Origin of the sequence: Pseudomonas sp. NFACC39-1, assembly GCF_900110355.1 — a bacterium.
Lineage (GTDB): Bacteria > Pseudomonadota > Gammaproteobacteria > Pseudomonadales > Pseudomonadaceae > Aquipseudomonas > Aquipseudomonas tehranensis.
Window position 1 is genome coordinate 1 of the sequence record NZ_FODL01000006.1, and the last position, 115,343, is coordinate 115,343.

At 62.1% G+C, this 115,343-nt stretch carries 93 protein-coding genes (1 of these 93 running past the window's edge); 45 read left to right on the plus strand and 48 right to left on the minus strand.

From position 1 onward, the window contains the following. Positions 1-182 precede the first annotated feature (182 nt). Both BMY45_RS14225 and BMY45_RS14230 read right to left on the minus strand, forming a co-directional pair. Positions 183-380, minus strand: a complete 198-nt coding sequence (locus BMY45_RS14225) for a YbdD/YjiX family protein (RefSeq protein ID WP_047230563.1) — start codon at positions 378-380, stop codon at positions 183-185. 16 nt (positions 381-396) lie between these two features. Then, on the minus strand, positions 397-2,457 hold the full coding sequence (locus BMY45_RS14230; protein ID WP_092398611.1) for a carbon starvation CstA family protein: 2,061 nt from the start codon (positions 2,455-2,457) through the stop codon (positions 397-399). A gap of 335 nt (positions 2,458-2,792) precedes the next feature. On the opposite strand from BMY45_RS14230, the gene BMY45_RS14235 reads away from it, so the two are divergent. Together BMY45_RS14235 and BMY45_RS14240 are read left to right on the plus strand one after the other, a co-directional pair. Next, positions 2,793-4,154 carry a cache domain-containing protein gene (locus BMY45_RS14235; RefSeq protein WP_092398613.1) on the plus strand — a complete coding sequence of 454 codons (1,362 nt, stop codon included), beginning with the start codon at positions 2,793-2,795 and terminating at the stop codon, positions 4,152-4,154. Positions 4,155-4,185: 31 nt separating this feature from the next. Further along, complete coding sequence (locus BMY45_RS14240; protein WP_092398615.1) at positions 4,186-4,818, plus strand: response regulator; 633 nt, start codon at positions 4,186-4,188, stop codon at positions 4,816-4,818. A gap of 22 nt (positions 4,819-4,840) precedes the next feature. Here BMY45_RS14240 and BMY45_RS14245 read toward each other — a convergent pair whose 3' ends face one another. After that, positions 4,841-6,097, minus strand: coding sequence for a GGDEF domain-containing protein (locus tag BMY45_RS14245; RefSeq protein ID WP_218189645.1), 1,257 nt, complete (start codon positions 6,095-6,097; stop codon positions 4,841-4,843). 91 nt (positions 6,098-6,188) lie between these two features. Here BMY45_RS14245 and BMY45_RS14250 point away from each other — a divergent pair, with 91 nt between their 5' ends. The 3 genes from BMY45_RS14250 to BMY45_RS14260 all read left to right on the plus strand — a co-directional run bounded on the left by BMY45_RS14250 (position 6,189) and on the right by BMY45_RS14260 (position 9,661). Further along, positions 6,189-6,980: a transporter substrate-binding domain-containing protein gene (locus BMY45_RS14250; protein WP_092398619.1), complete on the plus strand. Its 792-nt coding sequence runs from the start codon at positions 6,189-6,191 to the stop codon at positions 6,978-6,980. A gap of 96 nt (positions 6,981-7,076) precedes the next feature. Further along, positions 7,077-8,954, plus strand: coding sequence for a DUF294 nucleotidyltransferase-like domain-containing protein (locus tag BMY45_RS14255; protein WP_092398621.1), 1,878 nt, complete (start codon positions 7,077-7,079; stop codon positions 8,952-8,954). After that, positions 8,951-9,661 (plus strand): 3'-5' exonuclease, encoded by a 711-nt coding sequence (locus tag BMY45_RS14260; protein WP_092398623.1) that lies wholly within the window; start codon positions 8,951-8,953, stop codon positions 9,659-9,661. The genes BMY45_RS14255 and BMY45_RS14260 overlap by 4 nt, the downstream gene beginning before the upstream one ends. Positions 9,662-9,665: 4 nt before the next feature. Here BMY45_RS14260 and BMY45_RS14265 read toward each other — a convergent pair whose 3' ends face one another. The 4 genes from BMY45_RS14265 to BMY45_RS14280 all read right to left on the minus strand — a co-directional run bounded on the left by BMY45_RS14265 (position 9,666) and on the right by BMY45_RS14280 (position 14,520). Further along, positions 9,666-11,336, minus strand: coding sequence for a BCCT family transporter (locus BMY45_RS14265; RefSeq protein ID WP_092398625.1), 1,671 nt, complete (start codon positions 11,334-11,336; stop codon positions 9,666-9,668). 282 nt (positions 11,337-11,618) lie between these two features. Then, positions 11,619-12,638 carry a TRAP transporter substrate-binding protein gene (locus BMY45_RS14270; protein ID WP_092398627.1) on the minus strand — a complete coding sequence of 340 codons (1,020 nt, stop codon included), beginning with the start codon at positions 12,636-12,638 and terminating at the stop codon, positions 11,619-11,621. Positions 12,639-12,694: 56 nt separating this feature from the next. Beyond that, positions 12,695-13,975 carry a TRAP transporter large permease subunit gene (locus tag BMY45_RS14275; RefSeq protein ID WP_092398629.1) on the minus strand — a complete coding sequence of 427 codons (1,281 nt, stop codon included), beginning with the start codon at positions 13,973-13,975 and terminating at the stop codon, positions 12,695-12,697. Then, entirely contained in the window at positions 13,972-14,520 is a 549-nt protein-coding gene (locus BMY45_RS14280) for a TRAP transporter small permease (RefSeq protein WP_092398631.1), read from the minus strand. The genes BMY45_RS14275 and BMY45_RS14280 overlap by 4 nt, the downstream gene beginning before the upstream one ends. Positions 14,521-15,487: 967 nt before the next feature. On the opposite strand from BMY45_RS14280, the gene wecB reads away from it, so the two are divergent. The 6 genes from wecB to BMY45_RS14310 all read left to right on the plus strand — a co-directional run bounded on the left by wecB (position 15,488) and on the right by BMY45_RS14310 (position 24,329). Continuing rightward, complete coding sequence (wecB, locus tag BMY45_RS14285) at positions 15,488-16,690, plus strand: non-hydrolyzing UDP-N-acetylglucosamine 2-epimerase (protein ID WP_371913955.1); 1,203 nt, start codon at positions 15,488-15,490, stop codon at positions 16,688-16,690. A gap of 37 nt (positions 16,691-16,727) precedes the next feature. Then, positions 16,728-18,941: a hypothetical protein gene (locus BMY45_RS14290; protein WP_092398633.1), complete on the plus strand. Its 2,214-nt coding sequence runs from the start codon at positions 16,728-16,730 to the stop codon at positions 18,939-18,941. 12 nt (positions 18,942-18,953) lie between these two features. Continuing rightward, complete coding sequence (locus tag BMY45_RS14295) at positions 18,954-21,068, plus strand: glycosyl transferase family protein (protein ID WP_092398635.1); 2,115 nt, start codon at positions 18,954-18,956, stop codon at positions 21,066-21,068. Beyond that, positions 21,065-22,873 carry an NfrA family protein gene (locus BMY45_RS14300; RefSeq protein WP_092398637.1) on the plus strand — a complete coding sequence of 603 codons (1,809 nt, stop codon included), beginning with the start codon at positions 21,065-21,067 and terminating at the stop codon, positions 22,871-22,873. The genes BMY45_RS14295 and BMY45_RS14300 overlap by 4 nt, the downstream gene beginning before the upstream one ends. A gap of 39 nt (positions 22,874-22,912) precedes the next feature. Then, positions 22,913-23,788, plus strand: coding sequence for an alpha-amylase family protein (locus tag BMY45_RS14305; RefSeq protein ID WP_092399328.1), 876 nt, complete (start codon positions 22,913-22,915; stop codon positions 23,786-23,788). 205 nt (positions 23,789-23,993) lie between these two features. Then, a complete protein-coding gene (locus tag BMY45_RS14310; protein ID WP_092398639.1) occupies positions 23,994-24,329 on the plus strand; it encodes a hypothetical protein in 336 nt (111 codons plus the stop codon). A 33-nt stretch (positions 24,330-24,362) separates the two neighbouring features. Here BMY45_RS14310 and yghX read toward each other — a convergent pair whose 3' ends face one another. The 11 genes from yghX to pedF form a co-directional block, all read right to left on the minus strand. Beyond that, positions 24,363-25,253, minus strand: coding sequence for a YghX family hydrolase (yghX, locus tag BMY45_RS14315; RefSeq protein WP_092398641.1), 891 nt, complete (start codon positions 25,251-25,253; stop codon positions 24,363-24,365). A gap of 91 nt (positions 25,254-25,344) precedes the next feature. Next, the gene (gene mqo / locus BMY45_RS14320; protein WP_092398643.1) at positions 25,345-26,988 is read right to left on the minus strand and encodes a malate dehydrogenase (quinone); all 1,644 of its coding nucleotides are present in this window, start codon (positions 26,986-26,988) and stop codon (positions 25,345-25,347) included. Positions 26,989-27,477: 489 nt separating this feature from the next. Then, positions 27,478-28,848, minus strand: coding sequence for a hybrid sensor histidine kinase/response regulator (locus BMY45_RS14325; RefSeq protein ID WP_092398645.1), 1,371 nt, complete (start codon positions 28,846-28,848; stop codon positions 27,478-27,480). After that, positions 28,832-29,995: an alcohol dehydrogenase-like regulatory protein ErcA gene (gene ercA / locus BMY45_RS14330; protein ID WP_092398647.1), complete on the minus strand. Its 1,164-nt coding sequence runs from the start codon at positions 29,993-29,995 to the stop codon at positions 28,832-28,834. Before ercA ends, BMY45_RS14325 begins: the two co-directional genes overlap by 17 nt. A gap of 113 nt (positions 29,996-30,108) precedes the next feature. After that, the gene (gene pqqA / locus BMY45_RS14335) at positions 30,109-30,180 is read right to left on the minus strand and encodes a pyrroloquinoline quinone precursor peptide PqqA (protein ID WP_003243383.1); all 72 of its coding nucleotides are present in this window, start codon (positions 30,178-30,180) and stop codon (positions 30,109-30,111) included. Positions 30,181-30,498: 318 nt separating this feature from the next. Further along, on the minus strand, positions 30,499-32,019 hold the full coding sequence (locus tag BMY45_RS14340) for an acetaldehyde dehydrogenase ExaC (RefSeq protein ID WP_092398649.1): 1,521 nt from the start codon (positions 32,017-32,019) through the stop codon (positions 30,499-30,501). A gap of 307 nt (positions 32,020-32,326) precedes the next feature. After that, the gene (locus tag BMY45_RS14345) at positions 32,327-34,102 is read right to left on the minus strand and encodes a PQQ-dependent methanol/ethanol family dehydrogenase (RefSeq protein ID WP_092398651.1); all 1,776 of its coding nucleotides are present in this window, start codon (positions 34,100-34,102) and stop codon (positions 32,327-32,329) included. 310 nt (positions 34,103-34,412) lie between these two features. Further along, a complete protein-coding gene (locus BMY45_RS14350) occupies positions 34,413-35,351 on the minus strand; it encodes a quinoprotein relay system zinc metallohydrolase 1 (RefSeq protein ID WP_092398653.1) in 939 nt (312 codons plus the stop codon). 16 nt (positions 35,352-35,367) lie between these two features. After that, on the minus strand, positions 35,368-36,123 hold the full coding sequence (locus BMY45_RS14355) for a quinoprotein dehydrogenase-associated SoxYZ-like carrier (RefSeq protein WP_092398655.1): 756 nt from the start codon (positions 36,121-36,123) through the stop codon (positions 35,368-35,370). A gap of 10 nt (positions 36,124-36,133) precedes the next feature. Further along, complete coding sequence (locus BMY45_RS14360; RefSeq protein WP_092398657.1) at positions 36,134-37,009, minus strand: substrate-binding periplasmic protein; 876 nt, start codon at positions 37,007-37,009, stop codon at positions 36,134-36,136. Between the two features lie 5 nt (positions 37,010-37,014). Beyond that, positions 37,015-37,476, minus strand: coding sequence for a cytochrome c-550 PedF (gene pedF, locus BMY45_RS14365; RefSeq protein ID WP_092398659.1), 462 nt, complete (start codon positions 37,474-37,476; stop codon positions 37,015-37,017). Positions 37,477-37,728: 252 nt separating this feature from the next. Here pedF and exaA point away from each other — a divergent pair, with 252 nt between their 5' ends. Both exaA and BMY45_RS14375 read left to right on the plus strand, forming a co-directional pair. Beyond that, positions 37,729-39,585, plus strand: a complete 1,857-nt coding sequence (gene exaA, locus BMY45_RS14370; RefSeq protein WP_092398661.1) for a quinoprotein ethanol dehydrogenase — start codon at positions 37,729-37,731, stop codon at positions 39,583-39,585. A 383-nt stretch (positions 39,586-39,968) separates the two neighbouring features. After that, positions 39,969-40,613, plus strand: coding sequence for a pentapeptide repeat-containing protein (locus tag BMY45_RS14375; RefSeq protein WP_092398663.1), 645 nt, complete (start codon positions 39,969-39,971; stop codon positions 40,611-40,613). A 184-nt stretch (positions 40,614-40,797) separates the two neighbouring features. Here BMY45_RS14375 and BMY45_RS14380 read toward each other — a convergent pair whose 3' ends face one another. Further along, entirely contained in the window at positions 40,798-41,436 is a 639-nt protein-coding gene (locus BMY45_RS14380; RefSeq protein ID WP_092398665.1) for a response regulator, read from the minus strand. After that, the gene (locus tag BMY45_RS14385) at positions 41,436-42,692 is read right to left on the minus strand and encodes a HAMP domain-containing sensor histidine kinase (RefSeq protein WP_092398667.1); all 1,257 of its coding nucleotides are present in this window, start codon (positions 42,690-42,692) and stop codon (positions 41,436-41,438) included. Before BMY45_RS14385 ends, BMY45_RS14380 begins: the two co-directional genes overlap by 1 nt. Positions 42,693-43,072: 380 nt before the next feature. On the opposite strand from BMY45_RS14385, the gene BMY45_RS14395 reads away from it, so the two are divergent. The 6 genes from BMY45_RS14395 to BMY45_RS14420 all read left to right on the plus strand — a co-directional run bounded on the left by BMY45_RS14395 (position 43,073) and on the right by BMY45_RS14420 (position 48,298). After that, positions 43,073-44,257 carry an ABC transporter substrate-binding protein gene (locus BMY45_RS14395; protein ID WP_092398671.1) on the plus strand — a complete coding sequence of 395 codons (1,185 nt, stop codon included), beginning with the start codon at positions 43,073-43,075 and terminating at the stop codon, positions 44,255-44,257. Between the two features lie 31 nt (positions 44,258-44,288). Next, a complete protein-coding gene (locus BMY45_RS14400) occupies positions 44,289-45,278 on the plus strand; it encodes a YVTN family beta-propeller repeat protein (protein WP_092398673.1) in 990 nt (329 codons plus the stop codon). Continuing rightward, positions 45,275-46,003 (plus strand): ABC transporter ATP-binding protein, encoded by a 729-nt coding sequence (locus tag BMY45_RS14405; RefSeq protein WP_092398675.1) that lies wholly within the window; start codon positions 45,275-45,277, stop codon positions 46,001-46,003. The genes BMY45_RS14400 and BMY45_RS14405 overlap by 4 nt, the downstream gene beginning before the upstream one ends. Next, complete coding sequence (locus BMY45_RS14410) at positions 46,000-46,791, plus strand: ABC transporter permease (RefSeq protein ID WP_092398677.1); 792 nt, start codon at positions 46,000-46,002, stop codon at positions 46,789-46,791. Before BMY45_RS14405 ends, BMY45_RS14410 begins: the two co-directional genes overlap by 4 nt. 251 nt (positions 46,792-47,042) lie before the next feature. After that, positions 47,043-47,576: a PQQ-dependent catabolism-associated CXXCW motif protein gene (locus BMY45_RS14415; protein WP_092398679.1), complete on the plus strand. Its 534-nt coding sequence runs from the start codon at positions 47,043-47,045 to the stop codon at positions 47,574-47,576. A 56-nt stretch (positions 47,577-47,632) separates the two neighbouring features. Then, positions 47,633-48,298 (plus strand): response regulator transcription factor, encoded by a 666-nt coding sequence (locus tag BMY45_RS14420; RefSeq protein ID WP_092399330.1) that lies wholly within the window; start codon positions 47,633-47,635, stop codon positions 48,296-48,298. Positions 48,299-48,478: 180 nt separating this feature from the next. On the opposite strand, the gene nahK is transcribed toward BMY45_RS14420, so the two are convergent. The 4 genes from nahK to BMY45_RS14440 all read right to left on the minus strand — a co-directional run bounded on the left by nahK (position 48,479) and on the right by BMY45_RS14440 (position 55,297). Next, a complete protein-coding gene (gene nahK, locus BMY45_RS14425) occupies positions 48,479-51,121 on the minus strand; it encodes a hybrid sensor histidine kinase/response regulator NahK/ErcS' (RefSeq protein ID WP_092398681.1) in 2,643 nt (880 codons plus the stop codon). After that, positions 51,051-52,214, minus strand: coding sequence for a nitric oxide-sensing protein NosP (gene nosP / locus BMY45_RS14430; protein ID WP_092398683.1), 1,164 nt, complete (start codon positions 52,212-52,214; stop codon positions 51,051-51,053). The genes nahK and nosP overlap by 71 nt, the downstream gene beginning before the upstream one ends. Before the next feature lie 341 nt (positions 52,215-52,555). Then, positions 52,556-53,740 carry a porin gene (locus BMY45_RS14435; protein ID WP_092398685.1) on the minus strand — a complete coding sequence of 395 codons (1,185 nt, stop codon included), beginning with the start codon at positions 53,738-53,740 and terminating at the stop codon, positions 52,556-52,558. 282 nt (positions 53,741-54,022) lie between these two features. Next, a complete protein-coding gene (locus BMY45_RS14440) occupies positions 54,023-55,297 on the minus strand; it encodes a glucarate dehydratase family protein (RefSeq protein ID WP_092398687.1) in 1,275 nt (424 codons plus the stop codon). A gap of 107 nt (positions 55,298-55,404) precedes the next feature. Between BMY45_RS14440 and BMY45_RS14445 the strand changes: the two genes are divergently transcribed. Both BMY45_RS14445 and BMY45_RS14450 read left to right on the plus strand, forming a co-directional pair. Next, complete coding sequence (locus tag BMY45_RS14445) at positions 55,405-56,301, plus strand: LysR family transcriptional regulator (RefSeq protein ID WP_092398689.1); 897 nt, start codon at positions 55,405-55,407, stop codon at positions 56,299-56,301. A 146-nt stretch (positions 56,302-56,447) separates the two neighbouring features. Further along, positions 56,448-56,882 (plus strand): nuclear transport factor 2 family protein, encoded by a 435-nt coding sequence (locus BMY45_RS14450; RefSeq protein ID WP_092398691.1) that lies wholly within the window; start codon positions 56,448-56,450, stop codon positions 56,880-56,882. 182 nt (positions 56,883-57,064) lie between these two features. Here the strand turns inward: BMY45_RS14450 and BMY45_RS14455 are convergent, their stop codons facing one another. Further along, the gene (locus BMY45_RS14455) at positions 57,065-57,988 is read right to left on the minus strand and encodes a LysR family transcriptional regulator (protein ID WP_092398693.1); all 924 of its coding nucleotides are present in this window, start codon (positions 57,986-57,988) and stop codon (positions 57,065-57,067) included. 127 nt (positions 57,989-58,115) lie between these two features. Between BMY45_RS14455 and BMY45_RS14460 the strand changes: the two genes are divergently transcribed. Next, entirely contained in the window at positions 58,116-58,322 is a 207-nt protein-coding gene (locus BMY45_RS14460) for a tautomerase family protein (RefSeq protein WP_092398695.1), read from the plus strand. Between the two features lie 297 nt (positions 58,323-58,619). Further along, positions 58,620-59,354 carry an SDR family NAD(P)-dependent oxidoreductase gene (locus tag BMY45_RS14465; RefSeq protein ID WP_092398697.1) on the plus strand — a complete coding sequence of 245 codons (735 nt, stop codon included), beginning with the start codon at positions 58,620-58,622 and terminating at the stop codon, positions 59,352-59,354. Between the two features lie 52 nt (positions 59,355-59,406). Here the strand turns inward: BMY45_RS14465 and BMY45_RS14470 are convergent, their stop codons facing one another. Continuing rightward, on the minus strand, positions 59,407-61,548 hold the full coding sequence (locus BMY45_RS14470) for a TonB-dependent siderophore receptor (RefSeq protein ID WP_092398699.1): 2,142 nt from the start codon (positions 61,546-61,548) through the stop codon (positions 59,407-59,409). A 232-nt stretch (positions 61,549-61,780) separates the two neighbouring features. Here BMY45_RS14470 and BMY45_RS14475 point away from each other — a divergent pair, with 232 nt between their 5' ends. From BMY45_RS14475 to BMY45_RS14550, 16 genes are all read left to right on the plus strand, one after another. Next, positions 61,781-62,452, plus strand: coding sequence for a GntR family transcriptional regulator (locus tag BMY45_RS14475; RefSeq protein WP_092398701.1), 672 nt, complete (start codon positions 61,781-61,783; stop codon positions 62,450-62,452). Positions 62,453-62,563: 111 nt separating this feature from the next. Then, entirely contained in the window at positions 62,564-63,496 is a 933-nt protein-coding gene (locus BMY45_RS14480; protein WP_092398703.1) for a 4-hydroxyproline epimerase, read from the plus strand. Beyond that, entirely contained in the window at positions 63,493-64,608 is a 1,116-nt protein-coding gene (locus tag BMY45_RS14485) for an NAD(P)/FAD-dependent oxidoreductase (RefSeq protein ID WP_092398705.1), read from the plus strand. The genes BMY45_RS14480 and BMY45_RS14485 overlap by 4 nt, the downstream gene beginning before the upstream one ends. Further along, positions 64,601-64,837: a 2Fe-2S iron-sulfur cluster-binding protein gene (locus tag BMY45_RS14490; protein WP_092398707.1), complete on the plus strand. Its 237-nt coding sequence runs from the start codon at positions 64,601-64,603 to the stop codon at positions 64,835-64,837. Before BMY45_RS14485 ends, BMY45_RS14490 begins: the two co-directional genes overlap by 8 nt. Continuing rightward, complete coding sequence (locus BMY45_RS14495) at positions 64,834-66,090, plus strand: NAD(P)/FAD-dependent oxidoreductase (RefSeq protein WP_092398709.1); 1,257 nt, start codon at positions 64,834-64,836, stop codon at positions 66,088-66,090. The genes BMY45_RS14490 and BMY45_RS14495 overlap by 4 nt, the downstream gene beginning before the upstream one ends. Before the next feature lie 236 nt (positions 66,091-66,326). Beyond that, positions 66,327-67,076 (plus strand): AraC family transcriptional regulator, encoded by a 750-nt coding sequence (locus BMY45_RS14500; protein ID WP_092398711.1) that lies wholly within the window; start codon positions 66,327-66,329, stop codon positions 67,074-67,076. A gap of 233 nt (positions 67,077-67,309) precedes the next feature. Continuing rightward, entirely contained in the window at positions 67,310-68,128 is an 819-nt protein-coding gene (locus tag BMY45_RS14505) for an ABC transporter substrate-binding protein (RefSeq protein ID WP_092398713.1), read from the plus strand. A 10-nt stretch (positions 68,129-68,138) separates the two neighbouring features. After that, a complete protein-coding gene (locus BMY45_RS14510; protein WP_092398715.1) occupies positions 68,139-69,917 on the plus strand; it encodes a cis-3-hydroxy-L-proline dehydratase in 1,779 nt (592 codons plus the stop codon). Continuing rightward, complete coding sequence (locus BMY45_RS14515; protein WP_047228974.1) at positions 69,910-70,575, plus strand: amino acid ABC transporter permease; 666 nt, start codon at positions 69,910-69,912, stop codon at positions 70,573-70,575. The genes BMY45_RS14510 and BMY45_RS14515 overlap by 8 nt, the downstream gene beginning before the upstream one ends. A gap of 9 nt (positions 70,576-70,584) precedes the next feature. Further along, positions 70,585-71,235 carry an amino acid ABC transporter permease gene (locus tag BMY45_RS14520; RefSeq protein ID WP_092398717.1) on the plus strand — a complete coding sequence of 217 codons (651 nt, stop codon included), beginning with the start codon at positions 70,585-70,587 and terminating at the stop codon, positions 71,233-71,235. Next, the gene (locus BMY45_RS14525) at positions 71,228-71,950 is read left to right on the plus strand and encodes an amino acid ABC transporter ATP-binding protein (RefSeq protein ID WP_092398719.1); all 723 of its coding nucleotides are present in this window, start codon (positions 71,228-71,230) and stop codon (positions 71,948-71,950) included. The genes BMY45_RS14520 and BMY45_RS14525 overlap by 8 nt, the downstream gene beginning before the upstream one ends. Positions 71,951-72,068: 118 nt before the next feature. Further along, the gene (locus BMY45_RS14530; RefSeq protein WP_092398721.1) at positions 72,069-73,097 is read left to right on the plus strand and encodes a trans-3-hydroxy-L-proline dehydratase; all 1,029 of its coding nucleotides are present in this window, start codon (positions 72,069-72,071) and stop codon (positions 73,095-73,097) included. Positions 73,098-73,311: 214 nt separating this feature from the next. Beyond that, positions 73,312-74,229 (plus strand): dihydrodipicolinate synthase family protein, encoded by a 918-nt coding sequence (locus BMY45_RS14535; protein WP_092398723.1) that lies wholly within the window; start codon positions 73,312-73,314, stop codon positions 74,227-74,229. A gap of 179 nt (positions 74,230-74,408) precedes the next feature. Continuing rightward, complete coding sequence (locus BMY45_RS14540) at positions 74,409-74,963, plus strand: DinB family protein (RefSeq protein ID WP_092398725.1); 555 nt, start codon at positions 74,409-74,411, stop codon at positions 74,961-74,963. A 26-nt stretch (positions 74,964-74,989) separates the two neighbouring features. After that, entirely contained in the window at positions 74,990-75,340 is a 351-nt protein-coding gene (locus tag BMY45_RS14545; protein WP_092398727.1) for a DUF6152 family protein, read from the plus strand. After that, positions 75,340-75,846 (plus strand): DUF6644 family protein, encoded by a 507-nt coding sequence (locus tag BMY45_RS14550; RefSeq protein WP_092398729.1) that lies wholly within the window; start codon positions 75,340-75,342, stop codon positions 75,844-75,846. The genes BMY45_RS14545 and BMY45_RS14550 overlap by 1 nt, the downstream gene beginning before the upstream one ends. A 57-nt stretch (positions 75,847-75,903) precedes the next feature. Here the strand turns inward: BMY45_RS14550 and BMY45_RS14555 are convergent, their stop codons facing one another. The 5 genes from BMY45_RS14555 to BMY45_RS14575 all read right to left on the minus strand — a co-directional run bounded on the left by BMY45_RS14555 (position 75,904) and on the right by BMY45_RS14575 (position 81,280). Next, complete coding sequence (locus BMY45_RS14555) at positions 75,904-76,968, minus strand: 2,3-butanediol dehydrogenase (protein WP_256573662.1); 1,065 nt, start codon at positions 76,966-76,968, stop codon at positions 75,904-75,906. Positions 76,969-77,052: 84 nt separating this feature from the next. After that, positions 77,053-78,165, minus strand: a complete 1,113-nt coding sequence (locus BMY45_RS14560; RefSeq protein WP_092398733.1) for an acetoin dehydrogenase dihydrolipoyllysine-residue acetyltransferase subunit — start codon at positions 78,163-78,165, stop codon at positions 77,053-77,055. Continuing rightward, a complete protein-coding gene (locus BMY45_RS14565) occupies positions 78,165-79,181 on the minus strand; it encodes an alpha-ketoacid dehydrogenase subunit beta (protein WP_092398735.1) in 1,017 nt (338 codons plus the stop codon). Before BMY45_RS14565 ends, BMY45_RS14560 begins: the two co-directional genes overlap by 1 nt. A 48-nt stretch (positions 79,182-79,229) precedes the next feature. Beyond that, positions 79,230-80,207, minus strand: a complete 978-nt coding sequence (locus BMY45_RS14570; RefSeq protein WP_092398737.1) for a thiamine pyrophosphate-dependent dehydrogenase E1 component subunit alpha — start codon at positions 80,205-80,207, stop codon at positions 79,230-79,232. A gap of 2 nt (positions 80,208-80,209) precedes the next feature. Then, positions 80,210-81,280 (minus strand): ATP-NAD kinase family protein, encoded by a 1,071-nt coding sequence (locus BMY45_RS14575; RefSeq protein WP_092398739.1) that lies wholly within the window; start codon positions 81,278-81,280, stop codon positions 80,210-80,212. A 358-nt stretch (positions 81,281-81,638) separates the two neighbouring features. On the opposite strand from BMY45_RS14575, the gene BMY45_RS14580 reads away from it, so the two are divergent. Next, positions 81,639-83,519, plus strand: a complete 1,881-nt coding sequence (locus BMY45_RS14580; RefSeq protein ID WP_092398741.1) for a sigma-54-dependent Fis family transcriptional regulator — start codon at positions 81,639-81,641, stop codon at positions 83,517-83,519. A gap of 8 nt (positions 83,520-83,527) precedes the next feature. Here BMY45_RS14580 and BMY45_RS14585 read toward each other — a convergent pair whose 3' ends face one another. The 3 genes from BMY45_RS14585 to BMY45_RS14595 form a co-directional block, all read right to left on the minus strand. After that, complete coding sequence (locus BMY45_RS14585; RefSeq protein ID WP_092399332.1) at positions 83,528-83,857, minus strand: hypothetical protein; 330 nt, start codon at positions 83,855-83,857, stop codon at positions 83,528-83,530. Between the two features lie 234 nt (positions 83,858-84,091). Continuing rightward, a complete protein-coding gene (locus BMY45_RS14590) occupies positions 84,092-85,315 on the minus strand; it encodes a cytochrome c biogenesis protein DipZ (RefSeq protein ID WP_092398743.1) in 1,224 nt (407 codons plus the stop codon). Between the two features lie 178 nt (positions 85,316-85,493). Then, the gene (locus tag BMY45_RS14595) at positions 85,494-85,757 is read right to left on the minus strand and encodes a DUF2790 domain-containing protein (RefSeq protein WP_092399334.1); all 264 of its coding nucleotides are present in this window, start codon (positions 85,755-85,757) and stop codon (positions 85,494-85,496) included. Between the two features lie 231 nt (positions 85,758-85,988). Between BMY45_RS14595 and BMY45_RS14600 the strand changes: the two genes are divergently transcribed. The 4 genes from BMY45_RS14600 (at position 85,989) to BMY45_RS14615 (ending at position 89,455) form a co-directional block, all read left to right on the plus strand. After that, a complete protein-coding gene (locus tag BMY45_RS14600; RefSeq protein WP_003202589.1) occupies positions 85,989-86,729 on the plus strand; it encodes a response regulator in 741 nt (246 codons plus the stop codon). Beyond that, positions 86,726-88,036 (plus strand): ATP-binding protein, encoded by a 1,311-nt coding sequence (locus tag BMY45_RS14605; protein WP_092398745.1) that lies wholly within the window; start codon positions 86,726-86,728, stop codon positions 88,034-88,036. Before BMY45_RS14600 ends, BMY45_RS14605 begins: the two co-directional genes overlap by 4 nt. A 269-nt stretch (positions 88,037-88,305) precedes the next feature. Then, positions 88,306-88,932 carry a ferric reductase-like transmembrane domain-containing protein gene (locus tag BMY45_RS14610; protein ID WP_092398747.1) on the plus strand — a complete coding sequence of 209 codons (627 nt, stop codon included), beginning with the start codon at positions 88,306-88,308 and terminating at the stop codon, positions 88,930-88,932. A 16-nt stretch (positions 88,933-88,948) separates the two neighbouring features. Further along, positions 88,949-89,455 (plus strand): HvfX family Cu-binding RiPP maturation protein, encoded by a 507-nt coding sequence (locus BMY45_RS14615; RefSeq protein WP_092398749.1) that lies wholly within the window; start codon positions 88,949-88,951, stop codon positions 89,453-89,455. A 113-nt stretch (positions 89,456-89,568) separates the two neighbouring features. Here the strand turns inward: BMY45_RS14615 and BMY45_RS14620 are convergent, their stop codons facing one another. The 3 genes from BMY45_RS14620 to BMY45_RS14630 form a co-directional block, all read right to left on the minus strand. Then, the gene (locus BMY45_RS14620; RefSeq protein WP_092398752.1) at positions 89,569-90,330 is read right to left on the minus strand and encodes an HvfC family RiPP maturation protein; all 762 of its coding nucleotides are present in this window, start codon (positions 90,328-90,330) and stop codon (positions 89,569-89,571) included. Continuing rightward, entirely contained in the window at positions 90,323-91,210 is an 888-nt protein-coding gene (locus BMY45_RS14625; protein ID WP_371913927.1) for an HvfB family MNIO-type RiPP peptide maturase, read from the minus strand. The genes BMY45_RS14620 and BMY45_RS14625 overlap by 8 nt, the downstream gene beginning before the upstream one ends. Before the next feature lie 85 nt (positions 91,211-91,295). Further along, positions 91,296-91,682: an EF-hand domain-containing protein gene (locus BMY45_RS14630; protein ID WP_092398754.1), complete on the minus strand. Its 387-nt coding sequence runs from the start codon at positions 91,680-91,682 to the stop codon at positions 91,296-91,298. A 333-nt stretch (positions 91,683-92,015) separates the two neighbouring features. On the opposite strand from BMY45_RS14630, the gene BMY45_RS14635 reads away from it, so the two are divergent. Next, positions 92,016-94,589 (plus strand): bifunctional diguanylate cyclase/phosphodiesterase, encoded by a 2,574-nt coding sequence (locus BMY45_RS14635; protein ID WP_092398756.1) that lies wholly within the window; start codon positions 92,016-92,018, stop codon positions 94,587-94,589. Here the strand turns inward: BMY45_RS14635 and BMY45_RS14640 are convergent. The 11 genes from BMY45_RS14640 to BMY45_RS14690 form a co-directional block, all read right to left on the minus strand. Next, positions 94,584-95,582, minus strand: coding sequence for a LysR family transcriptional regulator (locus BMY45_RS14640; RefSeq protein WP_092398758.1), 999 nt, complete (start codon positions 95,580-95,582; stop codon positions 94,584-94,586). The two genes, BMY45_RS14635 and BMY45_RS14640, sit on opposite strands and share 6 nt — an antisense overlap. Positions 95,583-95,793: 211 nt before the next feature. After that, the gene (locus BMY45_RS14645; protein ID WP_092398760.1) at positions 95,794-96,738 is read right to left on the minus strand and encodes a peptidylprolyl isomerase; all 945 of its coding nucleotides are present in this window, start codon (positions 96,736-96,738) and stop codon (positions 95,794-95,796) included. Continuing rightward, positions 96,735-97,214 (minus strand): YbjN domain-containing protein, encoded by a 480-nt coding sequence (locus BMY45_RS14650; RefSeq protein WP_076385216.1) that lies wholly within the window; start codon positions 97,212-97,214, stop codon positions 96,735-96,737. The genes BMY45_RS14645 and BMY45_RS14650 overlap by 4 nt, the downstream gene beginning before the upstream one ends. Positions 97,215-97,235: 21 nt before the next feature. Further along, positions 97,236-97,883: a DNA repair protein gene (locus BMY45_RS14655; protein WP_092398761.1), complete on the minus strand. Its 648-nt coding sequence runs from the start codon at positions 97,881-97,883 to the stop codon at positions 97,236-97,238. A 15-nt stretch (positions 97,884-97,898) separates the two neighbouring features. Then, positions 97,899-99,590 carry a putative porin gene (locus BMY45_RS14660; RefSeq protein WP_092398763.1) on the minus strand — a complete coding sequence of 564 codons (1,692 nt, stop codon included), beginning with the start codon at positions 99,588-99,590 and terminating at the stop codon, positions 97,899-97,901. Between the two features lie 39 nt (positions 99,591-99,629). Then, positions 99,630-100,334 carry an energy transducer TonB family protein gene (locus BMY45_RS14665; protein ID WP_092398765.1) on the minus strand — a complete coding sequence of 235 codons (705 nt, stop codon included), beginning with the start codon at positions 100,332-100,334 and terminating at the stop codon, positions 99,630-99,632. A gap of 2 nt (positions 100,335-100,336) precedes the next feature. Further along, entirely contained in the window at positions 100,337-100,762 is a 426-nt protein-coding gene (locus BMY45_RS14670) for an ExbD/TolR family protein (RefSeq protein WP_092398767.1), read from the minus strand. Positions 100,763-100,773: 11 nt separating this feature from the next. Next, positions 100,774-102,609: a DUF2341 domain-containing protein gene (locus BMY45_RS14675; RefSeq protein ID WP_092398769.1), complete on the minus strand. Its 1,836-nt coding sequence runs from the start codon at positions 102,607-102,609 to the stop codon at positions 100,774-100,776. 17 nt (positions 102,610-102,626) lie between these two features. Continuing rightward, a complete protein-coding gene (locus tag BMY45_RS14680) occupies positions 102,627-104,183 on the minus strand; it encodes a ShlB/FhaC/HecB family hemolysin secretion/activation protein (RefSeq protein WP_371913956.1) in 1,557 nt (518 codons plus the stop codon). Positions 104,184-104,257: 74 nt separating this feature from the next. After that, positions 104,258-104,860, minus strand: a complete 603-nt coding sequence (locus tag BMY45_RS14685; protein ID WP_047228943.1) for a transposase — start codon at positions 104,858-104,860, stop codon at positions 104,258-104,260. Positions 104,861-105,256: 396 nt separating this feature from the next. Continuing rightward, a protein-coding gene (locus BMY45_RS14690; RefSeq protein WP_092398773.1) for a filamentous hemagglutinin family protein crosses the window boundary here: on the minus strand, positions 105,257-115,343 show its 3' portion. 2,549 nt of this gene lie beyond the right edge of the window; only the last 10,087 of its 12,636 coding nucleotides appear in the window; the start codon falls outside the window, past its right edge; the stop codon is at positions 105,257-105,259.

Consider the following 115,343-nt stretch of genomic DNA (forward strand, 5'->3'; position numbering starts at 1 on the left):
GCGAGCAGGCTCGCTCCCACAAGGGTTCTGTGGTGTATGCAAATCCCGAGGCCACCCCAAAAACAAATGTGGGAGCGAGCCTGCTCGCGATAGCGATGGGTCAGTCAACATCACCGTTACTGACCCGACGCCTTCGCGAGCAGGCTCGCTCCCACAGGGGGTATCTCAACCCAAGCGGTGCTTCAACAGCACTTGGGCCCGGCCTTGCCACCGTATCGGGCTTCCTGGCGTTCGCGGAAGAACGCCTCATAGTCCATCAGCGGCTTGTCCGGGTGTTTGCTTTGCATGTGCTCGACGTAGTTGTCGTAGTCGGGCATGCCGACCATCAGGCGGGCGGCCTGACCGAGGTATTTACCGAGGCGACTCAAGTCATTGAACATCGTTGCAATCCTCGATTCAGACGTCCGGCACAGCCTGGAATGGCGCTTCTTTATCCGTGCGTTCCTTGTGACCCCAGGCGGCGATGCCGACCTTGAGCGCGTAGAACAGGATGCTGAAGACCACCAGCAGGAACAACACCGTCAGCGTGGCGTTGGTGTAGGCGTTGTACACCACATGTTGCATCTGCTCGATGCTCTTGGCCGGAGCCAGGATCTGGCCGGCAGCCAGGGCATCGTTGTATTTGCGCGCCAGGGCCAGGAAGCCGATCGCCGGGTTGGCGTCGAACAGCTTGATCAGGCCCGCCGTGGTGGTGCAGATCAACAGCCAGACCGCCGGCAACATGGTCACCCAGACGTAGCGCTGGCGCTTCATCTTGATCAGCACCACGGTGCCGAGCATCAGGGCGATACCGGCCAGCATCTGGTTGGAGATGCCGAACAGCGGCCACAAGGTGTTGATGCCGCCCAGCGGATCGATCACGCCCTGGTACAACAAGTAACCCCACAGCGCCACACAGCCGGCGGTGGCAATAAGGTTGGCGACCCAGGATTCAGTCCGCTTGAGGGCTGGGACGAACGAGCCCAACAGGTCCTGCAGCATGAAACGCCCGGCACGGGTACCGGCGTCCACTGCGGTGAGGATGAACAGCGCTTCGAACAGAATCGCGAAGTGATACCAGAAGGCCATGGTGTTCTCACCCGGCAACACCGAGTGCAGGATCTGCGCGATGCCCACCGCCAGCGTTGGCGCACCGCCGGCACGGGCCAGCACGGTGGTCTCGCCAATGTCATTGGCCACCGCCTGCAGCGCTTCGGGAGTGATTGCAAAGCCCCAACTGCTGACCGTCTGCGCCACGCTCACCACATCACCGCCGACGATCGCCGCCGGACTGTTCATGGCGAAGTACACGCCCGGCTCGATCACCGAAGCGGCGACCATGGCCATGATTGCCACGAACGACTCCATCAGCATGCCGCCATAACCGATGTAGCGGGCGTTGACTTCGTTATCGAGCATCTTCGGCGTGGTGCCCGAAGAGATCAGCGCGTGGAAACCCGAAACCGCACCACAGGCAATGGTGATGAACAGGAACGGGAACAACCCGCCCTTCCACACCGGCCCGGTGCCGTCAGTGAACTGGGTCAGTGCCGGCATTTTCAGCTCGGGCATGGTGATCAGGATGCCGATCGCCAAGGCGACGATGGTGCCGATCTTCAAGAAGGTGGACAGGTAATCACGCGGCGCCAGAATCAGCCAGATCGGCAACACGGCGGCAACGAAACCGTAGCCGATCAGCATCCAGGTGATCTGCACGCCGGTGAATGTGAAGGCCTCGGCCCAGACCGGGTCTGCGGCCACTTGCCCGCCGAGCCAGATCGAGCCCAGCAGCAACAGCACGCCAATGAGGGAAATTTCACCGATGCGGCCCGGGCGGATGTAGCGCATGTAGATGCCCATGAACATCGCGATCGGAATGGTCGCCATCACCGTGAAGATCCCCCACGGGCTCTCGGCCAGGGCCTTGACCACGATCAGCGCCAGCACCGCGAGGATGATGATCATGATCAGGAAGCAGCCGAACAGCGCAATGGTGCCGGGAACGCGGCCCATTTCTTCACGGACCATGTCGCCCAGGGAGCGCCCGTTGCGACGGGTGGACAGGAACAGGACCATGAAGTCCTGCACGGCACCGGCCAGCACCACGCCGGCGATCAGCCAGAGCGTACCGGGCAGGTAGCCCATCTGCGCCGCCAGCACCGGCCCGACCAGCGGCCCCGCACCGGCAATGGCCGCGAAGTGGTGGCCGAACAGGATGTGTTTGTTGGTCGGGACATAGTCCAGGCCATCGTTGTTGAGCACGGCGGGGGTGGCCCGGCGCGCATCGAGTTGCATCACGTTATTGGCGATGAACAGGCTGTAGTAGCGGTAGGCGACCAGGTAGATGGCCACGGCTGCGACGACGATCCAGAGGGCGTTGATCGGTTCGCCGCGGCGCAAGGCCACGACACTCAACGCACAAGCTCCCAGAACAGCCACGGCAAACCAGGCAAGGTGTTTAACCAGACGGGTTGTCATTGCGTGTCTCCTGCCGATATCCAGTGGATTGCGGCGATTGTTTTTATAATGTGCCCCGACTATTCGGAGCGGGCCCAATATCCGTGGAAGCCGTCAATAAATAAATCCGCAGTACTACGTACGGGCCATCTACGTAGTTCTACGTAGATGACATCTCCAGCCTGGCCCAATACCTGTAGGAGCTGCCGAAGGCTGCGATTTTTTGATCTTTCGCTTGGGACTCAATTGTCTTGGAAAGATCGCAGCCTCGCTTCGCTCGACAGCTCCTACGATGAACCGGATTTGGCATATGATGCCGCCATTCGCCTCCCCGCCGAGCCCGGACAGGAGTACACATGCTGCTCAAACACAAAATCGTCGCCTTGGGAATTCTGCCCCTGGTCCTGGCGATTGCCGTCATCTGCGCCTTGGTGATCTCGCTTAATCGCCAGTTGGGTGATCAACAGGCGCAACTGATCGAAGACAGCATCCTAGCCAGCAAGCGCGCGGAGCTGAAGAACTATGTCGAAATGGCGCAAAGCCTGATCGCCCCGCTGTACAACAACGGCCAGGGCGACGCACGCGCGCAGCAACAGGTGCTGGAGGAACTGCGCAAGCTCAGTTTCGGCATCAATGGCTATTTTTTCGTCTACGACCGCCAGGGCCGCAGCCTGATGCACGCCCGCCAGTCCGAACTGGTGGGCCAGTACCTCTGGGACATGAAAGATCCCCAGGGTCTGCCGGTGATCCAGGCATTGCTCAAGAGCGCCGAATCCGGCGAAGGTTTCCAGCGCTACGCCTGGAACAAGCCCTCCTCCGGCCAAGTGACCGACAAGCTGGCCTATGTGGTGATGCTCGATCGCTGGGGCTGGATGCTCGGGACCGGGATTTACCTGGAGGATGTCGAGCGCGCCACCCAACAAGCCCGCGCTGAAGTGGCCCAGGGCATCCACACCACCATGCAGGCCATCGCCGCCATTGCACTGGTGGCGGTCCTACTGGTGTTTGCCGGCGGCATGACCCTCAACGTCAGCGAACATCGCCTGGCCGACAAAAAGCTGCAACGGCTGAACCAGCGCATCGTCAGCTTGCAGGAAGAGGAACGCGCGCGGGTGTCACGTGAGCTGCACGACGGCATCAGCCAACTGCTGGTGTCGATAAAATTCCAGTTTGAATTGGCCAGTCACGTCCTCGAAAAGGGCCAGGAAAACGGCCTGGGGATCCTGAAGAACGCGACAGACCGGCTGGGGGAAGCCATTGGCGAGATCCGCAACATCTCCCACGACTTGCGCTCCTCCCTGCTCGACACCCTGGGCCTGTCCGCCGCCATCGGCCAGCTCGCGGCCGAATTCCAGCAACGCAGCGGGCTTGAAGTGTCGTACAAAAGCAACGAATTCGATTGCCGCCTGGAAAATGGAGCACCGGTTTCGCTGTTTCGCATTGCTCAGGAAGCCTTGACCAATATCGAGCGTCACGCCGGGGCGAAAAGTGTCGGCATCACCCTGTTCGGGTCCGGCCAGTCATTGCGCCTGACGGTGGTGGATGACGGGATGGGTTTCAACGTCCCGCAGGTCGAACGTGGCCACGCCGGCATCGGCCTGCGTAATATCCGCGAGCGGGTCGAGCATTTCGGCGGACGGCTGGAAATGACCTCGGTGCCGGGACGAAGCGAGCTGGATATCCTGCTGCCCATGAACATGATGGCGACACAAAGCTGATGCGCGCCCAACCTGACAAGAGCACCTGCCGATGAACCTGCCCTCTGTGATCCGCGTCGCGCTGGTCGACGATCATTCCCTGGTCCGCGATGGCATCAGGGCCCTGTTGTCCGTCATGCCCCAACTGGACGTGGTGGGCGAAGCCGAGAATGGTGCGCAAGCCATCGAGATGGTCGGGCGCTGCCAACCGGACCTGTTGCTGATGGACATCAGCCTCAAGGACATGAACGGGCTTGAGCTGACCCGTCTGCTGGGCAAGCAATACCCCAGCCTCAAGATCCTCATCCTGAGCATGTACGACAATTATGAGTATGTGAGCGAGTCCGTGCGCTCCGGCGCCAGCGGCTATGTGCTCAAGAATGCCCCTTCGCGGGAAATCATCGCAGCCATTGAAGCCATCATCAGCGGTGGCACCTTCTACAGTGCCGAGATCGCCCAACGGCTGGCCACCGACCCGACCACCGACAACGAACTGACGCCGCGCGAGAGTCAGGTGTTGTACAAAATGGTCCAGGGGCTGAACAACAAGGAAATGGCCCGGGAACTGGACATCAGCGTGCGCACCGTCGAAACCCATCGCTTGAGTATCCGCCGCAAGCTCAACATCGATAAACCCGCGGCCCTGGTGAAATATGCGATCGATCACGGGATCATTTCGCGCTAGGAACCCGGCTCACGCTCGCGGCTTATGATTGAACCTCGGCGGGCCTGTCGATCCGCCCCGCAATATCATCGGCCACCGTGCGATTGCGCCCGGTTCGCTTCGCCTGGTAAAGCAACGTATCGACACGTTTGTAGAGATCCTGCCAGGTTTCCCTGGGGCCTAGACTCCCGACACCGAAGCTCGCGGTGACCGGGCCGACAGCCACCAGTGTGGCCGAACCACCGTTCTCGATGGCCGTTCTCAAGCGTTCCGCGCACTCATGTGCTTCCTGGGCATCGGTGTCCGGCAGGAACACAGCAAACTCTTCGCCGCCGAGCCGACCGACGATATCCCGTTTGCGCGCCGAGACACGCAGCAACTGCCCGACCTCGCGCAAGACGCTATCGCCCACGTCATGACCATGGCTGTCGTTGATGTTCTTGAAGTTGTCGATATCGCACAGTGCCAACGCTGTCGTGCCACGCCGGCTCTTCATCAGCAGCTGCGACACCCGATCCTCGAAGCCTCGCCGGTTCAGGACGCCGGTCAGCGGGTCAAAATCGCGTTCGCGACGCAGGTCATCAATCACGTCGGCAATGGCCGCGGCGAGAATCACAAAGGCGAGCCCGACGCCGAGCACCGCCAGGGACAGCTGCAGCGCCTGCCAGAACACCGAGTTGGCGAAAGCGATCCGGTCCAGAGGCACCGACAGCCCGACGGTCAGCAGGGTCCGCGGAAAGAAATGCAACGCGAAGACCAGCAATACCCAGAACAGCGCCTTGTCGACGAGTCGCCCGCGTAACAGCGATCTGAGCTTGACCGCCGCCACAAGCAAAATCGCACCATATCCGAAGTTCTGGACGTAGATGCGCGCAAGCAGGTTGCGGTCGATATAAAAGAACCAGGCCAGAGCCAGGGAAATGACGCACACCACGGCAACGTCCAGCCACCAGCCGAGGCGTTTTTGCGAACGCAGCAAAACGCCTTCAGCCACTGCCAGGACCGCCGAGGTATACAGCGCGCCGGACACAATGGCATTGGACCCGACCCCGGGAGGCCAGCCGAAAATCTGCGACATGGCGCCACATGCGAACAGGCCACAGCCACCGGCCAGGAGCAGCAGATAGTTGCGTTTTTTGTCGATAAGCCAGGCGCAGACGAACGCAATCCCGAAGACCGACAAGATCCCTGGGACCATCAACATAAGCGTAATTCTGACGACTGATGCGTCCATCCGAAACGTGTTTCTCCCCTGACCCAGGTCTGCAATCGCCCATGATGACAGAGGCAAAGGCAGCACACCTGCGAAGTTTGAGTCTGCGATGACAGCCCGCCAACCTTTTCACTACACTGGCTGTCTTGTCCCCTCCCTTGCGAGACGTGCAATCCGTATGAAGAACATAACAAACACAATGACGTTCTGTGGTCTGCTGGTGTTCTGCGGCAACGCCCTAGCCGAACCAGCCCCTTCACACCTTGATCAGGTCCTGCAGCGCGGCGAGCTGAAAGTATGTACGACGGGCGACTACAAGCCTTACACCTACAAAGCCGAAACAGGTGAATACGAGGGGATCGACATTGACATGGCCCGTTCGCTGGCCGCCAGCCTCGGGGTTAAGGTTCAATGGGTGCAGACCAGTTGGAAAACCCTGATGCCGGATATGGTCGCCGGTAACTGCGATATCGGCATGGGTGGGATTTCCGTGACCCTGGAGCGTCAGAAAAAAGCGAACTTCAGCACCACACTGGATGTGGATGGCAAAATCCCACTGGTGCGTTGCGAGGACCAGGCGCGCTACCAGACCATTGAGCAGCTCAACCAGCCTTCGGTGCGCCTGGTGGAACCGGCCGGCGGCACCAACGAAGCGTTCGTCCGAGCGTTCCTGCCCAAAGGGCAACTCAAGTTCCACGACAACGTGACCATCTTCCAGGAACTGCTGGACAAGCGGGCCGACGTGATGATCACCGACGCCTCGGAAGCGCTCTATCAGCAGAAGCTCAAACCCGGTCTTTGCGCCGTCAACCCGAGTCGCTACTTGCAGTATGGCGAGAAGGCCTACCTGCTGCCACGGGACGACATCACCTGGAAAATGTACGTTGACCAGTGGCTGCATCTGAGCAAAGCCAATGGCAGCTACCAGAAGGTCATCGGTCAATGGCTGGCGGTGCCTCAGCAGCCGTGACAACACCGATGCTGCACACGACCCGCTCATCCCGGGTTTGTGTGCGGCCCCGGGAACTGGCATGTTGGTCTCTCAATTGATCAGCCACGAGGTTCCATGCAGATCGAGTTACTGGAAATCAGCGAGCACCTGCATCGCTTTCCCCCTTTCGATGCCCTGCCCCAGCAAACCCTGGAGGCCATAGCGCAGCGCGTCGAAGTCAGCTACTTCAAGGCCGGCAGCGATATTCTCGAGGCAGGCTCCATCGTTCACGACCTGCATTATGTGCGCAGTGGCGCAGTCGAGATCTACCGGCGTAACGGCCAGTTGTACAACCGTCTGGTGGAAGGCGATATCTTTGGTCAGGCCAGCCTGCTGCGCAGCAACAAAGTGCGTTTTCCGGCGCGGGCCCTTGAAGACAGCCTGATCTACTTCATCCCGGCGGATGTGTTTGCCCAGCTGTGCGAGCAACATGACAGCTTCGCCGACTTTGTCGAAGCCGAAGGACACTCCAGGCTCAAGTCCGCCGTCGAGGCCCAGGGCCGCGCCAGCGAACTGATCCAATTGAAATCCCGCGCGCTGATTTCCCGGGACCTGGTCTGGGTCACCCCACACACCAGCGTTCACGAAGCGGCACGGTTGATGTCCCAGGAAAGTGTTTCCTGCGTCGTCGTCCTGGAACCTGCCGGACAACACCCGGAAAAAATGCTCGGTATTGTCACCGACCGCGACCTGCGCACCCGAGTAGTGGCCGCCAACCGCAGCGGCGATACCTGCATCGGTGAAGTGATGTCGACCGATCCGGTGGTCATCCAGGCCGATGACTCGTTGTTCGAAGCCATGTTGTGCATGCTTCGCAGCAACATCCACCACCTGCCGGTGGTGCACAAGGGGCGCACGCTGGGGTTGATCAACCTGTCGGACATCATCCGGCACGAGTCCCAGAGCAGTCTGTACCTGGTCAATAGCATCTCCAACCAGACGTCTGTCGAGGGCTTGCGCTCATTGTTGCGGGATCTGCGCGGCACCTACATTCGCATGGTGCGCGACGGTGCGACGGCTCACATGATCGGCAGCGCCATCTCGGGCATTGGCCGCGCCTTCACCCAGCGGCTGCTCGAATTGGCCGAACGAGAACTGGGGCCGCCGCCGGTTCCGTACTGCTTCATGGTGCTGGGATCGATGGCGCGGGATGAACAACTGCTGGTCACCGACCAGGACAACGCCCTGGTGCTGGATGATCGTTTCGACCCGGCCCTGCACGACGAATACTTCAGCAAACTGGCCACCTTTGTCAGCGACGGCCTGGCAGAGTGCGGTTACAGCTACTGCAAGGGCGGCATCATGGCCACCAACGCGCAATGGCGTCAGCCGTTACGAGTATGGCGCGCGTATTTCAGCCAGTGGATCGAAAAGCCCAATGCCGCCACTCTGCTCAACAGCTGCATCTTCTTTGACCTGGACGGGGTCTATGGGCAGTTGGAAATGGTCAATGAACTCAAGGCGCTCTGCGCTGAAAAATCCAGGGTGACACCCGCCTTCCTGGCGGCGATGGCCCGTAATGCCTTGAACCGCACGCCCCCCTTGGGTTTCTTTCGCACCTTCGTGATGGAAACCGACGGCAAGCAAAAACAGATCATCAATCTCAAGGGCCGTGGTACGGCGCCACTGACCGACCTGATCCGTATCCACGCCCTGGCCTGTGGGACCACGGCACAAAATTCCTTTGATCGTCTCGACGCCATCAGCACCACACAGCTGGTGCAACCGCAGGCCATTGAGCATCTACGCTACGCCTTGGAGTTTCTGTCGATGGTACGCATCCGCCACCAGGTAGATGCCATCGAACAGGGCCAGAAACCGGATAACTACATCGAACCTGAGCGCTTCTCCACCACTGAGCGGCACAACCTCAAGGAGGCGTTCCAGGTATTGAGCAATGCGCAGAAATTCCTGCGGTTCCGCTACCCCGGCCACGCTCGACCATCCCGATGAAAAATCCGAAGGGGCAAGAAACGCTGGATTGGGCGGCACGTTTCAAAGTTCTGGCAGAACAAGCCCGCCACCCGCTTCTGCAACGGTTCTACCAACACGGTGTCGTCGACGCCGCGACTGCGCTGGAGCAGGTGGAACTGCTGGCCATGGACCTTGAAACCACCGGCCTGAACGCGCGCACCGACAGTATCGTCAGTATCGGCCTGCTGCCGTTCACCCTTAAACGGATACGCTGCGGCGAAGCCCTGTACTGGGTGATCAAGCCCTCAGAGCTCAGTCATGAATCGGTGACGTTTCACCACATCACACACTCCGACATCCGTCATGCCCCCCGCTTGCCGGACGTCATGGAGAAATTACTGGAAGCCATGGCGGGAAAAATCATGGTGGTGCATTACCGGGCCATCGAACGCAACTTCCTGGACCAGGCGTTACGCAATCACCTCGGGGAGGGCCTGCACTTTCCGGTGATTGACACGATGCAGCTGGAAGCGCGGCAGGTGCGCGGTCAGCGTCGTTGGCTGGACCGACTGTTACGCCGTCCGCCCGAATCCATCCGGTTGGCGGACAGTCGCTTGCGCTACCACCTGCCGCCCTATCACGCCCACCATGCATTGACCGATGCCCTGGCGACGGCCGAGCTGTTGCAAGCGCAAATAGCCACTCACTACAGCCCGTCCATCCCCATCGGCCAGCTGTGGGATTAAAAGGTCAGGTGCGCGGTTCCGACATCAATCCCTTGACCAGGGAAATACAACCCAGCAGCAGGACAATGGCAAACGGTAAGCCGGTGGAAACCGCCATGGCTTGCAACGCGATCAAACCGCCGCCCAACAACAGCGCAATAGCGATCACACCTTCGATGATGGCCCAGAACACCCGCTGTGGAACGGGCGCATCGACCTTGCCGCCAGCGGTGATGGTATCGATGACCAGCGAGCCGGAATCCGAAGAGGTGATGAAAAACACAATCACCAGCACGATACCGAGCAGTGACGTGATTTCCTTGAGGGGGAGCCCTTCAAGCATGGCAAACAGCTTGAGCTCCAACACCGCATCCTTGACCCCGCTCAGCCCCTGGAGGGTGGCCTGGTCGATGGCGGTCCCGCCAAAGGTGGTCATCCACAATACCGATACCAGTGAAGGCACCAGCAGCACCGAGATCAGGAACTCGCGAACGGTACGGCCACGACTGACGCGGGCAATGAACATCCCCACAAACGGCGACCAGCTGATCCACCAGGCCCAGTAGAACGCTGTCCAGCCTTGGGTGAATTCAGTGTCTGTGCGACCGAAGGGGTTGGACAAGGCCGGCAGGTACTCGGCGTAGGTCACCAGGTTCTTGAAGAAACCGGTGAGAATCGCCACGGTTGGCCCCACCACGATAATGAACAAAAGCAACAGCAAGGCCAGGCCCATGTTGATTTCGGACAACAGCTTGACGCCCTTCTCCAGCCCGGCGAGCACCGACCACAGGGCAATCAGGGTGATGCCGATGATCAGCACGACTTTGCTCACGCTGGTCGATTGAATGCCAAACAGGTGTTCAATCCCCGCAGCGGCCTGCTCGGCACCGATGCCCAGCGACGTCGCCAGTCCGAACAACGTGGCGAATACCGCCAGGATGTCGATGATATGGCCGGGCCATCCCCAGACACGCTCACCCAGCAGCGGGTAGAAGATCGAGCGTATCGAAAGTGGCAAACCTTTGTTGAAGGAAAACAGCGCCAGGGACAACGCGACGATGGCGTAAATGGCCCAAGGGTGCAGACCCCAATGGAAAATGGTCGCGGCCATGGCCAAGTCGGCGGAGGCTTTCATATCGCCCGCGGCACCGCCCAGAGGTGCCCAGTCGGTACGTGCCCCGCTGGCGTCGAGCGTGACACCCCCCATGGCGGCAGCGTAATGGGACATGGGTTCTGCCACACCGTAGAACATCAGGCCGATGCCCATCCCGGCGGCGAACAACATGGAGAACCAGCCCACATAGGTGTGGTCCAGCGTGGCATCCTGACCGCCCAATCGAACCTTGCCCAATGGCGAGACGATCAGCGCCAGACACAGCACTACGAAGATGTTGGCCACACTCATGAAGAACCAGGCCAAATGCTTGGTCAACCAACTGCGCATGGCGCTGAAAAGCGGTTCGACTTCATTCTGCAGCGCAAGCGTCACGATGACGAACAGCAGAATGGTCGCCGCGGAGATGATGAAAACTTTGCCGTGGATATCCAGAGAGAAAGAGAACTGACCTCGGATATTGTCTTGCCCGATCACGTAGTCGGTGTCGATTAGATTGGCTTTGCCACTGGGGGCTGGTATCCCCTCTGTGCCGGTTGACTGGGGTTGTCCTGATAGATCATCTACAGGGTTTTTTCCCACGAGAACCTCCTTTTATTATCCGCGCGCTTGGGCGCGCATGGTCTGATAAGCCCCGCTGTTCCTATGGTAAAAACGAGATGTGTGCGCATGTATCTTAACAAGCTTATGAGCCAGTCTGGGACATTGCGGCCGTTCAAGCGTTCCCCGACTGGGAAAATGGCCCCTGCGCGGCCCCCTCAGGGGGCCGGCATTACGGCTGGAATAGCCTGAATCGCAAGGAAAAAAAAGGCGCCAGGATTGCCCCAGCGCCCTTTGATCAGCCGTTGTGTCGCCCGGCTCAGCTCACTGCGCGGCGCGTACCTTGGCAATTTCGTCGTACATCATCTTCACCAGGTTGGCATCCAGGGACTTGGCGAATTTATCGATCACCGGTTGCACACGCTCACGAAAGCGATCTTTCTCGGCCGGGCTGATCTCGTTGAAGGTCATCGCGCCAGCCAATGTAGCTTTGGCCTTGTCCATGCTCGCAGCGGTGACTTCGCGCTGGAACTTCTGCGCCTCGGCAGCAGCCTGGCGAATCAGGTTCTTTTCATCGTCATTCAGACGGTTCCAGGTTTTCTGGCTGATGATCAGTGACTGGGGATTGAAGATGTGGCCAGTCTCCGACAGATACTTCTGTACCTCAAAGAACTTGTTGCCCTCAATCACCGTGAAGGGGTTCTCCTGGCCGTCGATGGTGTGCTGCTCAAGTCCGGTGTAGACCTCGGGGAACGCCATCGGCACCGGGTTGGCACCCAGGGCGGAGAAGGTTTCCAGGTAGATCGGCGACTGGATCACGCGAATCTTCAAGCCTTGCATGTCTTCAAGCTTGGTCACGGGATGCTTGCTGTTGGTCAGGTTGCGGAAACCCAGGTCCCAGTAGCCCAGGCCAACCAGCCCTTTGCTGTCCAATTGCGCCGCCAGTTTCTGGCCGACCGGCCCGTCGATCACCGCGTGGGCTTCTTCGGCGTTGTTGAACAGGAAGGGAAAATCGAGCATCGCGAAATCCGCTGCCTGGGCGGCCAGGATGCCGGAGTTGAGCACGGTGATGTCCAGCGTGCCGCCCTGCAAGGCCGAGACCGTCTGCACGTCGCCTCCCAGGGTTCCACCAGGAAACAGACGGACCTTGAGCTTGCCGCCGCTCTTCTCGCTCAGCAGGTCGGCGAACTTCTGTGCGCCCTGCCCTTGTGGGTGCTCCTTGACGTTCTGGAACGCAAATCGCAGGGTACGCTCGCGGATCTCGTCCGCGTGGCTGACCACGCTGCCCAGCAGCAGGCCCGTTGCACATGCCCCGGCCAACAAGGTTTTCATCAGTTGTCCCATGTCACTCTCCGATCATTATTGTTTTAGAAGTCGAGCTACTACCGCTTGCACCGGCGTCAACCGGTGAAGAATTTCAAAGGTCCCAGAACCAGTTGCGGAAACAGGACCAAAAGGAACAGCACCGCCAGTTGCGCGAGCAGGAACGGCCACACGCCACGCACGATTTCTTCGATATTGAGTTTCGAAACCCCGCTCACCACATTGAGCACGGTACCCACCGGTGGAGTAATCAGGCCGATGGCGGTGTTGATGAGAAACAGCACGCCGAAATACACCGGATCGATACCCGCCTGGGTCACCGCTGGCATCAGCACCGGGGTGAGGATGAGGATGGTTGGCGTCATGTCCATGACCGTACCGACCATGATGATCAACAGCATGATCACCACCAAGAGCAGGGTCGGGCTGTCCATGAACGGCTCGAGCACTGCCGCCAACTGGCCCGGCAAGTCGGCAATGGTCACCAGCCACGAGGACACCATGGCCGCCGCCACCAGGAGCATCACCACCGAGGTGGTCTTGGCCGAGGACAGGATCACTTCGTACAACTGGCTGACTTTCATTTCCCGGTAGATGACCAGGGACACAAACAGCGAATAGACCGCTGCCACCACCGCTGCTTCCGTCGGGGTGAAAATGCCGAACTTCAGACCCAGGATGATGATCAGCGGCAGGCCCATGGCCCAACTGCCCTCGACCAGGGCCCGTATCACTTCGGCCCGCGAACGCTTGGGCGGTGTCTGCACATGCTCACTGCGGGAGATGAACCACCAGGCAATGGCCAGGGCGACACCGAGCATCAGCCCCGGCACGATTCCGGCCAAAAACAGCTTGGAAATCGATACCCCGGACGCCACGCCAAACACAATGAAGCCAATGCTCGGTGGAATGACCGGGGCAATGATGCCTCCGGCGGCAATCAAGCCGGCCGAACGCGCCCGGTTGTGGCCCGCCAGCACCATCATCGGCACCAGCAAGGCCGCCAGCGCCGCGGCATCGGCCACTGCCGAACCCGAGAGAGAAGCCAACAGGCAGGACGCGATGATCGCCACATAACCCAGACCGCCACGCTTGTGTCCCACCAGCGCCATGGCGATGTTGACGATACGTTTGGACAGGCCGCCGGCGTTCATCACTTCGCCGGCCAGCATGAAGAACGGCACAGCCATCAACGGAAAACTGTCGGCACCATTAAGCAGGTTCTGGGCGATGATCTGTGCGTCAAACAGATCCAGGTAAAACATCAACGCCACACTGACCACCAGCAAAGCAAATGCAATGGGAATGCCCAACGCCATGCTGCCTATCAATGACCCAAGGAAAATAACCAGTGTCATGGGCGGGTACTCTTGATGGGGTTGTGGGCGCTCGCCTCGGCGGCGTCGTTGTCCTTGACCATGACCATTTCGTCATCCCTGAGCTTGCCGAACAGCGCCAGGTAGAGTTCGTAGACCAGGATGGCGGCGGCGCTGGCGCCGAACACCAGGCCGGCGGCGTAGAACAGCGCCATCGACAACCCCGAGGCCGGCGCGACCACATCCACGTTGATCACTGCCTGCTGCCAACTGCCGCTGAAAATCAACCAGCAGATGTACAGCATCAACAGGTGCCCGATCACCAGGCAGAGGCGCTTACCGGCCGGAGGCAGGCGTTTGACCAGACTGTCGAGCCCCAGATGGGCACGGTCCTTGAGCGCCACCAGGGCGCCGAGAAAAATCATCCAGACGAAGAACCAGCGCGACAGCTCCTCCGAAACGCTGATGCCTGAGTTGAAGGCATAACGCAGCACCACATTGCCGAACACCAGCACGATCATTGCGACCATGCACAGCACAATCAGCAGTTTGAGCAGTTTGAAATACAGATCGACGACCTTTGTCATCTTGAAGACCTCCCGGACTTGTCGAGCGCCGGCATCCAGCAACCGGCGTGATAGGACCGCAACGATGGGCGGGAAGCTATCGGGTCAGGACACCGCGGCTGAGCGTTGTTCCGGGTCCGGAGCAACGAAGCGAGGGATAGGGGCTGAGCGCTTGCAGACGGGTACGCATGGGGGTTCCTCGATTTTTTATTATGGTCTTGGTCATGCTGAGCAAGAGGTGTTGCGCCTAAAATGTACCAACCGGTTAGTTCGGTCAATCACCTTGGCAGAGGACACACACAAAGCGTGCGATTATCGGCTAAGCGTGTGAGCCGGCTTATCCGATATTTTTCCTGTTCGACACACACTGCCCAAGTGCGGTTTTTATTTATCAACAAACAACTTTATTTATGAACCAGTCCGCTACAAAACTGTTCAATCCCACTGATCTGAAAAACCAATAATAAAATTGAACCTTATTTAACTTCCGAACTTTAGCGACGAGCAGCCAACTCGATAACACATCCAACCTCGACAACAAACAGGCGTCATTTCAATGACAAACACCCAAACCCCTTTATATAAAGCGACGCCAAAAATAAGGCTTCGATGATCTTTGCGTGATTAAGCCGTCGTCACGAGAACGCAAACAATCACTAAAAATCCTTAGTATTCAGGCAATTACAAATTATTTACTTCAAACAATAAACCAACTTCTTAACCTTCCGCCAACCCTTCATCGTCAGAACAACGAAATACCCTCCAAATAAAACTTTGCGCTCGCGCTCTTTGGTGTTATTACTTCGCCGCTCCAAACTGCAATAGGCCATTACGCAACTTTTCGCGTGCGTAACCCGCCTGCCTGTTATTGGATCCCACTTAATTTAACTCGCTTGTTTACTCAAACGCATGATCGCGCTTGGGCGAACGGCTGTGCGGCGCAGCAAACTGCGCGAGGAAGGGCGTCATCGCTACTCATCAGTCACGGATCAGGATTCTGTCGATCTTCGGTACCCGTCCGGAAGCCATCAAGATGGCACCTTTGGTCAAGGCCCTCGCCGCCGAACCGGGCATAGAGTCGCTGATCTGTGTCACCGGCCAGCATCAAAGCATGCTTGAACAGGTTCTGGCTCTGTTCGATCTCAAGACCGATTTCACCCTTAACGTGATGACGCCGCACCAGACGCTCAACTCGCTGACCGCTGCGTTGTACGGCGCGATCGACCCGGTACTGGAACAGACCCGGCCGGATCGGGTACTGGTCCATGGCGACACCACCTCGGCCATGGTGGCGTCGATGGCGTCCTTTCATCGACGTATTCCCGTGGGCCATGTGGAAGCCGGGCTGCGCACTGGCGACATCTACAGTCCCTGGCCGGAAGAAATGAACCGTCGGTGCATCGACCTCAGCGCCGACCTGCTGTTTGCCCCTACCGCCCAATCTCGCGATAACCTGCTGGACGAACGTCTGCAAGGCCGCTGCCTGGTGACCGGCAATACCGTCATCGATGCGTTGCAGATGACCGCCCGGCGCATCGAGCAGGATGCCCAACTGCGCCAAGCACTGGACCAACAGTTCCCCTTCCTGAAAACCGGACGCAAGCTGCTGCTGGTCACCGGCCACCGCCGAGAGAACTTTGGCGATGGCTTCCTGGACATCTGCAAGGCCTTGCGTCACCTGGCTCAGCGCCCCGACATCCAGATCGTCTACCCGGTGCACCTCAATCCCAGCGTACTGGGCCCGGTGACTGAACAACTGGGTGACCTGCTCAACGTGCACCTGATCAAGCCCCTGGATTACCTGGCGTTCGTGCGCCTGATGCAACACGCCCATGTCATCCTCACCGACTCCGGTGGTGTACAGGAAGAAGCGCCGTCCCTGGGCAAACCGGTGCTGGTGATGCGCGACGTCACCGAACGCCCCGAAGCCGTAGCTGCGGGCACGGTGCGCCTGGTCGGCACCTCCCCGGCCTCGATCATTGCCGGCGTGGACGCACTGTTCGACGACAAGGCCTTGTGGCGCCGCGCGTCACAGGCAGCCAACCCCTATGGTGATGGCAAGGCCAGCCAGCGCATCGTCGATACCTTGATGGGGCGCCCGGTGGACGAATTTCTCGTGGGCCAGTCGCAATTCCTCCAAGGCTGGGCTCACCCAACGCTGTCCGCGCCACGCCAGTTGCTCGCCTCCTAATCGCTGCTCCCCCCTTATCAGATCGAGATTTACCTGAATGAAGCCTACCGTTGCCCTTTCTACGGGTGCGCTCAGCGCCCTTGCCTGTGGCCTGAGCCTGCTCGCGCTCATGCCAACCTTTGCCTTGGCTGCCGATAGCCCGCTCACCCAGGCAATCCATCGGCTCAACGCCGATACCCGCCAGGAGCGCGAAATCCGCTTAAGCGACCTGGGCATCAGTGCGCCGATCCTGCTGGGCGCCAGCGATTCTCGACGGGAACTGTATCTACCGGTGCCGGCCGGGGTTGCCCTCAATGAGGCGACCCTGCAACTGGACGCCAGTTATCTCAATGGCGAAGGAGGCCGCAACACCCTGCTGCTGTCGCTCGATGGCTATCCGGTGCGCGCCGAAGGACTCAGCGAGCCTCAGGGCAGTGCCAGCGCCACGCTGGGCGTTGACAAGGCCTCGCGCGACAACGGACTGGTGCGGCTGGGCATTGCCTGGTCTTCAGTGGTCTCCCGGCCGTTGTGCGAAGACGACCGGGTCATCGGCAACGTTCTGCGGATCCAGCCCGACACACGCTTGAACTACAGCTTCGACGCCCGCCAACTGCAGGATGTCGGCGCCGCCTGGACGGCATTGCCTGCGCAACCCGGGATCCTGGTCGCACCCGGTTCGTTGTCCGCCGACAGCTACGACGCGGCTTGGCGATTGGGCGTGGCTCTGGAGCGAATGGGCAAGCACAGCCGCATCGTGCCGTTCCCTGCCGTACAAGACAGTGTGGATCTGAGCGCTCTGCGCATCCCGGCCGAACTGTTGAGCCTCCCCGCCTTCGCCAGCCTCAACGCGAAGGGCCAGCATCGCCTGGCCAACCCGGCTGAGATCGGCGCACTGCTGATGCTGGGGCAAACCCCGAACGTACAGGCCGACCTGGCCATCAACGACCCGCAACTGCTCCAGGCCATCAATCAGTCCCTGGATGCTCTGCAGGGTCAGATCCAGAGCGTCGACCCAACCGCGGCCAGTGCCTTGACCCAATGGCGCGAACAACACGTCAACGCAGCCACGGCCGGCGCCGGTCCTGACGATGTGCGCCTGGCGCTGCTGGGCACGCGCCCGGTCCTGATGATCGCCCCGCACGCCACCGGCAAAGCCCTGTCGTTGCTCGGTTCAGCGTGGAACAAACTGGCGCGCAGCCGGCAGTTGACCGTCAGCGAAGCGCAAACACCTTTGAGCAACGATGGCCGCGTGGCCCTGTCGCGACTGGGCGGCGCACCCGGCACCTATGACGTGGCCTCCCGATTCGACTGGAGCACTTCGTTCCCCTTGGGCAGCGTGGCGTATGACGGTCGCTTGCCGGTGACAGCCGTGGTGGATCTATCCGCGGCACCGGGAGCTTCACACACCCCGCCCGTGGCCTCGCTGTTTTTCAACGATTTCCTGATCGGTGCCCAGCAGTTGACCACCGATGGTCAATCACAACGTATCCAGGCCCATATCCCCAGCTATGCCCTGGGTTCAAAAAACGTATTGCGCGTCTCGTTCCAGCGCCAGCCTGTCAGCGATCGCTGCCTGGAAACACCCCAGGCGTTCCCGGTAGCGGTGCTGCCGAGCAGCCATATCGTGCTGGAAAAAATTGCCCCGGACGACGGTTTCTCCGGCATGGCCGCGCGCTTCGCCGTGACTACCCAGATCCTCGTTCCCCAGGCATACCTCGACCAACCGACCACCAGTCTGGCCCGGGTGATCTCGGTGGCCGATGCCGCCGGTGTTTCACCGTTGCGCGCGCAGTTGAACGTCAGCGCCGATCCCAAAGCCGTGGTCAGCCCGGACAAAGCCTTCCTGGCCTTCGAATTGCCGCTTGAGGACAGCAAGGAATCGGTCCTGGTCGATGAACAGGGGCGCCTGCGCATCAACCATGCAGATCAGTTACTGCTGGATGTGCAGCCGCTCAACCAACTGGCTTCGCTACAAGTGGTGCAAGCCTCGGGACAGCATGGCCTGGTGTATCGGACCCTGGGCAGTCAAGCGCCCGACTTCGCCCAGCCGATTGTGCTGACCCGTGGCGATGTGGCGATTCTCGGCGACAGCGGCGCGGTGACGATCATCGACAGCAAAGACCCCAGTGGCAGTCGGTTGATCGGCCGTGAAGAACCCAAAGGGCTGGATGCCTGGCGTAAACCTTCGCTGCTCTGGCTGATCCCTGGCGCTCTCGTGTTGTTCCTCCTCCTGTTGCTGGCTGGCCGTAGCGCCCGTCGCAATCGCCAGTAACGGTAACCTTCGATGACCTCGCTTTATTGGCCCTATTGGCTGGCCCACTACTACAACTATCTGGAAACCGCGACCATCGTCGTCGCGGTGGCGATCCTGATCTCCAGCCTGGACGACCTGATCATTGACCTGTGGTACTGGTCTCGCCGCCTGTACCGCAAGCTCACCGCGGACCGCAAATACCGGTCGCTCACCGTCGACCAACTGCTGGCCCGGGACGAACAGCCCCTGGCGATCATGGTGCCGGCCTGGCTGGAATACGACGTCATCGCACCGATGATCGAGAACATGGTCTCGACGCTCGATTACCAGAACTACGTGGTCTTCGTCGGCACCTATGTCAACGACCAGCGCACCATCGACGAAGTCGAGCGGATGCGCCGGCGCTACAAGCAACTGCACCGCGTGGAAGTGCCCCATGCCGGACCGACCTGCAAGGCTGACTGCCTGAACTGGGTGATCCAGGCGATCTTCCTGCACGAGAAAACCCATGGCATGACCTTCGCCGGTGTCGTTTTGCACGACAGCGAAGACGTGCTGCACCCGCTGGAACTGCGTTTGTTCAACTACCTGCTGCCGCGCAAGGACATGATCCAGTTGCCGGTGGTGTCGTTGGAGCGCAACTGGTACGAATGGGTGGCCGGGGTCTATATGGACGAATTCGCTGAATGGCACGGCAAGGACCTGGTGGTGCGTGAAAGCATGACCGACACCGTGCCCTCGGCTGGCGTCGGCACCTGTTTCTCCCATCGCGCGCTGCGGGTGCTGGCCGGCACCACCGAAAACCAGCCATTCAACACCGACAGCCTCACCGAGGACTACGACGTCGGCGCGCGGCTGGCCAAGGTCGGCATGAATGCGATCTTCGTGCGTTTCCCGGTGCAGTTTCGGGTGCTGCGCAAATCCTGGTTCCGCAAGCCCTACGAATCGACCCTGACGATGCCACTGTGCGTGCGCGAGTTCTTCCCGGATACCTTCCGCACGGCGTTCCGGCAAAAAGCCCGCTGGACCCTGGGCATCGGCCTGCAAGGCTGGGAACAAATGGGCTGGAACGGCTCGCTGGCCAACCGCTACCTGCTATTTCGCGACCGCAAGGGCGTGGTGACGGCGTTCGTCAGCATCATCGCCTACGTGATTCTGGTGCAACTGCTGGGCCTGATCATTCTGCGCAACAGCGGCTGGTGGGACGTCACCTTCCCGACGCCCTTTGAAACCAACGACCTGATCAAATACCTGCTGGTGGCCAACGGCATTGCCCTGCTCTGGCGGATCCTGCACCGGTGTTACTTCACCACTGTGCTGTACGGCTGGCAGCATGGCTTGCTGTCGATCCCGCGCATGCTGGTAGGCAACTTCGTCAACTTCATGGCCGCGTCCAGGGCCTGGCGGATGTTCCTGGTGGGCAAGGTGATGAATCGCAAACTGGTCTGGGACAAGACCATGCACGACTTCCCTTCCACCGACCTGGTGGCCATCGCACCACGCCGTCTGGGCAGTGTGTTGCTGTCCTGGCAGGCCATTACCGACACCCACTTGCAAAGCGCCCTGGACCAACAACAATCGCGCAACATGCCGCTGGGGCGCATTTTGCTCAATAACGGCTGGCTGGACGACGAAACCCTGGCCGAAGCCATCGCCTTCCAGAATGACCTGCCCCGGGTCTTCGACGTGGCGCAAAAAGCCGCCGCCTCAACGTCGTCACTGACTGGCGAATTTGCTCTGCGCTGGCGGGTAATACCTCTGGGCCGCAACGCTGACGGCTGCGAACAGATCGCCGTGGCCAACCCCCTGCCCGACGAAGGCCTGCAACAGATCAGCATTGAGCTGGGCAGCGAGCCGGTGCAGTTGATCGCCCGGGAAAGTGAAATTCTCGCGCTGTTGCGCCAGTTGCCGGAACGCAACGGCCACGCCGTACCCAATGCCAGTGCACCGCTGCTGGGTGACTTGCTGATCGAAATGGGCCTGCTTGATCGCGATCAGTTCAGCCGCGCCATGTTGCAGTATCAACCGCAGCACCACGGTCGGATCGGCGATTACCTGGTCGACAGCGGCGTGCTGCCTCGGGCCACTATCGAACAGGTGGCGGCGCGTCAGCACAGCGTCTACCCCATGGAGCTTCCGGCATGAACCGCGCCCTTTTGACCCTATTGGCCACGGGGCTGGGCCTGATACCAGCCCTGGCGACTGCCGAAACGTTGCCGCTGCCGTTGTCCGGCCCGGCCTACACCGCCGCCAACCAAGCCTACAGCGCCTACGAGCGCAAGGACTATGACCTGGCCATCGCCAAAGCGCGCGAGGCCCTGCGCCTGCGTGCCGACGTGACGCGTCTGCACACCCTGATCGCCATGGCCGAACGAGACAAGAAACTGCGCGACCAGCCCCGCGTCGCTAGGTCATCGCGCGCCGCTCCTGCGGCACCGGGTTTCGTGGCCGCCTCCCAGGCCTACAAGGCTTACGATCAAGAACAGTTCGTTTTGGCCGCGCAAGCGGCTCGTAACGCCATCGCCCAGGCACCCCGGCGCCGGGAGTATCGGTTGTTGCTGATCGATGCCCTGCAGCGCCAGCATCTTCTGGTCGAAGCCGACCAGGCTGTGGGCGATGCGCTCGGGGTCTTCGCCCACGATGACGCGCTCCTGATGCGGCGCAAAGACATTCGCCGCCAACTCGCGGCGCCGCTGGCGGTCCAGGGCTACCGGGCCTTGCAGCAGGGCAACCGAACCCTGGCGCTGGAAAAGGCCCGCAAAGCCGTGGCCTGGGCGCCGGAAATCGCTGCCCACCAGCAACTGCTCGACAGTGCGTTGCTTGATGCCGATGATTCCGAGGCACCGATCCTGGAGTGCCAGGAAAGCGCCTTCGGCCTGACGTGCGCCACCCGGCCGGTCAACACCGATAAGCAGGCACCGGTCAGCGACTTGCAGCTTGCTTATGATTCGGTCCGCAGCGGCGATGACGAGACGGCCCACGCCGCGTTCCGCAGGGCCGACACCACTGAGCCCCTTAAGCCGGCGGCAGCCCAGGACGCCGCCTACAACGCCATGCGTGTCCATGAAGACGACGAAGCCGTGGCGTATTTCAAGCGCGTGATTGATGAGCAAAAAACGGCAGAAACGCCTATGTCCGCACAACAACTGTTCGATACCCGTCGCACCGTGGGTGACGTTTCGCGCAGGATGGGCCTGACCAGCACCACCAGTTATCGCGGCAACAGTTCCAGTGGCCTGAGCGCCGCGCCGAGCACTGGGAGCAGCGGCAGCCAAAGCAATGATTTGCTGCAAAACAGCACTGAGCTGTCCTGGCGCCCATTGGGCTATCGCAACGCGCGGTTTGTCGAGCTCTACGGGCGCGTCACCGACACCCTGTGGAGCAAGAACAGTGACTCGGACACCGGTGCAGACGCCCTGCAAGGCGCACTCGGTGTCCGGATCAAACCCTTCAGCTCCGTGAACATCATGGCCGCCTTTGAACGCACCTTCCCTCTCGGATCTTCCAATGTCGAGGGCGATTGGCTGGCGCGCCTGGGCTACGGTTCGAGTATCGGCACCGACCTGCGGGTCGATGCGCCCAGTTGGTGGACTTCGCAGCTGTATGCCGAAGTCGGTCGATACATCAACGACTCGCGCAATTACTTCAACAGCGAATGGCAAGTGGGACGCAGCTATGCCATCGGCGGCACCGGCTCGCGCTGGGTGACCTTCCCCCATGTCGTGGCGGCGATCGACTACGATTCGAAGATGAAGAGCGAATCCAACGGTGGCTTTTCGTCTGGAGACGCAGGAGGAATCGGGCTGGGAAACAACGTGCGTTATTGGTTCCGCGAAGACGCCTACAACGCCCCGCGCTCCTATGTGGATTTTTCCCTGCAGTACAGGGCCAGGGTGTTTGGCGAGGAACGCGCCAAAGGCGTGTTCGCTCGCTTGACCTACTCCTATTGAGGCCTTTGATCTGATGTGCAACTCCTGGAAGGCGCTCGCTTGAAAATCTTCGGCCATATCATCAGTCGCACGGCCGTGGCGGCACTCTCGCTGGCCACGGCCCTCGGCGCAGGCACAGGGACGTATTACATGATGAACCAAGAGGTTGCACCGGACATCGTTGGCATCGTCTGGCAGCCAGATAACCAGACCGTGGGAATCAAAGGCAACTGGGAAAAGCTGGGGGTGCGCGAGCTGCTGGTGCAATGGACGGTGGTGGACGATCAGGCCTTCGTGCCCGGCACCGGCCTGCCCAGCGTGCCGCTGCTGCCTGACTGGGCGCGCATCGCCAAGGCGCCCTGGGCTCAGGATGTCATCCTCGGGCTGGCCGGTCATTTCAGTGAAAACCGCTCCAGGGACAATATTGAGCAACTGGCCGCGGTGTCGGCGCGCATTGCCCGGTTGCCGACTCCGCTGCACGTGACCGGGTGGTATTTTCCGGCCGAGGTCGATCCCAGCTGGTCTCGCGCCAAGGAACTGCCCGCCCTGCTGGCCAAGCTGCCGCGGCCGTTGTGGATCAGTGTCTACGACGGCGCCAACATCGGCCCCGCCGCCACTGCCGACTGGCTCAAGCAATGGTTACCGGATGACATTGGCGTGTTCTTCCAGGACGGCGTCGGCGTCTACGCCCGCACCGCCCCGGTAGCCCGCAACTACGCCGACGCTTTGCGTGATCGGCTTGGCAAGAACCGTGTGCGGATCATCGTCGAAGCCTTCCGCCCTAAGTTCGGCGGCGGCTTTCGCTCAGCCACGGTTGCCGAACTCACACCACAATTGGCCGCCTATGCCGGCTATCCGCTGTACCTGTTCGACGGCCCACATTACCTGACGCCTGAGTGGGTGGAGCAGTTGGAGCAATCCTTGGCCAAGCCGTGATCATGCTTCGAGGCCTTCGCCCTGGCCTGGCCTGGCCACGGAGATTTGTATCGCTGTGTATATGAACTGCGGATGGATACGAAACCGCTGACTTCGAGCCTTGCCGACACACAACGTCGATACACCTGAGCGTTTAACTGTGATCACCGGACAGCAGCACACCCGCTGCCACTGGCTCACTCAATCAAGCGCAAGGAGAATCACCATGTTCAATTTCTCGAAAGTTTCGTCTCTGGCAATCGCCCTGGCACTGGTGGGCGGGCTCGGCCTGTCGAACGTCGCTTCGGCCACGGCCATGAGTGCAGCGACGCATGGTCAGGCTGCACAACTGCTGGTTGAAGGTGGCTCCGATCGCCTGAGCCAGAACCGCGTGGCTGAAGGTGGCTCCGATCGCCTGAGCCAGAACCGCGTGGCTGAAGGTGGCTCCGATCGCCTGAGCCAGAACCGCGTGGCTGAAGGTGGCTCCGATCGTCTGCTTCAGAACCGCGTGGCTGAGGGTGGCGCTGATCGTCTTCAGGAGCTGCGCGAACGCAACGCTTAAGGGTTGATAGTCATGCCGAGCGCGACGTGGTGCTCACACCAGGTACTGATTGAACCACTCAAGTGTGCGCCCCCACGCCAGCTCGGCAGCCGCTTCGTCATAGCGCGGGGTCGAATCGTTGTGGAAGCCATGGTTGACGCCCGGATAGATATAGGCCTGGTACGTCTTCTTCCCGGCCTTGAGCGCTGCTTCGTAAGCCGGCCAGCCTTCATTGATGCGGGTGTCGAGTTCGGCGTAGTGGATCAGCAGCGGTGCCTTGATTCGCGGCACGTCCTCAGGCTTGGGTCCACGTCCATAAAATGGCACCGCCGCGCCGAGCTCGGGATAGGCCACGGCAGCGGCATTGGCCACCCCGCCGCCGTAGCAGAAACCGGTGATGCCGACTTTTTTGCCGCCGATAGCCTCATGTTTCATCAGAAACTCAACGGCCGCGAAAAAATCGTTCATCAGCTTCTCGGGATCAACCTGCGCCTGCAGCTCGCGCCCCTTGTCATCGTTACCCGGATACCCGCCCACCGAGGTCAGGCCATCCGGCGCCAGTACCACGAAACCGGCCTTGGCCACGCGCCGGGCGACGTCTTCGATATAGGGGTTCAAGCCACGGTTCTCATGGGCAACCACCACACCGGGCAGCGGGCCGCTGGTCTTGGCTGGTCGAACCAGATAGCCGCGCACCTGACCGTGACCGTTGGGTGAGGGATAAGTGATGTACTGCGCCACGATGTCCGGGTCGGTGAAGTTCACCTGCATGGCCTGGGCATAGTTGGGGCTCAACGACGCCAGCAGTGCGCCGGCCGTCAGCCCGCCCACCGCAAACTGGCTGGCCCGCTCCAGGAAGATCCGTCGGGATATCTGACCGTGGGCGTAAAAGTCATAGAGTTCCAGCAGTTCGGGGGCAAAGTCCTTGGCGGTCAGGCGAGTCATGGTTTGATCCTCTTCGGGGATCGAAAAATCATAGACGAAAAAAAACGCCGCTCGGTGAGCGGCGTTTTTTATTCACCAGACTGCGTCCGGTTTACAGCGCCATGTCGGCCGCCGGGTTGCTTTGCGGGGCTGCGGCCGGCGCAGTCGGTGCAGGAGCGGTGCCCTGCTGGCCGATCGTCGGCGGCGTGTCCAACTGCAGGACTTCGCTGGTGTAAGCCCACTCCTGAGCCACACGCTCAGGGCTTTCGTTGAGCTTGGTGCCGTAGCTTGGCACGATCTGATGCAGCTTTTCCTGCCAGGCCGGGGAAGCGACCTTGTCCTTGAAGACCTTCTCAAGCACGGTCAGCATGATCGGCGCAGCGGTCGAGGCACCTGGCGAAGCACCCAGCAGAGCGGCAATGCTGCCGTCCTGGGACGCGACCACTTCGGTGCCCAGTTTCAGGACGCCGCCCTTCTCTTCGTCACGCTTGATGATCTGCACGCGCTGGCCGGCCTGCCACAAGCGCCAGTCTTGCTGTTTGGCGTCCGGGAAGTATTCCTTCAGGGCGTTGAAGCGATCTTCGTCCGACTGCATCAACTGGCCGGCCAGGTATTCCACCAGCGGGTACTGTTCGATACCGACCTTGGTCATCGGCCACACGTTGTGGGTCGTGGTGCTGGTCAACAGGTCAAAGTACGAACCGTTCTTCAGGAACTTGGTGGAGAAGGTGGCGAATGGGCCAAACAGAATGACGCGCTTGCCGTCGAGCACGCGGGTGTCCAGGTGCGGAACCGACATCGGCGGTGCGCCAACCGAAGCCTTGCCGTAGGCCTTGGCCAGGTGCATCTGGGCGATGGTCGGGTTCTCGGTCACCAGGAACGAGCCGCCTACCGGGAAGCCGGCGTATTCACGGGCTTCCGGGATGTCGGCTTCCTGCAGCAGGTGCAAGGCACCGCCGCCAGCGCCGATGAACACGAACTTGGCGTCGGTCTCGGTTTCGCTACCGTCCTTCAGGTTCTTGTACGACACGCGCCAGCTGCCGTCTTCGTTGCGGGTAATGTCCTGCACTTCGCTGGACAGCTTGAGGGAGAAGTTCGGCTTGGTTTGCAGGTGAGCCGCGAACTGACGGGTGATTTCGCCGAAATTCACGTCGGTGCCCAAGGGACTCCAGGTGGCCGCGACTTTCTGGGCTGGGTCACGCCCTTGCATCATCAACGGAACCCACTTGCTGATTTGCTCGCGATCTTCGGAGTACTGCATGCCAGCGAACAACGGGCTGGCCTGAAGGGCTTCATAGCGCTTCTTCAGGAACGCGATGTTGTCCTCGCCCCAGACAAAGCTCATGTGCGGCGTGGAGTTGATGAACGAGCGCGGGTTCTTCAGCACGCCGTTCTTGACCTGCCAGGCCCAGAACTGACGGGACACCTGGAAGGCTTCGTTGATCTCGATGGCCTTGACGATTTCGACGTTGCCATTCTTGTCTTCGGGCGTGTAGTTCAGCTCGGCCAGCGCGGAGTGGCCGGTACCGGCATTGTTCCAGCCGTTGGAGCTTTCTTCGGCAACACCGTCCAGGCGCTCGACCATTTCCATGGTCCAATCCGGTTCCAGCTCATTGAGCCAGACGCCGAGTGTCGAGCTCATGATGCCCCCGCCAATGAGCAGGACATCCACTTTTTTTGCCTCGGCGGCGTGCGTGGTCGCAAGACCCATCGCCATCGCCAGGCCCAGCAGCGCCGTGTGTGTTTTCTTCAACATGTGTGTATCCCTAGGGTAGAACGCCATTCCGCCCACCAGCCCTGCAATGATAGACCACGCCATGGCCTGCATACGGCATCAAGGGGGTCGAGACGGGACTGGAGGAAGGACCTACAGGGGCCGAGAAACATCGGCCTCTTGTTTATGTCTCTCCGGCGCTGACTTCTTGTAGGTCTTGGCTTCAGCTGGGTGAGGGACACTGCAAAACGCTTGTAATCGGGCCTGACGTGGCCGTGCCCGATTGTCGCAGCGGGGGGAGTTTACAGAATGAACTAAACAGACCGAAGCCCCTTTTTTCACTCAAGGCATAAACACCGACCAAATGAAGGCTTTTTGATAGCGCACTGGCTGAAAAATGTGGGAGCGGGCTTGCTCGCGAAAGCGCTGGATCAGCCTGCATCCACATTGGATGTGCCGCCTTCGCGAGCAAGCCCGCCCACAGGGGACTTGTGGTGAATGCCGATGAGTTGACCTGAATCTCTGCATTCGCTACCCGAGCAACTGACTCAACACCGCCCGCAACTTGCCGGGCTTGACCGGTTTGTTGAGCAGTGGCGCATTGAGTTTGCGCAAGGCGCGGCGGCACTGGTCGCTGCGATCGGCGGTGATGATCACCGCCGGTATCGTTTGCTGGAAATGTTCGCGCAGGTGTTTGACCACTTCGCACCCGACCACGCCATGATCCAGGTGGAAATCCGCCAGGATCAGCTCCGGCGCGCGGCCTTGCAGCACGTCAAAGGCACCCGCCTCGTCCGTGGCGACCAGCACCTCGCATCCCCACTGGCTCAGCAGCGCGGCCATGCTTTGCAAAATGCTCAGCTCATTGTCGATCACCAAAAGCCGGCGCCCAGGCAACGGATTTCCGGCGACCGCCTGTACGGGTATCCGGGGCATGGGAGGCGGTCTTTCAATCGACAATGGCACCTCAATGCTGAATACCGATCCGCGCCCCGGTCGGGAACGCACCTGGACCCGATAACCGAGGATATGGGCGATACGCTCGACAATCGCCAGCCCCAGGCCGACGCCCTTGCGGTCCGCCGCGCGGCCCACATCCAACTGGTTGAACTCCAGGAAGATCGACTCCAGGCAGTCGGCGGCAATGCCGCGCCCGGTGTCCCAGACCTCCAGGCTCAAGCGCTCGCCCCGACGCCGCGCGGCCAACAGGATGCCGCCCTGGGCGGTGTAACGACAGGCATTGCTGAGCAGGTTGCGCAGGATCCGGGTCATCAGCCGCAGGTCGGTCATCACCGCTTCGTCGCCGAAGCGTACCCGTAGCTCCAACCCGGCAGCGCCAGCCACCGATTGAAATTCCGAAGCCAGCGGTGCGAGCAGCTCATCCAGCCGATAGGGTGCCAGGTCCGGCTTGACCGCAGCCTGGTCCAGCCGGGAAATGTCCAGCAGGTCGGTGAGCAAGTCCTCCGCACCTTCGAGCGCCTGATGGGTACGCTCCACCAGCACCTGCTCGGAGGTGGGCAGCGTGCGCTCGCGCAATGTGGCGATCAGCAGGCGTGCGGCGTTGAGCGGTTGCAGCAGGTCATGACTGGCGGCAGCCAGGTATTTGTCTTTGCTGCGATTGGCCGCCTGCGCAGCGTCCCGGGCGTCGCGCAGTTGTTGCTCGATCAGCTCACGTTGGGCGATCTGTTGCTGCAGGTTATGGTTGGCCTCCAGCAGCGCGTCGGTGCGTTCGGCTACCCGCTGCTCCAACTGGTCATTGAGCTGTTGCAAGTGTTGCCGGGCCTGTTCCAGCTCATCGAGGCGCGCGGCCAGTTCCGGGTAGTGGCTCTTGCGCGTAGAGTGATTGCCCAGTCCCAGCAGCCCGGCCAGGGCTTTTTGCTGTTCGTCAGAGGGCTTCGCCATAGACGACCTCGACATCCCGCTGGCTCGACTCCCGAGGGTTGGTGAGAATGCACGGGTCATGCATCGCATGTTGCGACAGGAACGGAATATCCGAGGTACTCACCCCGTGCAGCCCCAGGGTTTCGTGAAAGCCGATGGTGCGTTTGAGGGCAATCAGGTGTTCCACCAGCCGGGTACGGATCTGCCGGTGATTGAGGCCACGGCAATCAATGCCCAGCGTCTGGGCAATCACCTTGAAACGGTCGGGCGCCGAGTTGTAGTTGAACGCCACCACATGCTCCACCAGCACCGCGTTGCACAAACCATGGGGCAAATCCAGGAAACCACCCAGGCTGTGGGACATCGCGTGCACCGCGCCGAGAATCGCATTGGAGAACGCCAGGCCGGCCTGCATGCTGCCCAGCATGATCTTTTCCCGCAGGGCGACATCCGCCGGGTTGGCGATCATCTGCACCAGGTTGCCGTTGATCAGGCGCATCGCCTCCAGCGCATGGGGGTCGGTGAGTGGGCCGTGGCCAGTGGAAACAAACGCCTCGATGGCATGCACCAGCGCATCGATGCCGGTGCAGGCAGACAGGAACGGGTCCATGCTCAGGGTCGTTTCCGGGTCGATCAGCGACACGTCCGGCACCGCCGCCTTGCTGACGATGGAAAACTTCATGCGCTCTTGCTGGTTGGAAATGATCACGAACTGCGACACGTCCGCCGAGGTGCCCGCGGTGGTGGGAATGAGGATCAGCGGTGGACTGGGCACCTGCAAGGTGTCCACGCCTTCGAATTCCAGGATATTGCGACCATGGGCCACGACGATGCCGATGCCTTTACCGCAATCCATCGGGCTGCCGCCACCGACCGCGACGATCACATCGCAGTGGTTTTCCCGGTACAGCTCGGCTCCGAGCATGACTTCTTCGACCCGGGGATTGGGTGAAACGGCACTGTAGATACAGTAATCGATGGCCTGGGCCTGGAGGCTGGCCTCGACGTCGGCGACCCAGCCTGCAGCGATCACGCCGGGATCGGTGACGATCAGCACCTTGCGTGCGCCGAACGTCTTGGCGTAATTGCCAACATTGTGCCGGCAACCGGCGCCAAACATGATTTCAGGTGAAACGAACTTGCGCAGCGGACTGAGACTCTGGCTCATCGGTAAGCCTGTTCTTATTGTTTCGGGAATACCCTGAGCCTAAAGCATCCCACCGTGATTGCAATCAGACCAAATGGGTAGCCCGGCCTGAACCTCTCAGACCGGGCCAGCGCTCATCGGTTGGCGAAGTACATCGTCACTTCAAAGCCTATACGCAGGTCGGTGTACGCGGGTTTAGTCCACATGGGTCTTTCCTCTTCTTGTACCGGGCCATTCCGGCAAAGTCATTAATGCACAGGACGCCCGAGGCTCGAATGCTACTTTCGAAGCGGTGGGCGGGGTGCGTTGGTACTACTGGAGAAGCGAGCACTTGTGGCGAGGGAGCTGCTCCCGCTGGGGTGCGCGGTAGGAGCTGTCGAGCGGAGCGAGGCTGCGATCTTTCCCCAGACACTTGAGTCTTAAGCGGAACATCAAAAGATCGCAGGCTTCGCCAGCTCCTACAGGGCCTGTGCCGCCGCTTTCGCGAGCAAGCCCGCTCCCACAGGTTCTGCAGTGTTGCTAAATCAGAAGAACCCCAACGGATTGATGTCGTAGCTCACCAGCAGGTTCTTGGTCTGTTGGTAGTGGTCGAGCATCATCTTGTGGTTCTCCCGGCCGACGCCGGACTTCTTGTAGCCACCGAACGCGGCGTGGGCCGGGTACAGGTGGTAGCAGTTGGTCCACACACGCCCGGCCTTGATCGCCCGGCCCATGCGGTAGGCACGGTTGATATCGCGGGTCCACAGGCCGGCACCGAGGCCGAACTCGCTGTCATTGGCAATTGCCAGGGCTTCGGCTTCGTCCTTGAAGGTGGTGATACCGACTACCGGGCCGAAAATCTCTTCCTGGAACACGCGCATCTTGTTGTGGCCCTTGAGCAGGGTCGGCTGGATGTAATAACCACTCGCCAAGTCGCCCTCAAGGCGCTCTGCCGCACCGCCGGTGAGCAGCTCTGCCCCTTCTTGCCGGGCAATCTCCAGGTACGAAAGGATCTTGTCGTATTGCTGCTCGGAGGCCTGGGCGCCCACCATCGTGTCGGTGTCCAGCGGGTCGCCGCGCTTGATTTTGGCGATCTTCTTCATGACTTCGACCATGAACGGTTCATAGATCGACTCCTGCACCAGGGCCCGCGATGGGCAAGTGCAAACTTCACCCTGGTTGAAGAACGCCAGCACCAGGCCTTCGGCAGCCTTCTCAATGAAAGCCGGCTCGGCCTGCATGATGTCTTCGAAGAAGATGTTTGGCGACTTGCCGCCCAGCTCCACGGTGGACGGGATGATGTTCTCGGCGGCGCATTTCATGATGTGCGAGCCGATCGGGGTAGAACCGGTGAAGGCGATCTTGGCGATGCGCTTGCTGGTGGCCAGGGCCTCACCGGCTTCGCGTCCGAAACCATGGACGATGTTCAACACACCGGCCGGCAGCAGGTCGGCAATCAGTTCGACAAAAATCATGATCGACAGCGGCGTCTGCTCCGCCGGCTTGAGCACGATGCAGTTACCAGCGGCCAGGGCCGGGGCGAGTTTCCAGGCGGCCATCAACAGTGGAAAGTTCCACGGAATGATCTGCCCGACCACGCCCAGCGGCTCGTGGAAATGATAGGCGGTGGTCAGCTCATTGATCTCGGCTGCCCCACCCTCCTGGGCGCGGATGCAGCCGGCGAAATAACGGAAGTGGTCGGCCGACAGCGGCACGTCGGCGTTGAGGGTTTCGCGCACGGCCTTGCCGTTGTCCCAGGTCTCGCTGACGGCAAGGATTTCCAGGTTCTGTTCAATACGATCAGCGATCTTCAGCAGCACCAGGGAGCGGTCCTGGGCCGAGGTCTTGCCCCAAGCATCGGCTGCGGCATGGGCCGCATCCAGGGCTTTGTCAATGTCGGCGGCGCTGGAGCGCGGAAACTGTGCGATGACCTCGCCGTTGACCGGGGACGTATTGGTGAAGTACTCGCCATTGATCGGCGCGACAAATTCACCGCCGATGAAATTGCCATAACGCGGTTTGAAGGTAACGACGGCGCCTGGGGTTCCGGGTTGTGCATAGATCATGATGGGCCTCTGCCTGGTCGATGCCTGTCACGGGACAGGCGATAGACCGATGGTAGACAGCCCCGCCTGCCGGACGAATGCGTCGTTGGCAGGGGGGCTCTCGTTATTTGGTCGTAGATTTTCAGGGTGCTGCACTCGACAGCCCCCGTAGGAGCTGTCGAGTGCAACGAGGCTGCGATCTTTCCACAGACACTCGAATCTCAAGCGAAAGATCAAAAGATCAAAAGATCAAAAGATCAAAAGATCAAAAGATCGCAGGCTTCGCCAGCTCCTACAGAGCCGAGCGGGATCAAGCTTTCGGCACGCTTCAGCGCTTGGCCACCAGATCCTTCGGCAACTTGAAGGTCCAGAGCATCCCGCCCTGGTTGAAGTCCTTCACGCGCTTGGCCACTTCGCCGCCCCACAACGGCACCGCGCCGCCCCAGCCCGAGAGCACGGAAACGTATTGCTCGCCGTCCATCTCCCAGGTGATGGGCGAACCGAGCACGCCGGAGCCGGTCTGGAATTCCCAGACCTTTTCCCCGGTCTTGGCGTTGAAGGCCTGCAGGAAACCTTCAGGCGTGCCGGTAAACACCAGGTTGCCCTTGGTGGTCAGCACCCCGCCCCACAGCGGCGCGTAATTTTTGTGGCGCCAGACTTCCTTGCCGGTCTTGGGGTCGATGGCCCGCAGCACCCCGATGTAGTCCTCGTTCAGCGGCTTGATGGTGAAACCGGCCCCCAGGAACGCCGCGCCCTTCTTATAGGCGATGCCTTCGTTCCAGATGTCCATGCCCCACTCGTTGGACGGCACGTAGAACAACCCGGTGTCCTGGTTGTAGGCCATGGGCATCCAGTTCTTCGCCCCGAGGAAGGCCGGTGCGACAAACACCGAGCCGCCCTTGGCTTCGCTGCCCGGCGCGCCCGGACGACCGGCCTCGTTGTAGATCGGCCGCCCGTCCTTGTCCAGGCCACTGGCCCAAGTGATCTTGTCGACAAACGGGAAGCCACGGATGAACTTGCCATTGGTGCGATCGAGCACATAGAAAAAGCCGTTTCGGTCGGCAGTGGCCGCAGCTTTGATGTCCTTGCCGCCTTCCTTGTAATTGAAGGAGATCAGCTCGTTGACGCCGTCATAGTCCCAACCATCGTGTGGCGTGCTCTGGAAGTGCCATTTGATGGTGCCATCGTCCGGGTTCAGGGCCAGACGCGATGAGGAATAGAGGTTATCGCCAGGGCGCAAGTGGGAGTTCCACGGTGCCGGGTTGCCGGTGCCGAACAGCAGCAGATTGGTTTCCGGGTCGTAGTAGCCGCCCAGCCAGGGCGCGGCACCACCGGTTTTCCAGAGATCCCCCGGCCAGGTCTTGCCGGCTTCGCCACCGGAAATGCCGTTCTCGATGGCCTTGCCGTCCTTGTAGACGTAGCCCATGTGCCCTTCCACGGTCGGGCGGGTCCACAGCAGCTCGCCGTTTTTCGGATCGTAGGCGCTGATCTTGCCCACCACGCCAAACTCACCGCCCGCCACGCCGGTAATCAGCTTGCCATTGACGATCATGGGCGCGGCGCTGATGGAATAACCTTCCTTGTGGTCAGCGACCTTCTTGCTCCACACCACCTTGCCGGTGTCCTTGTTCAGGGCCACCAGCTTGGCGTCCAGAGTGCCGAAATACACCAGATCGCCATACAGCGCCACGCCACGGTTGATCACGTCGCAGCAAGGGCGGATGTCATCGGGCAGGCGCGCGTCGTACTGCCAGAGTTTCTTGCCGGTGCGTGCATCCACCGCGAACACCCGCGAGTAGGAACCGGTGAGGTACATCACCCCATCCTTGATCATCGGCTGGGCCTGCTGGCCGCGCTGCTTTTCACCGCCGAAGGAGAACGCCCAGACCGGCCGCAGATCCTTGACGTTGTCGGTGTTGAGGGTCGCCAGTGGACTGTAGCGCTGGCCTTGGACGCCCAGACCGTTGGTCACGATCTGCTGCGGGTTTTTCGGGTCCTGGAGAATTTCCTGATCGGTCACGGCGGCCGAGGCCGAACCGGACAGCAGCATGGCACTGAGCAGCAGGCTCACGGCGAAGGGTTGGCGACGTGCGGGATGACTCATGACGGCTACCTCTGCGGTTATTGTTATACCCGGGAAATTTTCCCGGTCTGTCGCAGATTCTTGGCCCCGCAGCCTCTGGCAACAATTGCCCGCTGTGCTGAGTTTTCTAGTTCCTTGGTACAGGTGAGGGGGTGGTCGTGCCGGTGTCCACCGTCCTCGGAGGCATGCACCCACCTTTGTGGCGAGGGGATTTATCCCCGCTGGGGCGCGAAGCGGCGTTCTAGCATCGCTGAATATTGGGTGACTGAACTGGCTCAGGGGCTGCTGCGCAGCCCAGCGGGGATAAATCCCCTCGCCACAGGGTACGCCTTCAGTCAGGGTCGTGGGTATCCACCCGCCTCATCCCCGCACGTTCATACCGCGGATACAGATGGCTGACACTGCGAATCAGCTCGTACCGACTCAGGCTGATCCCGGCAAAACGCTGGGGAATGGGGCTGCGGATCATCTCGGCCATGTCGTCGCCACGGGCCGCGCCGTCGCGCATCAGTTGGTCGAGCCAGCCGAGGTAGTCGCGCATTTGCAAGAAAGGCCGGGCATCGCTCGCCACTGGACCATGGCCGGGTACGATCTGCTTCCACTCCAGGCTTTGCAGGGTGTCCAGGTCCTCGAGCCAGACCTCAAGCCCTGGGCTGTTCGGCGTGGTCAGGGCCCGTTCGTAGAACACCAGGTCACCGGCAAACAACACGCCGGTGGTTTCATCGAGGATCGCCAGGTCCGCCCCGGTGTGCCCGGCCAATGCCAGTAGACGCAACGAATGGTTGCCGACCTTCAGCGGCCCGGGAACCAGCACTTGGTTTGGTAACACCACTTCGGTGCCACGCATCCAGTCACCGACCAGCCGGTACATGTTCTCCGCCATGGCATCGCCCTGCTGGCGCAACAGGTCGGTGGTGCCCGCCAACGCGCCGATGGAGACGTCGCTGAAGGCCTGGTTGCCCAAGACATGGTCGGGGTGATGATGGGTCAGCAACACTTGGACCACCGGCTTATCGGTGGTCGCGGCAATCGCCTGGCGCAAGGCTTGCCCGTAGCGCCGGGACGGGCCGGTGTCGATGACCACCACGCCGGCCTCGGTGACAATGAAAGCAGTGTTGACGATGTTGCCGCCGTTGGCCTTGGCAAAATTGTCCGTGCTGCCTTCCAGCAGCCAGGTGCCTTCGGCGATCTGCCGGGGCTTGAGTGAATAGTCCGCTGCGGCCCATGTCGGCAGGCCCAGGCCGAGCCAGATCAGCAACAACCAACGCATGGCGCGCTCCTTGTGGTCAGGGGACCGTTGCCTCGAATTCATTGCCGCTGTTGTCACGCAACAACAGGCGGACCTGTCCGGGCCCTTGAATATCGAAGCTCAGGTTGGGGTTTTCACTGACGGCCGCAAAGAGCTCCAGGCGCGCCAGTACCTGGCCGTCGGCGTCCAGCAACTGCGCCTGATTGAGGTAAAACTCCGGGATGCCGCTGACCAGCCCATTGTCCATCGGGTGGGCCACTTGCAGGCGCAGGCGACTGTCTTCACCTCGGGGGTAACGGGCTCCCAGCACTTGGCCCAGGTGTTCTTCCCAGCCCGGCTGGGTGCGCACCACGCTTGGCGCGGTGCAGCCGCCACCGGCTGCGTCGATCAACGTCGAGCCGACGTGCCACAAGCCGTCACGGGTCTGCACGGCGGCGCGCAACGGCGTGGCCTGTTCGATACGAATGCGGATCGCCAGCCAGGGCAGCACCCGATCCCCCGGCTGGAAGTCGACAATTTTGGGCAGCGGGTTCAGTTCGGCCCAAACCAGCATGCGCACCACGTCGCCGGTGAACGCACGGGCATCGATTTGCAGCGGCACCTGGCGCGCATCTTCGGCAAAAGGTGGCGCCAGCAAGCGGACCCGCTCGTCGAAGACGAAGGGCGCCTCATTCAGCAGTTGTTTGTGATAGAAGGCCCACATCACCGAGGGCACCGGGTCCTTCCCGGTCTCGAGCGCTGTCGCCGTCAACGGCAGGCAGCACAACAGCAGACCCAACGCTCGCCAGTTCATCCCTGCGCTCCTATTGATACATCTCGGGCACTTCGTAACGCAGGCCGTAATGGGCGTAGATGGTTTTGATACTGCCGTCGCGAATCAACCCTTCCAGCGCTTCTTCTACCGCATAAGCCAACTGGCGGTTGCTCTCATGCACCGCCATGCCGATTTCCCAGCGTTGCTTGCCCATGTTCGGGTAAGCATTTTCGGCCAATGCCAGTTGCGGATCGGCCGCCTCATGCAGTTGCCAGTCGATCTCCCCGCGCATGGCCATGACCGCGTCGACCTCCCCGGCCCGCATGGCCTTGAACGCCTGGCCTACGCCGGGGAAGTGATGGGTCTTGGCGCTGAGCATGCCGTTGAACACCGAGGTCAGGTAGAACGACGGCACGCTGTCGACCTCGACGCCAATGGGGTGCTGCTGGAACACCGCGACACTGCCGACGCTTTCCAGCCGTCGTTGGTCGTACGCCACTTGCCAGCACTCTTGCTGATAAGGTCCGAACATGGCGACCTGAGCATTTTCCAGTTCACCGATGTCGTTGCGCTTTTGCACGTAGTCGCGGTCGTAGGGCACGCGCATCATCAGGTCGGCCAACTGCCGACCATGCAGCGCGCTGCTGCGCCAGATGTAATCACGCAGGTCGTCATCGAGCTTTTCGCCGGGCGGCGCCCAGATCAATCGCAGACGCACACCAAGGGCTTTGGCCAGGGCCTGGGCCAGCTCCACGTCCACGCCCCGGGGCTGGCCATGGTCTTCGAAGCTGTAGGGGGCGAAATCCTTGTACACCGCCACTTTCAGTTCGCCGGCGGCGATCATTTCGTCGTAGTTGCGCACCTGCGCCTGTACCGTCTGACCACACAGCAACAGGCTGCAAAATATCCACGCGAGCAGGCGCATGGCGATCACTCCTCGACGTGCACGCTGTCAAGATACGTGCGCACCGCCCACAAGGCTTCCTGGCTCAGGTAGTCGGCCATTTTCGGCATGTAGACCCGGCCATCACGCACCGCACCATGGCGCACGCGCTCGACGAACCACTCGTCGCCGACTTCGGCGGCGTCGAGCATGCGCAGGTCTGGGGCGATCCCGCCAGACTTGGCTTCCAGGCCATGGCAGGCCGCACAGTTCTGGTTGTAGGCCGAAGCGCCGATTTCCACGGCCCTGTCACGCTCGGGCGAACCCCGGTACGGGTTTTGCGCTGCCCAACCGTCCGCATCCAGCGGCAAGCCGGTGTCCTTGACCGGGGTCAGACCCTTGGTTTCCACCGCCTGGGGCACCACGTCGCCATGGGCCCATACGGAGCCTGCGCCGGTCAGCCCTATCAGCAATGCGGTAGCGATGATGGCGTTGCGTTTTGTTGTCATTGTTATGCCCTCTGGATTGCACGCAAGAGCTCCTTACAGAAGCCGTGCCGTCATCTTAGGAAGCACCTCGCCCCAGCCGAATGCTGCTTTGGTGGCCGCGATCTAGTTCCTTGGTAGCGGGTCATCCGGTGCGGTTCGCAAAGACAACCGGTTCGGGAAGTCTTCCCGGCAAGGGCGGGACTTTTTCCGTATCGGTACAGCCCTGGCGCGACCCAACCTAGTCAGGCCAAAACCTCACTGGGAAATCCCACCATGACAATAAAAACGCTACCTGCCCTCTCTTCCCTGACCGTTGCCTTGCTGCTGGCCGGCAGCCTGTCCCTGAGTCCGCAGGCGAACGCCGCCGTCACCTGGGAAGACATCGCCAACGATCACCTCACCACCCAGGATGTGCTGCAATACGGCATGGGCACCAACGCCCAGCGCTGGAGTCCGCTGGCCCAGGTCAATGACAAGAACGTGTTCAAGCTCACGCCGGCCTGGTCTTATTCATTCGGCGACGAAAAGCAGCGCGGTCAGGAGTCCCAGGCCATCGTCAGCGACGGCGTGGTCTACGTCACCGGCTCATATTCGCGAGTGTTCGCCCTCGACGCCAAGACCGGCAAACGCCTGTGGACCTACAGCCATCGGCTGCCGGACAACATTCGTCCGTGCTGCGATGTAGTCAATCGCGGCGCGGCCATCTACGGCGACAAGATCTATTTCGGCACGCTGGATGCGCGGGTGGTCGCGCTGAATAAAAACACCGGCAAAGTGGTGTGGAACAAGAAGTTCGGCGACCACGCGGCCGGCTACACCATGACCGGCGCCCCAGTGCTGATCAAGGACAAAACCAGCGGCAAGGTGCTGTTGATCCATGGCAGTTCCGGGGATGAGTTCGGCGTGGTCGGCCAGTTGTTCGCCCGGGACCCGGACACCGGTGAAGAGGTCTGGATGCGGCCTTTCGTCGAAGGCCACATGGGCCGTCTCAATGGCAAGGACAGCACGCCGACCGGCGATGTGAAAGCACCGTCCTGGCCCGATGACAAAACCACCGAGACCGGCAAGGTCGAGGCCTGGAGCCACGGCGGCGGCGCGCCTTGGCAGAGCGCCAGTTTCGACCCCGAAACCAACACTATCATCGTCGGCGCCGGCAACCCGGGGCCATGGAACACCTGGGCGCGCACCGCCAAGGATGGCAACCCGCAGGATTACGACAGCCTCTACACCTCCGGCCAGGTGGGCGTCGACCCAAGCACTGGCGAGGTGAAGTGGTTCTATCAACACACGCCCAACGATGCCTGGGATTTCTCCGGGAACAACGAGCTGGTGCTGTTCGACTACAAGGACAAGGACGGCAAGCTGGTCAAGGCCACCGCCCACGCCGACCGCAATGGTTTTTTCTACGTGGTGGATCGCAACAACGGCAAGCTGCAGAACGCCTTCCCTTTCGTCGACAACATCACCTGGGCCAGCCACATCGACCTGAAGACCGGCCGGCCGGTGGAAAATCCCGGCCAGCGGCCAGCCAAGCCACTGCCGGGCGAAACCAAGGGCAAACCGGTGGAAGTCTCGCCGCCCTTCCTCGGCGGCAAGAACTGGAACCCCATGGCCTACAGCCAGGACACCGGGTTGTTCTACGTCCCTGGCAACCAGTGGAAAGAGGAATACTGGACCGAAGAAGTGAACTACAAGAAAGGCTCGGCCTATCTGGGCATGGGCTTTCGCATCAAGCGCATGTATGACGATCACGTCGGCAGCTTGCGGGCGATGAACCCCACCACCGGCAAAGTGGTGTGGGAGCACAAGGAAGCCTTGCCGCTGTGGGCCGGGGTGCTCGCCACCCAGGGCAATCTGGTGTTCACCGGCACCGGCGACGGCTTCTTCAAGGCCTTCGACGCCAAGACCGGCAAGGAACTGTGGAAATTCCAGACCGGCAGCGGCATCGTCTCCCCGCCCATCACCTGGGAGCAGGACGGCGAGCAGTACATCGGCGTGACGGTCGGTTATGGCGGCGCCGTGCCGTTGTGGGGTGGCGACATGGCCGAGCTGACCAAACCCGTGGCCCAGGGCGGGTCGTTCTGGGTGTTCAAGATTCCAAGTTGGGATAACAAGGTGGCCCGCCAATAACCCTTGTGTGAGCGAGCCTGCTCGCGATAGCGGTGGTTTAGTTGGCAGTGATGTTGACTGTACCGACGGCTTCGCGAGCAAGCCCGCTCCCACAAGGGATCTGCGGCGGACACAGATTTTGTGTCCGACAACCATCAACTGTGGGAGCGAGCCTGCTCGCGACGGCGGTGGTTCAGTTGGCAGTGATGTTGACTGTGCCGACGGCTTCGCGAGCAAGCCCGCTCCCACAAGGGATCTGCGGCGGACACAGATTTTGTGTCCGACGACCATCAACTGTGGGAGCGGGCTTGCTCGCGAAAGCGATGGTTCAGTCAGCGGTGATGTTGAATGTCCCGCTGCTATCGCGAGCAAGCTCGCTCCCCCAGTCAACCGAGTTTACTGCCATGAGATTTCTCCCTCTGCTGCTTCTGCTCATCGGCGCCCATGCCAGCGCCGACGACCCCGACACGCCCCTGACCGTCAACGGCTGCATCATCGCCGAATCCAGCCAATGCCCCGGCGCCGATCTTCGCGGTGCCCGGCTGGCCAACCAGGACCTGCGCAAAATGAACCTCAGCGGTGCCGACCTGCGCGGCGCCGATCTGCGCCATGCCCGTCTGGACCTGGCCAATCTGGAGAAGGCCCGTCTGCAAGGCGCCAACCTGACCCGCGCCAGCCTGCAGCAAAGCAACCTGCGCCTGGCGGACTTCAGGGGGGCCACCCTCAAGGCAATCCAGGGTTGGGGCCTGTTCGCCCAAGGCGCGCAGTTCCAGAAAGCCGACCTGAGCGCCGCGTATCTTCAATTCGCCCGGCTGTCCGGAGCCCGAATGCACGAAACCAACCTGCAAGCCGCCGACCTGGAAATGGCCTGGCTGAGCAAGGCAGACCTCAAGGGCGCCGACCTGCGCGACGCCAACCTGCAGGAAGCCAAGCTTGGCGAAAGCAACTTGGAAGACGCCAACCTGAGCGGTTCACGCCAGCATTATGGGAATTTTCAGGATGCGAATATGCAAGGATGTACGGGCTGCCCGACGACTTGGGAGCATTGATACAGCGTCGGCCAGACACTCTTCCTGTGGCGAGGGGATTTATCCCCGCTGGGGTGCGAAGCAGCCCAATACCGCTCACTCAATGAGCCTGATACACCGAGATGTCAGGTTCTGGGGGCGCTTCGCACCCCAGCGGGGATAAATCCCCTCGCCACAAATGGGGCATTGCTCAGGATTCCGGGATTCACCCCGCCACCCGCACCACGCCCATGTCGATCCCCAAATGCACCAGTTCGGCATGGGAGCTGACCTGCAGCTTGCTCTTGAGCAGCGTCAAGTGATTGGACACGGTCTTGGCGCTGATGCACAGCTGTTCGGCAATGGTGCGCGCCGGGGTGCCCCTGGCGAGCATGACGAAGATCTCCAGCTCGCGCTGGGTCATGCATTGCAAGCGCGGGTCGGTGTTGTGCCGGGTGCTGGCGCAGGCCAACTGGGTGGCCAGGGATTGCTCGATGTAGGCATGGCCGGCCAACACCCGCCGCACGGCTTCCACCAGCACCTGGGGTGCCGAGTTCTTGGTCAGGTAGCCCGCAGCACCGGCGTCCAGCGCCTGGCGGACCAACGGCAGTTCATCGTGCATGCTGAAGAACAACACCCGCAGTTGCGGCAGGCGCTGGCGCAGGCGGCGGGTGGTTTCCAGCCCACTGATGCCGGGCAGGCCGAAGTCCATGATCACCAAGTGAGGCACCTGCTCCAGCACCTGACTCAACGCCTCCTCACCGGTGGCGGCTTCCCGCACTTGCAGGTCCGGCATCAGCGCCCGCAAAAGGCTGGCATAGCCCTGCCGAACCACCGCATGATCGTCCACCAACAAAATGTTCATCACGCCTCCAGGGGAATATTCAAGGCCAGCGCCCAACCGGCGCCGGGCTGGCTGATGACGCGCAGTTCGCCACCCAGGCTGCGGGCACGCTCGGCCATCGAGTGCAGGCCAACGCCCGCTCGATGGGGCCCGGTCGCTCCCCGGCCGTTGTCACGCACCAGCAACCGCAAGCGCCCGGCCCGATGCTGCAAGCGAATCCGCACCTGCGTGGCGCCGGCATGCCGGACGACATTGGTCAGCGCTTCTTGCAACAGGCGGTACAGATGGGTCTTGTTCGAGCCGGACAACGGCGGCAACGACGTGTTGATCCGTAACTGACAGGCGATGCCCTGGGTTTGTTGCCACTGAGCCACCAGCAGTTCGATGGCCTCGGACAGCGGCAGATGCTGCAGCACCACCGGATACAGGTCTTGCACCAGTGCACGGAATCCCTGCTGCAGGTGCTCGCAATGATCCTCAAGCTGGCTGACGGTCTGCTCCAGCTTCGGCGGCTGATCGATCACCAGCCGCAGCAAGCACGCCCGGGCGCGGATCCCCGCCACATATTGGCCCAGGTCGTCATGCAGGGTCCGGGCCAGGTGCGTGCGCTCCTGCTCCTGCACGGCCAGCAGCGCTTGGGTGAGCCGGGTGTTATCGGCCTGTGCCTGGGCCAGGGCAGCGGTCATGCGATTGAAATGCCCCGCCAGTTGCCGGGCCTCCGGGATAGCGTCAGCGGCCAGCCGCACCTGCAGATCGCCGGCAGAGACCTGACGCAGGGCCTGCAGCAATTCATCAAGCAATCCCATGCCCCGGCGCACCGCCCAACGGATCACCAGCAGGCTGACCAACAGCGCCAGCGCACAGACACCCAGCAGTTGCACCAGGGAATCGAGGATTTCTTCGATTTCGTCCCGAGGATCGACCGCGATCCAGGCCCGACGACCGTCGGGCAAATCCACCACCTCGGCAGCGGGATCGTCGGCCAGTAACCAGCGGTCAAACCAGGCGGACACCCCGCCCTCGATATTCACTGGGCGCATCTGCCCCGCCGCCAGCCAGTGAACCCGCACATGACGCAGACTGCCGGTCAGCCGCGACTGGAGACTGGTCGGGTTACGTTCGGCGGTTTCACTCAGGTAATGCACCACGGACTCGGCCGATTGCAGCTCGCGTTTCACATCGGCCGTGGCTTGATGCAGCAACAGGACCGCACAAGCCAGGGTGACCAAGGCGAAAAACGCCGTCACCCCGAGGTTGATTCGCCAGAGGGCTGACATGGTTAGCGCCCCGTTCTCTGGCCAACACATAACCTTTGTGGGAGCGGGCTTGCTCGCGAAAGCGGTGGATCAGTTTGCATTGATGTCGAGGGTGCTGCCGTCTTCGCGAGCAAGCCCGCTCCCACCATTGCGCCGCACAGCCTTGGTTGCGCTGACAATCGGTCAACGCCCACCAGACTCAAGATCAGCAACAACGGCAGCAGCAGGGCTTTGAGAATCCGCACGGTCTGTCCGCTCCTGATGAATGACGATGAATGGCATCCTAAAACCCCGGCGTCGACAACGGGTTACTACCTTGGTACTGGCCCGGCGGTACTTTCTGCATATTTCCCCCAGGACGCAGGCTTCCTATGCTGGCGCTACCCGCAAATGGAGGTGTTATGCGCCGGCTCGTCAGTTACGCCTTGATCCCTTTGCTCGCAGCAGTCGGCGCCGGGTTGCCGGTCGCCGTCCAGGCTGGTGACGCCGCGCCGCTGCAGGTGCGCATCGGCTACCTGGGGTATCGCCCCGACCCGGGGCCGCTGCTGTCCAACGTGATTGAAGAGCCTGCCGATGCCGGGCTGCGCGGGGCTGAACTGGCGATTATCGACAGCAACAGCACCGGGCGTTTTCTCAAGCACGATTACCGGCTGCAAAGCGCCAGCGTCGACAGCCCCGAAGCCTTGCTCCAGGCCGCCCGAGCGCAGCATGAGCAGGGCCTGCGGCTGTTTGTGGTCAACGCGCCGTCCGCCAGCCTGCGCCAGCTCAGTGCCGCCCTGCCCGACAGCCTGTTGTTCAACGCCGGCAGCGCCGACGACAGCCTGCGCAGCACCGATTGCCTGGGCAACGTGCTGCATAGCCTGCCCGACCGGGCGATGCTCGCCGATGCCCTGGTGCAGTTCAGCGTCGTACGCAAATGGCAGCGGGCCTTGCTGATTGTCGGCCAGACAACCCAAGACCAGGCTTACGCCGCGGCATTGCGCCGGGCCATGAAACGCTTCGGCATGAAACTTGTCGCCGAAAAGGCCTGGCAGTTCGACAACGACCAGCGCCGCAGCGCCCAAGCCGACATGCCTTTGTTCACCCAGACCGCCGAATACGACGTGGTGCTGGTGGCCGACGAGCGCGGCGACTTCGGCGAATACGTGCCCTACCAGACCTGGTATCCGCGTCCGGTGGCCGGCACGCAAGGCCTGACCCCCACCGCCTGGCACAAGACCGTGGAAACCTACGGCGCGGCGCAGCTGCAAAAACGCTTCGAAGCCTTGGCCGGGCGCTGGATGAATGATCGCGATTTCGCCGCCTGGATCGCCGTGCGCAGCATCGCCAGCGCCGTGAGCAAACTGCGCCAGAACGATCCATTTGCGATCCGCCAACTGGCGCTGAGCGAGCAATTGCCGCTGGACGGCTTCAAGGGCCGCAAGCTCAGTTACCGGCCATGGAACGGGCAACTGCGTCAGCCGATTCCTCTGGTTCAGCCACGAGCGCTGGTGAGCACCTCGCCCCAGGACGGTTTCCTGCACCCTACCAACGAAATGGACAGCCTGGGCTATGACCGACCCGAAGTGAGCTGTCGCTACCCCTGATCCCTTTCAGAACAACAATAAGGAAACCGCCATGTGCCGCTCGCTGTTGCAACCTGCCCTGCTTTGCCAGGCCCTCACCCTGGCGGCGACATTGCTCGTCGCCGGCCCCGCCGCCGCCAGCATCGCCTGGGTCTCCAATGAAAAAGACAACAGCCTGAGCCTGATCGACATGCAGAGCCTGGAGGTCATCGAGACCCTGGCGGTGGGTCAACGCCCCCGAGGCCTGTTGCTGTCCCACGACAACCGCTTGCTGTACATCTGCGCCAGCGATTCGGACCGGGTCCAGGTGATGGACGTCGCCACCCGCAAGATCATCAAGGAATTGCCCTCCGGCAAGGACCCGGAGCAGTTCGCCTTGCACCCCAATGACCGTTGGCTCTATGTCTCCAACGAGGACGATGCCCTGGTGACGGTGATCGACACCCAGACCTCCGAAGTGCTGGCCCAGATCGGCGTCGGCGTCGAGCCCGAAGGCATGGCCGTCAGCCCCGATGGCAAATGGGCGGTCAACACCAGTGAAACCACCAACATGCTGCACTGGATCGACACCAGCACCCAGACCTTGGCCGACAACACGCTGGTGGACCAGCGGCCGCGTTTCGTCGAATTCAGTCGCGACGGTTCGCAGCTCTGGGCCTCGGCGGAAATCGGCGGCACGCTGACAATTCTCGATGTCGCCAGTCGCCAGGTGCTCAAGACGCTGACGTTCCAGATCAAGGGCGTTCACCCCGACAAGGTACAGCCGGTGGGCATCAAGCTCAGCGCCGATGGCAAATTCGCCTTCGTCGCCCTGGGCCCGGCCAATCACGTGGCAGTGATCGATGCCAAGACCTTCGAAGTGCTGGATTACCTGCTGGTGGGGCGGCGTGTCTGGCAACTGGCATTCACTCCCGATCAACGCCAACTGCTGGCCACCAATGGCGTCAGCGGCGATGTTTCGGTGATCGACGTGCAGAGCCGCAAAGTGCTCAAGTCGGTGAAGGTCGGGCGTTATCCCTGGGGCGTAGTGGTGACGCCATGAACGCTCTGGAGGTCAGCGACCTGAGCTTCGCCTATGGCGCGCGCGAAGCCCTCAGGCAGGTGAGTTTCAGCCTCGCAGCGGGGCGCTTCGCCGCGTTGCTGGGACCCAACGGTGCTGGTAAATCGACACTGATTGCCTTGCTCACGCGCCTGTACGACGTGCAGCGCGGTGAAGTGCGCGTCGGTGGTCATTCGTTGCAGGCTTCGCCGCGGCCGGCCCTGCGCCAGTTGGGTGTGGTGTTCCAACAGAGCACCCTCGACCTGGATCTGAGCGTCGAGCAGAACCTGCGTTACCACGTCGCGCTACATGGCCTGTCGCGGCGCCAGGGCCGTGTGCGTATCGACGCCGAACTGGCCCGCCAGGCGTTGACCGAGCGGCGCCACGAACGCGTGCGTGCCCTCAATGGCGGCCATCGTCGCCGGGTGGAAATCGCCCGGGCGCTGCTGCATGAGCCGCGTCTGTTACTGCTCGATGAACCCAGCGTCGGCCTGGACCCGGCCAGCCGGCTGGCGCTGAATCAACACGTGCGCCAGTTGTGCCGCGAGGGCATCAGCGTGCTGTGGACCACACACCTGTTGGACGAAGTACAGCCCAGCGACGATCTGCTGATCCTGCATCAAGGCCGCCTCGTCGCCAGCGCACGCGCCGACGCCGTGAGCCAGGCACACGGCGGCACCCTCGGTTCGGCCTTCACCCACCTGACCGCAGCGGGAGCTCACCCATGAACGCGTATTGGCAATGTTTCAGCGGCATCGTGGTGCGTGAATGGCTGCGTTTCGTGCTGCAACGCACGCGTTTTCTCAGCGCCCTGGTGCGGCCGCTGCTGTGGCTGCTGGTGTTCGCCGCCGGCTTTCGTGCAGCACTGGGCATTGCCATCATTGCCCCCTATGACACCTACATCCCTTATGAGGTGTACATCGTGCCTGGCCTTGCCTGCATGATCCTGTTGTTCAATGGCATGCAGGGTTCGCTGTCGATGGTCTATGACCGGGAAATGGGCAGCATGCGCGTGCTGCTCACCAGCCCCCTGCCGCGGGCCTTCCTGCTGGCGAGCAAGTTGCTGGCAACCTCGCTGATCTCGTTGTTGCAGGTCTACGCCTTTCTCGCCATTGCCTGGCTGTACGGCATCCAGCCACCGACCATGGGCCTGGTGCTGGCGTTCCCGGCGCTGCTGCTGGTGGCCCTGATGCTCAGCGCCCTGGGCTTGCTGCTGTCCAATGCCATCCGGCAACTGGAGAACTTTGCCGGGGTGATGAATTTCGTGATCTTCCCGATGTTCTTCCTGTCCTCGGCGCTGTATCCGCTGTGGAAAATGCAGGAGGCCAGCGTCTGGCTGTATTGGCTCTGCGCGCTCAGCCCGTTCACCCATGGAGTGGAACTGGTGCGTTTTGCGCTGTATGAGCAATTCAACCTGTTGGCGATGGTGGTGTGCCTGGGTTTGACCCTGCTCTTCGCCCTGCTGGCGGTGTGGACGTTCAATCCGCAGCATGCGGCGTTGCGCAAGACCGGTTGATCCCGCAGCCATGCATATCTTTCTGTGGGAATCCCTCTGTGGGAGCGAGCCTGCTCGCGATAGCGGTGTGTCAGTCAACATCATTGCTCAATGATCCGCCGCCATCGCGAGCAGGCTCGCTCCCACAGGGGTCGGTGCAGGGTCCATAGCCTCAAATTACTACTTTAGTACCGGTTTTCCTGTCTATGGTCGCATTCACAAGACCTCGACCCTGGCATGTAATGGGCGCATAACAAAAAGGATAAATGCCTATGCCCCGTTTGCTGGTGATCGTCTTGCTGGGCCTGTCGCTGAATGTGGCTCAGGCGGATACTGCGCTGTTCTCCGCGCAGGGCTATCGCATTGCCCAGTACCGCAGCCCGACGCCCACCCTTGTGGACGGCGCACAGACGCTCGATACCCAGGCCGTGCAACAACTGATGCTGCAAACACCGCCGCCAATCCTCATCGACGTCTACCGCCGGCCCTGGGTCCAGGGGCGTTTCATCGACAATGAAGCCCACGCCAATCTTCCCGGCAGCCTGTGGCTGGCCAATACCGGCGACGGTGACCTTGACCCGATCTGGCAGGATTACTTCACCCGCAGCCTGCGCAACGCCACCGCCGGGCGCGCGGATCGACCGCTGGTCTTTTATTGCCGCTCTGATTGCTGGTTGAGCTGGAACGCGGTAAAACGCGCCGCCGCGATCGGCTATAAACACTTGTATTGGTACCGCGACGGCCTCGATGCCTGGGAAGCGGCCAACCTGCCTGTGCAAGCGGCCCGGCCCGAACCCTTTCCCTGATCCAGACGAGTGCGTGCGACTGCCCCACCCATACGACAATAACGAGGTGAATGGCCATGTATAAAATCCTGATAGCCGACGATCACCCACTGTTTCGCGAAGCCATCCACAACGTCATCAGCGACGGTTTTCCTGGCAGCGAGGTGATGGAAACCGCCGACCTGGACAGCGCCCTGGTGCTGACCCGCGAGCACGACGACCTCGACCTGATCCTGCTGGACCTGAACATGCCGGGCATGCACGGCCTCAATGGCCTGATCAACCTGCGCAACGAGGCGCCGACCATCCCGGTGGTGATTGTCTCCGCCGAGCAGGACAAGCAGGTGGTGCTGCAAGCCATCACCTATGGCGCGGTGGGGTTCATCACCAAGTCCTCACCGCGCTCGCAAATGACCGACGCCATCGAGCAGATCCTCAACGGCAACGTGTACCTGCCGCCGGACATCATCCGCACGCAAAAAAGCCCGATGGGCCGGCGCCTGAACGAAACCCCGGCCTTTGCGCCCGAGCTGCTCCAGGCCCTGACCCGCAAGCAACTGCTGGTGCTGGAACGCATGACCAAGGGTGAGTCGAACAAACAGATCGCCTACACGCTGGAGATCGCCGAAACCACGGTCAAGGCTCACGTCTCGGCCATCCTGCGCAAGCTCAATGTGCACAATCGGGTGCAGGCGATTCTCAGTGCCGGGGACATTGATTTCGGGGCTTATCTGCGGCGTTGAACCGGTCCCCCACTGTTTGGACCGGGGGACATGGTTAACACTTTCCTGTGGCGAGGGGATTTATCCCCGCTGGGCTGCGAAGCAGCCCCCAGGATCTGTCAGGCGGCCCGAGTTGTCAGGTTTTAGGGTCGCTTCGCGCCCCAGCGGGGATAAATCCCCTCGCCACAAACGGTGTCCGAATCAATGGTTCGGGGGCTGGCCCAACAGGTGACTCATCGCAATCTTCAGCTTCATCGGCCGCACCGGCTTGTGCATCAGGGTGTGGCCGCGTTCGCGGATCTGCTGCTTGAGTTCGTTGCTGTAGTTGGCGGTGATCATCATGGCCGGGATCGCCGAGGCCCGGCGGGCGTTGATCCGGGCCACGGCGTCGACGCCGTTCTGCTCGTTGTCCAGGTGATAGTCGGCAATCAGCAGGTCGGCCTCGGCATGGTAGTTGTCCACCTGGCGCGCCAGGTCCTGCTCCGACAGTGCAGTCACCACACTACACCCCCACCCTTCCAGCAGCGTACGCATGCCGGCGCAGATGGCCGCGTCGTTATCCAGCACCCAGATCCGGGCCCCGCGCAAGCGCTCAAGCATCGGCTCGCTCATCGTAAGGATCGGTAATGGTTTGGGCGCGGTGGCGCTCAGGGGCACGTCGATGGAGAACACCGAGCCCTTGCCTGGCCATGAACGCACCTGGATCCGGTGCCCAAGGATCCCAGCGATTTTCTCGACGATCGCCAGCCCCAGACCCAACCCTCGATCCTGATCCGGGCGCTGCACATCGCCGCGCTTGAACTCCTGGAAGATCTCCTCCAGACGGTTTTCGGCAATGCCGATGCCGCTGTCCCAGACCTGGATGGACAGGCGTTGACGGTGCCGGCGACAGCCCAACACCACCCGTCCGCTGGGGGTATAGCGAATGGCATTGCTCAGCAGATTGCGCAGGATCCGCGCCAGCAACTGCATGTCGCTGCGCACCAGGGCCGAACACGGCACAAAGTGCAGTTCCAGCCCCTCACTGCGCGCCACCTGGACGTATTCGGCGGCCAGGTTGTCGAGCAACTCGCTGAGGGCGAACGGCGCGATATCGGCCTTGATCACCCCGGCATCGAGCTTGGAAATGTCCACCAGCGTGCCCAAGAGGTTTTCCACGTCCTGCAACGAGTGGCTGACGTTGCGCACCAGTTGTGCGTTCGCCACCGGCTCACGGCGCTCGAGCAAGGCGCTGGTGAACAGCCGCGCGGCGTTGAGCGGTTGCAGCAGGTCATGACTGACCGCCGCGAGGAATTTGGTTTTCGACAGGTTGGCCTGCTCGGCCTCGCGCTTGGCCTCGCGCAAGCGCAACTCCACCCGGCTGCGCTCGTCAATTTCGCGCAATAGCTGATCATTGAGGGTGGTCAGTTCGGCGGTGCGCTCCTGAACGCGCTGTTCCAGGTTCTGGTAGGCCTGGTGCAGCGCCTCGGCGGTGCGACGCCGTTCGGTGATGTCGCGGATCAGTACGAAGATCCCCACCACTTCACCGTTGGCCAGCCGGTTGGGCACGTAGGAGCGCAGCATATAACGCTCCTGGTTGTTGATATTGGTTTCGGCAAACTCGAACGTCACACTCTCCCCGGCCAAGGCGCGGGCCACGTAAGCCTCCAGGCGCTGGTAATGCTGTTCGCTGTGGGCCTCGCGCAGGCTCTGACCGAGCATCACGCCCCGGGGCCAGCAATACCATTGCTCGTAAACCTTGTTGGTGAATTCGTAGACCAGGTCGGCATTGAGATAGGCAATCAGCGCCGGCACGTGGTCGGTGATCAGGCGGATCCAGCGCTCGCTTTCGCTCAGGGCCTCGGCGTGCTGGTAGCGCTCGGTGATGTCGGTGAAGGTGTTGACGTAGCCGCCGGTGGGTAGCGGATGGGTGCGAATCTCCAGGACCCGGCCATCCGACAGACGCTGCTCGCTTTCATGAATGAGCCGGCCGTTGCTGTCGCGACTGGCCGGGGTCAACAATTGCAGTTCGCTGTCGGCGATCACCTCGCTGAACGGCCGATGGGCCGCCACTGGCGCCAAGCCGCTGAGCTCCAGGAAGCGCCGGTTCCACAGCTCCAGCACCCCTTGGGCATTGACCATGGCCACACCCTGGGACAGGTTGTCCACCGCACGCTGCAACAGGTGGGATTTCTGCGCGATAGCCTGTTCGCGACGCACGGTTTCGCTAAGTTTGACGTCGGTGATGTCGGTGAACAGGATCACCCGTCCACCTTCCTGGGTGGGCCGCTCGCTGACCTGCAGCCAGCGCCCGTTCTGCAAGCGGTACAGCACATGCTCATCGGCCTGGCCGCGAGGTTCTTCGCTGAATAACCCGTTGGCGGTCATCAGTCGCTTGACCTCGGAAATGCGCATCCCGGCGATAATGCGCACACGACTGTGGGCCCAAAACGCCTTGAAGCGGCTGTTGAACAGGACGATGCGTTGTTGTTCGTCGAACAGCACAAACGCGTCGGAAATGCTCTCAATGGCATCGATCAGGTGCCGATGGGCGGTTTCGGCGCGCAGCCGCGCTTCGCCCAGCAGGTGATTGCCGGCCTTGAGTTCGGCCATGGCCTGGTTCAGGGCGTCGGTGCGCTCGCGAACCTGCTCGGCCAGCACCACTGAATGCTGGAACGCCGCATACGGGTCGTTGCCCCGGGTCACGCCGGACTCCACCCGTTCGATCAAAGCGTCGTTGATCCGCCGCAGTTTGCGGTTTTCGTGCTGCAGGCTCTCGATCTGCGCTTGCAGCTCAGCGATGGCCGGGGACGCGATGGCGGGCAATGGCAACTCCGGTGAAGGTCTGGTTGATATGCATGCCATTGAACTGTTCTCCGTAGGTGTTGAAGCCCATCACGCGATGGTCGCGCAGGAACTGGCCGATCTGCTCCAGGCCGCCGCGATCTTCCAGCTCCAGGCGCCTGAGGAAGCAGTCACAGCCGATGGTCAGCAGCAAGTCACCCAGACGCGCCTGCAAGCCGCTGAACAGTTCTTGCAGGTTGTGCAGCAAAGGACCCGGGGTCATGGCCGTGAGCACGATGCCGTTCTCCACCGCGCAGTAAAAACTCAGGCTCAGGTCCGGGTGTACCTGCTGGATGGCCCGCACGTAATACTGGTCGTTGATGCGCACCGCCAGCGGATGGGCGGCGAACACCCGATAGTCCAGGGCGTTCACCGGCACGCCGATGTGTCGGGCATATTCCTCGGCGGCGGGCTCGGCGTTGAGCTCGTAAACCCGCCGAGAGGTGCTGTCGGCTCCGGTCACCACCAGTTTCTCCTCCCGGGGCAGAATGTGATGGGTGGTGAACACCTCGAAATCCAGCCAGGTGTTGACCAGCACCACTACGGCCGCGCCGCTGTGGAACTGACCTTCGTAGTACACGTGGGTGTGAGTCAGGTAGTTGTCGTCGCCGGCCGAACCACCGAAATGCGGAATGTCCCCCAGTGCCGCGCTCAGCGCCGCCAGCACCATCTCCTCGCGACTGGACAAGCCATCGAGCAAGGTCAGGGCAAAGCTGTGGCCCTTGATCGGTGCCAGCGCATTGCTGCGGCAACCGCCGGCCAGGCGTTCGACCATTTGCTGGGCGTCGATCAGGCTGAAGTGCTCCATTTCACCGATCAGCTCGGCGGCAATGGAAAAATGCCGATGATCGAAACCCACCGCTGTGACGCAGTTGCGGCCATAGCCTTGGCTGGTGATTTCTCCAGCGCTGGTGCAGCCCACCAAGCGAATCCCACCGAAACTCTGTGAGAGCGCCTGGCCAAGCGCCGGTAAGTCGTATTCAGCGGAGCAGAAAAACAGCACGAAACCCAAATGCGGGTGCAGCAACTGCCGCGCCAATTCCTGGGCAACCTGCTGGACGTCCGTTGCCTGGGACATGGCGCTTATCACACCTTCGCTCTGGGCCTTTAGCATCTTCGCCTCCGACGGGTGCGTGACAGGAGCCTTGAGTGTACGAAGTCGCGCCCGGCCCACGAATGCTACTTGGGTAGCGGGTAGACGCTTCCATGGGAGGAGAACAGTGGCGGCCCCTGCCGCGATGCGCACGGCAGGGGCCACCACAAAAAACCCGGGGCTTCGGTTGGAATGCTCTTGTGGCGAGGGGATTTATCCCCGCTGGGTTGCGTAGCAACCCCCAATACCTGGCACCTCGGTGTGCCCAGTACAACGCACTGGCTGGGTTAGGGCCGCTTCGCGGCCCAGCGGGGATAAATCCCCTCACCACAGGGTTGTGCACTGCCCCCGATGGATCATCTTTACCAGGTCAACACCGCCCCCACCGCAAAGGTGTCGGTGTCTTCGTTCTGGGCGCTGGTGTCGTGGCCGTCGATTTCGAACTGGTTGTACTCGGCCACAAGCTTGAGGTTGTCGTTGACGTCATGGAACAGCGCAATGCCGCGGGTTTCATAGTCGGCACCGCTGCCCACCACGCCATTGCCGTCGTCCTCGGTCTTGCCGTAGGACAGCGCCAGGCGGTTCTTGCCCAGTTTGTAAGAGCCCTGCATCAGGTAGCCGGTGCTGTCGACATTGCGCAACGTCGCTTCGCCGGCGTTGTTGGTGAAGAACGGGTTGATGCCCTTGGCCTGGAACCCGGAACCGGTGAGCGACAGCCCGCCCATCTTCGCCTGTACGCCATAGCCCAGGCCTTTGGAGGTCACTGAATCGACCGCGGTGTCGGTGTTGTCCGAGGTCTGGTAGCTGCCGTTGAGCCAGCTATAGATCTTCGCCCCGCCCAGGTCGAACTGGTAGGTCACCTCGCTTTCAGTGCGCGGATTCTCCTGGTAGGCCTTGCCGGTGGCGCTGCTGTCGTTGGTGTCCACCGGGTCCATGATGCCCACCGCCACCCGCAGCCCGTCCATCACCGGCGTGCGGTAGGTGATCTGCGAAGTGGGGAATGGATAAGGATAGCCGCTGCCGATGTTGCCGAACGACACGCCGCCGCCGTCCACCAGCCCGAGGGTGTCGCTGACCTGCCCGTACCCGGCCAGCAACTCGTCCAGCAGAATGTTGGAGCGGGCAAACAGACCGAAGTCCTTGCCGATCAACACTTCGCCCCATTCTGGGTTGGCCACGGTGCCGTAGAACTGTCGCACGTCAATGGCGGTGTCGGTGCCGTTGGTTTCGCTGTCGTTGATGGTCACCCAGAACGAGGCGCGGGCGCCGAGCTTGAGGTCATCGACCTGCTTGCCCATGTTGAAGCCCAGGTAGTTGGGCAAGAAGCCCATCTTGACCCGCGCCTGCCGGCGATCGAACTGCTCCCCTGCCCGGTCAACATCGCTGTTGACGTAAAAGGCGTTGATGTAACCGTCGGTGGAAAAGGTGGTCTGGTCCTTGTCATACAGCATGATTTCGGCCTGGGCCCAGGGCGTCAGGCCCAGGGTCGAAAGACCGGCGATGACCGCAGGCAAAAAACGTTGGCGGGTGTTTTTATTGTTGTGCATGGCGCGCTCCGCAACATGAGACGGGATGTCGGAGGCGATTATCGAAAGGCGTCAGGCCGCGTCATACGCTGCCTTGGAGGCAATTGGCGGATGCTTTGGCAGCGCCGGCCCGGCGCGGCAGTTTGGGTGTAAGACTACGATGTGACGGAGGGGCAATACTTAGGGCCTAACCCTGAAACTAAGGTGGGAGCGAGCCTGCTCGCGATGGCGGTGTGTCAGCCACCATAGACGCTGCTGACCCAACGCCATCGCGAGCAGGCTCGCTCCCACAGGATCATTGGCTCAGAACCTCGGCTTGACGGTTTTCCAGTCTGGCTTGTAGCGCTGCATCTGCCGCACATCGTCGCGCTGGCGGATGCCGCAACTGAGGAACTGCTCATGCAGTTTGCCCAGTTGATCGCGGTCCAGCTCCAGCCCAAGCCCCGGTGCGCGGGTGATTTTCACGCAGCCATCGACAATCGGCAGCTTGCCGCCCTTGATCACTTCTTCATCCGGCTCCTGCCATGGGTAGTGGGTATCACAGGCATAGTCCAGGTTCGGCACCGCAGCCGCCACGTGGGCCATGGCCATCAGGCTGATGCCCAGGTGGGAGTTCGAATGCATCGATACCCCCAGGCCAAAGGTGTCGCACATTTTCGCCAGCGCCTGGGTGTCTCGCAGCCCACCCCAGTAATGGTGGTCGGCCAAGACGATCTGCACGCTGTTCAGCGCCACGCTACGACGGAATTCGTCGAAATCGGTGACCACCATATTGGTCGCCAGCGGCAGGCCCGTGCGTCTGTGCAGTTCGGCCATTCCCTCAAGCCCCGGCGTCGGGTCTTCGTAATATTGCAGGTCATCACCCAGCAGCTCGGCCATGCGAATGGAGGTTTCCAGCGACCAGTTGCCATTGGGGTCGATGCGCAGCGGGTAACCGGGGAAGGCCTGTTTCAACGCCTTGATGCAGGCCACTTCGTGTTCCGGCTCCAGGGTGCCGGCTTTGAGCTTGATGCTCTTGAAGCCATAGTCCTGGATCATGCGCCGGGCCTGAGCGACGATTTGCTGTTCGTTGAGCGCCTCGCCCCAACTGTCCGGCGGATAGGGCGAATCGACGTGTTCGGCATATTTGAAAAACAGATAGGCGCTGAACGGGATCTCATCCCGAATCGCCCCGCCCAGCAGATCCACCAGCGGCACGTTCAGGTAATGGGCTTGCAGGTCCAGGCAGGCCACCTCAAACGCCGAGTAAGCATTACTCACCGCCTTGCTCGCATGGGAACCCGGTGCCAGCTCCGCACCGGCAACACTGGCGGGCCGGTGAGCGGCGACGGTGGCCTGGACGATGGCCCGCAACTGGTTGAGGTTAAACGGGTCCAGCCCGATCAGCTGGCTTTGCAATTGCTGCTGGATCGCCAGGGCCGGCGCATCGCCGTAACTCTCTCCCAGGCCGATGTAACCGTTGTCGCTCTCGATCTCGATGATCGAACGCAGCGCGTAGGGCTCATGAATACCGCTGGCATTGAGCAACGGCGGATCGCGAAAGGCGATGGGTGTGACGGTGACGCGGGTGATCTTCATGCAGCGGCTCCGATCATTGTTTTTGTAGAGGACGGGAGGATGATGGACGGAGGGTATTGTTCCCGTCTAATCTAACTTGGCACTTGATTGATACCTGGATTGAATCAATGTTTGAACTGGCCCAGCTACGCTGCTTCACCACGGTGGCGACCGAACTCAACTTCCGTCGCGCCGCCGAACGTCTGAACATGACCCAGCCTCCGCTGAGCCGGCAGATCCAGTTGCTGGAACATCACCTGGGTGTCGAACTGTTCACCCGCAGCACTCGCAGCGTGGCGCTCACGGCCGCCGGGCGGGCGTTTTTCATCGAAGCACAGAACCTTCTGGAGCAGGCGCAACAAGCCGCCGTGGCCGCCAAGCGGTTTGCCCAGGGCGACATCGGCTCGGTCACCATCAGCTTCGTCGGCAGTGCGGTGTATGAGTTTCTGCCCAAGGTCATCGCCGAAGCCCGCTTGAAACAACCCCAGGTAAAAATCGTCCTGTCGGAGATGAACACTTACCAGCAGCACGAGGCCCTGCGTGCCCGCCGCATCGACCTGGGGATCGTCCGCTCACCCCTGCTGGAAACCGGCTACGCCACCGAGTGCCTGGTGCGCGAACCCTTCGTCCTGGCCGTGCCGGCGGGTCATCCGCTGGCCAGTGCCGATTCGGTGGGCGTCGAGGACCTCGACGGTGAACCCTTCCTGATGTACTCCCACTCCGCCTACCCACCGTTCAACGAACTGCTCACCGGCATGCTGCGCTCAGCCCGCGTCGCGCCGCAGTTCGTGCAATGGCTGGGGTCCTCGCTGACGATCCTGGCGCTGGTCAACGCTGGCATGGGTCTGGCGCTCGTGCCCCGCTGTGCCACCAGCGTGGTGTTCAGGCAGGTGGTGTTTCGTGAGATCGATCTGGGCGAAGGGGTACAGAGCGAGTTGCACCTGGTATGGCGCCAGGACAATGACAACCCGGCGTTTGCCATGTTGCTGGAGGGCATTCGCGGCGCGGTTCGGGAGGGTCTCTGAATCTGAAGCCTACCGATGTCGCCCCTCGCCACACTAACCAAACTTGACGGCCTATTCCCGCCCACTCAAACAAGTTGTACGATGACCGATGAGATCAGCCTAAAACGCTCATCCGCTCCGATACCTACAAAAATAAGGAAATACCCATGAAAAAAGCCACATTGGTCATCAGCTTTCTGTGCCTGTTCAGCGGCTACGTAGTGGCGGCCTCTTCACCGGCCGAGCAGGAAGTGGCCCAGGCCGTCGACCATCTGACCCAAGCCATGCTGCACAAAGACATCCCACAACTCCAGGCACTGGCCGCCGAAAACCTGACCTACGGGCACTCCAGCGGGAAGATTCAGGACAAGAAAGCCTTCATTGCCGACATCGAAACCGGCAAGAGCGCGTTCAAGACCCTGGAAATGAAGGATCAGCAAATCACCCTGTCAGGCGATGTGGCCCTGGTGCGCCACCACTTCTCCGCCCAGGCGCTCAAAGGTACTGAAGTGGTTCCGACGGAAATCGAGAACTTTCAGACCTGGCAGAAGCAGAAGAATGGCAAGTGGTTGCTGATTGGGCGACAGGCGTTTCGGTTCTGATACCGGGCTAGGCCGGGCACCTCTGCGGCAAGCGCGTTATTTGAGCCTCAGGTGATCCATTGTGGCGAGGGAGCTTGCTCCCGCTCGGTTGTGAAGCGACCGCAAAAAAGGGGCCGCTACGCAGCCCAGCGGGAGCAAGCTCCCTCGCCACAAGGATGTCTGCTCTGCCCTGACGCCTTGCTTCAGGCTCCGGCCCACTGCTCCCGGTACTGCAGCAGGAAATCGACAAAGGCGCGCACCCGCTGCGGCACGTACCGACCGTGGGGATACAGCAAGGTGAACGGACGTGAGCGCCCCGCGAAAGGCGCAAGTACCTCCACCAATTGCCCATTGGCCAGCTCCTGCTCCACGATGAATTTGTAGGTCTGGAACAAGCCGGCGCCATGTTTGGCCAGCGTCACGCCGCCGAGCACATCGTCCGAACAGCAATAACCCCCTTCGCCGAACACCTCCTTTTCCTTGCCTTCGACATTGAACAGCCAGGAAATCCGCCGCCCGCTGCTGGGCAATTCGAACTGGATGCACTCGTGATCGTCCAGGTCTTCAAGGACCTGCGGCGTGCCGGCCTTGCGCAAGTAATCTGGGGACGCGACCACCACCAGTTTCGCGTCTTCCAGCAGCCGGGCGATCAAGGAGGAGTCCGGTTGGGCCCGCACCCGAATCGCCAGGTCATAACCCTCGGCCACAAAGTCAATGTTGCGGTTGCTCAGGTGAAGGTCCACGGTCACTTGTGGGTACAGAGCCCGAAATGCCGGCAGCAGCGGCAGGATCCGGTGATGAGCGTAAGTGGTGGGAAGGCTGATGCGCAGTTGCCCGGACGGCACCGCTTGCGCGCCCATCATTTGCTGTTGCGCCTCCACCAGTTGCGTTAACGCCTGGCGGCATTGCTCGAAGTAGGTCCTGCCGGCTTCCGTCAGGCGGATGCTGCGGGTGGTACGCACGAAAAGTCGTGAACCCAGGCGCTCTTCCAGGCGAAAGATCGAGCGGCTCACTGCCGCTGGAGTCACACCGGCAAGCTGGGCCGCTGCGGTGAAACTCCCTGCCTCCGCCGCCAAGCAAAACAGTTCTATGCTGCCCAATTGCAGGTCTTCGAAATGCCGCTTCATGATTCGTTACACCGCGTATCAACTGAAGATTCCAGACACCTGTTTATCAGCCGCAGGCGGATAAATATAGTGGCCCTCGTGGCGCGGGAACCCTCCTGCGCTTATTTCTCATCAACAGGAGTGCCTCATGCCTTTCGTCAATGTGCGTATTACCCGCGACGGCGTCACTCGCGAGCAGAAAGCCCAGGTCATTTCCGAGATCACCGAAACCCTTCAGCGCGTGCTGGGCAAGGACCCGCACTTGACCCACATCGTGATAGAGGAGGTCGATACGGATAACTGGGGGTATGCGGGTATGACCACGACCGAGTATCGAAGTATTCCGAAGGAATAACGCCCTCTGAGCCCGGTCCAACTGACCGGGCTTTTTTGTACCTGGTGATAAACCCTGTGGGAGCGGGCTTGCTCGCGAAAGCGGTGTATCAGTCAAAACTTCGGTGGCTGACCCACCGCATTCGCGAGCAAGCCCGCTCCCACACTAGCTGTGTGGTGATCAAACAATTGTTTACATCAGGTATCAACTCAAATACCAGAACCCCGGTTTATCAAACCCAAGCGCATCAATACCCTGATCCCAACCACCGCCAACATCGGCGCAACGGTTTCAATTCAATTGATCAGGAGTCCCATCATGAACCTCAACAAAACCGTCATCATCACCGGCGCTTCCAGCGGCATCGGCCTGGGTCTGGTCCAGGCGTTCCTGGATCGCGGCTATAACGTGGTGGGCAATGCCCGCTCCCAGTCCGGCCTGGACAGCGCCGCGCAACAGCTCGGCCATCCGGCGAATTTCCTTGGCGTGGCCGGTGACATTGCTGACCCGGCCACTTCAACCACACTTATAGCCAAAGCCATCGAGGTCTTCGGCGCCGTTGACGGGCTGGTGAACAACGCCGGTTTCTTCCTGCCAAAGCCCTTCATTGAATACAGCCCCCAGGACCTGGAAGCGCTGCTGGACACCAACCTCAAGGGGCTGGTCTACGCCAGCCAGGCGGCGGCCGCGCACATGATCGGTCGTCAGCAGGGGTTCATCATCAACATCTCCGCCGCCGTGGCCCTGCAACCCAATATCCAGGTGCCGGCGGCGCTGCCGGTGTTGATCAAGGGCGGGGTCAACCAGATGACCCGTGCCCTGGCGCTGGAGCTTTCGCCTCATAACATCAAGGTCAACGCGGTTGCACCGGGCATCATTGACACGCCCATGCATGACCCGGCCCATCGTGAGTTTCTCAACAACCTGGCCCCGGCCGGTCGTGTGGGCACCATCAAGGAAATCGCCGAAGCGGTGCTGTACCTGGCAGGCGCTGATTTCACGACCGGCGCGATTTTGCCGGTGGACGGTGGGATGAGCACGGGCAAGTGGTGAAAAAGAAAAACCCCGCAGGCAGAACCTGCGGGGTTTTCATGAAGCACAGAACTTAGAGCGTGTAGGAGATGCCGGCCTGCACGGTTCGCGGTGCGCCTGGGTAGGCATAGACGTTGCCGAAAGCGCCTTCTTCGTAGTCGGCGTCGAACAGGTTCTTCAGGTCCAGATTGAGGCGGATCCGCTCGTTGACCTTGTAGTAACCGAGCAAGTCCACCACGGTGTAGCTGTCCATGGAGAATGCATTGGCCGCCGTCTGGCCGGCCCGTTCATCCACATACTTGGCGCCGAGTCCCAGGCCCAGCCCTTTGAGGCCGCCATCCTGGAACTCATAGACGTTCAACAGGCTGAAGGTGTTTTTGGGCACGTTGAGCAAGCGGGTGCCGGACGGGATATTGATGTCCTTGGTCACTTCGGCATCCACATACGCGTAACCACCAATCACGCGCCACTCCGGCGTCAAATTGCCTGCCACATTCAGGTCAAAACCACGGCTGCGCACTTCGCCAGCAGCCACGCTGAAGGCGGAATCCACTGGATCAGTGGTGAGCACATTACGCTTTTCGATCTGGTACACCGCCGCATCGACACTCAACTGACGGTCCAAGGCTTCCCACTTGACCCCCATCTCATAAGACTTGCCCTCTTCCGGCTTGAACCCGCCGCCTCCGCGACTGGCACCGTTGTTGGGTTTGAACGAGCGGGCGGTGTTGGCGTAGACAGCCACCGTGTCGGTCAGGTCGTAGATCACTCCCAGGCGTGGGGTGACGGCGCTGTCGGTGACATCCCAGTTCCGACTACCAGGCGGGTTCTGAGGGACAAAACTCTCGTACTGATGCTCGAACCGCTCAAAACGCGCCCCAGCCAACAGCTTCAAGCGCTCAGTCAACGCCACTTGATCCTGCACGAACACACCAAACGTCTTGAGGTTTTCCTGATCATCGGTGGGGGTGCGCGTCAACGCCGGGCGTGGCTGGCCATACACCGGATCGAAGATATCGATCGGGTAGGCACCGACGGCGCCGGAGGATCGCTTGATGATCGACTGGTAGTCGTAGTCTTCGTACTCGATGCCGGTCAACAGCGTGTGCTCGAACCCGCCCGTGGAAAAATGCCCGGTGAGATTGAGTTGCGTGTCCCGGTCAGTCCATTCCAGTTTGCGATAGTTGAAGTTACGACTCAGCGTGCGCCCATCGGCGCCGATGCTGTTGCCTTCCACGGCGTTGCCCTGCAACGTGCCGTCCAGCCACTGGGTCCCACCGGCCAGGGTCCAGTCGTCGTTGAGCATGTGCTCGAAGCGCACCTGGAGCATGTTGTTGTCGTTGTGCAACTTGCCGGCATCTTTTTCGCCGAAGAACGTATCGCGCGAGGCGGTGCCGCGCTGGCCGGCGTAATGGGTCAGGCCACGGTCCAGCGGCGCATTGTTGCGCATGAAGTCGCCTTCGAAGGTCAGGCGCGTGGTGTCGTTGACCTGCCAGGTCACCACCGGCGCAATGCCGTAGCGTTCGGTCTCAACGTGGTCGCGGAACGTATCGCCGCCCTCGCCGATCACGTTCAGGCGATAAGCCAGGCGCCCTTCTTCGTCCAGCGGGCCTGAGGCATCCAGGGTGCCGCGCCGCATGCCCTGATCGCTGACCTGACTGCCCAGGGTCACCGTGCGTTCGGCCAATGGTTGCTTGGACACCACGTTGAAAGTGCCGCCTGGATCGCCGCGACCGTACAGCATCGTCGCCGGGCCGCGCAGCACTTCCAGGCGCTCGATGGTGTTGGCATCAGGCATGTTCGGGTAACCGCGGTTGATCGGGAAACCGTTGCGGTAGAACTCGCCCGTGGTAAAGCCACGGACCGTGAACGTGGTCAGGCCCTGGCCGCCGAAGTTGTTCGCCCTGCCAACCCCGCCGGCGTAATCGAGTGCGTCTTGCAGCCGGGTGGCGCTGAGGTCTTCCACCACGTCGCGCGAAACCACGGAAATGGACTGTGGGGTTTCATGGATCGCGGTGTCGGTACGTGTCGCGCTGGCCGAACGGGTCGCGTGATATCCCTTGACGGGCCCCTGCGCGGACTCGATATCCGAAAGACCCACGATGTCCGTGGCTTGCAGTTCCAATGGCGCGGAGGTTGCGGCCATGGGCTCGTCTGCCCACGTGGATACGGAATAAGCCTGGAGCACACACAGTGAAACGAGAATCCGACGCATCGATGCACAATCCTAATGAAAGTACGTCAGCCCCCCTGAGGCCGACCAAAATGTGTCGTGAAAGATACAGCAACTCATTCTTGTTTGATATAAATTCCTATTCATACCTTCTATAAAATACCCTTGCAGAACAACGTGCCAACGGGCACCGCAGGTCATGCCGGGGACAGCTCGACACGGCAGCGGGCAAAGTCGTATACCATATCCCCAAACAAGCCAAACGATCGCCGCCGTGACCTTATCCAAGTTCAACCTGCCTGATCTGGGCAACACCCCTTCCACTTCGGAAATCATCACCCGTCATCTGCGCGAAGCCATCGTGGCCGGGCATTTTGCCGAGGACGAGCCGATTCGCCAGGACGACATCGCGCGGCAGTTCAACGTCAGCAAGATTCCCGTGCGCGAAGCCCTCAAGCGCCTGGAAGCCGAGGGGCTGGTGATGTTCCAGCGCAATCGCGGGGCGATGGTCACACGCATTTCCGAGGCGGAGCTGGCGCAGATGTTCGAGGTGCGGATGCTGCTGGAAGACAAAGTGCTGCGCCTGGCGATCCCCCACATGACCGAAGAAACGTTTGCTCGCGCCGAAGGCATCTGCCAGGAGTTCATCGGTGAGGACGACGTGGGCCGTTGGGCCGAGCTCAACTGGCAGTTGCATGCCTGCCTCTACGAGCCGGCGCAACGGCCCTTTCTGGTGGGTCTGATCCGTTCGGTCCACGACAAGCTAGAACGCTATTTGCGCATGCAAATGAGCCTGTCCGCCGGCAAGGACCGCGCCGATCACGAGCACCGGGAAATCATCAAAGCCTGCCGCGCGGGTGATGTTGAGCGGGCAGTGAAGTTACTCGATGAACATATCGCCGGCGTGTGCCGGACGCTGTTCGAGTTTTTGCCTGCCAGTCACTGATGGATCCGGACTGTGCCGATTTCGTCATGAGCACAGGCTAAATCCATCAAGCCGCCAGCCGCCTGCACGGGCCACGCTTGCGTTCACTCACCTGAACGGACGTGGCCTCCCATGAAACGCATCACCGTGATCGACTCCCATACCGGCGGCGAACCGACCCGTCTGGTCACCGACGGTTTTCCGGATCTGGGCCAAGGCAGCATGGCCGAGCGCCGCCAGCGTCTGGCGACACAACACGACGCCTGGCGCACCGCCTGCGTGCTGGAACCGCGCGGCAGCGATGTGCTGGTGGGGGCGCTGCTCTGTGAGCCGCAGGATCCGAGCGCCTGTGCCGGGGTGATCTTCTTCAACAACAGCGGCTACCTGGGCATGTGTGGCCACGGCACCATCGGCCTGGTGACGTCGCTGGCACACCTGGGCAAGATCGGCCCTGGCGTGCACACCGTTGAAACCCCGGTGGGCACGGTGCAAGCGACCTTGCATGAGGACCGTTCGGTCAGCGTACGCAATGTACCGGCCTACCGTTACCGCAAGGCGCTGAGCCTGGAGGTGCCCGGTGTCGGCCCGGTGGTGGGCGATGTGGCCTGGGGCGGCAACTGGTTTTTCCTGATCGCTGACCATGGCCAGCGCGTGGCGGGCGACAACCTCGACGCGTTGACCGCCTACACCTACGCCGTGCAGCAGGCCTTGGAACAGCAAGGTCTGCGGGGTGAGGACGGTGGCCTGATCGATCACATCGAACTGTTTGCCGATGACCCGCAAGCCGACAGCCGCAACTTCGTGCTCTGCCCTGGCAAGGCGTATGACCGCTCCCCATGCGGCACCGGCACCAGCGCCAAACTGGCGTGCCTGGCTGCGGACGGCAAACTGCAACCCGGGCAGATCTGGCGCCAGGCCAGTGTCATTGGCAGCGAATTCGAAGGCTCCTATGAGTTCGACGGCGAGCGCATCGTGCCGACCATTCGCGGCCGCGCCTATATCAGCGCCGAAACCACGCTGGTCATTGAGCCGGATGATCCTTTCGCCTGGGGCATCGTCCCGTGAACCCCGGCCACGTCGCCGATGTGATCATCATCGGTGCCGGCATCATCGGCGCCGCCTGCGCCCGGACGTTGGCCCGGCGAGGCTTGAAGGTCCTGGTACTCGATGCCGGTTGGCACGGCGCCACGGCCGCCGGCATGGGCCACTTGCTGGTGCTGGACGACAACCCGGCGGAACTGGCCCTCAGTCAATATTCCCTGCAGCGCTGGCGCCAGTTGGCACCGGCCCTGCCCGACGCCTGCGCGTGGCGCAACAACGGCACCCTGTGGCTGGCGGCCAATGCCGAGGAAATGGCCGTTGCCCATAGCAAGTACCTGAATCTACTGGCCCATGGCGAAGACTGCGAGCTGATCGGTCGTACGGCCCTGCAGCAGCGCGAGCCGCAACTGCGCGAAGGTCTGGAGGGCGGCCTGCTGATCAAGGGTGACGGGATCCTGTATGCGCCGGCCGCCGCGCGCTGGATGCTGGACGAGGCCAATATTGATCAGCAACGCGCCCAGGTCGTTGAAGTGGACGGCCATCGGGTGCGTCTTGAGGACGGTCGCTGGTTGAACGCCGAAGCGGTGATTCTCGCCAATGGCATCCAGGCCACCGAGCTGTGCCCGGAGTTGCCGATCGAAGCCAAGAAGGGCCATTTGCTGATCACCGATCGTTACCCCGCGACGGTCACCCACACCCTGGTGGAGCTGGGGTATGTCACCAGTGCTCACAACGCCAGCGGTCCATCGGTGGCATGCAATATCCAACCGCGTCCGACCGGGCAGCTGTTCATCGGTGCCTCGCGACAGTTCGGCACCGTCGACCCGCAGGTGGAGGGCTGGATGCTGGCAAAGATGCTCAAGCGTGCTGTCGACTACATGCCAGGCCTGGCACACCTCAACGGCATCCGCGCCTGGACCGGTTTTCGCGCCGCCAGCCCCGACGGCCTGCCGCTGGTGGGGCAACATCCGCAGCGCCCTGGCCTGTGGCTGGCGGTGGGTCACGAAGGCCTCGGTGTCACAACGGCACCCGCAACCGCTGACTTGCTGGTCGCGCAACTGTTCAATGAAACCTCGCCGCTAGCCCCTCAAGCTTACCTGCCCCAGCGTTTCCTCGGAGAACCGGCCCATGCCTGAATTATTCCTCGACGGCCGCCCCTTGTCGGTCGCCAACGGCACCAGCGTTGCGGCGGCGTTGGCCTTGGGCGCGGACGGTTGCAGCCGCACTTCGGTCAGCGGCCAGCGCCGCGCGCCTCTGTGCGGCATGGGCATCTGCCAGGAATGCCGGGTGATAATCGATGGCCATCGACGCCTGGCCTGCCAGACGCTGTGCCGCGATGGCATGCAGGTGCAAACACGGCCATGAACGAAACCACCGACCTGTTGATCATTGGCGCCGGCCCCGCCGGCATGGCCGCCGCCCTGGCCGCGGCAAGCAGCGGCACGCGCATTGTGCTGCTGGACGATAATCCATGGCCGGGCGGGCAGATCTGGCGCGACGGCCCCCAGGCTCACCTCCCTGCCGAGGCCCGACGTCTGCGCAACTCATTACAGGCCTGCGCCAATGTGCGCTGCCACGCCGGCTCCCGCGTCATCGCCTGTGCTGCCGATAAAACCCTGCTGGTGGAAGATGCCGAACGCGGCTGGCAGATCACCTACCAGCGCTTGATCCTGTGCACCGGCGCGCGCGAACTACTGCTGCCCTTCCCCGGCTGGACGTTGCCGGGGGTGACTGCTGTCGGTGGTTTACAAGCATTGATCAAGAGTGGCCTGCCCGTGCGCGGCGAACGGCTGGTGATCGCCGGCAGCGGCCCGTTGCTGCTGGCCAGCGCCGCCACCGCCAAACATCAAGGAGCGCAGGTACTGCGCATCGCCGAGCAGGCCAGTCGTGGCGCCGTCGCTGGTTTCGCCGCGCAACTGCCACGCTGGCCGGGCAAATTTTTGCAGTCATTGAGCCTTTTCGATCCGAACTACTGCACCGGCACTCATGTGCTGGAGGCCCTGGGTCGTGAGCGGCTTGAGGGCGTGCGTTTGCTACACCGGGGCGAGACACTTGAACTGGCCTGTGACCGTCTTGCCTGTGGTTTCGGGCTCATTCCCAATACTCAGCTCGGCCAGGCCCTGGGCTGCGGTCTTGAAGGCCAGGCGCTGGCTGTTGACGCCTGGCAAGCGACCACCCGCCACGACCATTACGCCGCCGGCGAATGCACCGGGTTCGGTGGCAGCGAACTGGCGCTGGTGGAAGGCGCCATCGCCGGGCACAGCGCCGTCGGCAATAGCGTCGCCGCCCAACGCTTGTGGCCTCGCCGGGCACGCTGGCAAGCTTTCGCCCGGGCTTTGAACAAGGCCTTCGCCTTGGACCAGCGACTCAAGACCCTCGCTCGGGACGACACGCTGGTGTGCCGCTGCGAAGACGTGCCCTATGGCGAACTGGTCGGCCAGCCGGACTGGCGCGCAGCGAAACTGGCGAGCCGGTGTGGCATGGGTGCCTGTCAGGGGCAGGTTTGCGGTGCTGCGCTGGAACATCTGTTCGGCTGGCCCTCACCCACACCGCGCCCGCCCTTCAGCCCGGCGCGGATCGAGACTTTGTTGCACCTGGAACAAACCCCGCCCGCTTGAGCCCGGCACAAGATCCCCCTGTGGGAGCGTGCCTGCTCGCGATAGCGCCGGCTCAGCAGCATTGATGTTGACTGACACTCCGCTATCGCGAGCAGGCTCGCTCCCACAGTTGCTTCGGGTCGTTCATAAACAACTGGGCGAACCACCGTGCGATTCCAAGGTGACAAGCCCATTATTTTCGATCGACACTGCGCTACCGCAAGCAAACTCGTTCCATCAGGAGGCGATGCTGGACCATGTACCCCACGCTCACTTCCTTCGCCCCCTGCGATTTGCCTACCCTGCTCAACAGCCTGCAACCCATCGCGCCGTTGCTCGACACCCTGTCGGACGTGGTGTTTTTCATCAAGGACAGCCAAGCCCGCTACGCCTTCGTCAACCAGACCCTGGCCCGGCGTTGCGGCTTCAAACAAAGCAGCGACCTGCTGGGCCTCACCGCCGAACAGGTCTTTCCCGAGCGTTTCGGCCCGTTGTACACCGAGCAGGACCGACGGGTGCTGGCCAGCGGCCGGGAACTGGCCGACCAGCTCGAACTGCACCTGTACTACGGCAACCAGCCGGTGTGGTGCCTGACTCATAAACTCGCCCTGCACCAGCCCAACGGCCAGATCGTCGGCCTGGCCGGGATTTCCCGGGACCTGCAACTGCCCCAGTCGAGTCACCCCGCGTTCCACAAGCTGGCGGCGGTGGATGCTCATATCAAGCAGCACTTCGCCCACCCCATCAGCCTTGCCGACCTGACCGCCATCGCCGGGTTGTCGGTGGCGCAGTTGGAGCGTCACTGCAAACGCATCTTCCAGCTCACGCCCCGGCAGATGATTCACAAGGCACGGTTGGAAGAGGCCTCACGGTTGTTACTGGACCACGACCTGCCCATCACCGAAATCGCCTTGCGCTGCGGGTACACCGATCACAGCGCGTTCAGCCGGCAGTTCCGTGCCTTGACCAGCCTTTCGCCCAGCCAGTATCGCGAAAATCAGCGCTGACCGGTGTTCCCTGGCGGGGCATGGAGCTGTCCGATTGCTCCCATCTGTAACATCGCGTTGAAGCGCTGCACGGCCCCTGTCGCAGCCGCAAATCTTTTAACGCATGCACATCAACACCTTACCGAGACCTGCTGACTCAACCTCAAATCGGCACGTTGCTTGCTTTATTTAATATCGTATACGAAATCCTCAATACGATATTTCATCCGCATTTATTCGACAGCGAGGCATTTATGAAAAACCCTGCATTGGCTGTAACCCTGAGCATTGCCCTCACGCCCCTTTTCATCGCCCCCGCTCACGCCGACAAACTCGACGACATCATCGGCTCCGGCACACTGCGTTGCGCCGTGACCCTGGACTTCCCGCCCATGGGTTTTCGTGACGCTGGCAATAAACCTGCTGGTTTTGACGTGGACTATTGCCACGACCTGGCGAAAGTCCTCGGCGTGGAACCCGAAGTGGTGGAAACACCGTTCCCGGACCGGATCCCGGCGCTTGTATCCGACCGTGCGGACGTGATCGTCGCCTCAACCTCCGACACTCTGGAGCGGGCCAAGACCGTGGGCCTGACCGTGCCCTACTTCGCGTTTCAGATGGTGGTGCTGACCCGCGACGATACCGGCATCAACAGCTACGACGACCTCAAAGGCAAACCTCTGGGTAACACCAGCGGCACCTACGAAGCCATCGCCCTGGAAAAAGACCAGAAGAGTTGGGGCAGCGGCAGTTTCCGCGCCTACCAGTCGCAGAACGACACGCTGCTGGCCGTCGCCCAAGGACACATCGATGCGACCGTGGTGACCAACACCGTGGCGGCCGCGACCCTCAAGTCGGGCAAGTACAAGAACCTGAAAATCGCCGGCAACGCGCCCTATGTCATCGACTACGTGTCCCTGGGCGCCAAGCGCAACGAGTACGGCCTGATCAACTACCTCAACCTCTTCGTCAATCAGCAGGTGCGCACTGGCCGTTACAAGGAGCTGTTCGTCAAATGGGTGGGCACCGACATCCCGCCGGCCGACCTGGTGGTGCCGCAGGTTTATTACTGAGGATTGGAGCATGCCAAGCACGCCTACCCGTGTGACGGGCCGAAGCCTGGTGGAGGGTGCCGCCCAGGGCGCCCTGCTGTACGCCGATGTGGGCCTGAGTTTCTGGGGCGGGGTCGATCCGGCCAGCGGCGAGGTCATTGACCGCCATCATCCGTTGAGCGGCGAACGCCTGGCCGGGCGCGTGCTGGCGATTCCCAGCGGGCGTGGCTCCTGCACCGGCAGCAGCGTGCTGATGGAGCTGATCAGCAACGGTCACGCCCCTGCGGCCCTGGTGCTGGCCGAGGCAGATGAAATCCTGACCCTGGGCGTGTTGGTGGCGCAGGTGATTTTCCAGCGTTCCCTGCCGGTGGTGTGTGTCGGGCGCGAGGCCTTCAACCGGTTGCGCGGTCAGGGTTTTGTGCGCATTGAAGGCGCTGGCCTGACCTTGTCGGGTCAGCGCCCCAACGATGGCTGGCATGGGCTGGACTTTCCAACCCCCGCGCTCAACTGTTCAACCATCAGCCTCAGCGAAGAGGACCAGGCGCTGCTCGATGGCAGCCACGGCAAGGCGGCCCAGGTCGCGATGCACATTGTATTGCGCATGGCCGAGATCCAGGGCGCCACACAACTGTTGGATGTGACCCAGGCCCACATCGATGGCTGCATCTATACCGGCCCGGCCAGCCTGCGTTTTGCCGAACAACTGGTGCAGTGGGGCGCGAAGGTGCGCGTTCCCACCACGCTCAATTCGATTTCCGTGGACCAGCGGCGCTGGCGGGAGCTGGGCGTCGACCCCGCCCTGGGTGAGCCGGCCAGTGCTTTGGGTGATGCCTACATGGCAATGGGGGCGCAGTTGAGTTTCACCTGTGCCCCCTACCTGCTCGACAGTGCGCCCAAGGCTGGCGAACAAATCGTCTGGGCCGAATCCAACGCCGTGGTCTACGCCAACAGCGTGCTCGGTGCCCGCACGCAGAAGTACCCGGACTTCCTGGACATCTGCATCGCCCTCTGCGGCCGTGCGCCGTTGACCGGCTGCCATCTTGACGCGCAGCGCAAAGCCGCGCTGATTATCGATGTGCCGCCGTTGGGGTCCGTGGACGACAGCTTCTATCCGCTGCTGGGTTATCACATCGGCAGCCTGACGGGCCGTCGCATTCCACTGATCCGCGGCCTGGAGCACGCCGCCCCCACGCGGGATGACTTGAAAGCCTTCGGCGCCGCGTTCGCCACCACCAGCGCCGCGCCGCTGTTCCACATCGCCGGGGTGACGCCCGAAGCCCTCGACCCTGCCGACGTCCTGGCGCCAGGTATCAGCTTGGCGCAGGACACTGTCAGCGCTGCCGGCCTGCTCGCCAGTTGGCGCGAACTCAACAGCGCCCGGCACCGCCATGTGGACGTGGTCTCCCTGGGTAACCCGCATTTTTCCCTCAGCGAATTTGCCGCCCTGTCGGCCCTGTGCGCAGGCCGCCACAAACATCCGGATGTGGTGCTGGCGATCACCTGTGGCCGAGCGGTACTGGAACAGGCTCGCGAAGCGGGCCACCTGCAAGCCATCGAAGCCTTCGGCGCGCTCCTGGTCACCGACACCTGCTGGTGCATGTTGGGCGAGCCGGTCATCCCGCCCCACGCCACCACCCTGATGACCAACTCCGGTAAATATGCCCATTACGCGCCGGGTCTGGTCGGTCGCGGCGTGCACTTTGCCTGCCTCGCGCAATGCGTTGAAGCCGCGTGCAGCGCAACGGCCAGCGGTCAACCGCCGACGTGGCTGCAACCGACTGTCCATACGGGGGGGCTGACCGATGTTTGACTACAGTTTCCAGTGGCGCCCGGCCTTGCGTGCCCTGCCCGACATGCTCGCCGGGGCCTGGGTCACTTTCGAGACCGCGGCGCTGTCGATGATCTTCGGCGTGCTGATCGCCCTGGTGCTGACGGTGATGCGCCAGGCCCGCCATCCGCTGCTGCGCGGCGTGGGCAACGGCTGGGTGTCGATCGCCCGCAACACCCCCTCGCTGTTCCAGATCTACATCCTCTACTTCGGCCTCGGCTCTCTCGGGCTGCACGTCAGTTCCTGGCTGGCGTTGCTGGCCGGGATCACCTTCAACAACGCCGGTTACCTGGCGGAGAACTTTCGCGGCGGCCTCAAGGCCGTGCCGAGTACGCAGATGCGCGCCGCCCGCTCCCTGGGTATGAGCGCCTGGCAGGCCTACCGAATGATCATCGTCCCGCAACTGTTGCGCATCGTGTTCTACCCGCTGACCAACCAAATGGTCTGGGCGGTGTTGATGACCTCCCTGGGTGTGGTCGTGGGCCTGAACAACGACCTCACCGGCGTCACTCAGGAATACAACGTCAAAACCTTCCGCACCTTCGAATACTTCGCCCTCGCGGCGGTGCTGTATTACCTGATCGCCAAACTGATCGTCGGGCTGGCCCGGCTGTTGTCCTGGCGCCTGTTTCGCTATTGAGGTCTCGTCATGTTTGAAACCAGCCTCACCCTTAACGACCTGCTGTTCTTGCTCGACGGGGCCTGGGTCACGCTGCAACTGACCGCGTGGTCGATTCTGCTGGGCACCCTGGCCGGCTTGCTGTTCGGCCTGCTACGGGCATTGTTGCCTCGGGCCAGCCTGCCACTGGCCTGGGTACTGGACGTGTTTCGCAGCGTGCCGCTGCTGATCCAGTTCGTGCTGTTTAACGCCCTCAAGAGCATCGTCGGCCTGAACCTGAACGCCTTCGCGGTCGGTTGCATCGTGCTCGGCGTCTACGCTGCCGCCTACTTCACCGAGATCGTGCGCGGTGGGGTGCTGGCGGTGCCGTTGAGTACCCGGCGGGCCAGCCGCTCCCTGGGCCTGAGTTACCTGCAGGATCTGCGCTACATCGTCCTGCCGATTGCCACGCGGGTCGCATTCCCTGGCTGGCTGAACCTGGTCTTGGGCGTGATGAAAGACACCGCGCTGGTGATGTGGATCGGCATTGTCGAACTGCTGCGCGCCTCGCAAACCATCGTCACCCGCATCCAGGAACCGCTGCTGGTGCTGTGCATCGCGGGCCTCATTTACTACGTCATGAGCCTGGTGGTCGCCCGCCTTGGCGCACGTCTGGAAAGAAGGTGGCAGGAAAATGATTGAGATCGAGAACGTACACAAATCCTTCGGCGACCTGGAAGTGGTCAAGGGCGTGAGCCTGACGGTGGACAAAGGGGAAGTGGTGTCGATCATCGGCGGCTCTGGCTCCGGCAAATCGACCCTGCTGATGTGCATCAACGGCCTGGAGCCAATCCACAAAGGCAGCATCCGCGTGGACGGCATCGAGGTCCACGACCGCGCCACCGACCTGAACCGCTTGCGGCAGAAGATCGGCATCGTGTTCCAGCAATGGAACGCTTTCCCCCATCTGACGGTGCTGGAAAACGTGATGCTGGCGCCTCGCAAAGTGCTGGGCAAAAGCAAGCAGGAGGCCGAAGCGCTGGCGCTGCAACAGCTGGAGCATGTGGGCCTGGGAGACAAGCTCAAGGCCTTCCCCGGCAAGCTTTCCGGTGGTCAACAACAGCGCATGGCGATCGCCCGAGCCCTGGCGATGTCGCCGGACTACATGCTCTTCGACGAAGCCACCTCGGCCCTGGACCCGCAATTGGTGGGCGAAGTGCTGGACACCATGCGCATGCTCGCCGAAGACGGCATGACCATGGTGCTGGTGACCCACGAGATCCGCTTCGCCCGGGACGTGTCCGACCGCGTGGCGTTTTTCTGCGACGGGCGGGTCCATGAGATCGGGCCGCCGGATCAGGTGATTGGCAACCCTGTGCAGCCGGAGACGGCGGCGTTTCTCAAGTCGGTGAAATAGCTAATGGCCCCATCGCGAGCAGGCTCGCTCCCACATTGATTTGTGGACGCCACAGAACACTGTGGGAACAAGGCTTGCCCGCGATGATGCCCTACAGGACAACACAAGGATTTGACTCATGCGCTCATCGAAAATCATCCATGTCGTCAGCTGCCACGCCGAAGGCGAAGTCGGCGATGTGATCGTCGGCGGCGTCGCACCACCGCCCGGCGCCACCGTATGGGAACAGTCACGCTGGATCGCCCAGGACCAGACCCTGCGTAACTTCGTGCTTAACGAGCCCCGTGGTGGCGTGTTCCGTCACGTCAACCTGCTGGTGCCCGCCAAAGACCCACGGGCGCAGATGGCCTGGATCATCATGGAACCGGCCGACACACCGCCGATGTCCGGTTCCAACTCGTTGTGCGTCGCCACCGTATTGCTGGACAGCGGCATCCTGCCCATGACCGAACCCCAGACGCGCTTGGTCCTCGAAGCTCCCGGCGGGCTGATCGAAGCGGTGGCCGACTGTCGTGACGGCAAAGTCCAGCGGGTGGAAATCAGGAACGTGCCCTCCTTCGCCGACCGCCTCGATGCCTGGATCGAAGTCGAGGGGATGGGGTCGCTGCAAGTGGACACCGCCTACGGCGGCGACAGTTTCGTCATCGTCGACGCCCAGCGCCTGGGTTTTGCCATCCGCCCCGATGAAGCGGCCGAGTTGGTGACCGTGGGACTGAAAATCACCCGAGCCGCCAACGAACAACTGGGCTTTGTCCATCCGTTGAACCCTGACTGGTCGCATATCTCGTTTTGCCAGATCGCCGCGCCCATCGTCCTGGAGAACGGCATTGCCAGCGGTGCCAACGCCGTGGTGATCCAGCCCGGCAAGATCGATCGCTCCCCCACCGGCACCGGTTGCTCGGCGCGCATGGCGGTGTTGCATGCCAAGGGGTTGATGCAAGTGGGAGAGCGCTTCATCGGCCGCTCGATCATCGGCTCCGAGTTCCACTGCCGTATCGATTCACTGACCGAAGTGGCCGGGCGCCCGGCGATTTATCCGTGTATCGCCGGGCGCGCGTGGATCACCGGCACGCATCAACTGTTGCTGGATCCAGAAGACCCGTGGCCGCAAGGGTATCGGCTTTCAGACACCTGGCCTGGCGCATGACTTTCGAACTTTGCACATCCCTGTGGCGAGGGAGCTTGCTCCCGCTGGGTCGCGAAGCGGCCCTCTGGATTTGCCTGACACCCCGAGTTGCCAGGTAGTTATTGGGGCTGCTTCGCAGCCCAGCGGGAGCAAGCTCCCTCGCCACAAAAGCTCTGTATTCGACTCAACTTTACCTACGTATATGAGAAATACCCTTAACCACCGGAGACACCCCATGAGCAAACGCATCAACTGGAGCGGCGTATTCCCCGCCGTCACCACGCAGTTCAACGATGACTTTTCCATCAACCTGGAAAAAACCCATCAAGTGATTTCCAACGTCATCCGCGACGGCGTGTCAGGCCTGGTGGTCTGCGGTTCGGTGGGGGAAAACACCTCCCTGAGTGCCGAGGAAAAAATCGCCGTGACCGAAGTGGCGGTGGACGCTTCCCGGGGTCGGGTGCCGGTGATCTGCGGCGTGGCCGAGTTCACCAGCGTGCAGGCGGCCAAGGTCGCCAACGCGGTGCGTAAAGTCGGTGTCGACGGGGTGATGCTGATGCCGGCGCTGGTCTATGGCTCCAAGCCGTTCGAGACCGCCGAGCATTTCCGCTACGTGGCCCGGCATGCCGACGTGCCGTTGATGGTCTACAACAACCCGCCGATCTACAAGAATGACGTGACCCCGGACATCCTGATTTCCCTGGCCGATTGCGACAACGTGGTGTGTTTCAAGGATTCGTCCGGCGACACCCGGCGTTTCATCGACGTGCGCAATGAGGTCGGCGACCGCTTTGTGTTGTTTGCAGGCCTGGACGACGTGGTGCTGGAAAGCCTGGCGGTGGGTGCCGAAGGTTGGGTCTCGGGGATGTCCAACGTGTTCCCCCAAGAAGGCGAAACCATTTTCCGCCTGGCTCGCGCCGGACGTTATGCCGAAGCGATGCCGATCTACGAATGGCTGATGCCGATCCTGCACCTGGACGCCCGCGCCGACCTGGTGCAGTGCATCAAACTGTGCGAAGCCATCGCAGGTCGCGGCAGCGCCCTCACCCGCCCACCGCGCCTGGCGCTGCCGGAGGAGGATCGCGTGTATGTCGAGCAGATCATGGCCAAGGCCCTGGCCAATCGGCCGGTGTTGCCGGATGTAGGGCTTTGACTGTAGGACATGGCGCTGACCGGCGGTGATAGCGCCGCCGCCATCGCGAGCAGGCTCGCTCCCACATTCACCACAAATCCCTGTGGGAGCGAGCCTGCTCGCGATAGCGGTTTGTCTGAATCGACTATGCTGGATGTGCCGCTATCATCGCGAGCAAGCTCACTCCCACAAGGTGCCCCATGAACTATTTCCTGGCCCAGGCCCTGAACAACCAATGGGCCAACCACAGGCTGCTCGGCGCCTGCGCGCAGTTGAGCGAGGCCGAATACGAGGCGCCGCGCACGGGGTTCTTCCCGTCCATCCAGGCCACGCTTTGCCACATCCTGGAGGTGGACCGCTATTACCTCACTGCTCTGGAAGGCGACCGTGACGGCCAGATAAAGGACTTCTCCCAGACGCTGGCCTTTGCGGCACTGAGGCACAACCAAACTCAAACCGACCAGCGGCTGGTGGCATTTTGCGAAGCCCTGCGGGAAAACGACCTCGCCCGCTCCGTCGACCTGGTGCGTGCCGACGGGGTGGTGCGCGAACGAATCGACCGGCTGCTGTTGCACCTGTTCGAACATCAGATCCATCATCGCGGACAGGTCCACACCATGCTCAGTGCCACCCACGTCAAACCGCCGCAACTCGATGAATTCTTCCTCGACTGCGACCGCAGGTTTCGCGCAGCAGAGGAGCAGGCACTGCAGCTCGGCGAAGACCGCGTCTGGCGCAACTACCGGCCGGGCTGAACCGATGATCCAACAGGAGACCTGCCATGAAACACATACTCGGTTGCATCGGCTTCTCGTTGATGCTGGTGGCAACGACCGCCCTGGCCCATCACGGCTGGAGCGAGTACAACACTGACAATCCCCTGCAACTCAACGGAACGATAGAAGAATCCGGCTATTCGCACCCCCATGGCTTCGTGCGCCTGAAAACGCCGGACAAAACCTGGACCGTGGTCCTTGCCCCGCCATCACGCATGGAGAACCGAGGCCTGAGCAAGGACATGCTCAAGCCTGGCAACCAGGTGGGTGTGGCCGGCTATCCCAACCGCAACAAACCCGATGAGTTGCGCGCAGAACGCATCACCGTCGACAACAAGACCGTCGAGTTGCGCTGATGCAGGCCCTCGAGGCAGGCAACGACCCGCAAGGCTGGTTGGACCGGCTGGAGGGTTCAGCCCTGGCGCAGGCCATGCGCGGCGAACTGTGGCTCTACCCGTCGGTTGAGGTGGTACACATCATCGGGTTTTCGCTGTTGGTGGGCGCGGTGGTGATGTTCGATTTGCGGGTGTTGGGGGTGTCCAAGGACATTGCCGTGACGGCACTGGCCCGCCATCTACTGCCCTGGGCCCTTGCGGCCCTGCTATTGATCGTGCCCGCCGGCTTGCTGATGTTCAGCGCCCATCCCCATGACTTCGCCGGCAACGGCGTGTTTATCCTCAAGCTGAGCCTGATTGCCGCAGCGGGCCTCAACGCCTTGGTGTTTCACCTCGGTATTTATCGCACGGTCAGCCAATGGAACACCGCCAGCGCGGCACCAGGACTGGCAAAAGCGCAGGCGGTGCTGTCTGTGGCGATATGGTTCACGGTGGTGTTGTGTGGGCGCTTGCTGGCTTACACCTGAGATAAAAAATGCGATGGCCGCTTGCCGGCCATCGCCAATCGCCCACCTCGGGCGCGCTCAGATCCTTGCAGGTGACACGATAATCTTCACGTTGTGCTCCTTGTTGTTGACCAGTTCCTCGAACCCCTGGCCAACAATCTGCTCCAGCTGGATGCGCCCGGTCACCAGCGGCGAGATGTCCAGGCGCCCATCGGCGATGAAGGCGATCACGTCTGCGAACTCACCGTTATAGGCGAGCGCACCGAGCACCTGCTTTTCGGTGGACACCAGCTCGAAGAAGTTGAATTGGCTGGGCTCCTCGAAAATCCCCACCAGCACACATTTGCCGGCCTTGCGGATCAGGTCGATGGCGAGTTTGGCGGTGTGTTTGTTGCCAATGCACTCGAAGCTGACATCGGCGCCGAGGCCAGCGGTCAAGCGTCGCACCTCGGCCAGGGCGTCGCACTCGTTCGGATCGATGACATGGCTGGCGCCCACTTCCAGGGCCTTGGCCTTGCGCGCACCGGACATCTCCAGGGCAATCACCTGCGCCGCGCCGGCGGCCTTAGCGCACATGATGGTGCACAGGCCGATGGTACCGGCGCCGACCACCACCACGTTCTGGCCCAACAGGTTGCCGGCCTTTTTCACCGCATGCATACCCACTGCCAACGGCTCGATCAGCGCGCCGGCTTCGGCGGGAAAATCAGCTGGCAATTTGTAAAGCAGGTTGGCCGGTACGTTGACCAGTTCGGCAAACGCACCGTTGTTCATCAGCCCGGTGAACGCCAGGTTTTCGCAGATGTTGTAGAGCCCGTGGGTGCAGTAATAGCAGGTGCCGCAATGCTGGCAAGCATCGGCCGCCACCGGCTCACCGACGCTGAAACCCTCGACACCGGCCCCAAGCTCGACGATTTCACCGCAGAATTCATGGCCGAGGATGCACTGGCCCTTGATGCCGGTCAGCGGATGCGGTGCGTCCACCGGAATAAACACCGGACCGGCCACATATTCATGCAGGTCAGAGCCACAGATGCCGCACCATTGCACGCGAATCTGCACCCAACCGGCCGGCGGCGAAATGGGCAGCGGCACGTCTTCGACGCGGATGTCGTTGCGGCCATGCCAGACAGCGGCGCGCATGCTGCGGGTAGGCTTGATTGAAACGTTCATAGGGTTGCCTCCAGAATTTTGTAGGGGCGACGAATCACCTCGCCGCCCGCCCGATCAATGCTGCTCAATGAACCCGAGGATCAGCCGGTTGACCTGCTCGGCCGCTTCCATTTGCACCATGTGCCCCTGGCCGGGCAGTACCTCCACCTGGGCATGCAGCCCGTCGCTGTGGGCCACCGGGATGATTGCGTCGTCGCTGCCCCAGATCACCAGGGTCGGCACCTCGCCGGCCTGCACCACTTCGCGCAAGTCCATTTGCTGGCGACCGTCGGCGAACAGCGTCGTTGACAGTTGCAGCAGCGCTGCGTCTACGCCCTCCAGGCGCTTGTACTTGAGCATGTCATCGAGCATCTGCCGGTTGACCAGCTCGGCATCGGAGAACAGTTGCACCAGTTGCGGCTTGAGGGCGTTGCGGTTGGCCGCTTCGACAAAGCCTTTGAGGTAGCTGCCATTGATCTGCGCGCCCAGCCCGGCACTGCCGATCAAGGTCAGCGACCGTACTCGCTGGGGCATCAGGCGCGCGGCGTTCAGCGACACCGCCCCACCCATGGAATGCCCCACCAGATGCACAGCGTTGATGTCCAGGTGATCGAGCAAGGCCAGCACCACCGCGCTCAGTTCGTCCAGGTCTCCGCGTTGCAGTGTCTTGGCGGATTCGCCGTGGCCCGGCAGGTCCAGCGCGATGACCCGACGCCCGGCCGCCAACGCCTCGTGGTTGAACAGCCAGTTGTTCAGGTCGCCGCCAAAACCATGCACCAGCAGCAGCGGCGTGCCGCCCTCGCCACGCTCGAAAAAGCGGATCACCCGGCCGTCCAGTTCGATTTTCTGAGGTTTCGGGCCACTGTCTTCGTCGGCAGCGTCGCCGGGCACAAAGGTCGATTGGAACTGCTCGATGACCGCATCGATCTCGGCATCGCTGGCTTCGCCGTCGACGACAATGCCGAGCAAGGCGCCGACCGCCAGGGTTTCATCCTGCCGGGCGACCTGTCGGCGCAATATCCCGGAAAAGGGTGCTTCGACACTGCTGGAGATCTTGTCGGTTTCCACGTCCAGCACTTCATCACCCTTGGTGATGGCCTGGCCCTGCTCCTTGAGCCAGGCATCGACCCGGCCCTCGGTCATCGACAGGCCCCACTTGGGCATGGTCAGGGTATGAATCTGGCTCATCAGCACTTGCTCCACTCGATCACGTTGAGCACGGCTTGTTCGATCTTCGCCGCGTCAGGGATGTACAGGTCTTCCAGGGCATCGGAGAACGGCACCGGGGTATGGGGCGCGGTGACCATTTCGATCGGTGCCTTGAGCGCGCCGAAGGCTTTTTGCGCGACCAGCGCCGAGATGTCCGTGGCCATGGAACAGCGCGGGTTGGCCTCGTCGATGACCACCAGGCGCCCGGTCTTCTCCACGCTTTCGAGGATGCTGTCCTCGTCCATCGGGCTGGTGGTGCGCAGGTCGATGACCTCGCAGTCGATGCCGCGCCCGGCCAGGCTGCGCGCGGCGTCCATCGCGGTGTTGACCATGCGCCCGTACGAGACCAGGGTCACGTCCTTGCCGTCGCGCAGGAAGTTGGCCTCGCCGAAAGGAATGGTATAGAGCTCATCCGGCACCTCGCCCTGCATGCTGTAGAGCAACTTGTGCTCGCAGAAGATCACCGGGTCGTTGTCGCGAATGGCCTGGATCAGCAGGCCCTTGGCGTCGTAGGGCGACGACGGGCACACCACTTTCAGCCCCGGGATGTGCGTCCACAGGGAGGTGAGCATCTGCGAATGCTGGGCGGCGGCGCGCAGACCGGCACCGACCATGGTACGGATCACCAGCGGCGTGGAGGCCTTGCCGCCGAACATGTAGCGAAACTTCGCCGCCTGGTTGAGGATCTGGTCCAGGCAGCACCCGGCAAAGTCGACGAACATCAGTTCGCACACCGGGCGCACGCCGCAGGTCGCCGCCCCGACCGCCGCACCGACGTAACCGATTTCCGACAGCGGCGTATCCAGCACACGCCCGGGGAACTGGTCGTAAAGCCCCTTGGTGACGCCGAGCACACCGCCCCAGGCGTCGTTTTCACCGGGCGCACCGGCGCCACCGGCGACGTCCTCGCCCATGATGAAGACGCTGGCGTCGCGGCGCATTTCCTGGGCCAGGGCTTCGTTGATTGCCTGCTGATAGCTGATTTTTCTCGCCATGATGGGATTCTCTATTCTTGTTTTATCAGGAGCGCTTGATGAAGGCGTTCAGGGATAGGAGACGTAGACGTCGGTCAGCAGGTCCGCCGCCGTGGGCTTGGGATCGGACTTGGCCTTGTACACCGCGTTTTCGATCAGCTGTTCCACTTCCTTGTCGATCTGGTCCAACTGCTCGGCCGCCAGCAGCCCGGACCGGGTGGTGCGTTCGCGAAACTGCATCAGGCAGTCCTGATTTTCACGGAAATGCTTGACCTCATCGGGAGCCCGGTAGGTCTGTGCGTCACCTTCGAAGTGGCCGTAATAGCGGGTCAGCTTCACCTCGATCAGTGACGGCCCTTCCCCGGCCCGGGCGCGCTCGACGGCGGCCCCGGCCGCTTCATGGACGGCGAAGAAGTCAAAGCCATCCACCGTCACTCCCGGCATGCCGAAGCCGGCGGCGCGGTCAGCGATGTGATCGCAGGCCACCGACCAACTGGACGCGGTGGCTTCGGCGTAGCCATTGTTTTCAGCGATGAACAGGCACGGCAGGTTCCACACCGAAGCCATGTTCATGGCTTCGAACACCGCGCCTTCGTTGGAACCGCCGTCACCAAAGAACACCACGGCGACGCTGTCGGTGCCCTTGAGCCGTGCGGCCAGCGCGGCCCCCACCACCAGGGGCGCGCCGGCACCGACAATGCCATTGGCGCCGAGCATGCCTTTCTCGAAATCGGCGATGTGCATGGAACCGCCCTTGCCTTGGCAGACGCCGGTCTTCTTGCCGTAGATCTCGGCCATCATTCCGTACACGTCCACGCCCTTGGCGATGCAATGGCCGTGGCCACGGTGGTTGGAGGCGATGCAATCGTCATCGCCCAAATGGGCCATGACGCCGGCGGCCGACGCCTCTTCGCCGGCATACAGGTGGACGAAGCCGGGGATCTCGCCGGTGGCGAATTCCACGTGCAGGCGCTCTTCGAAAGCGCGGATGGTGCGCATCACCTGGTAGGCGTGCAGCAGTTGATCGGGGGTGAGCGGTGTCGACATTTTTATTCTCCAGGGGTGCCTTGAAGGTTCAGGGGGTGTTGCGGGTGTTCGCGACCAATGGCCAAGAGACGCTGTTGCGCGGCGTAGGCCAGCACCGCGTTGACATCGATGCTCAGTGGGCCTGCGGCATCGAGGGTGACCGTGGGTCGGTCCTGGGCGTTGAATTCGATTTCCCGTTCGCCGTCCAGGGCCAGGGTGCCGCAGGACAGCGACAAGCCCTGGGGGACGCCAGGGGCCAAGGGACCAGCGGCAAGCACGCCACAGCCTTGCAGCAAGCCGGGGGCCAGCGGCACCAGCAACGCCTCGGGCGATTGCGGGTCAAGGCGCATCCAGGCGCCGCCCGGTGCCTGGCGGGACACTGGAAACCACAAGCCGCACAGGGCTGACAGGCCGATGGATTGCGGTTCGGCAAAGGTCACAAAGACCTCGGCCAGGTCCGCCGCCCGGCTGATAGCCCGCGCACCGACAAAACGCAGCGGCGACACAGCAACATCCACCAAGGCGACTTCCCGCAAGCCGCGTTCGGGATCGCACACCAACAAGCGTTTGTTGCGGCGCAGGCCGATCTGCGCCGGTATCCGGCCGCTGGCGTACAACCCGCCGGCCAACCCGGCGCTGGTGGCTTCGCGCAGTTCGGGGAAGGCGTTGTTGGTGCCGGTGGACAGGGTCAGCAGCGGGATGTCGCCAACCTCAGCCGCCACAGCTTTGTGGGTACCGTCGCCGCCGAGCACGGCAATCAGCGCCACCTCGCGTTCAGCCATCAGCCGCGCGGCGCAACGCGTGTCTTCGACGGTCTGGCGCAAGGTCAGGTCAAGAAACTCCAGGGCCGGCCAATGGCTGCTGCGCGCCTGGCGGCTGTGGCTGTTTTTCAGAACGGCGGCGGCGATGCCGGTCATGTCGGTCGGCATCAAGACGTGCTCGATACCAGTGGCACCGAAGGCGGCCAGCAGCCGCTGGATCACCGAGACTTTGTCGGTGCTGGAAAACAACCCGGCGTTGGCGGTCAGGCGGCGCACATCGCGCCCCGACGCCGGGTTGGCAATGATGCCCACGGTCAGTGGACGGCGGCTCATGGCGCCACCGCCAGTGGCTCAGATAAATGACCTGGGCAGCAACACCCTCGGTGCAAAGACATAGAACACCTCGTTTTTTTATTGGAAGGCCGACCGGGCCGGTTGCAGACGCTAGAGCAAGGGCGGTGCCAGTTGCCTATAAAAGCGCCGAAACGCCCGGAACAGAGCCTTCCGGACGCGTGCCAGGATGGAAGTCACCCAGGCGCTGTGAGACGCGACATGTCAGCCTGCACGAGGTTCTGTCGAGACACTGAGACGTGGCGTCTCACCCCGGCTGGTGCGTTTCACCGTGCTTGTCTGCGATCGACGATCGGCGCTTAATGAGCGCACAACGATAAGAAGCTGAAACGGAGGCCCTATGCTTTCCGCACACTCCCGGGCGCATGTGGATTGCGTCAGCCGCGTGGTAAAAAACGCGGACCGATTGCCACAACTGCCGGTCCCGGACCTGATCCTCGACTCCTGGCGTCGCTCCATGGAGCAACATCACCTGGACCCCGGCTCGCTGCAGGGCCCGCGCATCCTTTCCGAGGACGTGCTCAAGCAATGCCGCGAGCGCTCCGAGCTGTTCCTCAATATCGCCAGTGAAGAAGTGGCACGCCTGCATGGTCGGGTGCGTGACGCCGACTACTGTGTGCTGCTGACCGATGCCCAGGGCCAGACCATCGATTACCGGGTAGAAAACACCCTTCGCAATGACTGCCGCAAGGCCGGGCTGTACCTGGGCACCTGCTGGTCGGAGGGGGAAGAAGGCACCTGCGGCGTGGCCGCGGTGCTCACGGCCAAAACCCCGGTGACGGTGCACAAGCGCGATCATTTCCGGGCCGCGTTCATCGGCCTGACCTGCTCCGCCGCGCCGGTTTTCGACCCGCAAGGACAGTTGCTCGGAGTTCTGGACGTCTCGGCGGTGCGTTCACCGGATGATCGACGCTCACAACATCTGATCCGGCAGATGGTGGTCCAGAGCGCTCGGGAAATCGAACAGGCTTTTTTCATGAGCAGCGCCCAGGGCTACTGGGTGCTGCGGGCCCATCGCAACGCCGGCTACGTCGACAGCCAGCCGGACTTGCTGTTCGCCTGGGACGACGACGGTTGCCTGCAAGCCTTGAACCCTGCCGCCCGCCAGCACCTGTCACAACACTTCGGCCAACTGCCGCGACACATCAGCCAGGTTTTCGACCAGCAACAGCTGCACCGTGCCCGCGACGAACATCTTTATCCTTTTTCCAGCCCCGGCATCGAAGCGCTTTTGCATGGTCGCTTGAGCGCGCCGCGACAGCGGGCCAATCCGCGCCCGCGGGTGGCAATGACCCCGGTGGAACTGGACCCTCGATTGGCCGACAGCCTGCGCCTGGCGGTGCGGGTCAAGGATCGCAACTTGCCGGTACTGATCCAGGGCGAAACCGGCTCCGGCAAGGAGGTATTTGCCCGCCAGCTGCATCAGGCCAGCCAACGCCATGACCGGCCGTTCGTGGCATTGAACTGCGCGGCGATCCCTGAAAGCCTGATCGAAAGCGAGTTGTTCGGCTATGTGGCCGGGGCCTTTACCGGGGCCTCGGCCAAAGGTATGCAGGGCCTGCTGCAACAGGCCGATGGCGGCACGCTGTTTCTGGATGAAATCGGGGACATGCCCCTGGCTTTGCAAACGCGCCTGTTGCGGGTATTGGCCGAAGGTGAAGTGGCGCCGCTGGGTGCATCACGGCGCAGGGCCGTGGATATTCAGGTGATCTGCGCCACCCACCGCGACCTGGAGGCATTGGTCGCCGCCGGCGGGTTTCGCGAAGATCTGTACTTTCGTCTGGGTGGCGCCCGCTTCCAACTGCCGCCGCTGCGTGAGCGCAGTGATCGCCTGGCGTTGATCAACCGCCTCCTTGAGGAGGAATCGGCGCTGTGCGGGGCGATGGTGCAACTGAGCGGCGCGGCCCTGGAATGCCTGCTCGGCTATCACTGGCCAGGCAATATCCGCCAGTTGCGCCATGTGCTGCGCTACGCCTGCGCGGTGAGCGAAGCGAGTGTGATCCAGCTCAGTCATCTGCCCGAGTCATTGCACAGCGCAGACGCGCCTGCGCAAGCCCCGCAACCCAGCGCCAGCCCGGAGCGTCAGGTACTGCTCGATGCACTGGTGCGTCATCGCTGGAAGCCCACCGCGGCGGCACGGTCGCTGGGCATTTCCCGAGCGACCCTGTATCGAAGGGTTCACCTGCATGGCATCGAAATGCCCGGCAGAAGCCCGGCGTGAAACAACGCTTATCTTCGCGCCAGAGCATGCCGCACGCACTGTTCGTAGTAGGTCTGCTTGATGGCCGCGGGCTTGAGCCGTGAAGCGCTGTTATAGGTCTGTTCGGTGATGCCCAGGGCGGTCATGCGCATCCATGGCCGGGGAAACTTGCGCACCTGCAACCTTTTGCGCGCGCCATACAAGGTGATCCCGGAAAGCTTCGACGCCTGGGCGCCGGCGGCAATGTCCGAACCCCAGCGGCATACCGACTGCTGGTTTTTCGTCAGCGCCTTTGCCTGAGCCTCAAGCGAAACGGCGACCAAAAGAAACGTCACCACGACCCACATAGAAATCCGCATAGGTTTGTCGCCCAACTTTCTGAAATAAAAGAAGTTTGACAACCTTGTAAAGAGCAAGGGGCCAGCACGGCTACGCCATCCTTGTGGCGAGGGGATTTATCCCCGCTGGGTCGCGAAGCGGCCCTAAAACCTCACAGCTCGGTGTGTCAGATAGAGCCAGAGGGGCTGCTGCGCAGCCCAGCGGGGATAAATCCCCTCGCCACAAAGACCAAGTGCTTGGAGAGTTCTCTTCGGTCAGTGCATCTCACCGGAGTTGGCTCTGGCCTCCTCCAACAACTGCTCAATCACCCGTTCCTGTTCGGCATACCGCCCTTCGCCAAAGTGGCTGTAGCGCACCTGTCCCTTGGCGTCGATGAAGTAGTGGGCCGGCCAGTACTGGTTGTTGAAGGCGCGCCAGATTGCATATTGGTTATCGATGGCCACCGGATAGCCGATCCCCAGCTGGCGAACCTGCTTGCGTACGTTGTCGATGATTTTCTCGTACCCATACTCAGGGGTGTGCACGCCGATCACCACCAGCCCATCCTTCTCATACTTGCGTGCCCAATCGTTCACATAAGGCAGCGTGCGCTGGCAGTTGATGCAGTCATAGGTCCAGAAATCCACCAGCACCACCTTGCCCCGCAGCGACTCGCTGCTCAAGGGTGGCGAGTTCAACCATTGCACGGCGCCCTCCAGGGATGGCATTTCACCCTGAGGCTGAAGCGATTCCAGGGGGCCCGCGCTCGCCTTTTCGACCAGGTAATCGATGGCCTTGGGCACATTTTTCAGTAATCCCTGCTCCAGGGTCGCCGCCCCTTCGGAGGAGGTACTGGCCAACAGGCGGTCATCGGCACCCGTGCCAATCGCCACGGCCGCCAGCAATACCACGACACCGGTGCCCCGACGCAGCCAGGTGGTGATCGGCAATGACAGCTTGAGGCGGTCGGCCAATCCGCGCCCGGCCAGGATCAGCAGACCCAGCGACAAGGCACTGCCCAGCCCGTAAGCGAGCAACAACAGGCTGGTTTCAGCGCTCGCGCCTTGCAGCATGGCCCCGGTCAGAATCACCCCGAGTATCGGCCCGGCGCACGGCGCCCAGAGCAGCCCGGTGGCGACCCCGATCAGCACCGAAGCCACAGGCCCGGCCATCCGTCCGGCGCCGGCATCAATACGGTTGCCCAGGCTCACCAGCGGTCGCGCCAGCCATATACCGACGCGGCTGAACATCAGCGACAAGGCGAACAGCACCATCACCCACAGCGCAACTTGCCGGCCAACGCTGCTGGCCCGCACCACCCACTCACTGCTGACCACCGCCAGGCTCGAAACCAGGGCAAACGTCAGCACCATGCCGGCCAGCGTCAGCAGTACCGAGCCCCGCGAGCGATTGGCCCGGGCAAACAGAAACGGTACCACCGGAAGAATGCAGGGACTGAGGATCGTCAGGATCCCGCCCAGGAAAGCGATCAAAAGCATGGCAACACCTCAACGGCAGGTAGATAGACTGAACACACCCAATCGGGCGGCGCCTCTGTGGGAGCAAAGCTTGCTCGCGATGCAGGCGCCTCGATTCCTGGCAATACCGCGTCATCGTTTATCGCGAGCAAGCTTTGCTCCCACAGATTTACTGTCACAGGTTGGCTTCCAAGGCGAGTCAGTTCTGGTTGCTGCAGTTGTCAGCCAGCTTGCGATAGTCCAGCGCCTGCTTGTGGCCCGCTGAGTCCAGGTAGGTCATGCGGGCATTCACCACGCCGCAGGCCGGGTTCGGGTCTTCGCTGAAGGACAGGACCTTCTGGATATCCAGGTGGGTGCCATAGGCGTAGGTCTGAGCCTGGACGTGACTCTCGGCCCGGGCCGACAAGGTGCAGATGTTCAGCGCGGCGAAAAGGCAGGCGGCGTAGACGGCTTTGGTGTTCATGGCGGTGTCCTCGATGCATTCAATGGGTGTGTTTTCGGCCGGGGCGTGTTCTGTCGCCTCGATGGATGCCATTGAATGCCCGTGAGGTATCGCGTCTGTATCGGGCAACGCGGCTTTTTGAATCCCTGTGTATCCGCCGCGCGCCAGATACACTGCAATACAAACCGCCGCGAGCCGGGCCGGCCGGCGCCTGTAGACTGATCACAACGAAACGCCAAGGGGCTGAACACCATGGATCATGTCGATCATGTGTTGATCGTGGATGACGATCGCGAAATCAGAGAGTTGGTAGGCAACTACCTGAAAAAGAACGGCCTGCGTACCACCGTGGTTGCCGATGGCCGGCAGATGCGTGCCTTTCTGGAAACCACCCCGGTGGACCTGATCGTGCTGGACATCATGATGCCGGGCGATGACGGCCTGGTGCTGTGCCGAGAACTGCGCGCCGGCAAACACAAGGCCACACCGGTGCTGATGCTCACCGCCCGCAACGATGAAACCGACCGCATCATCGGCCTGGAAATGGGCGCCGACGATTACCTGGTCAAACCCTTCGCCGCCCGGGAGTTGCTGGCGCGGATCAACGCTGTGCTACGGCGTACCCGCATGTTGCCGCCCAATCTGGTGGTCACCGAAAGCGGTCGCTTGCTGGCGTTCGGCCGCTGGCGCCTGGACACCACTGCCCGGCACCTGCTCGACACCGACGGCACCATGGTCGCCTTGAGCGGCGCCGAATATCGCCTGTTGCGGGTGTTCCTCGACCACCCGCAGCGGGTGCTCAATCGCGATCAGTTGCTGAACCTGACCCAGGGGCGGGACGCCGATCTGTTTGACCGCTCCATCGACTTGCTGGTCAGCCGTCTGCGTCAACGGCTGCTGGATGATGCCCGGGAGCCGGCCTACATCAAGACCGTGCGCAGCGAAGGCTATGTGTTCTCGTTGCCGGTGGAGATCCTTGAGGCGTCGGTATGACCCTGCCGCTACGCTGGCCGCGCACCCTCGCCTCGCGCCTGTCCCTGATCTTCCTGATCGGCCTGATCCTGGCCCAGGGCCTGTCGTTCGGCGCCCAGTACTACGAGCGCTACCAGAGTGCCAAGACCACCATGCTCGGCAACCTGGAAACCGACGTCTCGACCTCGGTCGCCATTCTCGACCGCCTGCCGGCTGCCGAACGCCAGGCCTGGCTGCCAAAACTCGCCCGACGCAACTATGGCTACCTGCTCGATGAAGGTCAGCCAGGCCAGCGAATGCTTCCTGACAACGCCCCGGTGTCGGTGACTTCAATCCAGGAGGCCCTCGGCCAGGCCTATGCCCTGACGTTCACCGACATTCCCGGACCGAAGCAGCACTACCAGGCGCACCTGCGCCTGGCCGACGGCAGCCCGCTGACCATCGACGTGCGCCCGGCGATGATGCCCCTCTCCCCCTGGCTCCCGGTGGTGTTGCTGGGGCAACTGGCGCTGTTGATCGGTTGCACCTGGCTGGCCGTGCGCATCGCGGTCAGTCCTCTGACCCGGCTGGCCCAGGCGGTGGAAACCCTGGACCCGAATGCCCACAGCGTGCGCCTGGACGAAAAAGGCCCGACCGAAGTGGTGCATGCCGCCAAGGCATTCAATGCCATGCAGGACCGTATCGCCGCCTACCTCAAGGAGCGCATGCAGTTGCTGGCGGCGATTTCCCATGACTTGCAAACCCCCATCACGCGCATGAAGCTGCGCGCCGAGTTCATGGACGACGGCATCGAAAAGGACAAGCTGTGGAGCGACTTGAGTGAAATGGAACACCTGGTGCGCGAAGGCGTGGCCTATGCCCGCAGCATCCATGGCGCCACTGAAGCCAGCTGTCGCATCAACCTGGATGCGTTTCTCGACAGCCTGGCGTTCGACTACCAGGACATCGGCCAGGACGTGCAGCTATCGGGGAAAACCGCCGCGGTCCTCGACACCCGGCCCCATGCCCTGCGCCGGGTACTGGTGAACCTGGTGGACAACGCCTTGAAGTTCGGCGGCGCGGCGCAGATCCAGGTGCAGCCCACGGCCACCGGACAACTGGCGATTCAAGTGCTGGACCGTGGCCCCGGCATCAATGAACAGGAACTGGCCGAGGTGCTCAAACCGTTCTACCGGGTGGAAAGCTCGCGCAACCGGGAAACCGGTGGTACTGGGTTAGGGCTGGCGATCGCCCAGCAACTGGCAATCGCCATGGGCGGTTCGCTGACCTTGAGCAACCGAGACGGCGGCGGGTTGTGTGCCGAGTTGCGGCTGAGGGTCGATAGTTAACGTGGAGCCAAACTGTGGGAGCGGGCTTGCTCGCGAAGGCGTCGGCACATTCAACAATGATGTCGCCTGACCATCCGCTATCGCGAGCAAGCCCGCTCCCACAGGGTTAAGCGCCACACTTTGTATGCCAATGTGTCCGCCATAGCCAGCGCTACACAGGCTTGCAAACGCCCGCATTCCAGACACACCCCACCTACACCCGTTTGAAAAACTCCCTCGTGTTCCCGGTCGCTATCCGCGACCGGGCCCTACACCCAAGGAGCCTTCTCATGCCTGTTTCCACGTTTCGTTTCCAGGGCTGGTCGCTGTTCAGCCTGCTCGCCGCCCTGGTGCTGTTGATGACCGCACTGACCCTGGTGCTCCACCCGGATCTGACCGAGGGCGTGCGCAGCGCCATCCGCGCCACCGCCCGCTCATCCTTCGCCTTGTTTCTGCTGGCCTTTACCGCCTCGGCGTTCGCCGTGCTAGTGCCGTCGCCCCTGAGCCGGTCCCTGGTCCGCGAGCGACGTTTCATCGGCTTGGCCTTCGCGTTTTCCCATCTGGTGCACGCCGTGCTGATCTACAGCTATGGGCAGCTCAACCCCGAGTTCTGGCCGGGTCGTACCACCGTTGGCAATATCCCCGGCTCCGTCGGCTACGTGTTCATCCTGCTGCTGGCCCTGACCTCCTTCAAAAGCACCACGCGCCTGATAGGCGCCAAAGCCTGGAAACGCCTGCACGTCAGCGGCATGTGGGTGCTGGTGGCGATCTTTGCCTACTCCAACTTCAAGCGCATTCCCATGAGTGCCTGGTACGTGCTGCCCTTCGGCCTGACCTGCGCCGCCATCGCCATCCGGCTGGTGGGCAAGCTTGCCCAGGCCAACAAACGACGCCAGCCACTGCAGCATGCTGCCTAGTTGCGGGAGCCCGATCATGTACTCAGAAGCTTTGAAAGGACTGCGCATAAGTCTGGATCGTGCCGCAGCATGGCTTGCGCCATTGGGCCTGCGCCTGTTCCTGGCCTGGGAGTTTTTCGAATCCGGTTGGGAGAAATGGCAGGGCGAAAACTGGTTTGCCGACATCCAGGCCGCGTTCCCCTTTCCCTTCAACCATTTGCCGGCCAGTTGGAACTGGGAACTGTCGATGTGGGCCGAACTGCTCTGCGCCATCGCCTTGCTCATCGGCTTGGGCACCCGTTTCTCGGCTCTGGTGTTGATGGTTGTCACGGTCGTCGCCACCGCCGCCGTGCACTGGCCGGCGGATTGGTCAACCTTGAGTGAACTGGCCCAGGGGTACGCCATCACCAATAAAGGCCACGGCAACTTCAAACTGCCGTTGATCTATCTGGTGGCGTTGTTGCCGTTGGTGTTGCAGGGAGCCGGGAAGTTGAGTGTCGATGCGCTGCTCAAGACCGGGTTACACCGCCCTGGCAAGACCTGACACAACCCCCTGTGGGAGCGGGCTTGCTCGCGAAGGCGTTGTGTCAGTCAACTTAGTTTTGACTGATATACCGCCTTCGCGAGCAAGCCCGCTCCCACAGGGAAGCTCTGCGTTTAACCACCGGATTGCGCTTGCGCCCCGACCACCCCTTCCCTGTGCATCTGGCGCAACAACATCACCGCGCTGTCCATGAATTCGTTTGAATCCACCCCCGCCTCCCGCGCCAGCGCCAACAACTGATCGCGCCCAGGCAACCCGGGAAACTGCTCGATACGCTGCAACAGCCGCCAGGCCAACGGACTGAGCTCGGAAAAGCGCACCGCAAACCCAGGCGTTCGCCGCACCAGCAGCAGCGTCGGTTGCGGCGGTGGCGTTGGGGGCTGGTAGCCCGGCGCCAAGCGATGTACTGGCCAGAGGTACGCCAGCGGCCAGGCCAACGGAGAGAGACGCAAAGGTTGATCGAGCAATGCCGTCTCATCACTGGCCGGCAGCGACTCGGCTTGCGCTTGCAGCAGCGCCATTTCAACCCACTCGTAGTGAGCCAGCTCGGCCATGAACGCTGGTTCGTCAGGCGCCTGCCGGGCCGCGAGATACCCCACGAACTCTGCGGCAATGTCTGCGAACCGGGGACTGACGCAACGATGCTCACGCAAGAAACGGCGTACGCAGGTCCGCCACGCCTCCTGCCCCAGCACACTCACCAACACCGGGAATGTACCGCTGAGCAACCCGCGCATGTTCTCGAAAATCAGGTCGCGATACACCTGCGCCCGAGCCGCGTCCATGCCCGGCGGAATCGGGCAGTGATCAGGATCGCGTAGGTAGCGGGTCAACGCCTGCTGCTGTTGATGCAGTGTCTGCACGATTTCAGCCATGGGCCACCGCCCGCCCTGGCTCGGCCTGATGCTGCAATTGGCGGAGGGTCTGCAGTTCGGCGGCCAGCACGGCGTAAGGCGGGAAATTGAAGTCCCGTTCGAGCAAGGTCGGCTGGACACCGAAACGCGCGTAGGCCTGGGCCAGTAACGCCCAGACCAGCGGTTTGACCGGCGCGCCATGACTGTCGATTTTCAAGGTGTCGGACTCGTCGTAGTGCCCGGCCACGTGCATGCCCACCACCCGCCCAGGTTCAAGGCCGGCCAGGAATGCCTGGGGATCGAAGCCGTGATTGACCGAGTTGACGTAGACGTTGTTGACGTCCAGCAGCAGGTCGCAATCGGCTTCGTGCAATACCGCGCGGGTGAATTCCAGCTCCGTCATGTCTTGTTGCGGTGCGGCGTAATAGGAAACGTTCTCCACGGCCAGGCGCCTCCCCAATACGTCCTGGGCCTGCCGGATCCGTGCCGCGACGTGATGCACCGCTTCCTCGGTAAAGGGTAACGGCAGCAAGTCATACAAATGCCCGTCATCGCCGCAGTAACTCAGGTGTTCGCTGTACATCGGCACGTTGAAGCGATCCAGAAAATCGCGCACCTGCCTCAGAAACGCCAAGTCCAGCGGCGCCGGCCCGCCCAGGGACAACGACAGGCCATGGCACGACATCGGATAGCGTTCAGCCAGCCAATGCAAAGCGGCGCCATGGGCGCCGCCTATATTGATCCAGTTTTCCGGGGCCACTTCGAGAAAGTCGAAATCCCCGGCGGGCGCCGCGCGCAGTTCATCGAGCAACGCGCGGCGCAGGCCCAGGCCTACTGATGGTTTGGCGGGCGAGGCTGAAGCCTGGATGGTGGGCCCTGTGCGGCCAGAAGGGTGAGGCATGGCACATCTCCTTGGAATAAGAGATGGGGAGCCTTGGCGGGGCCGTACCCGATCACATCGCTACCCGGCTCCCCACCATTTAGCATCAGGACTCGATAGCCGCCCCGCACTTGCCCTCGCCGCATTTGCCTTCGGCGCTCTTGGCCTGGCCCGCCAGGTACTTCTCGGCCTCAGGCAGCGAGATGCCGCCGTCATGGTTGGCGTCGATCTTGTCGTACTCAGCCGCGCGCTCCGGCGCCGCTACGATGAACTCCTCGCGTGAAACCTTGCCGTCGTGGTTGGTATCGGTCTTGGCAAATTTATCTTCGCCGCACTTGCCCTCAGCGGGTTTCTTCACGGTATCGGCCGCCGCCAGGGTGTAGCCCTGGGCCAGGTCGTTCATGGTCAGCGCCGAAGCCGCAGTGGAAAGGCCAAGGCCGCCGACCAGGGCCAGACCCAGTGCAAGAGAGGAGTGGCTGGAGAAGTTGAGCATGGGGGTGTTCCTCGAAAGATCAAATACGCCAGTCACCAACACCGGGAACCGGTGTCGGCTGGCAGGCGTAGTTAACCGTCGATGTGTATCCGGGCTGTGTCGCAAGCCAAGGTGAACATAAGCGAATGTATCCAGGCCGCCCAGCTACACACTCCGATACAAGCCCACCGCCAGGACAAGGACTCAGGCAGGCCTCTACGACGGCCGGTTTGCCTGAAGGCCAAGAGCCATGAGCCTCTGCGCCATGTCACCTGTCGCAATGGTTAAGTTAATTGAGCCGACAGCCGATACAGAGACGTGCGGGATATTTCGCGTTTAGCTGATGGCTTGTTTATGACTGAAGATGCTGGCAACGACACAACCGTTTCTCTCCCAGGCCTGCCAAGCCGCAGTTTCACGCGTCGCACCTTCCCAGCCATCATGTTTCTGCTTTTTGTCATGTCAGCACTGGCGATCGCCGTGCTGCTCAACATTACCAGGGCTCAGGATGAGCGCGCCCGTGAACAGAGCCTGTTTTTTGCCCAGCGGGCCATTGATTCCATAAGCAGCGGCATCGAACGGGACCTGAGCGATTACTCCAAGTGGAGCGACGCCTACCGACATCTGCATGTCGAAATGGACAAAGACTGGGCCTATGCCCAGGAAAATGTCGGCAGCAGCGTTTTCGGGCTCTACGGCTACCAGGCGGTGTTTGTCATTTCCCCGACAGGCAAAACCGTCTATTCGGTCATCAATGGTGAGATGAGTGAGGTTGATGCCGGCACGTGGCTGGCCGGTGACCTGCAAGGGCTGGCGAAGAAAGCCAGCGCCCCGCCGAACCGCGATGAAGTCATCGTCGAGCTGCTGCATCACGACGGCGCGCCCGCGTTTGTCGCCGCCTCGGCCATCACCGTCGGCACCGACGACAGCGTGCCCGAAATCCCGGGCCCGCCCAGTTTGCTGCTGTTCGTGAAAGTCCTTGATACTGCCGCTTTGCAAAACCTGGCGCGGGACTTTGCCCTGCCGGATGCCCACATCACCCAGGCGCCGGAGCAGATCGGCATGGCCCGGATATCCCTTGACAGCCAGATCGACGAGGCTTTGGCGTGGCGTCCGGAGACTCCCGGCAACGATCTGCGCAAGGTACTGCTGCCCTTGCTGGTCCTGGCCCTGCTGGTGTTGGCCATCCTCGCGCTGGCGGTGCTGCGCCATGCCCTGGTCATGCTTCGCGCCCAGGAAGGTCAGTACGCCAGCCTGCTGGCCCACCGCAAGGCACTGGAACGTAGCGAAGAACGCTTTCGGGACATTGCCGAAGTGTCCTCCGACTGGTTATGGGAAGTGGATTCGATCGGGACACTGACCTACCTGTCGGAACGTTTTGAACAAGTGACCGGCTTCAACCCCACACAATGGCTGGGCAAGCCCCTGCACCGGCTGCTCCATCCCCACGGTGGCTCGATTTCGATAGCCCAATGGCTGCTCGGCGGGGCCAACAGCGATTCGTCGGCCCCGTTGTTATGTGAGTACACCGCGCGCAATCAGCGTATCCGCACTTGCAAACTTTCGGTCCGAGCCATCGAAGCCGGGACCTTGGGCTTTCGGGGCACCGCCACCGACATTACCGAGGAGCTGCGGGCGCTGGCCCAGATCAAGCACCTCTCGCTGCACGACCCGCTGACCGGGCTGGCCAATCGAAACCGGCTGTTCGATTGCCTCAGCGAACACCTGGACCCGGCCGATGGGGCACCGCTGGCGGTGCTGAACCTGGACATGGACCGGTTCAAGCCGGTCAACGATTCTCTGGGGCATGCCGTAGGCGACAAAGTGCTGCGGGAAGTGGCCCATATCCTTCAGCAGAACGTGCGCAGCTCCGACCTGGTGGCCCGTCTGGGTGGTGATGAGTTTGTCATCGTCATGCCCGATCCCGGCAGTCCCCAAGACCTTGAACAACTCTGTGAGCGCCTGATCGATTGCATGCAGCGCCCCATGCACCTGGACGGCAATACCTTGTACCTGGGCGTGAGCATCGGTGTGGCCTGGTCGCAACCCGGTGACGAGCGCGCCACCGAATTGTTGCGCCACGCGGACATCGCGTTGTATGCGGCCAAGGCAGCGGGGCGCAACACCTGGCGGGTCTATGAGGAAGCCATGGGCAACCTGGCCCGCGACCGCCGGCGCTATGAGCAGCAACTGCGCGACGCTATGCAAGGCGAACAACTGGAGCTGCGCTACTTGCCTCGCTTCGATGTGTGCGCCGAACAACTGCACGGCTTCGAGGCCCAGACTTTCTGGCACCATCCCGAGAAAGGTGAACTGGGTGGCGCGGACTTCATCCCGATCGCCGAAGCGTCTGGCCAACTGGAAGAGCTGGGAACCTGGATGTTGATCAACGTTTGTGAAGAAGCGGTGAACTGGCCGACCGCTGTCAGCGTTTCCGTGGCGGTTTCGCCCAAATGGTTCAGCAGCAGCTTCTTACTCAATCAGGTGCGAACGGCCCTCGAAACGAGCGGCCTGGCCCCTCAGCGCCTGACCCTGGAAGTGGCCGAAGGGGTGCTTCTGATCGACCACAAAGCAGTCGCCAGTACCCTTCATGCGCTCAAGGACCTGGGCGTGCGCATCAACATCGACAAGTTCGGCACCAGCATTGCCTCCCTTCGCGAGGTACTGAACCAACCGTTCGATGGCATTCGCTTCGATCGCAACATTCTCGCTCAGTTGGGCCTGGAGCATGATCAGGAAGGCGTCCTGGCGATGATCCGGCTCAGCCGCAGCGTGGGGCTCATGGTCACCGCCGAAGGCATCGAAAACGCCCGGCAATTCCGCCAATTGCGCAGCGTGGCCTGCGACCACGTACAAGGCCCCTACTTCGGCTCGGCCCTGGCCCGCTCGGAAATGGCCTCATTCTTTACAACACCCCGGTGGTTATAGGGCATCGTTCTGGATGACGTGAAACCACTCTTTGCGCTCATCCAGCGTGTGCCGAATCAATTCGACAAGCATCTGCACTTGCGGCATGTCCAGGGCGTGACTGCCCACGGCCATCCATAACTGACGCTGCATCGGGTGCTCGAATACCCTCGGCAACGCGATGAGGCCACGGTCCAAGCAACTCATGTACTGAGGCAACAGACCGATGCAGGCGCTGCAACGAATCATTTCCAGCATCAATGCGTAGGATTGCACCTGCACCACGCCCACGCGGTGTTGCTCCATCAGGGTGTTCCACGGCGCAAAGCTGTCCACCTGACAGTCTGGCTGCCATTGCACAAGCATGTAGTCACTCAGGTCGTCCAGACACTCGGGGCGGGTAGCCGGGCGTGAGTAGCGTTTGGCGATGTGTGGCACATAGTCCAGCTTTGCCAGTCGTTCTGGTGATTGCGTGGGAAAACTCGGCCCCGGCCCCAACGTGTGCGAGTCACTCAACCACAGCACCAGGTCGGCACTGATGGCTTGCAGCGCCAGCTCACTGTCCAGAGTGATGATCTGCAACCGCACACTGGCGTTGCGCCGCAGCAAAGAGATCAGGTCACGGCCCAGGATGTCGTGCAGAATCGACTCGGCCACGGCCAGGCGGACCCGTGGTTGATCATTGCGCGGCACTGCGCCTGCGTGGATCTGTGCAATCAATCGCGCCTGTAGCTGCCGACCCTCGCGACTGAGGGTCAAGGCGCTGCCCTGGAAACTGAACAATGAGCGTTGCAGCGTCGCCTCCAACTGCGCCAACTGCTTGCGCAGCCAGGTCGCTTTGACGTTCAGGCTGCGAGCCGCCTGCATGAAACAGCCGCAACGGGCACTGACCAGAAAACACTGCGCCACCTGAGGCTCGATATCGCCGGCCATGGCCAGCCACGGGTCGGGGGCACGTAACGGTGTGCGGTATGCGGTGACAGCCTGGCGTCCTGCGGGCTCGGTGAAGGTCATGGGTGACTCCCTGTCGGTTGTACGAATACGTGTGGCTGTGTAGGAGCTGTGTAGGAGCTGTCGAGTGCAACGAGGCTGCGATCTTTCCCCAGACACTTGAATCTCATGCGAAAGTCAAAAGACCGTCCGAACGCGGCCCGAGCCTTCGCCAGCTCCTACAGAGCCCAACGGGAGCAAGCTCCCTCGCCACAAAAGCTGGGTGTGGGCTTGGCTAACGCGCCTCCTCCAGCACCTTGCTCAACTGCGCGCCATCAATGCTCAGGGTCGCGGTGTCGAGCATGCCATCCAGATAGGCCTTGGCAACCTGTTCCTGGCGCTGGGCGCGCAGGGCCTGGGTCAGGCGCTCGCGTACTTCATCCAGGGTCGCTTCCCGGGCCGGTTGTTGCTCGGTGAGTTTGATCACATGGAACCCCGCCGGGCTCTGTATCGGGTCCGACACCGAGCCGACCTTCAAGCGTGCCACCCCCTCACGCACGGGCGGAACCAGTTGCTGTAACGGCTGGAAGCCGCTGTCACCGCCGCGTTCGGCGCTGGTGCGATCCTGGGAAAAACGGCTGGCCAGGGCGCCGAACTCGGCGGGCGAGGCCTGGGCCTTTTTGCTCAACTCCAGCGCTTGCCGGCGCACCGTTTCCACCGTCGACGGCTCGGTTGCCGCCAGGAATATCTGGCTGACCCGGTACAGCGCCGGCACTGCCCAGTTGGCTTTCCCGGCCTCGTAAGCCTGCTGCAATTCCTCCTCACTGGGATACTCGGCCGGCACCTGACTGACAGACTGCAAGTAATCACGAAACACAATCTGCTCGGCCGCCGCCCGGGTCTGGCGTTCCACCTCCGGGCGCTGACGCCAGCCCTGGGCATCGGCCTGTTCCAGCACGGCTTTTTCCGCCAGCCGCGTACGGATCCAACCCTCCAAGACCGCCCGGTTGCCGAGCATTTGCTGACGAGCTTCCGGCGCCAGAGCAGACAGCAACACTTTGAGCTCTTGCGGGCTGACTTGCTGGTTGCCCAAGCGGGCCAGACTCGGCGAATCGGCCGAGGTTACGCTGACGGTCTGCACGGCGGCGACCGGATCGCTGCCCGGCCTCAGGCCGAGCACAACAGCCACGGCGACCAGGCCCAACGCGGCGGCGCTGATAACAAAGGACGGTTTTTTCACGATGCGGTGGCCTCCTCCAACGGCGGCTCGGCGGGTTCAACCTGGGGCTGCATCCGGGCTGCGTTCTGGCTGTACTCGCGCAGATAAACAATGAACTCCTGCAACAGGCGATCCCACAATTCCAGGTTGCTGCGCAAGTGATCTGCACTGACACCCGCCGCAACCACGACATCCATTTCCATCACCAGGAACTCACCCTGCACCGACAACCTTGCAAAACGCCGCGAAGCGTTCCATAGCTCGGCCAGACCGGCCGGCAACTCCCCCTGTACCCGCAAGGCGCAACTGAAGGTGAAGTCCAGATACTGATCAGGCGCGGCCGACAGGTTGCCAAAGCGCACCGCATAACCGATGCCCTGGCTGGCGCTCAGCAGTTGCACGATGCCGTTCTGTTCCGTTTCGTTGACCCGGTAGCCGGCGGCTTGCAACAGCTCGGTCAGGGACGTTGGGCTGACGTGTTCAATCAATGAAGTCATGGTCGACTCTTCCTTGCGCTATCAATGGGTGATCGAGGCCTGGGGCGCATCGAAACGGTTCTTGTAGAGGTCATCGCCAAAGCCCTGGGCCAGCTCTTCGAAACGCACCCGGGTCTTGGCGGCGAAGGGCTGGCGGATTTTCATGACGTCGGTGACGTCAATGGTTTCGTAGGCGTGGAGCAGCGTCTTGGCGACTTCGTACATTTGCTGATTCTTGACCGAACATTGCTGCACTTGTGTGTCACGCTCACTCAGTTGAGCTTCCAGACGAGCACGTTCGGCTTCCTTGCCGCGGGCCAGGACCAGCAACTCGTCATAGGCTTTCTTGAACTTGCCGATCTGCTCGTTGCTGGCTGCCACCTGGGCCTGGGCCTGGCTTCGCAGGTTCTGCTCGTGCCCGGCCAGTTGCTCGTTCAGGGCCTGGGCCTTGCTCAACTGGGCGGTCAATTGCTTGATCTGCTCCTGGGCTTGCCTGGCCTGGTCTTGCGCCGCCTGCCGGGCGGCGCTGGCCTGGGCCTGTTCACTCTGCAAGGTTTGCAACTGCGCGGTGGTGCTGCGCAATTGCGCCCGCAGGCGTTCTTCCATTCCTTCGCCGTGGGCCGTGCCGCCTAACAGCAGACCCAGCACCAGCAACGCGACCGGACACTGGTTCATGGCTCGCCTTTTCATGAGGCCTCCCTGCGCTTAGAAGCGCGTGTTGATTTCAAGCTGCAAGACATCGATGTCATACGGCGCGCCGTACACCGCTTCGGAACTCAGCCAGCGACCGGTGGCGAAGACGTTGTTCGCCAGACCATAGTTGCCGCCCAGGAAGTAACCTTTGGCATTGGTGCCACCCAGGTGAAACGACGAATCGTTGAAACCGTCCGGCAAGGCATCCGGCTGGATGTACTTGTAGCCGGCGAACAGGTTCCAATCGCCCTGGCGCTTGAGTTCCAGTGAGTTACCCAAGGTGAACTGGAGCATCCAGGCGTTGGCGCCGCTTTCTACCTCGCCGTTTTCGTCCAGGTTGTTGGCGAACTGGCCTTCGGAGCGCTTGCGCATCTCGCCTTCGTCGTAGCCCAGGTTATGCACGTAGTTGGCCTGGCTGCGCAGTTTCAGGTCTTGCGGCAAATCGGTGTCCCACTGCAGATTCAAATCCAGCAGGTTGAACTCCGAGGCCAGGCCGACATACTGCGGCTGTGGCGTGGTGGACGGGTTGAGAGGATTGGGCGTGATGTCCCGCAGCAGGAACACCGTGTTGCCCTTCTGCATGAACGCCACGCGCGAACCATCGCTGTCGCAACCCGGATCACCGGCCCACGGCTCGCACGGCGAGGAGCGCTGGCCTTCGATATCGTCGAAGCGGTAATAGGCCAACGCGCCCTTGACGCGGTTGCTGTCGTTGATCGCCCAATTGGCCCCCAACTGCGCCCCGTACAACCACTTGTTGTCGCTCTCCTCTTTGTCGGAACCGTTGCTGGTGCTGGTGTCGTTGGTGTACTCCACCGGGAACGCACCAACGGTGCCGAACAGGCCCCAGTCCTGATTGAGCTTGCGGTTGAAAATCGCCGCCACGCCATCAAAATTCAGGTCACCGGAATACAACAGGTCGGTGGAGTAAAACGGATTGGCGATTCGCCCACCGGTCAGGGTCAATTCGTCCGAGGGTTTCCAGGTCAAGTAACCCTGGTCAAGCCAGATGTCCTTCTTGCCGAAACCGCCACCCAGGGTCTGGGTGGTGGACACCGGGTTGTTGTCCGAGCCGGTGCCGATGCGAATGCCGGCGGTCCACTGCGGGGCAATCAGCGCTTTCATGCCCAGGCGTGCGCGCAGGCGGAACAGGTTTTCCCGATCTTCGCGAGTATTGAGCAACGGCGGCAGACTGGAGCTGCTGTTGGGGTTGACGTCGTACGGTCCTCGGTCATTGAGCCGGGCGAAGTCGACGATTTCGTTGCTGTTGGTACCCGAGTAGTAGCGCGACTCATCGCGCAGACGAATGTCGCCATCAAAACTGATCCGCGAGACCCAATCCGGAAAGGTGTTGGGTTGAGCCCAGTTTTCCTGCTTGGCGGTGGCCATGACTTCAGCCTTGACCTGATCGCGGATCTGCTCGCGGACGATGTTTGGCACGTATTGCACCCGCACATCCCCCGGTGCGCCGGCCGGTGTTGCGACGACCGCCGTGGCAGCCTGACGGGCCTGCACGGCTTCCCGTTCGGCCTGGGCGATCAAGCCCTCGGCCTGGTCCTGCTTCAACACGCCCTGCTGTACCAGCAGGCGGATCAGATTGATCGTGGCGTTTTCCGACGGCGCCGGGGCGGCGGCCGCGTGCCCGGCCAGGCTCAATACAACCAGGCCGATTGCCCAAGACAATCGATTCACATTGGAAATCATCTGCACACAACTCCTGTTGGCAAACTTTCAAATATTCGGTTAACCCGGACGCCGTCCCTGCAAGGACAGGCGCACGGGCAAAGTCAGGGACGCCGGTGGCCGCTCACTCAGAGGGGGGGCGGTGCGCAAGGCGGTGATGACCTGTTCATCCACCTGCCGGTTGCCGCTGGACTTGACCAGCTCGACCCGGGTGATTTCACCCACGGCGCTCAGCCAGACGTCGGCCTGCAGTGAGAAGGCCAGGCTGCGCAGCTCGGGGTTTTCCCGTAGCAGGCGCTGGAAGGTGAACGCCAGGAACTGGCTGTAGGTGCCGTTACCCAGGCGTCCGCCTCCCGCCCCGGCCATGCCACCGCCCTTGCCCGCACCGATGTTGAATGCGTCGTTGCCGGCCTGGGCATCACCGTCCATTTGCATGGGGTTCTCCAGGTCATCCACCGGTGACGGCGGCGCCTCTTCTTCGGGCTTGATCTCCTCGGGCTCCGGGGTCGGTTCTGGCTCGAGCACTTTCTCCTCGACCTGGGGCTCCGGCTCCTTGGGTTTTTCCGGCGGCGGCGGTGGCGGCGGTGGCAGCGGAATAATGGTTGGCACCTTCGGCGCTTCACGGCGCACGCCACTCATGTCGTTGGCCCATTGCCAGAGCAGCCAGGCCGCCACTGCGCCCAGCACCAGGGCACCAGCCCACTTGAGCAGGCGCAACGGCGCGTTCTTCACCGGGGGCGGGTTGATGGGAAGTTTGGCGGTCATGGTCAGCCCTGGCTCGGTTTGCCGGTCACAAGACCGACCTGTGACAATTCCAGGCGCCGCAACAGATCCAGCACTTCGATGACCTTCTGGTACTGCACCGTGGCGTCACCGCGCACGATCACCGGAAAGTCCGGGTTCTGGGCCTTTTCGATACGCAGGCGCTCCTCCAGCTCGCCCAGGGTCACCGGATAGGCATCAAGGAACACCTGCCCGCCATCGTTCACCGAAATGGCCTTGGTCTTGGCTTCGGACAACGACACCGAGGCGCTGGCCTTGGGCAGGTTGATCTGGATACCCGACACCTGTGCCGTAGCGGTGAGGATGAACATCACCAACACCACCATGAGCACGTCCACCAACGGCGTGACGTTGATGCTGTCCACCGCGGCGTCATCGTCGTCATCGTGTGAAGCGTTTACGCTAGCCATGACTGCGCTCCTCAGGCCGGTACGGGCGATTGAACGTGATGGTCACGGCGATGCGCCGCTTCACCGGACTGACCCTCGCCGTGCATCTCCGCCAGGCGCGTGATGAACTCGTCGACGAACACCCGCATGTCGGCGCTGACTTCCTTGTTGCGGGTGATCAGCCGGTTGTAGCCAAACAGCGCAGGGATCGCGACGAACAAGCCCATGGCGGTGGCGAGCAAGGCCGCGGCCATGCCCGGGGCAATGGCGTTGATGTTCACGTCACCGGCCATGGCCGTGCCGAGGAACACCACCATGATCCCCAGCACCGTGCCGAGCAGGCCGATGTACGGCCCGCCGGCGATGGCGTTGGACAGGGTCGAGAGTTTCGAGCTCAGTTGCTGGTTTTCCCGGGTGCGCACACCATCCATGGAGCACCGGATCGCTTCGATGGTGGCGGCCGACACCGACGAGGTATCAGCGCCCTGCTCGCGACGGGTGCGGATCTCCTTGACCGCCACCAGGTACAACCGCCACAGGGACGAATGTTGCAGGCGCTGGGCGAGGTCCTGGTCGTCGGCGAACATTTCCAGGCGCGTGCCGATCCCGGCGAACTGCTCACGGAAGGCTTCGTTGGCGGCACTGAGGCGGCTGACCATACGGTTCTTGCGGATCATGATGACCCACGACTGGAACATCATCAGCACCAGCACCGCGATGATCACCCAGGCGTCCAGCGGCACGGCGTTGAGCAGGAAACCCAGGCTGCCGAAACCGAAGCCGGACTGCTCTTCATCGACACCATAGGCCACCAGTTTTGATTCGGCGCCCTGGGCATTGGCATCCGCCAACAGCAGCGGCGCCGGACGGGCGACCTTGGACAGACGCACCTCGTCCATGGCCCCGCTGAACGGCACGAAAGTCCCGGTGGAAAGATCAGTTGAAGGGTCGGTGGCAAGCCCCGTAGAAAGATCGGCCCCCAGGGCGATCGGCGAATTGAACGCCGGCATCGCCACCGTCAGGCTCGCGGTTTCACGACCGTTGACGTACAGCACAACCCGGTCGCCCGAGGCGGTCAACGCCAGGTGTTGCCATTGGCCGGGGTTCAACGGTTGAGTCGAGACGGCACGCTGACCGTCAATGTCCAGGAATGGCACACCTTGATTCACTCCCACCAACAGGCTGGCGGCGGCCTCACGGCGGGCCAGGATCACCTGTTCACCGCTGGCCTGATCCTGGCGCAGCCAGGCGCTGAAGGTAAACGCCGCGCCGGCGCTGTGCTGCAATGAGGGGCTGGCCGGCAACAGCAGCGGCTGGCCGTTGAATTGCAAGGCATGACCGATCACGCCATCGATGCGGGTGCCAGCAGCGCCCTGGGCATTGTTGCCATACGCCGTGGCGTCCCGGGGCGGTACACCGGCGGCGCCGTCGAAGTGGTAAAGGGCGGTGTAATCCGGGTCGAAGGTCAATTGACCGCTGCCGGTGGCCGGCGCCTTCTGGTTGCCGTAGTACATCCACAGATCCTGACGCTGGCCACCCTCCACGCTCGGTACATCGATCCAGATCAAGGCCATCCCCATCAACGGGTCGAAGCTTTCGATCTGGTGATTGAGCACGGTCTTGTCATCGGCACTGACAAAACGCAGGTCCGAGCCATCCTCCTTGACCCCGTCGAAGGTGAAATTGCCGGTGTGCAGGCGTACCAGCAATGCGGTGCGGCCCAGGGCCTGGCTGATCGCCGCGCCTTGGGGCGTGGTGTCCACGGAAATCTGTTTGCGATAGTGCCAGTCGTCCTGCCACCAGGCGTTGGCCGTGGCTGGAAGCACCAGCCCCAGGCAGATAAACAGAGATAACAATAAGCGTTGCATGGACATGACTCCTAGGTTCAAAACGTCGCTTGCAGGTTGAAATGCAGGCGCGATTCCTGTTTCGAGGTGTTCGGCCCTTCGAGCAGCGGGTAGCCCCAATCGAGGCTGCCGGACAGCCATTTGCTCAGGCTCGCGCGCGTGCCGAGGCCGACACTGGCCAGGCTGTAGTCCGCGTCCTGATCGGGCAGTTCGTCGCGCAGGTACAACTGCGCGCCTTCGGCGAAGGCGTAGAAGCGCCACTCCTGGACATAGCTGCCGAGGAACTTGGCAATGGACGGTGTACGCAACTCCTGGGACAGCAGGTAGCCGTCATCCCCGGTACGCTCGGCGGCCAGATAACCGCGAACCGATGTAGCGCCACCGGCAGAGAATTGTTCGTTGGAAACCAGCGGCCCGGACGCCAACTGGAACGCGGCTTTGGACGCGGTCTGCCAGTCGTTGCCAAAGGTGAAGGTGTAATTGCCGTCCCCCTTGAGCACGGCAAAACTGGGGCTGGCGCGGTAGCGCTTGTAGTCGAAGTCTTCGTCGGAACTGCCATAGCCCAACAGGCTGCGGGTGCCCGCCACCAGGCTCAGGCCTAGGCCCAACTGGCTGTTTTCGCTGTAGCGAAAGCCGTTGTAGGCGAAGGTGAACGGCGCGTACTTGAGCGGCACTTTGTCGCTGGCGCCGTCCAGATTCAGCTCTTCCTCAAAGTCTTTGAAATCCACGCCAATGGAAAACGTATTGGCCCAGGCGGCACTGGACGCCAAGGTGTAGATCGCCGAGACACCGTACGAATGGCCCCTGCCCAAGACGTTGCTGCCGCCGATGGTCGCCACGTTGCTGTCGGACTGGTAGCCGGAGAACTGCACACTCCAGTGCTCGTCCAGCGGCGCGGTATAGGAGCCCGACCAGACCTTGGCGTTTTCGGTGTCCTGGGGTGCGGTGAAGAAGGTCAGCGAGAGGCTGTGACCCAATTGCCAAAGGTTGTTGTAGCCCAGGCTGGCAACGCTGCGCAGCTTCTCGGTGTCGGCGCTGTAATCGTTATTGAGCCCCAGGCTGGCTTGCCACGGGTTCTGATCCTCGACCTGCAAGTCCACATCCATGGTGCCGGGCCGCTGGCCCTCGCGTACCAGCGGCATTACCTGGCGCCCCGGGGTCTTGTTCAACTGCGCCAACTCAGCCTGGACCTGGGCGAAATCGGGCACCTCGCCTTCCTTGAGCGCTGGCACGTCGTCGCGAATTTCCACGGGCGAATAATGCTTGGCACCCACCACGCGGACTCGGCCGACCTTGGTCTCGCTGACCTGCAGGTAGACGATGCCGTCTTCGACTTTCTGCTCCGGCAACTCGACGAACACTGATTGATAACCGCGCGCCTGATAGGCCTTCTGCAGCGCCTCCCGGGCCCCCTCGATATCGCTCAAGGCCTTTTGCGGGCCGAGGAACGGGTAGACCGCCTCCTCGATGGCCCGGGCATCGAGCACGGTGTTGCCACGCACGAAATACTCGTTCACGTCCACCAGGCGGGCCGGGGCCGATTCGACCTCCTGCTGCGCTTGGGCGGCGAACGCCGACGGCCCCCCGACCGTCAACAACAACCAGCCCCACAGCGCTGGCCGCGATTTGAAGAAATGCTCCACACCACCCCCTGAATTCAAAGTACCGCTCAATTGCTTGCAGTCGATGTCGTGGCGTGCCGCGCCAGCCAGGTGTGCAGCAGCGCGAAATTCAAGGAGAACTCCGGCATTTGCAGCAAGGCACCGCAGAACACTTCACCGATTATTTTCTGGATGAGCCTCACAGCCCGCGCATCGCCCAGCAGCGTGGCGAGGTCTTTGCTCAAAACGTCGAAGCGCCAGACCTTCTGGTTCAGGTCCAGGCCGACGAACCAACGGAACAGCAGGTTGTAATTGAGTTGTTCGTAGAGTTGCTGCTCGCTGGGCACCGAATAGAGCAGTTGCAGTAAAAGGATGTGCATGACGGTCTGCGGTGCGATCAGCATCTCGGCGCTTGCGGTGAGGCCTTGCAGCACGTCGCGATGGTCGTCCAGCAGGTCGTCGATTTGCGGACGCAGCAACACCAGTGAATGGCCCTGCGGGATGTAGCTGGACACTTCCTTGAGTGCGCCCTGCCAGTCATCCTGGGAAACGATCCAGACCCACGGTGCGCCGTAGCGATACACCGAGACCGGCTGCTTGCGCGCCGCCTCGACGATCTTCGACAACCGCTGGTCAAGCTCCTGCATGCCCACTTTCGAATAACGTTCCATAGTTCCCATCGCCTCACTCCCGGCTGCTTGCCCCGGCTCCAAACGACCTTGCAGGTCCCCTCGAACACGTCACACAGGCTTGACGGGAATGGCGATGTGCTACCGAACTTTTGTCATGAAAGCTTCATTTGGATGGACGTCGATGGGAACTTGAGCGCAGGTCCCGTGGCGAGGGAGCAAGCTCGCGCTGGGGCTGTAGGAGCTGTCGAGTGCAACGAGGCTGCGATCTTTCCCCAGACACTTGAGTCCCAAGTGAAAGATCAAAAGATCGCAGGCTTCGCCAGCTCCTACAGAGCCCAGCGCGAGCTTGCTCCCTCGCCACGGGGTACTGGGTGTCCAGCAACCCGGTGGGAGCGAGCCTGCTCGCGATGGCGGCGACTCGGTGCCAGCCGATCGCTACAAGCTCAACCGCCCCCGCTCTTCCTCGGTCAAGCGCTGCCGGGTCTGTTCGTCCAGGGGGCCGGCGCCCAGCACTTGCACCGGGCTGGCCGGGTCGTAGGCCCGTGGCGCGTCGCGGCTGGCACCGTCGCGGGACGGGGCCAGTTGCTCGGAGCCGAAGCTCACCACCTGCACGGTGAACACCGACGCCTGGTTTTGTCGCGCCGCGTTCTGCTGCTGGCGCGCCACGTCTTCCGCCGCTTGTGTCGCCGAGGACGCCGCCGAACTGGCCGAGGTGATGGCCCCGGTGTTAACCGTGGCCGCCAGTGGCACACCGGAGGATTTGCCCTGGGTCTGGATGTTGGCCGCGTTCACCACGGTCAATGCCGCGATGTTGACGTTGCCCGACACCCGGATCCCCGCCTCGCCCGCATCGATGGTGCCCAAGGGCGCGATCAGGTCGATGTCGCCCGGCGCCACTTCGGCAATCGGGTTGAGCGTGGCGATACCGGCGCCGGTGCTCGGCACCGACGGCGACAATGTCACGTTACCCCAGGTGTCGTACAAGCGCTTGGGCGGCGTGTAGACCACGGTGGTCTTCGAACCGCGACCGGCGTTGATATCGCCCTGGGCCGACCAGCCGAGAATCGAACCGCCAAAGGTGGTCATGATCCGGCTCTGCCCCAGCAGGATGCTGTTCTGCGCATACAACTGGATATCGCCCTCGCCCTGGGTGATGACCCCGGCGGTGGACGGCGGTGCGTTGCCTTCGATGCCGAAGGTCTGCCCGCCGCCCGGCGTGAGCATCTGGATGCCACCGCCGAAATCGGTGTGCACACCCGCGCCGCCGAACATCGTGATATCGCCCTTGTAGGTGATCGCATTGCCCGCCACGTCCTTGTCTGGGAACAACAGCGCAATCGCCTCCCGGCCCCGCAAGTAACTGCCCTGGCGCACGCCACCGGCTTCGTTGTACTCACGGCCACCGGCCTTGAGCTCGGCGAAGTACACGTCGCGGGCAAACACCCGCTGCTGCTCGGCCGGCAGCGCCGCGAAGTAGTTGCGGGCCTGCTCGGTGTCGCCGCTGAAGCCGAAGCGTTCCTTGAGCCAATCCACCAGTTCCGCCTCGTAGGTCTTGGCGACTTTACCGTCCTGGTTCGCCAGGGGCACACCGGTCAGGGCCTGGTTGGCCGGGTCCAGGTACGCCTTGACGAAGCGCTGGTAGTCCGCGCCGTTGAGGCCAGCGCCGGCTTGCAGCACCAGGCTCGCGCCGGGGCGCGCATCCCCCGGCACCACGGCGCCGATACTGTTGATGCTGACCTTGTCATCCATCAGCAGATTACGCCCGGCGGTGATCTCCAGCAGGCCGGGGCCGGCGACATTGAAGTTGCTGTAGAGGATGTCGCGCCCGGCCGAGACGATGGAGATGTCGGTGGGGTTGTTGTGGACGAAGAGGTTGCCGGTGCTGGTGTAATTTCCCGCGCCCCCCATACCGGTGTCCTCATTCAGAGATCCGCCCAGCGGTATGCCGCTGCTGACAATGTCTCGCCCAGCCATCATCCGTACAGCTCCGGCGCCTTCGTAGGCAATTCGCCCCGGCCATCTGCCGATGGAGACTGATGCCATCGACCGTCCAGTGGTGACTGCCAGCAAGTCGCCTTCAAGCGCATAGAAGCGAGCAGGATCGTCATTGAGGGCCCACTCCCCGGAAGCGCTGCTGGTGTCAAAGGCAAACAGCGGCAATATGTTCATACTAGGGCGAGCGGGGTTGCCATCGGCTGAGAGATTGCTGGTCTTTATGACGAAACCATCCATACCGACAAAGGCTGGCCGAAACGGTGTCGCCAGGGCCGCAGACGATGCACCGGAACGACTGACCGACATATCGCCACCGTAGATGGAATCGCCGGCCATGAATTGCAACTCACTGTTGATACCGGGAGCGAGCAGCAGGGCTGGACGATTGTTGCCGTTGTAGCCTGTTTCATACAGTCCCGAGGACTTCCCATAATAAAGGCTGCCACTGGCTGCCACAGCCCTCAGGATGGACGGATAGACCACCGCCAGGTCCGTTGCGGTGCTGGATGTGAAAGGTGTCAGGTTGCCTCCCGACGTCCACAAGTCGACCGCAGTATTGGCTGTCCACAGCGTGAACCAGCTCAGGCCTGATTCGTTACTGTCACCGTCCTTGAAGCGTGAGGCGCTCATCATCGGTGCCCGGCCCGGGTCGGCGACGTCCATCACGACAAGGTCGCCCGAAGTCGTCAGGTCGAAGGTAGCGTCACCCGGCATGAGGGTCAGTCCACCGGTAGCAAACCCTCGTGTGGATTTGAAGGAGTCGTAGGCCCGCGTTTCTCCAGGGGACTGTGTTGAGACAGCATTGCCATAGCGCAGATCGATTCGACCGATGGCACCGCTGTCGATCTTCGCGTGGCCCCGCAGGTTGATGACAGCGCCATTGAGATGCCCACTCCTGAACAAGCTCTCGGGATTCAACGTCCCCCCCAAACGCAGATCGAGATCACCACCGCCGGTCAGTTGCAGGCGGCCATCGGCGCCCACACGCCCGGTGCTGCCCACCGCCAGCAGCAGCCCCTGGCTTCGAGGGTTGATGTTTGAATTGAAGTCACTACCGGCAAACCGGTTCAACACCCCCGCGTCGCCCTTCACCTGTACATCCAGATCACCGCCGCCCAAAGTCCCGAACCCGGTGAAAGCGGCCATTTGATCAGCGCGCCCCGGCACCGTCGACGCGGTATAACTACCGAAGTTGATCCACCAGGCGGTCGGCTGGCTGTTCGCTGAATCACCATTGCCCTGGCGCCAGAGCCAATTGCCCACATTGGCCGAATCCTGGCCGTTGTCGGTGGGATTCGGTCGTCCGACAGGGGTTGCAGCAGGCGCGGTCAGGTTACCGCGGAGGTCGCCGCCGACCTTGAGCAACAGGTTACCGCCCGCGTCCGGGTACCAGGCGCGATAAAGATTTTCGGTGCCGCCGTCGACCAGTTTCTCATTGCTGCCATCCTCGTTGTTGAGCACCTTGTCGTTGGCGCCCAAGGCCTTGGGCTGGTTGTAGGGATCGCCTGGGAACGTTGGTGCTGATGAGGTGCCGGCGGTGTAGATGCCGAACAACGAATCCATGCGCAGGTTGCCGCCACTGAGCAGTTCCAGGTCCCCGGTACCGGTGCGGATGACGCTCGGACGGACACTGCCGGCAACCGCTTCATACTCCACGTCTGCGGGGGCACAGACACTCGGCGTCGCGTCGCAGAGTGACTGAACCGAATCAAACTGGAAAAACTGCGCAGCGGCCTGGCTGATCAGCTCGCCGGCCTTGACCTCAAAGCCGGAACCTGCCAATTCCTCCTCCGCTGCCTGGGTCCATCTGTAAGAGGCTTGAAGCGCGCAAATACCGGCGAAATCCGCACAGAAGGCGTCAACCGAGTCGTAGCCAAAATTGCTCACGATGTCCAGGTCAACGGTTTGGCCAAGCTCCACCGTGAATCCCGCGCCCGCCAGCTCATCGACCCCTAGTTGAGTCCACCCATAGGTGCCCTTGGCCGGCACGGGTTTGCCGAACATACCATAGTGGCTATCGGCAAGACGCAAGTCGCCACGTACCGGTTCAGGCTGAACAATCCGGCTGTCCGCCGCCGTCGTATCGGCCCCGGCCACCAGCCTCAGCGACCAGGACTGCGAGCCCTCGGCGAGCATCGGGGCGATAGCCCACATGCGGCCATCGCTGCCCGCGATCTCCGGACGCAACTGCACCGACTCGACACCATCCGGCAACTTCACATCGGTGCCGGACGGGATCAGCGAACCACGGTTCAAGACCAGGCTGCCTTCGAGCTTGAGGATATTGGTCTGCGCATTGCCCGCGTTAGCCACGTTGGGCAGCGCCACGCCCTTGGGCCAGGTGAAACCGCGCAGTGCGGCGGCACCGCTCAACACGCTGCCGGCGCCCAACTGCGAGCCGGCTTCGAGGGTCTGGGCCCGGCTCAGCAAAGTGCCCGCGGCAAACAGCAGGTTGCCGGAGGCATCGTGCACCGCAGCCGCCAATACCGTGCCGGCCGGCAGTTCCAAGGGTTGTTCCAGGATCGCCGCCACCGGCAACCGGGTGCCGGCCGCCAGGGTCACGTCCTTGATCGGCAAGTCGTAGTTCAAGGTGGTTCCCGCCGGGAACGCCGTGCCGTCGGCCAGGGTCACCCCGGCACCGGGGACGACGATGTCACCACCGGTGAAGTCGATCCCCGGCAGCAGCACCCAGCCTTTATCATCCTGCGTGGGCGGCGGCGGCGCGAAACCGTCGTTGATACTGCCATAGATGCTCAGGTCACCACCGGCGCGCAGAATCAGCGCACCGGGCTCGCCGGAGCCGTACACGGCGGTTTGACGAGTATGCGGATTCACACTGGCGTAACGATAACCGGACAGGTCCAGGTCACCCTGCACCACCAGGTCACCGTCGGCCGTGGCACTGACGATTTCCACGCTGGGGCGCAGGTGGAAAGCATCGACATAACGAGCATTATTGAGGCCGGCGAGCTTGCGCCGCATTAAATCGCTGTTGGTCAGCGCCGCGTTGATGAAGGCGAGGCTGTCCTGATGCTTGCCATCCAGGTAGTCCTGGTCGATGACCTGATAAGGACGACCGCTGGCCGCCGGATCGCTGCCAAACTCTGCATCGTTGTACTGCCACATACCGTTGACCGCGATGGACCGGGCGCCCTGGATATCCAGGCCACCGCGTGCATCGATGGCAATGTCGCCCTGGGTCGGGGTCGAGCCGGCGCGGCGTGCATTGAGTTCCAGCGTGCCACGGGCACGGCCGTCGTGCTGTCCGGCGGGCGCCGCAGTGCCATGGCGCAAATCGATGCGGGCACCGTCGGCTAGCGTCAGCACACCAGCGCGGGAGGTCAGATCGACAATGGCCCGGTTCGGCGAATCGATGATCTTGCCGTAGCTGTCCACCCGCAGACGGTTGCCGTGGGCATCGAGCATCGCATTGCTGCCCAGAGTCAGAGAGCGCCCGGCGGCGAGCCGGATGCTACCGACCCGTTCGCCGCTGGCGTCTACCTTGCCATTGACCAACAGGTTTCCGTTGTCGACCGACACGCTGATGGTCGAGGCCTTGAGTTCGTTGCCGATCACCAGGTCGCCCTGCTTGAGCTGGAAGCCACGGGCACCGAACACCTGCCCGTCGTTCAACCGTTGGTTCAGGGCCGCGAACTGCTCGCTGAGGTTACCGTTGCCGCCCAGGCGCTGGGCCTGGATCTCCACGCCGCCAGCCAGGTACGGCATGGCGGTACCCCCGGCGTCATATTCGCCGGTACTGCTGCCGAGGATCCGTCCTTGCAGATCGACTACACCCGCCGTACTGCCCAAGGCCACGGCGCTGAGCCGACCAGCCTGGTTGTGGCGGGCCGAAAGGTCGATGCTGGAGCCACCCGCCTGACGGATGTTGCCGTTCTGGCTTTGCAGGATCACCTCGCCACCAGAGCTGTAGCGCGTGACATCGTTGAAGGTCACTGTGCGCCCCGCCACGTCGATCAGCGCCTCATCGGCCAGGGTCAGGTCATCCGTCGCGCTCAGGGTCAGCTTGCCGCTGGGCAGCACCACCGCGCTGGCAAGGTTTAGGCTCGCGCCTTTGATGGACAACTCGCCCCCAAGCCCGGAGACAGTGCCGGGTTTAGCGGTCGCGCCCGTTACATTGACCGCACCGCCCGCGGTGATGCGGTTGACCGAACCGGCTTCGCCGGTCAGCAACGGGGTGAGGATATTCAGGTTGCCGCCGCTGTAGGCATAGCCCGTTTTCGCGTCATAGGCGCCCTGGCTTTGATACACCGCCAGGCTGCCTTTGTGGTTGGCGGTCAGGCGTTCGCTGGCACTAAGGTTGACGTTGGCAAATCCCAGTGCAAGACGGTCCAGGGTAGTGATCGAGCTCGGTTGGGCGAAATCGCCATAGCCGAATTCGATGCGCTGGGCCTGGATGTCCAGGCGACCGGCGCCGGTGCCGGCCCCGCCGGCAATCACCGAACCCGGCGCGCCAACGGCGCCGTTCCAGATCAGGTTGGCGGTGCGGATGCTTGCCACGTCGTTGGCGGTGCCGGCGCCATAGATGCCCGGGGTACTGAGCATCAGATTGCTCAGGCGTGATTTGCCTGTGGCTGAGTCATAGGTGTCGAGGCTGACGGTGCCATAGAAGTTCAATGCCTGGCTGGCCGACAGTTCGAGGGTTTCCAGGGCCGGCGCGCCGTATTCGGTATCGCCGCGCAGCAGGCGATCGAGCACGGTCTGGCTCAAGGTCAGACCGGCTGGCAGGACCTTGCCCGTCGCCGCGTTGCTCAGGGCCTGGGCGGTACCGACGTTGATGTTGCTCAGGGCCAGGGTCAGGTGACGGGTGCCGTAACGCACCTGGTCGCCCAACTCCAGGCTGCTGCCGGACGCAGCAACGATGCTGCCTTCGGAGTGAATCCGGGTCACGCCGCTGCACGGCGTCAGGCTGCATCCGCCGATGTTGACCGTGCCGCTGGTGCCTGACGCAGGGGCCAATACATTGAGCAAGCCATTGGAGGCAGCCAGCAAGCTGTAGTTTTGATTTTGCACATTGAGGTTATAGATAAAACCATCACGGGCATCGTAAGCGGCCTTGCCCCGTCCAATGGTGTTGACGGCGGCGCCTTGTTCCACCAAGAGCTCGCCGCCGTCGGCCAGGAGGAAGACCTCAGGCGCCGACAGGGTCGCACCTTCACGCAGCGCGACACTGCGGGACACGCGTTGCGGCGTGATGTAGTTACCGCCCTGGCCATAGAGCACCGAAAACTGGCCGCCGATCACTTGGCGTGAAGCATTCAATGCATTGAGGCTTTCGGCATTGAGGGTCACACCTTCGAAGCCAGCCGTAGCCCCCCGTCCTTCGGCGACCACTTCGAGCGCGGTGCCATTGCTGGCAACCACCGCGACGGTGCCGCCGTATCCTCCGGTCTGAGGCGCGAACTTGCCGATCCCCTTGAAGGAGAAGGCCTGATCTGCGGCGCCCTTGCCCAGATTCAACTTCAACGTCTTGGCATCTACCGGCAACAAAGCCCTGGGAACGCCCAAACGCGCGGCGTCGGCCATGGCGAACTGGGCGTAGCTGGTTTCGTTGTATTGCGAGTAGCGACGCAGCACATCGCCCGAGGTCAGGATGACTTGGCTGGACAAACTGTTGCGCTGCCCGGTATTGGCCACCGACAGCACGCCGGCAGTGGTCCAGGAACCATTGCGCATCTGGTGCGCGCCCGTTGTGACACCTTGCCCCGCCAAGCCATTGACCTCGACTCGGAACGCCCCCGGCAGTAAGGCATAGGTGGATGGCATCAGGGTGTAGGTGCCGGCAACCAGCCCGGGCACACCGGCACCGATGGTGATCTGCTGACCTACCCTCGGATCGACCGCGCCACCTTCGGCGGCGACCGGCGCGTATTGGCTCTGATTGCCCGGCACGATGGCGTAGACCGGGTTGCTGGACAGGCCCGGCAAGGTGAAACCGCCATTGGCGCCGATTTGTACCAGCGGGTTGAAACGCGCATCGGTGGAACCGCCGCGGCCGGAGATGAAACCTGCGCCGAGCAATTCGCCGCCACCCGAGAGATCGAGCACCGAGCCGTCTTGGCCCTCCACAGACTTGCCGCCGAGAATCACGCCGATGTTGAGGTCACCATTATTGGAAGGCACCGCGCCTTGTCCCAGTAACACGATTTTCTTGCCAGCATACGTATAACTTTGCCCATCGATGGTGCCGCCATACGGCAGGATCAGGCCCAAGCCACTGACCGATGTCAAACTGCCTGGCAACAAATCCACCCGGGCAGATACGCCCTCTGCACTGTTTGTGCCGATCTCAAGTAACCCCAAAGGTGCACGGACGACACCACCTTGTTCGATTTTCGCACTGCCCAATTGCAAACGGCCGAATACCGAATATGGCACTTGGGATGCGACCTGGGTAGTACGCCCAATGACTAGGCTACGCGCCGGGTCATAGAGCTTGTCGCCGCTACCGGATTCAGATCCCCAGCCATACCCCGCCAATACCCGGGCGCCAACCCCCGTCGCCGGATACAACTGCGCCGCTTGCAGGATCATGTCCGAAGGGGTCAACAACTGGGTAGTGATGCCTGCAGGCATATAGTCGCCAGAGAACCCGGCCAGGAATCGTAAATCCCCCCGACTGCTTAGCCGGACCCGGTCGAAACCCGCGCGCTCCAGCGCGACGGTACTGCCGTCGGCCTGTCTCAGCGTGCCTTTGCTGCTAAATATCACACTGCCCTGTACATCCAGCAGGTCTGCGTTAACGGAAAACACTGCCTTGTTTGCCAACAGCGATACACCGCCGCCCTCGACCACTGGCCGGGTATACCCGTCCGGATTTGGTCGACCGGCCGCCGGCCCAGACAGCAGCACATGGGAGGCATTGAGTTGGGCCCGGGTATTGGCTGGCGCGTTTGCGCTCGGCCCAAAGCTACGGGCATACAGACTCAGGCTTTGGCCGAGAGACAGTGACACGTCGCCATCGACGCTCAACAGGCCATTGCTCAACAAGGCAAGGCTGTCGAAGCCGCCCGACTGAACCTGATCCACGCCCAAACGGCCGTGACCGTAGACCAGTGAGTCCGCCAAGGTCTCGGCCGTATCGCCCAGCAGAGTCGCCTGGGCGTTTTGCCCCAACACCAGCTCTCGGACCTGCAAGACCCGGTTATTGACCGCATTGCTACGGTAATACGGCGTTTCCAGGGCCACCGACAAACTGCCGCCTGCCGCCCCTGTACCGCCCGAACGAGCGCTGAACACGCCGTCCAGGTACAAACCATTGGCCGACGCCAGGGAAATGCTGCCGCCGTTACTCGCCACCGACGCGCGTCCCTGGCCTGGAATATCCAGCACCGCCTGGCTGCCATCCGCTTGCAGACGCGCACCGTCGCGCACCACCACAAACAATTCGGAGGCTGAAGCCGATCCTTTCACGGCATCGATCTGACCACCGATGACAATCTGCCCGCCGTCGCGTACCAGGCCGTAGGTCCGACCACGCATATCCCGAGCTGTTATGGCCCGGCTCGATACATCGATCAGTGCTTGCTCACCCAGCCAGATGGAACGACCGTGGCCCTGGGCATTGACTTGATCGCGGACCGTATCGTTGACGCTCAACTCGGTGAGACTGACCCGCCCGCCCCAGGCGTTGAGGGTACCGTTGGCAGTCAGTTGGCCGATGCTGCGGACATCGATGCCCTGGCCAGGGTCGACGCTGATCACGCTGCCCTTACCCAGGCTCAGTACCGTGCTCGCCATGTCGGCGGCGCTAGAGTTCGCGGTACCGGCATTGAGGCTCAAACTCGCACCACGACGCTGGGTCATGACACCTTTGATGGCATCTTCCTGGTACAGCTGCGGCGTCCAGCGCTGCAAAGCGTCCGCTGGCTCTGCGCCACTGCCCGTACTCAACGCCTGCTCGCCGAAACGGTACACCGGCATCGTCACATCGACCCGCGTCCCCTCCGCGACCGTCAGGCCTTCGTTGCCAGTGATGTCATAGGCCGAGAAGCCCTTGTCGAAAAAATCGCCGCCCAGTTGCAGGGTGCCGGGCTCGAGGGGCGCGTTGCTGTTGCCGATCAGCACTTTGTTGGCCGCCAGCTTCAAGGTCCCGCCACCGCTCACCCCGGTGCCGCGCAGTTCACCTTCCAGGTTCAAGGCGCCGTTACCGGAGGATGTGCCGGTACTGGCGGTCAGGGTCAGGTCACCGCCCTTGCCACCGCGGGTCTTGCCATCGGCCATGACCGCAGCACCGGAGCTGACGTCGACCAGGCTGCCCTGGCGCACATCGATATCGCCACTGCTGCGCACAGACACCGTACCGCCATTGATGAACGGCAGACCTTCACGGTCATTGCCGTCGAGCAGCAAATTGCTCCACCGCCCAGCGGTGTTCAACGTCACGCCTTCGCCCAACGTGACCGCTGCTCGAGTACCTGTTGCAGGGACAAGCGTGACGTCACCTACTGCATAATTCCTGAGGGTATCGACCTGCCTGAGGACATTACCCAGCGCAATGCGACCGCTG

Coding starts and splice junctions, on each gene's coding strand:
- BMY45_RS14225 (WP_047230563.1), bottom strand. CDS start 380: ATGTTCAATGACTTGAGTCGCCTCGGTAAATACCTCGGTCAGGCCGCC.
- BMY45_RS14230 (WP_092398611.1), bottom strand. CDS start 2,457: ATGACAACCCGTCTGGTTAAACACCTTGCCTGGTTTGCCGTGGCTGTT.
- BMY45_RS14235 (WP_092398613.1), top strand. CDS start 2,793: ATGCTGCTCAAACACAAAATCGTCGCCTTGGGAATTCTGCCCCTGGTC.
- BMY45_RS14240 (WP_092398615.1), top strand. CDS start 4,186: ATGAACCTGCCCTCTGTGATCCGCGTCGCGCTGGTCGACGATCATTCC.
- BMY45_RS14250 (WP_092398619.1), top strand. CDS start 6,189: ATGAAGAACATAACAAACACAATGACGTTCTGTGGTCTGCTGGTGTTC.
- BMY45_RS14255 (WP_092398621.1), top strand. CDS start 7,077: ATGCAGATCGAGTTACTGGAAATCAGCGAGCACCTGCATCGCTTTCCC.
- BMY45_RS14260 (WP_092398623.1), top strand. CDS start 8,951: ATGAAAAATCCGAAGGGGCAAGAAACGCTGGATTGGGCGGCACGTTTC.
- BMY45_RS14270 (WP_092398627.1), bottom strand. CDS start 12,638: ATGGGACAACTGATGAAAACCTTGTTGGCCGGGGCATGTGCAACGGGC.
- BMY45_RS14275 (WP_092398629.1), bottom strand. CDS start 13,975: ATGACACTGGTTATTTTCCTTGGGTCATTGATAGGCAGCATGGCGTTG.
- BMY45_RS14280 (WP_092398631.1), bottom strand. CDS start 14,520: ATGACAAAGGTCGTCGATCTGTATTTCAAACTGCTCAAACTGCTGATT.
- BMY45_RS14290 (WP_092398633.1), top strand. CDS start 16,728: ATGAAGCCTACCGTTGCCCTTTCTACGGGTGCGCTCAGCGCCCTTGCC.
- BMY45_RS14295 (WP_092398635.1), top strand. CDS start 18,954: ATGACCTCGCTTTATTGGCCCTATTGGCTGGCCCACTACTACAACTAT.
- BMY45_RS14300 (WP_092398637.1), top strand. CDS start 21,065: ATGAACCGCGCCCTTTTGACCCTATTGGCCACGGGGCTGGGCCTGATA.
- BMY45_RS14310 (WP_092398639.1), top strand. CDS start 23,994: ATGTTCAATTTCTCGAAAGTTTCGTCTCTGGCAATCGCCCTGGCACTG.
- yghX (WP_092398641.1), bottom strand. CDS start 25,253: ATGACTCGCCTGACCGCCAAGGACTTTGCCCCCGAACTGCTGGAACTC.
- mqo (WP_092398643.1), bottom strand. CDS start 26,988: ATGTTGAAGAAAACACACACGGCGCTGCTGGGCCTGGCGATGGCGATG.
- BMY45_RS14325 (WP_092398645.1), bottom strand. CDS start 28,848: ATGGCGAAGCCCTCTGACGAACAGCAAAAAGCCCTGGCCGGGCTGCTG.
- ercA (WP_092398647.1), bottom strand. CDS start 29,995: ATGAGCCAGAGTCTCAGTCCGCTGCGCAAGTTCGTTTCACCTGAAATC.
- BMY45_RS14340 (WP_092398649.1), bottom strand. CDS start 32,019: ATGATCTATGCACAACCCGGAACCCCAGGCGCCGTCGTTACCTTCAAA.
- BMY45_RS14345 (WP_092398651.1), bottom strand. CDS start 34,102: ATGAGTCATCCCGCACGTCGCCAACCCTTCGCCGTGAGCCTGCTGCTC.
- BMY45_RS14350 (WP_092398653.1), bottom strand. CDS start 35,351: ATGCGTTGGTTGTTGCTGATCTGGCTCGGCCTGGGCCTGCCGACATGG.
- BMY45_RS14355 (WP_092398655.1), bottom strand. CDS start 36,123: ATGAACTGGCGAGCGTTGGGTCTGCTGTTGTGCTGCCTGCCGTTGACG.
- BMY45_RS14360 (WP_092398657.1), bottom strand. CDS start 37,009: ATGCGCCTGCTCGCGTGGATATTTTGCAGCCTGTTGCTGTGTGGTCAG.
- pedF (WP_092398659.1), bottom strand. CDS start 37,476: ATGACAACAAAACGCAACGCCATCATCGCTACCGCATTGCTGATAGGG.
- exaA (WP_092398661.1), top strand. CDS start 37,729: ATGACAATAAAAACGCTACCTGCCCTCTCTTCCCTGACCGTTGCCTTG.
- BMY45_RS14375 (WP_092398663.1), top strand. CDS start 39,969: ATGAGATTTCTCCCTCTGCTGCTTCTGCTCATCGGCGCCCATGCCAGC.
- BMY45_RS14380 (WP_092398665.1), bottom strand. CDS start 41,436: ATGAACATTTTGTTGGTGGACGATCATGCGGTGGTTCGGCAGGGCTAT.
- BMY45_RS14385 (WP_092398667.1), bottom strand. CDS start 42,692: ATGTCAGCCCTCTGGCGAATCAACCTCGGGGTGACGGCGTTTTTCGCC.
- BMY45_RS14395 (WP_092398671.1), top strand. CDS start 43,073: ATGCGCCGGCTCGTCAGTTACGCCTTGATCCCTTTGCTCGCAGCAGTC.
- BMY45_RS14400 (WP_092398673.1), top strand. CDS start 44,289: ATGTGCCGCTCGCTGTTGCAACCTGCCCTGCTTTGCCAGGCCCTCACC.
- BMY45_RS14405 (WP_092398675.1), top strand. CDS start 45,275: ATGAACGCTCTGGAGGTCAGCGACCTGAGCTTCGCCTATGGCGCGCGC.
- BMY45_RS14410 (WP_092398677.1), top strand. CDS start 46,000: ATGAACGCGTATTGGCAATGTTTCAGCGGCATCGTGGTGCGTGAATGG.
- BMY45_RS14415 (WP_092398679.1), top strand. CDS start 47,043: ATGCCCCGTTTGCTGGTGATCGTCTTGCTGGGCCTGTCGCTGAATGTG.
- BMY45_RS14420 (WP_092399330.1), top strand. CDS start 47,633: ATGTATAAAATCCTGATAGCCGACGATCACCCACTGTTTCGCGAAGCC.
- nahK (WP_092398681.1), bottom strand. CDS start 51,121: ATGGCATGCATATCAACCAGACCTTCACCGGAGTTGCCATTGCCCGCC.
- nosP (WP_092398683.1), bottom strand. CDS start 52,214: ATGCTAAAGGCCCAGAGCGAAGGTGTGATAAGCGCCATGTCCCAGGCA.
- BMY45_RS14435 (WP_092398685.1), bottom strand. CDS start 53,740: ATGCACAACAATAAAAACACCCGCCAACGTTTTTTGCCTGCGGTCATC.
- BMY45_RS14440 (WP_092398687.1), bottom strand. CDS start 55,297: ATGAAGATCACCCGCGTCACCGTCACACCCATCGCCTTTCGCGATCCG.
- BMY45_RS14445 (WP_092398689.1), top strand. CDS start 55,405: ATGTTTGAACTGGCCCAGCTACGCTGCTTCACCACGGTGGCGACCGAA.
- BMY45_RS14450 (WP_092398691.1), top strand. CDS start 56,448: ATGAAAAAAGCCACATTGGTCATCAGCTTTCTGTGCCTGTTCAGCGGC.
- BMY45_RS14455 (WP_092398693.1), bottom strand. CDS start 57,988: ATGAAGCGGCATTTCGAAGACCTGCAATTGGGCAGCATAGAACTGTTT.
- BMY45_RS14460 (WP_092398695.1), top strand. CDS start 58,116: ATGCCTTTCGTCAATGTGCGTATTACCCGCGACGGCGTCACTCGCGAG.
- BMY45_RS14465 (WP_092398697.1), top strand. CDS start 58,620: ATGAACCTCAACAAAACCGTCATCATCACCGGCGCTTCCAGCGGCATC.
- BMY45_RS14470 (WP_092398699.1), bottom strand. CDS start 61,548: ATGCGTCGGATTCTCGTTTCACTGTGTGTGCTCCAGGCTTATTCCGTA.
- BMY45_RS14480 (WP_092398703.1), top strand. CDS start 62,564: ATGAAACGCATCACCGTGATCGACTCCCATACCGGCGGCGAACCGACC.
- BMY45_RS14490 (WP_092398707.1), top strand. CDS start 64,601: ATGCCTGAATTATTCCTCGACGGCCGCCCCTTGTCGGTCGCCAACGGC.
- BMY45_RS14495 (WP_092398709.1), top strand. CDS start 64,834: ATGAACGAAACCACCGACCTGTTGATCATTGGCGCCGGCCCCGCCGGC.
- BMY45_RS14500 (WP_092398711.1), top strand. CDS start 66,327: ATGTACCCCACGCTCACTTCCTTCGCCCCCTGCGATTTGCCTACCCTG.
- BMY45_RS14505 (WP_092398713.1), top strand. CDS start 67,310: ATGAAAAACCCTGCATTGGCTGTAACCCTGAGCATTGCCCTCACGCCC.
- BMY45_RS14510 (WP_092398715.1), top strand. CDS start 68,139: ATGCCAAGCACGCCTACCCGTGTGACGGGCCGAAGCCTGGTGGAGGGT.
- BMY45_RS14515 (WP_047228974.1), top strand. CDS start 69,910: ATGTTTGACTACAGTTTCCAGTGGCGCCCGGCCTTGCGTGCCCTGCCC.
- BMY45_RS14520 (WP_092398717.1), top strand. CDS start 70,585: ATGTTTGAAACCAGCCTCACCCTTAACGACCTGCTGTTCTTGCTCGAC.
- BMY45_RS14525 (WP_092398719.1), top strand. CDS start 71,228: ATGATTGAGATCGAGAACGTACACAAATCCTTCGGCGACCTGGAAGTG.
- BMY45_RS14530 (WP_092398721.1), top strand. CDS start 72,069: ATGCGCTCATCGAAAATCATCCATGTCGTCAGCTGCCACGCCGAAGGC.
- BMY45_RS14535 (WP_092398723.1), top strand. CDS start 73,312: ATGAGCAAACGCATCAACTGGAGCGGCGTATTCCCCGCCGTCACCACG.
- BMY45_RS14540 (WP_092398725.1), top strand. CDS start 74,409: ATGAACTATTTCCTGGCCCAGGCCCTGAACAACCAATGGGCCAACCAC.
- BMY45_RS14545 (WP_092398727.1), top strand. CDS start 74,990: ATGAAACACATACTCGGTTGCATCGGCTTCTCGTTGATGCTGGTGGCA.
- BMY45_RS14550 (WP_092398729.1), top strand. CDS start 75,340: ATGCAGGCCCTCGAGGCAGGCAACGACCCGCAAGGCTGGTTGGACCGG.
- BMY45_RS14555 (WP_256573662.1), bottom strand. CDS start 76,968: ATGCGCGCCGCTGTCTGGCATGGCCGCAACGACATCCGCGTCGAAGAC.
- BMY45_RS14560 (WP_092398733.1), bottom strand. CDS start 78,165: ATGAGCCAGATTCATACCCTGACCATGCCCAAGTGGGGCCTGTCGATG.
- BMY45_RS14565 (WP_092398735.1), bottom strand. CDS start 79,181: ATGGCGAGAAAAATCAGCTATCAGCAGGCAATCAACGAAGCCCTGGCC.
- BMY45_RS14570 (WP_092398737.1), bottom strand. CDS start 80,207: ATGTCGACACCGCTCACCCCCGATCAACTGCTGCACGCCTACCAGGTG.
- BMY45_RS14575 (WP_092398739.1), bottom strand. CDS start 81,280: ATGAGCCGCCGTCCACTGACCGTGGGCATCATTGCCAACCCGGCGTCG.
- BMY45_RS14580 (WP_092398741.1), top strand. CDS start 81,639: ATGCTTTCCGCACACTCCCGGGCGCATGTGGATTGCGTCAGCCGCGTG.
- BMY45_RS14585 (WP_092399332.1), bottom strand. CDS start 83,857: ATGCGGATTTCTATGTGGGTCGTGGTGACGTTTCTTTTGGTCGCCGTT.
- BMY45_RS14590 (WP_092398743.1), bottom strand. CDS start 85,315: ATGCTTTTGATCGCTTTCCTGGGCGGGATCCTGACGATCCTCAGTCCC.
- BMY45_RS14595 (WP_092399334.1), bottom strand. CDS start 85,757: ATGAACACCAAAGCCGTCTACGCCGCCTGCCTTTTCGCCGCGCTGAAC.
- BMY45_RS14600 (WP_003202589.1), top strand. CDS start 85,989: ATGGATCATGTCGATCATGTGTTGATCGTGGATGACGATCGCGAAATC.
- BMY45_RS14605 (WP_092398745.1), top strand. CDS start 86,726: ATGACCCTGCCGCTACGCTGGCCGCGCACCCTCGCCTCGCGCCTGTCC.
- BMY45_RS14610 (WP_092398747.1), top strand. CDS start 88,306: ATGCCTGTTTCCACGTTTCGTTTCCAGGGCTGGTCGCTGTTCAGCCTG.
- BMY45_RS14615 (WP_092398749.1), top strand. CDS start 88,949: ATGTACTCAGAAGCTTTGAAAGGACTGCGCATAAGTCTGGATCGTGCC.
- BMY45_RS14620 (WP_092398752.1), bottom strand. CDS start 90,330: ATGGCTGAAATCGTGCAGACACTGCATCAACAGCAGCAGGCGTTGACC.
- BMY45_RS14625 (WP_371913927.1), bottom strand. CDS start 91,210: ATGCCTCACCCTTCTGGCCGCACAGGGCCCACCATCCAGGCTTCAGCC.
- BMY45_RS14630 (WP_092398754.1), bottom strand. CDS start 91,682: ATGCTCAACTTCTCCAGCCACTCCTCTCTTGCACTGGGTCTGGCCCTG.
- BMY45_RS14635 (WP_092398756.1), top strand. CDS start 92,016: ATGACTGAAGATGCTGGCAACGACACAACCGTTTCTCTCCCAGGCCTG.
- BMY45_RS14640 (WP_092398758.1), bottom strand. CDS start 95,582: ATGACCTTCACCGAGCCCGCAGGACGCCAGGCTGTCACCGCATACCGC.
- BMY45_RS14650 (WP_076385216.1), bottom strand. CDS start 97,214: ATGACTTCATTGATTGAACACGTCAGCCCAACGTCCCTGACCGAGCTG.
- BMY45_RS14655 (WP_092398761.1), bottom strand. CDS start 97,883: ATGAAAAGGCGAGCCATGAACCAGTGTCCGGTCGCGTTGCTGGTGCTG.
- BMY45_RS14660 (WP_092398763.1), bottom strand. CDS start 99,590: ATGATTTCCAATGTGAATCGATTGTCTTGGGCAATCGGCCTGGTTGTA.
- BMY45_RS14665 (WP_092398765.1), bottom strand. CDS start 100,334: ATGACCGCCAAACTTCCCATCAACCCGCCCCCGGTGAAGAACGCGCCG.
- BMY45_RS14670 (WP_092398767.1), bottom strand. CDS start 100,762: ATGGCTAGCGTAAACGCTTCACACGATGACGACGATGACGCCGCGGTG.
- BMY45_RS14675 (WP_092398769.1), bottom strand. CDS start 102,609: ATGCAACGCTTATTGTTATCTCTGTTTATCTGCCTGGGGCTGGTGCTT.
- BMY45_RS14685 (WP_047228943.1), bottom strand. CDS start 104,860: ATGGAACGTTATTCGAAAGTGGGCATGCAGGAGCTTGACCAGCGGTTG.